Annotated in this window: 89 protein-coding genes and 1 tRNA gene (1 of these 90 running past the window's edge); 48 read left to right on the plus strand and 42 right to left on the minus strand. The window is 72.7% G+C overall.

Features of this window, described 5'->3' with window-relative positions:
- Nucleotides 1-70 precede the first annotated feature (70 nt).
- Nucleotides 71-1,876, plus strand: a complete 1,806-nt coding sequence (locus ACT3SP_RS10045) for a glycoside hydrolase family 2 protein (RefSeq protein WP_444587147.1) — start codon at nt 71-73, stop codon at nt 1,874-1,876.
- Between the two features lie 53 nt (nt 1,877-1,929).
- Here the strand turns inward: ACT3SP_RS10045 and ACT3SP_RS10050 are convergent, their stop codons facing one another.
- Nucleotides 1,930-2,529, minus strand: a complete 600-nt coding sequence (locus tag ACT3SP_RS10050; protein WP_444587148.1) for a TetR/AcrR family transcriptional regulator — start codon at nt 2,527-2,529, stop codon at nt 1,930-1,932.
- Between the two features lie 62 nt (nt 2,530-2,591).
- On the opposite strand from ACT3SP_RS10050, the gene ACT3SP_RS10055 reads away from it, so the two are divergent.
- On the plus strand, nt 2,592-3,503 hold the full coding sequence (locus tag ACT3SP_RS10055) for an oxidoreductase (protein ID WP_444587149.1): 912 nt from the start codon (nt 2,592-2,594) through the stop codon (nt 3,501-3,503).
- A gap of 45 nt (nt 3,504-3,548) precedes the next feature.
- Here ACT3SP_RS10055 and ACT3SP_RS10060 read toward each other — a convergent pair whose 3' ends face one another.
- The gene (locus ACT3SP_RS10060) at nt 3,549-4,676 is read right to left on the minus strand and encodes a patatin-like phospholipase family protein (RefSeq protein WP_444587150.1); all 1,128 of its coding nucleotides are present in this window, start codon (nt 4,674-4,676) and stop codon (nt 3,549-3,551) included.
- 54 nt (nt 4,677-4,730) lie between these two features.
- Between ACT3SP_RS10060 and ACT3SP_RS10065 the strand changes: the two genes are divergently transcribed.
- Complete coding sequence (locus tag ACT3SP_RS10065) at nt 4,731-5,426, plus strand: hypothetical protein (RefSeq protein ID WP_444587151.1); 696 nt, start codon at nt 4,731-4,733, stop codon at nt 5,424-5,426.
- 283 nt (nt 5,427-5,709) lie between these two features.
- Nucleotides 5,710-7,707, plus strand: a complete 1,998-nt coding sequence (locus tag ACT3SP_RS10070; protein WP_444587152.1) for a hypothetical protein — start codon at nt 5,710-5,712, stop codon at nt 7,705-7,707.
- Nucleotides 7,708-7,850: 143 nt separating this feature from the next.
- On the opposite strand, the gene ACT3SP_RS10075 is transcribed toward ACT3SP_RS10070, so the two are convergent.
- Both ACT3SP_RS10075 and ACT3SP_RS10080 read right to left on the minus strand, forming a co-directional pair.
- Complete coding sequence (locus tag ACT3SP_RS10075) at nt 7,851-8,993, minus strand: Gfo/Idh/MocA family protein (RefSeq protein WP_444587153.1); 1,143 nt, start codon at nt 8,991-8,993, stop codon at nt 7,851-7,853.
- Entirely contained in the window at nt 8,990-9,814 is an 825-nt protein-coding gene (locus ACT3SP_RS10080) for a sugar phosphate isomerase/epimerase family protein (protein WP_444587154.1), read from the minus strand. The genes ACT3SP_RS10075 and ACT3SP_RS10080 overlap by 4 nt, the downstream gene beginning before the upstream one ends.
- Nucleotides 9,815-9,951: 137 nt before the next feature.
- Here ACT3SP_RS10080 and ACT3SP_RS10085 point away from each other — a divergent pair, with 137 nt between their 5' ends.
- The 3 genes from ACT3SP_RS10085 to ACT3SP_RS10095 all read left to right on the plus strand — a co-directional run bounded on the left by ACT3SP_RS10085 (nt 9,952) and on the right by ACT3SP_RS10095 (nt 14,181).
- Nucleotides 9,952-10,671 carry a TetR/AcrR family transcriptional regulator gene (locus ACT3SP_RS10085; protein ID WP_444587155.1) on the plus strand — a complete coding sequence of 240 codons (720 nt, stop codon included), beginning with the start codon at nt 9,952-9,954 and terminating at the stop codon, nt 10,669-10,671.
- A 196-nt stretch (nt 10,672-10,867) separates the two neighbouring features.
- Nucleotides 10,868-11,878 carry a formylglycine-generating enzyme family protein gene (locus ACT3SP_RS10090; protein ID WP_444587156.1) on the plus strand — a complete coding sequence of 337 codons (1,011 nt, stop codon included), beginning with the start codon at nt 10,868-10,870 and terminating at the stop codon, nt 11,876-11,878.
- Nucleotides 11,879-12,966: 1,088 nt separating this feature from the next.
- Nucleotides 12,967-14,181 (plus strand): MFS transporter, encoded by a 1,215-nt coding sequence (locus tag ACT3SP_RS10095; RefSeq protein ID WP_444587345.1) that lies wholly within the window; start codon nt 12,967-12,969, stop codon nt 14,179-14,181.
- A gap of 56 nt (nt 14,182-14,237) precedes the next feature.
- Here ACT3SP_RS10095 and ACT3SP_RS10100 read toward each other — a convergent pair whose 3' ends face one another.
- From ACT3SP_RS10100 to ACT3SP_RS10120, 5 genes are all read right to left on the minus strand, one after another.
- Nucleotides 14,238-15,230: a PfkB family carbohydrate kinase gene (locus tag ACT3SP_RS10100; protein WP_444587157.1), complete on the minus strand. Its 993-nt coding sequence runs from the start codon at nt 15,228-15,230 to the stop codon at nt 14,238-14,240.
- Complete coding sequence (locus tag ACT3SP_RS10105; protein ID WP_444587158.1) at nt 15,227-16,690, minus strand: purine-cytosine permease family protein; 1,464 nt, start codon at nt 16,688-16,690, stop codon at nt 15,227-15,229. The genes ACT3SP_RS10100 and ACT3SP_RS10105 overlap by 4 nt, the downstream gene beginning before the upstream one ends.
- Before the next feature lie 49 nt (nt 16,691-16,739).
- A complete protein-coding gene (locus ACT3SP_RS10110; protein WP_444587159.1) occupies nt 16,740-17,756 on the minus strand; it encodes an ADP-ribosylglycohydrolase family protein in 1,017 nt (338 codons plus the stop codon).
- On the minus strand, nt 17,753-18,484 hold the full coding sequence (locus ACT3SP_RS10115) for a GntR family transcriptional regulator (protein ID WP_444587160.1): 732 nt from the start codon (nt 18,482-18,484) through the stop codon (nt 17,753-17,755). Before ACT3SP_RS10115 ends, ACT3SP_RS10110 begins: the two co-directional genes overlap by 4 nt.
- A gap of 146 nt (nt 18,485-18,630) precedes the next feature.
- Nucleotides 18,631-20,085 (minus strand): LPXTG cell wall anchor domain-containing protein, encoded by a 1,455-nt coding sequence (locus tag ACT3SP_RS10120; protein WP_444587161.1) that lies wholly within the window; start codon nt 20,083-20,085, stop codon nt 18,631-18,633.
- Nucleotides 20,086-20,218: 133 nt separating this feature from the next.
- On the opposite strand from ACT3SP_RS10120, the gene ACT3SP_RS10125 reads away from it, so the two are divergent.
- The 3 genes from ACT3SP_RS10125 to ACT3SP_RS10135 are packed head-to-tail and all read left to right on the plus strand — an operon-like array spanning nt 20,219 to nt 25,574.
- Nucleotides 20,219-21,298 (plus strand): AAA family ATPase, encoded by a 1,080-nt coding sequence (locus ACT3SP_RS10125; protein WP_444587162.1) that lies wholly within the window; start codon nt 20,219-20,221, stop codon nt 21,296-21,298.
- Nucleotides 21,295-22,653 (plus strand): DUF58 domain-containing protein, encoded by a 1,359-nt coding sequence (locus ACT3SP_RS10130; RefSeq protein WP_444587163.1) that lies wholly within the window; start codon nt 21,295-21,297, stop codon nt 22,651-22,653. Before ACT3SP_RS10125 ends, ACT3SP_RS10130 begins: the two co-directional genes overlap by 4 nt.
- Complete coding sequence (locus ACT3SP_RS10135) at nt 22,650-25,574, plus strand: transglutaminaseTgpA domain-containing protein (RefSeq protein ID WP_444587164.1); 2,925 nt, start codon at nt 22,650-22,652, stop codon at nt 25,572-25,574. Before ACT3SP_RS10130 ends, ACT3SP_RS10135 begins: the two co-directional genes overlap by 4 nt.
- Before the next feature lie 607 nt (nt 25,575-26,181).
- Here ACT3SP_RS10135 and ACT3SP_RS10140 read toward each other — a convergent pair.
- The 3 genes from ACT3SP_RS10140 to ACT3SP_RS10150 are packed head-to-tail and all read right to left on the minus strand — an operon-like array spanning nt 26,182 to nt 29,362.
- Nucleotides 26,182-27,096, minus strand: coding sequence for a carbohydrate ABC transporter permease (locus ACT3SP_RS10140; protein ID WP_444587165.1), 915 nt, complete (start codon nt 27,094-27,096; stop codon nt 26,182-26,184).
- Complete coding sequence (locus tag ACT3SP_RS10145; protein WP_444587166.1) at nt 27,093-27,917, minus strand: carbohydrate ABC transporter permease; 825 nt, start codon at nt 27,915-27,917, stop codon at nt 27,093-27,095. The genes ACT3SP_RS10140 and ACT3SP_RS10145 overlap by 4 nt, the downstream gene beginning before the upstream one ends.
- Nucleotides 27,851-29,362, minus strand: coding sequence for an ABC transporter substrate-binding protein (locus tag ACT3SP_RS10150; RefSeq protein WP_444587167.1), 1,512 nt, complete (start codon nt 29,360-29,362; stop codon nt 27,851-27,853). Before ACT3SP_RS10150 ends, ACT3SP_RS10145 begins: the two co-directional genes overlap by 67 nt.
- Before the next feature lie 206 nt (nt 29,363-29,568).
- On the opposite strand from ACT3SP_RS10150, the gene ACT3SP_RS10155 reads away from it, so the two are divergent.
- Nucleotides 29,569-30,573: a LacI family DNA-binding transcriptional regulator gene (locus ACT3SP_RS10155; protein ID WP_444587168.1), complete on the plus strand. Its 1,005-nt coding sequence runs from the start codon at nt 29,569-29,571 to the stop codon at nt 30,571-30,573.
- Nucleotides 30,574-30,659: 86 nt separating this feature from the next.
- Nucleotides 30,660-32,417, plus strand: coding sequence for an FAD-dependent oxidoreductase (locus ACT3SP_RS10160; RefSeq protein ID WP_444587169.1), 1,758 nt, complete (start codon nt 30,660-30,662; stop codon nt 32,415-32,417).
- A 4-nt stretch (nt 32,418-32,421) separates the two neighbouring features.
- Here ACT3SP_RS10160 and ACT3SP_RS10165 read toward each other — a convergent pair whose 3' ends face one another.
- Together ACT3SP_RS10165 and ACT3SP_RS10170 are read right to left on the minus strand one after the other, a co-directional pair.
- The gene (locus tag ACT3SP_RS10165; protein WP_444587170.1) at nt 32,422-32,631 is read right to left on the minus strand and encodes a hypothetical protein; all 210 of its coding nucleotides are present in this window, start codon (nt 32,629-32,631) and stop codon (nt 32,422-32,424) included.
- A 229-nt stretch (nt 32,632-32,860) separates the two neighbouring features.
- Entirely contained in the window at nt 32,861-34,336 is a 1,476-nt protein-coding gene (locus ACT3SP_RS10170) for an NAD(P)/FAD-dependent oxidoreductase (protein WP_444587171.1), read from the minus strand.
- Between the two features lie 544 nt (nt 34,337-34,880).
- Here ACT3SP_RS10170 and ACT3SP_RS10175 point away from each other — a divergent pair.
- From ACT3SP_RS10175 to ACT3SP_RS10195, 5 genes are all read left to right on the plus strand, one after another.
- Entirely contained in the window at nt 34,881-37,292 is a 2,412-nt protein-coding gene (locus tag ACT3SP_RS10175) for a 5'-nucleotidase C-terminal domain-containing protein (RefSeq protein WP_444587172.1), read from the plus strand.
- Nucleotides 37,293-37,446: 154 nt separating this feature from the next.
- Nucleotides 37,447-40,545 carry an ExeM/NucH family extracellular endonuclease gene (locus ACT3SP_RS10180; RefSeq protein ID WP_444587173.1) on the plus strand — a complete coding sequence of 1,033 codons (3,099 nt, stop codon included), beginning with the start codon at nt 37,447-37,449 and terminating at the stop codon, nt 40,543-40,545.
- Between the two features lie 20 nt (nt 40,546-40,565).
- Nucleotides 40,566-41,987, plus strand: a complete 1,422-nt coding sequence (locus ACT3SP_RS10185) for an APC family permease (RefSeq protein ID WP_444587174.1) — start codon at nt 40,566-40,568, stop codon at nt 41,985-41,987.
- A 31-nt stretch (nt 41,988-42,018) separates the two neighbouring features.
- Nucleotides 42,019-42,369 carry an ArsR/SmtB family transcription factor gene (locus ACT3SP_RS10190; RefSeq protein ID WP_444587175.1) on the plus strand — a complete coding sequence of 117 codons (351 nt, stop codon included), beginning with the start codon at nt 42,019-42,021 and terminating at the stop codon, nt 42,367-42,369.
- A 1-nt stretch (nt 42,370) separates the two neighbouring features.
- On the plus strand, nt 42,371-43,045 hold the full coding sequence (locus ACT3SP_RS10195; protein ID WP_444587176.1) for an SRPBCC domain-containing protein: 675 nt from the start codon (nt 42,371-42,373) through the stop codon (nt 43,043-43,045).
- Between the two features lie 6 nt (nt 43,046-43,051).
- Here the strand turns inward: ACT3SP_RS10195 and ACT3SP_RS10200 are convergent, their stop codons facing one another.
- The 3 genes from ACT3SP_RS10200 to ACT3SP_RS10210 form a co-directional block, all read right to left on the minus strand.
- Nucleotides 43,052-43,864 (minus strand): class I SAM-dependent methyltransferase, encoded by an 813-nt coding sequence (locus tag ACT3SP_RS10200; RefSeq protein ID WP_444587177.1) that lies wholly within the window; start codon nt 43,862-43,864, stop codon nt 43,052-43,054.
- A gap of 71 nt (nt 43,865-43,935) precedes the next feature.
- Entirely contained in the window at nt 43,936-44,682 is a 747-nt protein-coding gene (locus ACT3SP_RS10205) for a hypothetical protein (protein WP_444587178.1), read from the minus strand.
- 159 nt (nt 44,683-44,841) lie between these two features.
- Complete coding sequence (locus ACT3SP_RS10210; protein WP_444587179.1) at nt 44,842-46,401, minus strand: dihydrolipoyl dehydrogenase family protein; 1,560 nt, start codon at nt 46,399-46,401, stop codon at nt 44,842-44,844.
- A gap of 419 nt (nt 46,402-46,820) precedes the next feature.
- Here ACT3SP_RS10210 and ACT3SP_RS10215 point away from each other — a divergent pair, with 419 nt between their 5' ends.
- From ACT3SP_RS10215 to ACT3SP_RS10225, 3 genes are all read left to right on the plus strand, one after another.
- Nucleotides 46,821-48,572, plus strand: coding sequence for an HNH endonuclease signature motif containing protein (locus ACT3SP_RS10215; protein WP_444587180.1), 1,752 nt, complete (start codon nt 46,821-46,823; stop codon nt 48,570-48,572).
- 141 nt (nt 48,573-48,713) lie between these two features.
- Complete coding sequence (locus tag ACT3SP_RS10220; protein WP_444587181.1) at nt 48,714-49,877, plus strand: exonuclease SbcCD subunit D; 1,164 nt, start codon at nt 48,714-48,716, stop codon at nt 49,875-49,877.
- The gene (locus ACT3SP_RS10225) at nt 49,874-52,978 is read left to right on the plus strand and encodes an AAA family ATPase (protein ID WP_444587182.1); all 3,105 of its coding nucleotides are present in this window, start codon (nt 49,874-49,876) and stop codon (nt 52,976-52,978) included. Before ACT3SP_RS10220 ends, ACT3SP_RS10225 begins: the two co-directional genes overlap by 4 nt.
- Here the strand turns inward: ACT3SP_RS10225 and ACT3SP_RS10230 are convergent.
- The gene (locus ACT3SP_RS10230) at nt 52,968-53,591 is read right to left on the minus strand and encodes a TetR/AcrR family transcriptional regulator (protein WP_444587183.1); all 624 of its coding nucleotides are present in this window, start codon (nt 53,589-53,591) and stop codon (nt 52,968-52,970) included. The genes ACT3SP_RS10225 and ACT3SP_RS10230 overlap by 11 nt on opposite strands.
- 110 nt (nt 53,592-53,701) lie before the next feature.
- Between ACT3SP_RS10230 and ACT3SP_RS10235 the strand changes: the two genes are divergently transcribed.
- From ACT3SP_RS10235 to ACT3SP_RS10250, 4 genes are all read left to right on the plus strand, one after another.
- Nucleotides 53,702-54,781, plus strand: coding sequence for an SDR family NAD(P)-dependent oxidoreductase (locus ACT3SP_RS10235; RefSeq protein WP_444587184.1), 1,080 nt, complete (start codon nt 53,702-53,704; stop codon nt 54,779-54,781).
- A 129-nt stretch (nt 54,782-54,910) separates the two neighbouring features.
- Complete coding sequence (locus ACT3SP_RS10240; RefSeq protein WP_444587185.1) at nt 54,911-58,741, plus strand: phosphodiester glycosidase family protein; 3,831 nt, start codon at nt 54,911-54,913, stop codon at nt 58,739-58,741.
- Nucleotides 58,742-58,880: 139 nt separating this feature from the next.
- Nucleotides 58,881-59,861, plus strand: coding sequence for a beta-ketoacyl-ACP synthase III (locus tag ACT3SP_RS10245; protein WP_444587186.1), 981 nt, complete (start codon nt 58,881-58,883; stop codon nt 59,859-59,861).
- A gap of 41 nt (nt 59,862-59,902) precedes the next feature.
- Complete coding sequence (locus tag ACT3SP_RS10250) at nt 59,903-60,292, plus strand: tautomerase family protein (protein ID WP_444587187.1); 390 nt, start codon at nt 59,903-59,905, stop codon at nt 60,290-60,292.
- A 25-nt stretch (nt 60,293-60,317) separates the two neighbouring features.
- Here the strand turns inward: ACT3SP_RS10250 and ACT3SP_RS10255 are convergent, their stop codons facing one another.
- Genes ACT3SP_RS10255 through ACT3SP_RS10265 form a run of 3 tightly spaced genes read right to left on the minus strand, consistent with a single transcriptional unit; the run spans nt 60,318 to nt 61,414 of the window.
- On the minus strand, nt 60,318-60,506 hold the full coding sequence (locus tag ACT3SP_RS10255) for a hypothetical protein (RefSeq protein WP_444587188.1): 189 nt from the start codon (nt 60,504-60,506) through the stop codon (nt 60,318-60,320).
- Between the two features lie 42 nt (nt 60,507-60,548).
- Complete coding sequence (locus ACT3SP_RS10260; RefSeq protein WP_444587189.1) at nt 60,549-60,743, minus strand: hypothetical protein; 195 nt, start codon at nt 60,741-60,743, stop codon at nt 60,549-60,551.
- Nucleotides 60,743-61,414 carry a VanZ family protein gene (locus tag ACT3SP_RS10265; protein ID WP_444587190.1) on the minus strand — a complete coding sequence of 224 codons (672 nt, stop codon included), beginning with the start codon at nt 61,412-61,414 and terminating at the stop codon, nt 60,743-60,745. Before ACT3SP_RS10265 ends, ACT3SP_RS10260 begins: the two co-directional genes overlap by 1 nt.
- A gap of 248 nt (nt 61,415-61,662) precedes the next feature.
- Here ACT3SP_RS10265 and ACT3SP_RS10270 point away from each other — a divergent pair, with 248 nt between their 5' ends.
- The 4 genes from ACT3SP_RS10270 to ACT3SP_RS10285 are packed head-to-tail and all read left to right on the plus strand — an operon-like array spanning nt 61,663 to nt 67,222.
- Nucleotides 61,663-62,175 carry a DUF456 domain-containing protein gene (locus ACT3SP_RS10270; RefSeq protein WP_444587191.1) on the plus strand — a complete coding sequence of 171 codons (513 nt, stop codon included), beginning with the start codon at nt 61,663-61,665 and terminating at the stop codon, nt 62,173-62,175.
- Entirely contained in the window at nt 62,172-64,352 is a 2,181-nt protein-coding gene (locus tag ACT3SP_RS10275; RefSeq protein ID WP_444587192.1) for an ABC transporter ATP-binding protein, read from the plus strand. The genes ACT3SP_RS10270 and ACT3SP_RS10275 overlap by 4 nt, the downstream gene beginning before the upstream one ends.
- Nucleotides 64,349-66,247 (plus strand): ABC transporter ATP-binding protein, encoded by a 1,899-nt coding sequence (locus ACT3SP_RS10280; RefSeq protein ID WP_444587193.1) that lies wholly within the window; start codon nt 64,349-64,351, stop codon nt 66,245-66,247. Before ACT3SP_RS10275 ends, ACT3SP_RS10280 begins: the two co-directional genes overlap by 4 nt.
- 45 nt (nt 66,248-66,292) lie before the next feature.
- A complete protein-coding gene (locus tag ACT3SP_RS10285; protein ID WP_444587194.1) occupies nt 66,293-67,222 on the plus strand; it encodes a class I SAM-dependent methyltransferase in 930 nt (309 codons plus the stop codon).
- A 367-nt stretch (nt 67,223-67,589) separates the two neighbouring features.
- Here ACT3SP_RS10285 and ACT3SP_RS10290 read toward each other — a convergent pair whose 3' ends face one another.
- Together ACT3SP_RS10290 and ACT3SP_RS10295 are read right to left on the minus strand one after the other, a co-directional pair.
- Nucleotides 67,590-68,585 (minus strand): hypothetical protein, encoded by a 996-nt coding sequence (locus tag ACT3SP_RS10290; RefSeq protein WP_444587195.1) that lies wholly within the window; start codon nt 68,583-68,585, stop codon nt 67,590-67,592.
- Nucleotides 68,586-68,972: 387 nt separating this feature from the next.
- Entirely contained in the window at nt 68,973-69,656 is a 684-nt protein-coding gene (locus ACT3SP_RS10295) for a DUF6318 family protein (RefSeq protein ID WP_444587196.1), read from the minus strand.
- A 228-nt stretch (nt 69,657-69,884) separates the two neighbouring features.
- Between ACT3SP_RS10295 and ACT3SP_RS10300 the strand changes: the two genes are divergently transcribed.
- From ACT3SP_RS10300 to ACT3SP_RS10330, 7 genes are all read left to right on the plus strand, one after another.
- Entirely contained in the window at nt 69,885-71,621 is a 1,737-nt protein-coding gene (locus tag ACT3SP_RS10300; RefSeq protein WP_444587197.1) for an ABC transporter ATP-binding protein, read from the plus strand.
- Nucleotides 71,621-73,747: an ABC transporter ATP-binding protein gene (locus tag ACT3SP_RS10305; protein WP_444587198.1), complete on the plus strand. Its 2,127-nt coding sequence runs from the start codon at nt 71,621-71,623 to the stop codon at nt 73,745-73,747. The genes ACT3SP_RS10300 and ACT3SP_RS10305 overlap by 1 nt, the downstream gene beginning before the upstream one ends.
- Before the next feature lie 197 nt (nt 73,748-73,944).
- Complete coding sequence (locus ACT3SP_RS10310) at nt 73,945-74,349, plus strand: hypothetical protein (RefSeq protein WP_444587199.1); 405 nt, start codon at nt 73,945-73,947, stop codon at nt 74,347-74,349.
- Between the two features lie 120 nt (nt 74,350-74,469).
- Nucleotides 74,470-75,537: an iron chelate uptake ABC transporter family permease subunit gene (locus ACT3SP_RS10315; protein WP_444587200.1), complete on the plus strand. Its 1,068-nt coding sequence runs from the start codon at nt 74,470-74,472 to the stop codon at nt 75,535-75,537.
- Between the two features lie 54 nt (nt 75,538-75,591).
- Entirely contained in the window at nt 75,592-76,524 is a 933-nt protein-coding gene (locus ACT3SP_RS10320) for an ABC transporter substrate-binding protein (RefSeq protein WP_444587201.1), read from the plus strand.
- Complete coding sequence (locus ACT3SP_RS10325; RefSeq protein WP_444587202.1) at nt 76,521-77,495, plus strand: amino acid ABC transporter permease; 975 nt, start codon at nt 76,521-76,523, stop codon at nt 77,493-77,495. Before ACT3SP_RS10320 ends, ACT3SP_RS10325 begins: the two co-directional genes overlap by 4 nt.
- Entirely contained in the window at nt 77,495-78,349 is an 855-nt protein-coding gene (locus ACT3SP_RS10330; protein ID WP_444587203.1) for an amino acid ABC transporter ATP-binding protein, read from the plus strand. Before ACT3SP_RS10325 ends, ACT3SP_RS10330 begins: the two co-directional genes overlap by 1 nt.
- 6 nt (nt 78,350-78,355) lie before the next feature.
- Here ACT3SP_RS10330 and ACT3SP_RS10335 read toward each other — a convergent pair whose 3' ends face one another.
- From ACT3SP_RS10335 to ACT3SP_RS10345, 3 genes are all read right to left on the minus strand, one after another.
- Nucleotides 78,356-79,081 carry a hypothetical protein gene (locus tag ACT3SP_RS10335; protein WP_444587204.1) on the minus strand — a complete coding sequence of 242 codons (726 nt, stop codon included), beginning with the start codon at nt 79,079-79,081 and terminating at the stop codon, nt 78,356-78,358.
- Nucleotides 79,082-79,218: 137 nt separating this feature from the next.
- On the minus strand, nt 79,219-80,439 hold the full coding sequence (locus ACT3SP_RS10340) for a YibE/F family protein (protein WP_444587205.1): 1,221 nt from the start codon (nt 80,437-80,439) through the stop codon (nt 79,219-79,221).
- A gap of 152 nt (nt 80,440-80,591) precedes the next feature.
- Nucleotides 80,592-82,904, minus strand: coding sequence for an HAD-IB family hydrolase (locus tag ACT3SP_RS10345; protein ID WP_444587206.1), 2,313 nt, complete (start codon nt 82,902-82,904; stop codon nt 80,592-80,594).
- Nucleotides 82,905-83,049: 145 nt separating this feature from the next.
- On the opposite strand from ACT3SP_RS10345, the gene ACT3SP_RS10350 reads away from it, so the two are divergent.
- From ACT3SP_RS10350 to ACT3SP_RS10370, 5 genes are read left to right on the plus strand one after another with little or no spacing between them, the layout of a single operon-like run.
- Complete coding sequence (locus ACT3SP_RS10350) at nt 83,050-83,826, plus strand: SDR family NAD(P)-dependent oxidoreductase (protein WP_444587207.1); 777 nt, start codon at nt 83,050-83,052, stop codon at nt 83,824-83,826.
- A gap of 4 nt (nt 83,827-83,830) precedes the next feature.
- The gene (locus ACT3SP_RS10355; protein ID WP_444587208.1) at nt 83,831-84,814 is read left to right on the plus strand and encodes a lysophospholipid acyltransferase family protein; all 984 of its coding nucleotides are present in this window, start codon (nt 83,831-83,833) and stop codon (nt 84,812-84,814) included.
- Nucleotides 84,811-86,517, plus strand: a complete 1,707-nt coding sequence (locus ACT3SP_RS10360; protein WP_444587209.1) for an FAD-binding oxidoreductase — start codon at nt 84,811-84,813, stop codon at nt 86,515-86,517. The genes ACT3SP_RS10355 and ACT3SP_RS10360 overlap by 4 nt, the downstream gene beginning before the upstream one ends.
- A gap of 11 nt (nt 86,518-86,528) precedes the next feature.
- Nucleotides 86,529-87,119, plus strand: coding sequence for a histidine phosphatase family protein (locus ACT3SP_RS10365; RefSeq protein ID WP_444587210.1), 591 nt, complete (start codon nt 86,529-86,531; stop codon nt 87,117-87,119).
- Nucleotides 87,116-87,505: a hypothetical protein gene (locus ACT3SP_RS10370; protein WP_444587211.1), complete on the plus strand. Its 390-nt coding sequence runs from the start codon at nt 87,116-87,118 to the stop codon at nt 87,503-87,505. The genes ACT3SP_RS10365 and ACT3SP_RS10370 overlap by 4 nt, the downstream gene beginning before the upstream one ends.
- Nucleotides 87,506-87,558: 53 nt before the next feature.
- On the opposite strand, the gene ACT3SP_RS10375 is transcribed toward ACT3SP_RS10370, so the two are convergent.
- The gene (locus ACT3SP_RS10375) at nt 87,559-88,644 is read right to left on the minus strand and encodes an alpha/beta hydrolase (protein ID WP_444587212.1); all 1,086 of its coding nucleotides are present in this window, start codon (nt 88,642-88,644) and stop codon (nt 87,559-87,561) included.
- A 399-nt stretch (nt 88,645-89,043) separates the two neighbouring features.
- Between ACT3SP_RS10375 and ACT3SP_RS10380 the strand changes: the two genes are divergently transcribed.
- Both ACT3SP_RS10380 and ACT3SP_RS10385 read left to right on the plus strand, forming a co-directional pair.
- Nucleotides 89,044-89,808 (plus strand): ThuA domain-containing protein, encoded by a 765-nt coding sequence (locus ACT3SP_RS10380; protein ID WP_444587213.1) that lies wholly within the window; start codon nt 89,044-89,046, stop codon nt 89,806-89,808.
- Nucleotides 89,798-91,057, plus strand: a complete 1,260-nt coding sequence (locus tag ACT3SP_RS10385) for a Gfo/Idh/MocA family protein (RefSeq protein WP_444587214.1) — start codon at nt 89,798-89,800, stop codon at nt 91,055-91,057. Before ACT3SP_RS10380 ends, ACT3SP_RS10385 begins: the two co-directional genes overlap by 11 nt.
- A 111-nt stretch (nt 91,058-91,168) precedes the next feature.
- Here ACT3SP_RS10385 and ACT3SP_RS10390 read toward each other — a convergent pair.
- The 3 genes from ACT3SP_RS10390 to ACT3SP_RS10400 form a co-directional block, all read right to left on the minus strand.
- Nucleotides 91,169-91,241: transfer RNA gene (locus ACT3SP_RS10390), tRNA-Arg, on the minus strand.
- Between the two features lie 108 nt (nt 91,242-91,349).
- Nucleotides 91,350-92,330, minus strand: a complete 981-nt coding sequence (locus ACT3SP_RS10395) for an LppM family (lipo)protein (protein WP_444587215.1) — start codon at nt 92,328-92,330, stop codon at nt 91,350-91,352.
- Between the two features lie 148 nt (nt 92,331-92,478).
- On the minus strand, nt 92,479-93,018 hold the full coding sequence (locus ACT3SP_RS10400; protein ID WP_444587216.1) for a cell division protein CrgA: 540 nt from the start codon (nt 93,016-93,018) through the stop codon (nt 92,479-92,481).
- Nucleotides 93,019-93,133: 115 nt separating this feature from the next.
- Here ACT3SP_RS10400 and ACT3SP_RS10405 point away from each other — a divergent pair, with 115 nt between their 5' ends.
- From ACT3SP_RS10405 to ACT3SP_RS10415, 3 genes are read left to right on the plus strand one after another with little or no spacing between them, the layout of a single operon-like run.
- Nucleotides 93,134-93,910 carry a DUF881 domain-containing protein gene (locus ACT3SP_RS10405; RefSeq protein WP_444587217.1) on the plus strand — a complete coding sequence of 259 codons (777 nt, stop codon included), beginning with the start codon at nt 93,134-93,136 and terminating at the stop codon, nt 93,908-93,910.
- Entirely contained in the window at nt 93,907-94,662 is a 756-nt protein-coding gene (locus tag ACT3SP_RS10410; protein ID WP_444587218.1) for a class E sortase, read from the plus strand. The genes ACT3SP_RS10405 and ACT3SP_RS10410 overlap by 4 nt, the downstream gene beginning before the upstream one ends.
- Nucleotides 94,662-94,868 (plus strand): hypothetical protein, encoded by a 207-nt coding sequence (locus ACT3SP_RS10415; protein WP_444587219.1) that lies wholly within the window; start codon nt 94,662-94,664, stop codon nt 94,866-94,868. Before ACT3SP_RS10410 ends, ACT3SP_RS10415 begins: the two co-directional genes overlap by 1 nt.
- A gap of 84 nt (nt 94,869-94,952) precedes the next feature.
- On the opposite strand, the gene ACT3SP_RS10420 is transcribed toward ACT3SP_RS10415, so the two are convergent.
- The 9 genes from ACT3SP_RS10420 to ACT3SP_RS10460 form a co-directional block, all read right to left on the minus strand.
- Nucleotides 94,953-95,618 (minus strand): anthranilate synthase component II, encoded by a 666-nt coding sequence (locus ACT3SP_RS10420; protein WP_444587220.1) that lies wholly within the window; start codon nt 95,616-95,618, stop codon nt 94,953-94,955.
- A 10-nt stretch (nt 95,619-95,628) separates the two neighbouring features.
- On the minus strand, nt 95,629-97,839 hold the full coding sequence (pknB, locus tag ACT3SP_RS10425) for a Stk1 family PASTA domain-containing Ser/Thr kinase (protein ID WP_444587221.1): 2,211 nt from the start codon (nt 97,837-97,839) through the stop codon (nt 95,629-95,631).
- Nucleotides 97,836-99,509 carry a serine/threonine-protein kinase gene (locus ACT3SP_RS10430; RefSeq protein ID WP_444587222.1) on the minus strand — a complete coding sequence of 558 codons (1,674 nt, stop codon included), beginning with the start codon at nt 99,507-99,509 and terminating at the stop codon, nt 97,836-97,838. The genes pknB and ACT3SP_RS10430 overlap by 4 nt, the downstream gene beginning before the upstream one ends.
- Nucleotides 99,506-100,951: a peptidoglycan D,D-transpeptidase FtsI family protein gene (locus ACT3SP_RS10435; protein ID WP_444587223.1), complete on the minus strand. Its 1,446-nt coding sequence runs from the start codon at nt 100,949-100,951 to the stop codon at nt 99,506-99,508. Before ACT3SP_RS10435 ends, ACT3SP_RS10430 begins: the two co-directional genes overlap by 4 nt.
- Nucleotides 100,948-102,339, minus strand: a complete 1,392-nt coding sequence (locus ACT3SP_RS10440) for an FtsW/RodA/SpoVE family cell cycle protein (protein WP_444587224.1) — start codon at nt 102,337-102,339, stop codon at nt 100,948-100,950. Before ACT3SP_RS10440 ends, ACT3SP_RS10435 begins: the two co-directional genes overlap by 4 nt.
- The gene (locus ACT3SP_RS10445) at nt 102,339-103,772 is read right to left on the minus strand and encodes a PP2C family protein-serine/threonine phosphatase (RefSeq protein WP_444587225.1); all 1,434 of its coding nucleotides are present in this window, start codon (nt 103,770-103,772) and stop codon (nt 102,339-102,341) included. The genes ACT3SP_RS10440 and ACT3SP_RS10445 overlap by 1 nt, the downstream gene beginning before the upstream one ends.
- Nucleotides 103,769-104,284, minus strand: coding sequence for an FHA domain-containing protein FhaB/FipA (locus ACT3SP_RS10450; RefSeq protein WP_444587226.1), 516 nt, complete (start codon nt 104,282-104,284; stop codon nt 103,769-103,771). The genes ACT3SP_RS10445 and ACT3SP_RS10450 overlap by 4 nt, the downstream gene beginning before the upstream one ends.
- Nucleotides 104,285-104,291: 7 nt before the next feature.
- Nucleotides 104,292-105,005 (minus strand): FhaA domain-containing protein, encoded by a 714-nt coding sequence (locus ACT3SP_RS10455; RefSeq protein ID WP_444587227.1) that lies wholly within the window; start codon nt 105,003-105,005, stop codon nt 104,292-104,294.
- Between the two features lie 294 nt (nt 105,006-105,299).
- Nucleotides 105,300-106,046 carry a L,D-transpeptidase family protein gene (locus ACT3SP_RS10460; RefSeq protein WP_444587228.1) on the minus strand — a complete coding sequence of 249 codons (747 nt, stop codon included), beginning with the start codon at nt 106,044-106,046 and terminating at the stop codon, nt 105,300-105,302.
- A gap of 359 nt (nt 106,047-106,405) precedes the next feature.
- Here ACT3SP_RS10460 and ACT3SP_RS10465 point away from each other — a divergent pair, with 359 nt between their 5' ends.
- The 3 genes from ACT3SP_RS10465 to ACT3SP_RS10475 all read left to right on the plus strand — a co-directional run bounded on the left by ACT3SP_RS10465 (nt 106,406) and on the right by ACT3SP_RS10475 (nt 111,394).
- Entirely contained in the window at nt 106,406-107,302 is an 897-nt protein-coding gene (locus ACT3SP_RS10465; protein ID WP_444587229.1) for a serine hydrolase domain-containing protein, read from the plus strand.
- A complete protein-coding gene (locus tag ACT3SP_RS10470; protein ID WP_444587230.1) occupies nt 107,299-108,105 on the plus strand; it encodes a serine hydrolase domain-containing protein in 807 nt (268 codons plus the stop codon). The genes ACT3SP_RS10465 and ACT3SP_RS10470 overlap by 4 nt, the downstream gene beginning before the upstream one ends.
- Nucleotides 108,106-108,211: 106 nt before the next feature.
- Entirely contained in the window at nt 108,212-111,394 is a 3,183-nt protein-coding gene (locus ACT3SP_RS10475) for an alpha-mannosidase (protein WP_444587231.1), read from the plus strand.
- A gap of 37 nt (nt 111,395-111,431) precedes the next feature.
- Here ACT3SP_RS10475 and ACT3SP_RS10480 read toward each other — a convergent pair whose 3' ends face one another.
- The 3 genes from ACT3SP_RS10480 to ACT3SP_RS10490 all read right to left on the minus strand — a co-directional run.
- On the minus strand, nt 111,432-112,568 hold the full coding sequence (locus tag ACT3SP_RS10480; RefSeq protein WP_444587232.1) for an ROK family protein: 1,137 nt from the start codon (nt 112,566-112,568) through the stop codon (nt 111,432-111,434).
- Between the two features lie 97 nt (nt 112,569-112,665).
- On the minus strand, nt 112,666-113,613 hold the full coding sequence (locus ACT3SP_RS10485; RefSeq protein WP_444587233.1) for a carbohydrate ABC transporter permease: 948 nt from the start codon (nt 113,611-113,613) through the stop codon (nt 112,666-112,668).
- On the minus strand, nt 113,613-114,218 hold the 3' portion of the coding sequence (locus ACT3SP_RS10490) for an ABC transporter permease (protein ID WP_444587234.1). Its footprint extends 387 nt past the window's final position; the window shows 606 of its 993 coding nt (coding positions 388-993); its start codon lies off the right edge, out of view — the gene reads right to left on this strand; its stop codon occupies nt 113,613-113,615. Before ACT3SP_RS10490 ends, ACT3SP_RS10485 begins: the two co-directional genes overlap by 1 nt.

Genomic DNA, 114,218 nt, shown 5'->3' on the forward strand with positions numbered 1-114,218 from the left:
CAGGGTTCCCACGTGGAAACCCGCAGTGCGACCCCCGCACCGCACGACCGCACCTCAGGAGCTGTGATCGATGACCCTGCACGTCAGCCGGCATGACGGCGCCCACCCCCGCCCCACGCTCCGACGCGAGGGCTGGGAGAGCCTCGACGGCCCGTGGGGATTCGCCCATGACGACGCCGACCGAGGATTCGCCGAGCGCTGGTACGAGCCCGGCGCGGAGACCGCCTTCGACCGCACCATCACCGTGCCCTTCGTGCCCGAGTCCGAGGCCTCCGGCATCCACGAGACCGGCTACCACCCCGTGGTCTGGTACCGCCGCACGATCACGGCCGCCGCCGAGCCCGCTCGGCGCGTGCTGCTGCACCTCGGCGCCGTGGACCACGAGGCGCACGTGTGGGTGGACGGGCGCCTGGCCGGGCACCACGTGGGCGGGCAGACGGCCTTCACCTGCGATCTCACCGATCTGCTCGATCCCGGCAGCGAGCACGTCGTGGTGGTGCGCGCCGTCGACGACCCGCACGATCCGGAGCTGCCGCGCGGCAAGCAGGACTGGCGCGAGGAGCCCCACGGCATCTGGTACCACCGCTCGACCGGGATCTGGCGCAGCGTGTGGCTGGAGTCCGTGCCGGAGCAGCACCTCACCGCCTTCCACCACGAGTTCGACATGGCGCGGGCGCGTGTCGAGGTGTCCCTGCGCCTGGCCCGTCGGCCGCAGCCCGGCACCACCGTGCGCGTGGTGCTCAGCACGGACCAGGGTCACGGGCGCGAGCAGCTCGGTGCGGTCGAGATCGCCGCGCACGACGCCCGGGTCCAGGGCGTGGTGGACGTCCCGGCGGTGCGCAACACCCAGGACCGCGACCGGCTGCTGTGGCGGCCCGAGCATCCCGCCCTGGTCGACGCCCATCTCGAGGTGCGCGTGGACGGCGAGGTGGTCGACACCGTCGCCAGCTACCTCGGACTGCGCACCACCGGCATCGACCGCGGCCACTTCCTGCTCAACGGTGAGCCGTACTTCGTGCGCTCGGTGCTCGAGCAGGGCTACTGGCCCACCTCGCACCTCACCGCCCCCACCCTGGAGGCGTACCGGGAGGAGGTCGAGCTGATCAAGGAGCTCGGCTTCACCGCCGCCCGCCTGCACCAGAAGGTCGAGGACCCCCGCTTCCTGTTCTGGGCAGACCGGCTGGGCCTGCTGATCTGGGGCGAGACCGCCAATGCTTACGCCTACAGCCCCCGCGCCGCCGCGGCCCTGACGGCGGAGTGGACCGAGATCGTCGAGCAGTGCCGCCCCCATCCGAGCGTGGTCACCTGGGTGCCGATCAACGAGTCCTGGGGCGTGCGCGACCTCGCCGACTCCGCCCCGCAGAAGGACTTCACGATCGCCCTGACCGCCCTCACCCGGGCTCTGGACCCCAGCCGCCCCGTCATCTCCAACGACGGCTACGAGCTGACCGGCGGCGACGTCATCGCCCTGCACGACTACACCACCGACGCCGCGCAGCTCGCGAGCCACTACGCCGACGAGGAGGCGACCGCGCGCACCATCGCCGGCCGCGGACCGCAGCGCCGACGACCGATCGACGACGCCGCCCAGCACCTCCGCGAGGACGCCCCGGTGATGATCACCGAGTTCGGCGGCATCGCCTACGCGGCCGAGGGGACGTGGGGGTACGCGACCGTGTCCGATCCGGAGGAGTTCGCCGAGAAGGTGGGCGGCCTGTTCGCCGCGCTGAACGCCTCCCCGGTGCTGGCCGGGCACTGCTACACCCAGCTCACCGACACCCTGCAGGAGGCCAACGGCCTGGCCACCGCGGACCGCGTCCCGAAGCTCGACGCTGCCGTGATCCGGGCCCTGGTCACCGGCAGGGGCGAGGCCTGACCGCCGACAGGGGCGAGGCCTGACCACCGATCCTCCGGCGGACCCGCGCCTGCTCAGTCCGGGCGGTTGCCGCGCAGGAACTGCTCCACCGCGCGGTCGGTGAGCTCGTCCAGCATTCCTGCCTCGACCATGCCGCCGTTGATCAGGGTGGCGATGCCCTGCACCGTCGCCAGCAGCACGATGCCGGACTGGGGGGAGGTGGACGGCGCGATCGCGCCCTCGTCCTGGCCCTGCTCGATCAGCTGGGGCAGGTGCTCGAACGCCGAGCCGGCGGCCTCCCGCACCGGCTCGGCGCCCTCCCGGTGCTTGGTGGAGAACATGAGCTCCAGCAGGGCGGCGTCCTGGGTCGCGAAGCGCACGAAGGTGCCCACGGCGGCGCGCAGCCGCGAGGCGAAGTCGTCCTCCGCCGCCGCGATCGACTGGCGCAGCTGCTCACCCAGCCGCTCGAAGCCGCTGATCGCGAGCGCGTCGAGCAGGGCTTGGCGGTCGCGGAAATGGCGGCGCGGCGCCGCATGGCTCACCCCGACCTGACGGGCCAGCTCGCGCAGCGAGAGCTCGTCCTGGCCCTGCTCGCGCAGGGTCTCCTCGGCGGCGCTCAGCAGGGCGTCGCGGAGGCTGCCGTGGTGGTAGGGGCGTTCCTCGGTCTCGGTCACATCCGGGATCCTATCGATGTTTTCATTGACAACACGAGTAGCCGCTGTCTACATTGTGGTCCATGACAACATTCTCCGTGGACAGCATCCCCGATCTCACCGGACGCACTGCGATCGTCACCGGTGCCAACAGCGGCCTGGGCCGCGTCACCGCCCGCGTGCTCGCCGAGCGCGGAGCCCGCGTGCTCCTGGCCGTGCGCGATGAGCGCAAAGGGGCGGACGCCGCCGCCACCATGAGCGGCGAGGTCGAGGTGCGGCGCCTGGACCTCGCAGACCTCGACTCCGTGCGCCGTTTCGCGGAGGGCGTCGAGGGGAGCGTGGACCTGCTGATCAACAACGCCGGTCTGATGATCCCGCCGCTCGGGCGCACGGCCGACGGGTTCGAGCTCCAGTTCGGCACCAACCACCTCGGTCACTTCGCCCTCACCAATCTGCTGCTGCCGCAGCTCATCGGTCGCGTGGTCACCGTCTCCTCGATCGCCCACCGTCGCGGCGCGATCAACCTCCACGACCCCAACTGGGAGCACCGCCCCTACCGTGCGATGCGCGCCTACGGGCAGTCCAAGCTCGCCAACCTCCTGTTCACCGCCGAGCTGCAGAGGCGGCTCGAGGCCGCGGGCTCCGAGGTGCTGTCCCTGGCCGCGCACCCCGGCCTCGCCGCGACCTCCCTGCTGAGCGCCCGGCGCAGCAGCCGACTGGTCGAGATCCTCGAGAACGCCGCCATCGGTCTGGTCGGCCAGAGCGACGAGAGCGGTGCGCTGCCCTCCCTGATGGCCGCCACCGCGGACCTGCGCGGCGACACCTACGTCGGCCCCCAGGGACTCCTCGGCGCCCGGGGCGTCCCCGGACCGGTCGAGCGAGCGGCCCGTGCCCGGGACACCCAGATGGCCCGCAGCCTCTGGGACGTCTCCGAGGAGCTCACCGGCGTGAGCTTCCCGCTCCTGGCCGAGGAGCGGACCTCGCACGCGGTCTGAGCGCAGCCGGCCTCTCGCGGGGGCCGCGGGCCGTGCCGCTCCGGATCAGCCGTCGCTCGCGGCGCCGGCGCTCCCGCGCTGCTCCGACTCGGTGCGGAACCGCGTCGTGTACGCCGCGAAGTCCCACGGATCCTGATCGTCCTCGCCGTCCAGGAACTCCGTCGCGGCCTCGCGCCCCTTGCGGTACAGCAGCTCCCGATCCTCCTCGGAGAGGTCGAACTGGGTGGGGCGCACCGCCTCGGTGTCGATGAAGATCGTGCGGGCCACGGCGTGGGCGGCATCGATGTGCATCCGGTCGTAGAACCCGGTGACCGTGTCCACCACGGCCTTGCCGAAGGACAGCGGGCCGCGGATCGTGGTGCGCGTCCCGAAGTCCGTCTCCGGCGCGGCGGAGAGCTTGATGCCGAAGGTGGGCCAGCGGGGGACCTCCCCCGTCGGCCGATCGAACACCGAGACCGGGAAGTTCGACAGCATCCCGCCGTCCACCAGCACCGAGGTCGCCCCGTCGGCCCGCTTCCACCGCACCGGGCGGAAGAACAGCGGGATCGAGGCGGAGGCGCGCACCGCGTCCACCACCCGCAGCGCGTCCGGCGCCCGGCCGAGCTCCTCCGCATCCAGCGGCAGGTACCGCAGCTTCCCGGCCGAGAGGTCCGAGGCGGTGACCACCAGGCGGTGCGCCTTCGCCCCGTTCATCTCGAGCGACGGATCGGGATCGGTGTAGCGCAGATCGGCGAAGGTGCCGGTGCGATCCCCGGGGCCGTAGGTGCCCAGCTGCTCCTCGAGCCAGCGGGTGAGGTGGGTGCCGCGGTGCACCCCGTTGTGCAGCAGGATGCTCAGTCCCTTGCCCACCAGCGGGCGCGTCCACCACGGGCCGTCCTCGAAGAGCCGGTAGTCCGTCTCCCGCAGCACCTCCGCCATCGTCGAGGCGGGGATCCCGGCCGTGGCCAGCGCTCCGGCCATCGCCCCGGCCGAGGAGCCCGCGACGCGGTTGACCCGGTAGCCGCGCTCCTCGAGCACCTCCATCGCCCCGGCCAGCGCGATCCCCTTGACCCCGCCGCCCTCGAGCACCAGGTCCACTCGCTGCGTGCCGGCCTCCGCGGTGGGGCTGGTCCAGGCTTCCGCGGCGTGCTCGGCGGTCGGGGAGGGCGTGGCGGTCGGAGGAGAGTCGGACATGATCCCAGGCTAGGGGAGGGGGCCGACGGTGGTCGGCGCGCCGGCAGCCAGGAGGTGACCATCGAGGCACTGCCAGCCATGGCCGCCTCGTCCCTCGGCGAAGGATCAGTGCATCACGTCCGGGGACCTGGCCAGTCGTCCGGTAACGTCGTCGCAATGCCTGCTGACTGGGATGCTGAAGAGTCTGCCCTGCGGACGACCGCCGGCGCGCTCCGCGCGCGACTGTCCTTGATGGAAGAACTGGCCGGGATCGGTGATCCGGTGCTGACAGGGAGCAACGCGCTCAAGGTGATGGTCGCCCGCGACATCGACGTGACGGTGACGGTCGAACGCATGGACCATCGAGTCCTCGAGGGCATCACGGCCCTGGCCTCCCGTCTCGTGTCGCGTGACGACGTGCGGGACGTGCTGGTTCGTGATGACTCCGGACGATGGAACGACGACGCCGCCTATCCCGACGGCTACTACCTCTGTGTTCACGCGCTGGGGGATGACGGCGAGCTGTGGTCCATCGACATCTGGGTGATCGCAGAACCGGACCGCCAACCGGGCCTGGCACATCTCCGCACCCTCGCACCACGCATCACCCCCACGACGCAGGCCACGATCCTTCGACTCAAGCGCGCCAACCAGTGGACGCTGCGGGACGGCTCCCGGATGCCGAGCGTGCAGATCTACTGGGCAGTCCTCGACCACGGAGTCACGAGCCCCGACCAGTTCCGAGCTCTCATGCACGGACGCCTGCGATGATCCGCGGCTGCCCCCGACGGCTGGTTGCCGTGGACTGCTGATGCGCGGACCGCACCGGCCATCTCGGGTGGCGACGGTGGGCGAGGGAGCCGTGCTCCGGGGGCAGGGCGAGATCCCGTCCGTCGATCAGCACCGGGTGACGTCTCCGAACGTGCACATTCTCGGGCGTGATCGTGCGTCGACATCCTCTCGGTGCGTGCGCCCCTGACCCGCACGGGCTAGTCTGCCGGGCGTCCGTCGCGTCCGCAGGGCGACCGCGATCCGAGCCGGGAGGGTCCGCACCATGGCGAGTCCCGTGCGTCGTGCCGCGCCTCGCGGTCTGCGCCGAGCGGCGCGCGACCTGGTCTACAGCCCTCCCGTGCGCGGCCTCGCCCGAGCCATCCAGGATGCTCCCCGCGCCCGCCGGCTGCGCGATGCCCTCGAGTCCCGGGGCCGGGGCGCGCTGCTGCGCCGCCTCGCCTCCGAGCCACTCCCGGCCGGTCACTTCTACGCCCGGCTCACCGTCGTCGACTGGCAGGAGCACCGCGGGCAGGAGTTCCAGCTGCGCGAGCGCGGCGAGATCGTCTACGGCAACCGGATCGAGGCCCCGCCGACGGGCGCGCCGCTCGAGTACCGCAACATCCTCGTCACCTCGGACGATCCGGCGGACTTCGCCCTCGACATCCCGGCGGAGCACCGCCTCGACATCGGCCGCGGCGCCTTCTCCACCGACGAGCAGGACGGCTTCGACCGCCGCTACGGCGTCGAGCGCCTCGGCGACCTCTTCGCCTCGGTGCGCGGCAACACGGTGAGCCCGACGCGGCTGATCATCACCTTCCCCGGCTTCCCGCCGGCGAACTCGCGCATCTCCTACGCCGTCAGCTACCTCAAGGCCCTGCTCGACGAGGACCTCGCCGAGACGATGATGCTGTGCGTCCAGGACCGCTACGGCGTCGCCGGCACCTACCTCGTCCACGACAACGCCGGCCGGCCCGTGCTCGACCGACTCACCGCGGCGATCGACGATCTGCGGGCTCGCCACGGGATCGCGGAGGAGGACGTGCTGCTGTTCGGCGCCTCGAAGGGCGCCTCGATCGCGGTGATGGCCGCGCAGGGCCTGCCCCGCGCCCGCCAGGTGCTGGTCGCCCCGCAGATGGACGTGCCCTACTACTGCACCAAGTCCGTGCTGCGCGGCGGGCTCCTGCGCGACCGGGCGCTGCGGGAGATCGAGCAGCCCGGTGCGCTGCTGCGCCGGTACCTCGCGGAGGGGCGGCGCATCGACTACTTCTATGCCGACGCCGACGAGTCCAGCAACGTCTCGATCATCGAGTACGCCCGCGACGCCGAGGGGCTGACCAAGCACCGGATCGGCGGCGAGCACACCGACGTGGCGAGACGCTCGCTGCCCACCGTGCTGTCCCTGCTGCGCGGCTTCGCCGCCGGACCGGCCGACGGGACGGGCACGCCCCTGGTGTCCGACGGGACAGTCGCGACCGGCGGGGCAGGCGGGACAGGCGCCGCCGACGGGACAGGCGCCGGCGATGCACCGGGAGAGCCGCTGACGTGCACCGACCTCACCCTCACCCGTCGCGGGGACGCGATGATCGCCCGGGTCCAGTTCGCCGACGCGACCGTCCCCGAGCAGGTGAACGTCTACCTCGAGGGGTGGCTGGGCCGCACCCGGTTCCGGCAGCTGCTCTCCACCGGCACGGACCCCTCCGCACGGTGGACCGAGAGGGACCAGCGTCTCGATCCCGCCCTGCACCCGGTGCGCTTCACCCGGGTGCTCGCGTTCGACGGCACGGAGCGGCCGCGGGTGGCGGAGCTGCCGGCGGCCGCCGGCTCGTCGGCGGGGGAGGACGCCGACGGCGGCCCGGACGACGCTCGCCATCCCCGGACCCCGCCCGATCCGCTGACCTGCGACGCCGCCGAACCGCGCGAGTACGCGCTGCTCACCGCGAGCTGCGCCCCGTCGGTGCGCGTGCTCTACGTGTCCGAGACCGTCGACCGCGGGAGCGGGATCGCCGAGCTCCACCTGGCGGCGCGGCTCGGCGAGAGCGACGCCTCGACCGGGACCCCTGCGGGAGGCGCGGACGACGGCGCGCCGGCGAGGGTGCGATGGACGATGGCCCCGCTCACCGGCTGGCGCGACCTGCCCCAGCTGGTCCGGCGTCTCGCGATCGCCTCCGAGGTGGAGGAGCTGCGGATCGTCGTCTCCGATCCCGCGCTCCCCGCCGAGCAGCGTCATCAGCTCGAGACGCTGGACTGGCCCGCTGTGACGGTTCAGGACCGCGTCGGCTGAGACACCTCGCCTCTCGGATCGGCGTCCTCACCGCCCCGGCGGGAGCGCGCACGAGAACGGCCCGGCGGCCTCTGCGGGTCTCCGCAGTGATCGCCGGGCCGTCGGGGCCGGTGTCCGGGGACGGCCCCGGAGAGGTCAGGACCTCAGAGCGTGCTCGCCTGCGGATCGAAGTCCGCGGGCACCACCGGCACCTCGGAGACCGAGGAGTTCACGGTGACGAACTCGCCGCTGGCGGCCGACTCCTCGGCCGAGAGCATCACGTCCAGCACGTGGTAGCCCACCTCGCCGGTGGCCACGTGCGGCCGGTTCTCGGCGATGGCGCGGACCATGTCCAGCAGGCCCAGACCGCGGCCGGTGACCGGGCCCTCCTGCGGGATCTCGACCCACTCCTGCTCGGGCGGGGCCTCGCCGAAGGACGCGAAGGGGCGCACGTAGGCGATTCGGCCCTCGAAGGTGTTCGGATCGGGCACCACCAGCGAGCCCTCGGTGCCATGGATCTCGACGATGCCCTGGCGGGCCAGCGGCGAGTCGAAGCTGACCAGCGAGGTGCCGGTCTGGCCGCCCTCGAACTGGGTGAGCACGGAGATCGTCGAGGGCGGCTCCACCGGGAAGGTCTGCCCGGCGTTCGGGCCCACCAGGATCTCGCGCTCCTCGCGGGCCTTCAGACCCATCGCGGCGACCTTCTCGACGGTGCCGAACAGGCTCACCAGGGTGGTGAAGTAGTACGGGCCGATGTCCAGCAGCGGCCCGGCGCCCTTGGCGAACAGGAACGCGGGGTTGGGGTGGAAGACCTCCGGGCCCTGCCACTGCATGGACGTCTGCGCGAACAGGGGACGGCCGATGATGCCGTCCCGGATCGCGCGCTTGGCGGTCTGCACGCCGGCGCCGAGCACGGTGTCCGGAGCGCAGCCCACCCGCAGCCCGGCCTCGTCGGCCGCCGTCAGCAGCGCCGAGGTGGACTCGCGGTCCAGGCCCAGCGGCTTCTCGGTCCACACGTGCTTGCCCGCGGCGATCGCCGCGGAGGAGATCTCGGCGTGCACGGCGGGGATGGTCAGGTTCACGACCACCTTCACGTCGGGGTGGTCGAGCACGTCCTGCGCGGTGCCGGAGGCGGGGACGCCGTGCTTGGCCGCCTGGGCGGCGGCGCGCTCGGTGTCCAGATCGCCGAGGATCAGCACGTTGACGTCGGGGAAGGAGTTCAGGTTCTCCAGGTAGGTGTCGGAGATGACGCCGACGCCGATGAAGCCGACGCCCACGGGGCCGGAGAAGGGTGCCAGGGTGGTCATGCCGCGAGACCTCCGTCGATCAGGAAGCGGTAGCTGTTCTCGATGTCCTCGAAGACCTCGCCGGGGGCGTGGTCGTACTCGATGACGGCGTACTGGACGTTCGTCGCGGCCTGCAGGGCCTCGACGGTGGGGACGTCGCCGTCGCCCGCATGGCGCTGGTCCAGGCTGGTGGAGCTGAACTCCGGGGCGTCGGGGGCGAAGGGGTTGGAGGCCGGGGCCACGCCGTCCTTGACGTGGATGGCCACCAGGCGGTCGCCGATCTCGCGGACCAGGCTCACCACGTCCTGGCCGCCCACGAGCGCCCAGAACAGGTCCAGCTCGATCGCGACCGACGGGTCCACCAGCGACAGGAAGCGCTGGTAGGCGGTCTTGCCGTCGAAGTCCGCGAGGAACTCCTGGGCATGGTTGTGGTAGCCGACCTTGAGGCCGAACTCCTTCGCCTTCTCGGAGGCGGCGTTGAGGCGATCGGCGATGTCCTGCACGCCGTCCTCGGTGAGCCAGCGCTCGGTGGGCACCATCGGGTCGATGACGGTGGTCATCCCGATCTCGGCGGCGGCCTCGAACACGACCTCGTTGGCGGGGGTGGGGATGGAGCCGTCCGGGGTCCAGAGCTCGTCGGAGAGCAGCGGGGCGTGGCCGGTGGGGGAGGCGAGGCCGGAGGCGTCCAGCGCCGCACGGATCTCGGCGGGGCGGCGCACGAAGTCGAAGGCCTCGACGTTCTTCAGGCCGATCGTCGCGAGCTTGTCGAGGGAGCCGTTCATGTCGGCGGAGAACTCCGTGGCCAGCGAGTACAGCTGGACGGAGGCGAGAGGCAATGCCACGTCGGACCTGCTTTCGTACGTCGTCGTCTCTGGGCGGGCCGCACCGCGCGTGGGTGCGTCGCGTCAGCGTAGCACCAAACCCTCCAGATGGAGGTTTCTTCTGCGGGGCAGTTCCGGCGGTGGGTACATTGACGTCCATGAGCACCGAGGACGAGCCCGTCGACCAGGCCCGAGCGGTCGATCCCGCGCCCGTCCCGTCGGCCGATCCTGACGCCTCGCCGTCCCCCGGATCCGCCTCCGCACGGCCCGCTGACCTCGCGCCGTCCGCGGCGCGCCGCATCGGCCGCGCCGGCTCGTACTCCAAGGGCATCGCGCGACGCCGCGAGATCCTCGACCGGGCGATCGAGGTGTTCCGCGACCGCGGGGCCGACGGCACCTCCCTGCGCCGCATCGCACAGACCATCGGCGTCTCCCACGGCGCGCTGCTGCACTACTTCTCCTCCCGCGAGGAGCTGCTGGTGGCGGTCTACGAGCACGCCGAGCGGCGGCGCCACATCGGCCGGGCCGACGGCGAGCGGGAGCGCTCGGTCGACGTGATGGCGAATGCGGCGCTGGCGAACCTCGAGGTCCCCGGTCTGGTCCAGCTCTACTCGACCCTCGTGGCGACCTCCATCGAGGCGGAGTCGGGACCGGCCAAGAAGTACTTCACCGACCGCTTCGAGCGGGTGCGCGCCGATCTCGAACGGCGACTGCGCGAGGACCAGGCCAGCGGCATCGTGCGCGGGGACGTCGATCCCGCCCGCACCGCCGCGCTGATCGTCGCGGCCTCCGACGGCCTGCAGATCCAGTGGCTGCTGGAGCCGACGATCGCGCTGCAGGAGAGCCTCGAGACCTTCGCGGTGCTGCTCGCGCCCTGAGGAGCGGGCGCCGCGGCTGCTCGTTCCCGCCCGCCGTCCCGCTCCGGCCCCGTCCGGCCCCGCACGCCGCGCCCTGCCGTCATGCCGCCCCTGCTCTGCTCGGCCGCGACGGGTCGGCTCGCCGGCCGCATCGTGCTCGCCCGGCCGTCGACATAATGGGGGCCGTGTTCGGTGGAGACAGACGGGAGAGGCATCGATGAGCGACGGTTGCGGCTGCGGTTGCGGCACGCCCAGCAGGGAGCAGTTCCCCACCGGTGCGCCCGGAGAGGCACCGCGGCCCGAGGGGCGGGCCGCTCGCGGAGGCCACGCGATCGAGCAGTGCGCGATCCCCGCCGGGACGTTCACCATGGGCGACTCCTCCGGGGACCGCAATCGCGCCGACGGCGAGACGCCGCGCCACGAGGTCGCGCTCACCGCCTTCGAGATCGACGCGACCACGGTGACGAACCGGGACTTCGCCCGCTTCGTCGAGGAGACCGGGTACCGGACCGAGGCCGAGCGCTTCGGCTTCTCCGCCGTCTTCCACCTCGCGATCGACGCACCCGCCGAGGACGTCATGGGGCCCGCCTCCGGCGCTCCCTGGTGGTCCGGGGTCGAGGGCGCGCAGTGGCGGCATCCCGGCGGGCGGCGCTCGGACCTCGAGGGCCTCGAGGACCACCCCGTCGTCCACGTCAGCTGGAACGATGCCGAGGCCTACTGCGCGTGGGCAGGACGCGCCCTGCCCACCGAGGCACAGTGGGAGTACGCGGCCCGCGGCGGCCTCGACGGCGCGAAGTACCCCTGGGGCGACCAGGAGGTGGACGAGGACGGCTGGCGCGCGAACATCTTCCAGGGCGACTTCCCGCGCACCAACACCGTCGAGGACGGCTTCCTCACCACCGCCCCGGCGCGCAGCTTCGCGCCCAACGGGTACGGGCTCTGGCAGAGCGTCGGGAACGTCTGGGAATGGTGCGAGGACCGTTTCCACCCGACCACCTACCGACGCGGCACCACCGCCGAGCGGCGCACCGTGGTGACCGACCCCGTCGGCCCCGAGGACGGCCCGTCCCGGGTCATGCGCGGCGGCAGCTACCTCTGCCACCTCTCCTACTGCAACCGCTACCGCAACGCGGCGCGCTCGCAGAACACCCCGGACTCCTCGATGGGCAACGGCGGCTTCCGCACCGTCTCCCGCCCGGAGGGCGTCGCGGCCGAGATGGGGCGGTGAGCACGTCACACAGGGGGGCACCTCCTGGGGAGGGAGGTCAGGCCCGACGGGGCGCCGGGGCGCCGGGGCAGGCCGGATCGGCGGAGAGCTCGAGGTGTCGAAGTCCCTGCTCGCCACGGCTCGTCCGCTGCGCGTGATGAGGTCCAGGACGTCGAGGGACACGAAGGCGCGCTGCGCACGGCCGATCGAGATCAGGCCGAGGATCCCGTACTCGGAGAGCTGTGCCAGCGCATCGTGCGCCGCCGTCGTGGTGACCCCGTGCACGCGGACGACGGTGGACGTGGTGAGCACCGGGGTCCCCGGCAGCGTGTCGAGGATCGTCGGGAGGGCGGAGTCGCGCCGCGTGGCTCGCACCTTTCCCTCCCTGCGCCGGGCCTCGGAGACGGCCTGTGCCCACTCCTCGCGCAGGGCAGCGAGGCTGCGCTCGAGCTGAGCGGCCTGCTCGGCCGCGGTGCGCACCCCCTGCATCTCAGGGGGGCCGGGGATGAGCGAGGACTGCAGCGCCTCCAGGTCCGCGACCGAGAGGTGTTCCTTCTCGGACAGCGCGTCGGAGGCGTCTCGCACGATGGTCATGTTCCTGGCGACCTGCTGCGCGGTCTCGGAGAGCCCGCGAACGTCCTCGTCGAGAGCGAGCTCCGCCAGCGCGACGTTCTTCGGGCCGGGGCCGATCCCCTCGATGCAGGAGGACGCGATCGCCTCGGAACGCAGCAGGAATCGGGAGACGAGTCCCGGGTCCTGATGTGCACCTCGGTTCAGGGCGCGCACGGCCCCTCGGAGGCTGCGACACGGGCGTCGACCTCGGCGCCGCCGTCTCTCCTGTCGGTCGGCGCTGTCCCCGCCGTGCCCCGGCCCGTAAGCTGTGTCGCTCCGACAGTGCGCTGACCAGCCCGTCTGACCAGCTCGTCCGGCCAGTCCGTCCGGCCGGCCCTCCCACCGTTGCCCCGGCGCTCCTGTGACCCGGCGGCGACGGCCGTCGGCCGCACCCACCCCGCCGTCCCTCCCTCATCGTCCCAGCGCATGCTCCGCGCGCCCGTCCCCGAAGAAGGCTGAGAACCACGAACCTGCAGAGCCCCCGCCGCTTCGGGCCGCTGCGCGACAAGCACTCCCGGCCGTACCTGATCACCGCGGGCCTGTCGATGATGGGCGACAACATCGAGCACGTCATCACCTACTGGGTGCTGTGGCAGGTGTTCGCCTCGCCCTGGCTGGTGGGGTTCCAGGTGATCAGCCACTGGCTGCCGTTCCTGATGTTCTCGGTGCTGTTCGGCACCCTCGCGGAGAAGTACGACTGCCGGCGCATCATCCAGATCGCCCAGGGCCTGTTCGCCTTCGTGTCCCTGAGCTGGGGCCTGCTGTTCCTCACCGGCACCCTGGAGATGTGGAGCGCGTGCGTGCTGCTGGTGCTGCACGGCTGCGCGGGCGCCCTGTGGGGCCCGGCCGAGCAGCTCATGCTCCACGACTTCGCCGAGCCGCACGAGCTGCCCAGCGCCGTGCGCCTCAACGCGACCTTCAAGAGCCTCGGGGTGCTCGCCGGGCCGGTGGTCGGCTCGGTGCTGATGCTCCTGCTGGGGCCGACGTGGGGGATCTTCACGAACATCCTGTTCTACCTGCCGATGACGCTGCTGATGCTGCGCACCCCTTTCACCGGGCACTCCCGCAGCGGCATCGTGCACCGCGAGAAGGTCTCGATCCTGGACACCCCGAAGGTGCTGCGCACCGTCAGCAGCGACCGGGTGCTGCTGGGCATGATCGCCCTGGCCGGCCTGATCGCGGTCTGCGTGGGCGCCTCGCTGCAGGTGGCGATGCCGAACTTCGCCGACACGCTCGGCGCGGGGGACGAGGGCGGGATCGGCTACGGCGCCCTGCTGTTCGCCAACGGGGTCGGGGGAGTGGTGGGCGGCTTCCTGCTCGAGGCCACCGGGATCCTGCGGGTGGACGTGCGCGGCGCCGTGATCGCCGCGGTGATGTTCGGGCTCACCTCGCTGATCGTCGCCACCACGCACCATTACCCGGTCGCGCTCATCGCCCTGGTGATCGGCGGCGTCGCCAATCTCGCCGCCACCGCCATCGGCCAGGCGCTGGTGCAGATCCGCGCGCCCGAGGCGCAGCGCGGACGCGTGGTCGGGGTGTACTCGATGATCGGCAGCGGCATGCGCACCGGCAACGGCATCACCCTCGCCTGGCTGGGTGCGCTGCTCGGCGTCAGCGGTGCGGTGGCCGTGGGCGGGATCGCCCTGGTGATCGGAGCGCTGCTGATCGGCGCGCTGATCGCGCTGCAGACCCGCCGGGGGCGGATGGCCTGAGGGAACGACGCTCCGCACGCTCACGACGCGCTCTGCGCACGGACGACCGCGAGGGCTCAGACCCTCCCGGTCCGACCCTCGAGATCTGCCAGCGCGGCGTCGGTCTCCGTGGCGGTCGGTGCCGTGGCCGGCCCCTGGCGCATCACGGCGAGCGCGGCCGCTGCTCCCGCCCGCCGGACCGAGGGGAGCAGATCCTCGCCGGCGGCGAGCCGTGCACAGAGCACGCCGGTGTGGGCATCGCCCGCGCCGTTGGTGTCCACGGCGTCGACCTGCGGTGCAGGGATCGCGAGGACGTCCTCTCCGGGCACGGCGAGGAACGCCCCGCGCGCCCCGGCACGCAGGACGATTCTCCGCCCCGTCGTCCCGGCCAGCCGTTCCGCGAGGTCGGCCGGCGTGGCCGACGAGGGGAGTTCGAGAGTCGGCGTGAGGCGGGGGAGGAGCAGGCGGGCCTCGCGCTCGTTGGAGCTCCAGACGTCACTGCGGCCCAGCAGTGCTCGCACCGCGTCGAGGTCGACGTCGCCGATCACCGGCGAGGGGTCGACGACGACGGTGCAGCCGTCAGGGATCGTGGGCAGCCAGGTGAGCAGCGCTGTCCGGTTCGCCTCGTGCACCAGGGAGTATCCGGAGACGTAGACGATGTCCTCGGCCTGCACGTCGGCGGCGTGCAGCTGCTCAGCGGTCGTGTGGGACTCGGCGCCGCTCGTGGAGACGAAGGTGCGCTCGGTGGAGTCGTCCACCAGGGCGATGCTGAATCCCGTGTCACGATCTGGGTCCGCTCGATGGAGGAGCAGCACGCCCTCGGACCTCAGCGCGGAGCGGACGAGGTCTCCGAACGGCCCTGTGCCGTGGCTGCCCGCGTAGACGACCTGTGCTCCGTCGCGCGCCGCTGCCATCATGACGTTGACGCCGCCGCCCGCGAGGAGCTCGTGCTTCTCTGCGAAGACGTCCCCGCCCGGCTCGGGCACGGCGGGAATCCGCATCACGACGTCGACGACGCCCTGACCTGTATGGAGGACACGGCCCGGCAGCCCTCCGGCGGTGCCGGTCATCGGGAGCCTCCCGCGCTCCGCAGTCCGAGCAGTGCGTAGAGCACGCCGCCGATGGCGGCGGCCAGGACCCACGCCATGCCGTTCGCGCCGATCCACGTGTCGTGGAACGGACCGGTGTACCACGCGGTTCGGCCGGGGGAGATCTGCATGAACAGGGCGGCGATCGCGATCGCGGCCAGCCACGGCCCGATCGCCGCCCAGCGGAATCCGCTGCGGTAGTGGTAGGCGCCGGTGGAGGAGAGGTCCAGCAGCGCATCCGGATCGTAGTGCCGGCGGCGGGTCATGTCGACGAGGAAGATCCCGACCCAGGCGGAGATCGGTACGGCGAGCAGGGAGATGAAGGTGATGAACGGACCGTAGAAGCCGTCGGCCACCAGGAGGAAGAGCAGCGATGCCGTCGTGGTGATGACGACGTCGACGATCACTGCGTGGACCCGTCGGACGCGCAGTCCGAGAGTCAGCGTGGTCAGGCCCGCGGAGTAGACCGAGAGGTGGTTGGACAGCAGCAGCCCGATGAACGACACCATGAGGTAGGCGACGGCCACCCAGTGCGGGAGCGTGTCGCGGATGGCGTCCAGCGGGTTCGCCGACGTCGCGATCGAGGCGTCGGAGGCGCCGAGCAGCGAACCCATCGAGATCATGACCACCAGCGGAATCCCTGCGCCGGCCGCAGCCGAGGCGACGAGGGAGAGCGCCGAGACCCGCGGGGCCTGGTAACGGGCCATGTCGGCTCCGGAGTTCGCCCAGCCGATCCCGGTCCCTGCGGCGATCGTCCCGATGCCGGTGAGCACGGCGGCGGTGCTCCCGCCCGGCACCCGGGCGACCAGCGACCAGTCGACGTTCACCACGAGGAAGGCGAGGATCAGCAGGTTCACGGCACCGAAGATCCAGGTGGACCACTTCTGGACCACGAGGATCATCCCGTGGCCCATCCCGGAGACGGCCACCGTGAAGGCGACGAACAGCACGACACCGAGGACCGCGACCAGCGGGGCGGACTTCGCGTCCCCGCCGGTGCCGATGACCAGCGAGACGATCGTGACCACGGCGAGGGCGGCAGTGGACGTGTTGACCGTCTCCCAGCCCAGACGCGACAGCAGCGCGACGAGGGTGGGACCGGCGTTGCCCCGGGTGCCGAACACGGCACGGGAGAGGGTCAGGCTCGGCGCCCCGCCTCGCCGGCCGGCGATGGAGATCAGGCCGACGATCGCGAAGGAGCCGACGGCTCCGACGACCGCCACCACGATCGACTGCCACACGGAGAGCCCGAGGGCGATCAGGCTCACGCCGAGCGGCAGGCCCAGCACGGAGATGTTCGCGGCGAACCACACCCAGAACAGCTGCAGCGGGTTGCCGGCGCGCTCCTCGACGGGAACGGGCTCGATCCCGCGCTGTTCGAGCGCGGCGAGCGGGCGGGCGGGCGTGACGGCGGGGTGGGCCGTCGGGGCCTGGGTGGACATCGGTGTCACCTCTCAGTGGAAGTCTTCGGACGGTGTGCGGAGGGTCAGGTCAGCCCCGCAGGGCGACGAGCCCTCGCGCGAGGGGGGCGAGATCCAGGTGGTTGACCTCGAGGACCTGCTGGACTGCGGCGGCGGGGAAGGCGTCCGGTCCGTGGACGGCTCCGAGGACGGCGCCGGCCATCGCCGCGACGGTGTCGGTGTCGCCGCCGAGCGAGGCCGCTGTGCACAGCGCCTCGAACGGGTCTTCTCGACCGAGGTCGACGAGGAGGAGTGCGGCGACGACGGATTCCTGGGACTGCACCGAGGTGCCCACGACGTCGTAGAGGAAGCGGTCCCTCTCGGCGGGAGACATCGCGCGCAGCGGCTCCTGGAAGGCGGTGAAGCGTGCAGGGATCGACCCGCCTGCGATCCAGTTCCCCCGGTCCTCGCCCTGTGCGGCGGCGGCGACCGCGGCGGCGAGCGCCGCGTCGGTGCCCGTGCCGTCGACCGCGGAGGAGACCGCGGAGGCGATTGCTGCCGCTCCCGAGATGCCGAGACCTGTCCGGTGAGTCACCTGGCTCGCGGTGATGACGGCGTCGAGAAGGGCTTCGCCGGGTGAGTGAGCGATGCCCACGGGGGCGATGCGCATCGCCGCTCCGTTGGTGGTGCCGAAGCGTCCGGTCTCCTCCACGGGAACTCCGGCCTGCAGCTTCTCGAGCGCGCTCTTCGTGGAAGGTCCCAGGAGGTCGCGTGACCCTCGCCGGATCATGTCCTGCTCCCACGCGATGAGCGACTCGGCGAAGCGGTGAGGGTTCACCTGGCCGTCGCCCTCGATGACGAGCTCGGCGAGCAGGATGGCCTGCTCCGTGTCGTCGGTGATGGAGCCTGCCGGCATTCCCGGGGCGATGGGCTGGTCAGGCCCGGCGTCCACCAGCCCGGCGATGCGGCCGTGGCGCTCCTGGATGCGCGTGCGCGAGAGCGACTGCGTCGGCATCCCCAGAGCATCGCCGAGCGCCAGTCCGGTGAGTGCGCCGAGCGCCCTCTGGTCGCGGGTAGGGCGGGGGCTGCGCGGGTGGCGGACCATCATTCGTCTCCGAAGGTCAGGGAAAGGGTGAAGTGCGCGGGGTCGAGGAGGGAGACGACGTGCTCGACGAAGCGGCCGTCGCTCGTGAACGATGTCCGTGCCGTACGGAGGAACGCGATCCCCGGGTCACGGTGGAGAATCCGTGCCTCGCGCTCGTCGAGCGGGCGGACGTCGACCGACTGCGTGCCGCGCGCCGGGACCAGCCCTGCCTGCTGGAGCGTCGTGGAGAGCGATCCGTCGACGAGCCCGTCGGTCGGCAGCGACCGCAGATCGCCTTCGGAGGGGACCGTGGCGCACTCGAAGGAGATCGGGCCGCCCTGCTCGGCGGTGGGGCGCAGCCTGCGGACACGCCGCACGCAGAGGCCCTCCTCGAGGACCACCTTCTCGGGCAGCAGCGGGATCTCCTCCCGGCGGACACGCTCGATGCCCAGGAGTCTGGTGTCCACGTCGCCGCCGGCAGCGGCAAGAGCATGGGCCCAGCCGAACTGCTGATCCAGCTGGTGACCGTCGAAGATCACGAAGGAGCCGCGCCCGCCCTCCGTCGCGATGAGGCTGCGGTGCTGGAGCTCGCTGAGAGCTTGGCGGACCGTCCCCCGAGACACTCCGAACTCCTCGGCGAGCTTGAGCTCGCCCTCGAGCCTCTGGCCCGGTTCGTACTCGCCCTCCCAGATGCGACGGGAGAGGGTCTCGACGATCGTCCGGCGCTTGCCGAGACTTACTTGTGCAGACATGTATATACATGTACACCATCAGAGCGGCCGACGCCAATGCCGTCCGGACTGCTCGTGCGCCGACCCGGCGCGGGAAGACTGCTGGCCGTCGAACTCGTCGAGCTGCAGAACCGGAGGTGCGTCCTCTCCGTTCGAGCGGCGGCGGTTCAGCCCGAGCGTCGGCGGTGGTACCAGACCAGACCCGCGCCCCCGAGCAGGGACAGGGCGGCGAGTGCTGCGGGGCCGGTGACGTCCGTGCCCGTCTCGGCCAGCTCGTCCCCGTCGGCGACGGAGGCGCGGCCGTCCTCCGTGCCGTTGCTCCCGTCGTCGCCGGAGCCTCCGACGGCGTCGTCCGCGTTCGGGGCGTCGGCGCCTGCGGGGCTGCCGGCCTCCTCGGGCGAGATGCCCACCTGGCCCCCCGAGACGCCGTGGGCGAACAGCGAGGTCATGAGCACCGCGAGCTCCGCGGCCTCCTGCTCCTCGTCGGTGTGCTCGGGTGCGGTGGACGAGTCGTCGGTGTCGGGGCTGGGCGGGGGCGGGGAGTTGGTCTTCTGTTCGCCGGCGGAGGTGTCGTCGTCCGAAGAGCCGGAGCCGGAGCCGGAGCCGTTGCCGTTGCCGGAGGCGGAACCGGTGCCGTCCTGGTCCTGGTCCTGGCTCTGTCCCTGGTCCTGCTCGCCGGCGCTGTCGTCGGACCCGTCGTCATCATTGCTGTCGTCGGAACCGTTGCTGTCGTCGGAGCCGCCGTCACCGCCGGCATCGTCGTTCCCACCGGTGTCATCGTTGCCGCCGGTGTCGTCGTTCCCACCGGTGTCGTCGTTCCCGTCGCCGGAACCGTCGTCGCCGCCGGCATCGTCGTTCCCACCGGTGTCGTCGTTCCCGCCGGTGTCGTCGTTCCCGTCGCCGGAACCGTCGTCGCCGCCGGCATCGTCGTTCCCACCGGTGTCGTCGTTCCCGCCGGTGTCATCGTTCCCGCCGGTGTCGTCGTTCCCGTCGCCGGAACCGTCGTCGCCGCCGGCATCGTCGTTCCCACCGGTGTCATCGTTCCCATCGCCTGAACCGTCGTCGCCGCCGGGATCGTCATTACCGTCGTCGTTCCCGTCGCCGCCGGGATCGTCACTGGCGGGGGGATCCGTTTCCGGCGGATCCGTCTCCTTGGGCGGTTCCGTCTCCTCGGGCGGCGGCTCCGCGGTCGCCTCGAAGGTTCCGTCGGCCGTCTCCCTATCGACGGTCACGACCACCGTGTACGTGCCCGGCTCGGTCGTCAGCAGCTCGCCGGAGCTGGAGACGGTCCCGTTGCCGTCCGCCTTGACCTGGGCCGTCTTGTGGGAGTCCTGCGTCCCCTGCAGGAAGATCTCGACCGTGCCCGCGGCGCGCGGGGTGAAGCAGCTGCCGGTCACGGAGACGGCGTCCCCGGCCATCACGTCCGTGGCGGACGCCGTCGGCCGCGCGTCCTCCGCGCAGTCCCCTGCCGTCGGCCCGGTCTCCGTCTGTCCGGTCTCGGTCTGCTCGTCCTGCGGCGGCGCCGGCGCAGCCTGTGCCGCCGCCGGACCGCCCGCGCATGCCAGGGCGAGCAGCAGTCCTGCCCCCAGGCGCACTGGAGTTCGGCCGGGACGGACGGGCATCAGAACTCCTCCCACGACAAACTGGACCGGTCATACTGTATGAGGCATAGCCGTCCGCAGGTTCCAGGGCCGTTCATCCTGGGGCAAATTGTTCTTGAACGTCTGTCACGGTGGTGACATGAAGGAGCTCGTCATGACGCAGGACGACATCGCCGTCGGCTCCTCCCGTGATCCCTGGCACCCGGACAACCGCTCCCCGGCCCGCACCGACAGCGGCCCCGACCCCGCCCGTGAGCCCGACGGCACCCTCACCGAGTCGCAGGCGAAGGAGATCGCGGCCGAGGCCGAGTCCGTGGTCGAGGAGATCGCCACCGTCGTCGAGGGCAAGAACGAGGTGGCCCGCATCGCGGTGCTCGTGCTGCTGGCCGGCGGGCACCTGCTCATCGAGGACATCCCCGGCGTGGGCAAGACGATGCTCGCCAAGTCCCTGGCCGCCTCCCTCGGCGCCGAGCGCCACCGCATCCAGTTCACCCCCGACCTGCTGCCCGGCGACGTCACCGGCGCGAGCGTGTTCAACCAGGCCAGCAGCGAGTTCGAGTTCCGCCCCGGTGCGGTGTTCACCCAGATCCTGCTGGCCGACGAGATCAACCGCGCGTCCCCGAAGACCCAATCCGCCCTGCTCGAGGCGATGGAGGAGCGGCAGGTCAGCGTCGACGGCACCACCTACGCCCTCGCCGAGCCGTTCATGGTGGTCGCCACCGCCAACCCCGTCGAGATGGAGGGCACCTACCGGCTGCCCGAGGCGCAGCGCGACCGCTTCCTGGCCCAGACCACCATGGGCTACCCGGTCCCCGCCGCCGAGGCGCGCATGCTCGCCGCCCAGTCGGGCCCGGTGCGCGAGGGCGACCACGACGTCCTCGACGCCATCGCCCGGCGCACCACCCCCGAGCGGATCGCCGCCCACGTCCACGCGGTGCGCAGCATCTACGCCTCCCCGGTGATCCTCGACTACGTGGTGCGCCTGGCCGAGGCGACCCGCGCCCATCCGCAGGTCACCCTCGGCGCCTCGCCCCGCGCCGCCGTGCACCTGGTGCGCGCCGCCAAGGCGAACGCCGCGCTCGCCGGACGCACCTTCATCGGCCCCCAGGACGTCGCCGACGTGATCATGCCCGTGTGGCGCCACCGCATGCACCTGACCCCGCAGGCCCTCTCGCGCGGAGCGAGCGCCGGGGAGCTCGTCGATCAGGTGCTGCGCAGCACCCCGCAGTCGTGACCGGCCGCCCGGGCACGGTGCTGCGCCCCACCGGGCGCGGCATCGCCGTGCTCGTGGCGTGCCCGGTGCTGTGGATCCTGGGCGACCTGGCCCGCGTGGAGCCCGCGCGGCAGCTCGCCGTCGGACTGCTGCTCCTGCTCCTGATCGGCGCGATCGGCATCGCGGTCTGCAGCGTCGGCCTGCACCCCTACCGGCGCCTGCTGGACGACGCCGTGCCCGTGGGCGCCGTGGCGAGGGTGATGCTCGAGCTCCGCACCACCGCCTGGATCACCGTGCTGCCGCTGGGGCGCGGGATCGTGCGCGAGGACCTCCCCGAACCGCTCGGCGGCCAGGGCGACCTGCCGCTGGACCAGCGCATGCCGCACGTGGTGCGCGTCGGCCGACGGGGCGGCCACGACCTGGGCCCCTATGCCGTGATCGTCCGCGACGTGCTGGGGATCTTCCACCTGCGCCGCACCGTCGAGGACGGCCTGCGCATCACCGGGCTGCCCGTGGTCGCCGAGATGTCACCCGCCGCCGCGCGCGCGACCGGCATCACCCGCGAGGGCGCCATGAGCGCCGCCCCCGCCCCCGGCGTCGGCGAGATCGGACCCATCGCCCGCCCCTACGCCACCGGCGACGACATCCGCCGCATCCACTGGCGCGCCAGCGCCCGCACCGGCAAGCTCATGACCCGCGAGGACGAGCCCGCCGCCGGGCAGAGCGCCGTGATCGTGCTGGACACCAGCCAGCGGGAGAACCCCTCGGCCCAGGTCGAGGACGCCCTGGTCTCCCACGCCGCGACCGTGCTGGACTCCCTGGGCATGCATGGCTGGGAGGTGCGGGTGGTGGACGCCTCCGGGGACGAGATCACCCGCACCGGCCGCCGCCGCGGCATCCCCGGGCCCTCCCCGCTGGGCAGCGAGGCCGATGCCGTGGAGCAGCGCGCCTCCCTGCTCGCCCTCGCCGAGGTCGACTTCGACGACGACGCCTCCGGCGGCATCGGCCAGGACCACGCCGCCGGTCACACCTCCCTCGCGATCGCTCTCGGGATCGACGACGGCGACCCCTTCTCCGGCCTCGAGCTGGACCGCTTCGCCGGCCGCTCCACCCACCGCACCGCGATCGCGCTGCGGCCCGCGCTCGAGGAAGAGGACACCGGCACCCCCGCTCCGCCGCGCGCCCGCCGCATGGGACCGGCCGACGGCGAGGACTTCGGCCACGCCCACGAGCAGCACGTGCAGGAGCTCGAGGCCGTCCGCGAGCGCCACGCCCCCACCCGCTCCCGCCTCGGCGCCTGGACGCTGGTGCGGGGCACCACCGCGGACACCCTCACCGACCTGATGACCACGGCCGAGGAGGCGAGTCGCCCATGAGCCCGCTGATGGGCCGCCCCTCCCTCGAGGGCCGCGATCTCACCGTCCGCGCCCTGCTGCTTCTGGTCGCGATGCTGCTCGCCTCCGCCCCCGTCTCCCAGCTGCTGGCCGGCTCCTCCTGGCTGCTGCTGACCCTGACCACCGCCGCCCCCGTGATCCTCGGCGGCATCGTGCTGCGCACCGTGCTGCGCCACAAGATGCTGGTCCCGCTCGCCCAGGCCGGTCTGATCGTGGTGCTGGTGCTGGTGGTCGAGCTCTCCCAGGGCCTCACCAGCTGGCAGGACGGCCCGGTCGCCCTGGTGCGCGACCAGGGCCGGATCATCGCCGAGGGCGGCAACGAGCTGGCCTCCGGCCTGGCGCCGCTGACCCTCGGCGCCTACGGCACCGTCATCGTGGTCACGATGATCGCGCTGGTCGCGCTGCTGCTGGACCTGATGTTCCTGGACCTGGGCTGGCACACCCCCACCGGGCTGGTGCTGATGGCCTCGCTGCTGGTCCCGGCCCTGCAGCAGCCGGCCGGCGGGCCGTGGTGGAACGTCGCCGCGCCGATCCTCGCCGGCGCCCTGATCCTCGCCACCCGTACCGTGCACGCCGATCCCCGCTACCTGCGCGGCGACCGTCGGCCGCAGGCGGGGCCCCTGGCGGACCCGAGCCGCACCCTCACCGTGAGCGCGCTGTGCGTGGCGCTGATCGCCGTGGGCACCCCGCTGCTCGCCCCCGTGCTGCCGCAGCTGGCCCCGACCCGGATCGCCCTGAACATCGACGTGCTCAACCGCTGGCAGGACCCCGCCGCCTCCGCTCCCGGCCCGGTGATGATCGACGACGACGTCTCCGTGCGCCGCTCCCTGCTGCAGCAGGAGGACACCGAGGTGCTGCGCTACACCACCACCGCCGAGGACCCCTCCTACTTCCGCATGCGCACTCTGAACACCTTCGACGGCGAGACTTTCCGCGGGAACGCCGAGGGGGAGGAGCTGGCCCTGGGGCTGGCCGCCTTCAGCGACGCACGGGACGACGGCGTCCCGGCGCGGGGCAGCGCCGACGACTTCATCGAGACGGACGTCGAGATCAGGAGCCTGACCGGGGACCGCCTGCCGGTGCCGGACAACGTGCGCTCCATCGAGGGCACCAGCCGCGAGGTGGGTCGGGCGATCACCCTGCAGCCCTCCAACGGCGAGATCGCGCTGTCCCGGGTGCGCAGCGGACTGGTCGGCCAGAGCTACCAGATCCTCTCCGAGCCGAGCACCGCGGGCGCGGAGGAGCTGCGCGCGGTGGACCCGGCCGTGTTCGAGCAGCCCTTCGACGTCGGCTACACCTCCCGCGAGGAGGTGCCCGACATCGCCGCCGAGCTCGCCGCCGAGGTCGCCGAGGAGGCCGGGACCGACAACGCCTTCGACACCGCGGTCGCCTACCAGGACTACTTCCGCAGCACCTTCGCCTACTCCCTGACCGTCAACACGGGGCTGGGGGAGGACCCGCTGGAGTCCTTCCTGGAGGACCGCATCGGCTACTGCGAGCAGTTCGCCGCGACGTTCGCGCTGATGATGACCGCACAGGGATACCCCTCCCGGGTGGTCATCGGCTTCACCGCGGGCGAGGCCGACGGGGACCAGCGCACGGTCACCGCGAAGAACGCCCACGCCTGGCCCGAGGTGTGGTTCGGGCCCGAGCACGGCTGGGTGCGCTTCGAGCCGACGCCCGCGGCGGCCGCCAACGGCGTGGACCCGCCCGGCGTGACCGAGGACCGGGGACAGGACGAGGAGACCGCCCCCACCCCGGAGGAGCCGGAGGAGGCGGAGGAGACCACCGACGAGGAGGGCACCACCGAGGAGGGCACCACCGAGGATGACACCACCGAGGACTCCGAGGCCGCCGAGGACTCGGACGGCGGGGAGATCGGCCCCTCCGAGGAGACGGTGAACCGCATCGAAGGGGGCCTGGTCAGCCTGCTGGCGCTGGGCGCCCTGCTCGCCGCCGGTGCGGCGGCCGCGGTGATCCTGATCCGTCGCCGACGGGTGCTGGCCCGCGACGAGCGCTGGGCCGCGCTGCTCGTCGGTGGTGGTGGGGGTGGTGCTGGCGATGGTGGTGCTGGTGGTGGCGGTGCTGGTGGTGGTGGCCAGGGCTCGGTCGGGGGAGCCGGGACCGAGGGTGCGGAGGGCGGAGCGGGCTCGGCCGGAGCCGGCAGCGCCGGTGGCAGCGCCGAGGCCGGGGGAGGAGCGCCCGGTGGCAGCGCCGGGGCAGCGCTCGCGGCAGAGCGGATGCACCGTCGGGCCGGGGAGCTGGCCTGGTCCGAGCTGACCGCCGAGCTCTCCGTGCGCGAGTTCGCGATCCGCTGGATCGGGATCACCGGCGCCTGGGGCCGGCCGCCCACCCGGATCGCGCTGGATCCCGCCCTTCCCCCGCAGCGTGCCCTGGAGGACCTGCTCGACCAGATCGACGCCGGCGAGCCCGAGGTCACGCCCGATCATCGTGCCGCCGCCGCGCGCATCGCCGAGGCCTACACCGCCGCGCGCTACGCCGCCCCGCTCCCGGACCAGGCCCTCGCGAGTCCGGCCGTCGCCGACCCCGCTCCCGAGCACCCTGACCTCTCCGCGAGCCCCGAGCCCTCCGCGCCCTCCGCGCCGTCCGGGACTTCCGTGCCCTCCGCGCCGTCCGGGACTTCCGTGCCCTCCGCTCCTTCCGGGACTTCCGTGCCCTCTGAGCCCGTCGGCACCACGGAGCCTGTCCCGTCAGCGGGGCAGACTGGGGGGAATCTGGCGGTGAATACCCCAACTTCGCCCCGCTCAGCCGCGGACGGGTCCGCGGAGCGCGCACAGAGGGCGCCGCAACCTCTCCGCGTCGGTGGCGATGCCGAGCGCCCCATGCATCCGCTGCGCCGTGATTCCGACCGGATCATCGAGCTCATCCGCACCGCCCGCTGACCTGCCTGGCCCGTTGGACTGCCGGACCAGTGGACGTGCCGGACCAGTGGACTGCCGGCCCCGTGGTCGCGCCGGACCAGTGGATGTACCGGCCCCACTGATCCGCTCGTCCCGCTCGTCCCCCTCTGCGCCGGCTCGTCCCGCTCTGTCCGCTCGTGCCGCCAGGCCTCCGGCGCGGCGGCCCGTTCAGGAAGCTGTGCCGCTCCGTCACCGGCACCCACCCCCACCCCCGACCCCTGAGCGGGGCAAAGGTGGGGGATTGGGGGATCGATTCCCCCAACTCTGCCCCGCTCGGTGTGGGTGGGATTCCCGGTAGGCGGGGAGGGATCCCCTCTCGAGGCGAGGGGAGTCGTTCGGCGCGAGGAGCGGCATGCGGGGGCCGATGCTGCCCGACGGCTCGGTGAGCGGGGCAAAGGTGGGGGATTGGGGGATCGATTCCCCCAACTCTGCCCCGCTCGGCCTCGATGCAGGCACAGGCGCCCCGGCGCCGGCCCGGCCCCGGCCCCGGTCGCCCGGCCTCGGCCTCGGCCCCGCCGCCGGTCGCCCCGCCTCGCCCCCGCCCCCGGTCGCCCCGCCACCGGCGCCCGGGCCGTCTGCGCCGTCGGCGTCAGCCCTTCACCGCGCCCTCGGAGAGGCCGGAGACGAAGTGGCGCTGGTTGAACAGGAAGACCAGGAGCACGGGGACGGTGACGATGATCGTCGCGGCCATCAGCGGCGCGTACTGGACGTTGCCGGCCTGGCTGAAGCCGGTGAGCGCCAGCTGCACGGTCTGGCTCCTCGGCGACGAGGAGACCACCAGCGGCCACAGCAGGTCGTCCCACACCGCGGTGAAGGAGAAGATCGCGACCACGGCGACGATCGGCCGGGACAGCGGCAGGAAGACGGACCAGAAGATCCGCAGCTCCCCGGCCCCGTCGATCCGGGCCGCCTCGGCGAGCTCGGGGCTCATCCCCTTGTAGAACTGTCGCACCAGGAAGATGCTCATCGTCCCCACCAGGTACGGGATCGCGATCCCGCCCAGGGTGTCGGTCAGCCCGCTGCCGCCCCGACCCAGGATGTCGTTCCCTCCCGCGAGCGGGAAGCTCGAGACCATCAGGAACAGCGGGATCAGGGTGACCGCGACCGGGATCGCGGCGGTGGCGAGCACGATGTAGAACAGCACCGTGCTGCCGCGGAAGGGCAGATGCGCGAAGGCATAGCCGGCCGCCACCGTGATGAGGCAGTTCGTCAGCACCGACACCAGCGCCACCACGGTCGAGTTCAGGAAGGCGCGGCCGAGGTTCCCGACCGTCAGCGCCGTGACGAAGTTGTCGATCGTCGGAGCGTCGGGCCAGATCTTCACGTCGCGGAAGGCGTCCTCGGCGGGCGTGACAGCGAGGCTGACCATCCACAGGAAGGGGAACAGCACCAGCAGCGTGGCGATCAGCAGCAGCACCATGTTGAGGGCTCGGGCACGGCCCGCGCGGGTGAGGCGGGGCCGACGGGTCGGCTGCGTCGCGGTCGTGGGGGCGGCGGTGCTCATCGTTCCCTCCCGGCGCGCAGGGCGATCAGGGTCAGGCCTGCGATGAAGGCGAACAGCACGAAGGCCATGGCGGAGGCCGAGCCCATGCTGCTGTAGTCGAAGGCCTCGGTGTAGATCAGGTAGTTCACGGTGGTGGTGGAGTCCAGCGGCCCGCCGGAGGTCAGCACGAAGATCTCCGCGAAGCTCTGGGAGAGGTAGATGACGTCCATCGCGATCACGTAGACGAGCATCGGGCGCAGCCCCGGCAGGGTCACGTGGCGGAAGCGCTGCCAGCGGCCCGCGCCGTCGATGCCGGCCGCCTCGTAGAGCTCCTTCGGAATGGTCTGCAGCCCGGCCAGGAGCAGCACCATGTTGGAGCCGAGCGCCTTCCAGATGCGCATCGCGGTCACGCCGTTCAGCGCGGTCTCGGGATCGTTCAGCCATCGCTGCGGGCCCAGTCCGACCGTCCCGAGCATCTCGTTGAACAGGCCGTTCTGCGAGTACATCCACAGCCAGATCATGCTCACCGCGGTGAGCGAGACGATGTGCGGGATGTACAGGGCGGAGCGGAAGATGCCCACGCCCCGGAAGGGACGGTTCGCGAGCATGGCCAGCACCAGCGCGATCACCACGGTGGCCGGCAGGACCTGCAGGGTGTAGCGCAGCGTCACCCACAGCGCGTTGCGGAAGTCCGCGTCGGCGGCCAGGGACAGGTAGTTCTCCAGGCCGATGAAGGTCGGCGCGCCCCGCTGCAGGGGGCTGTACTGCGTGAAGCTCAGCACGAAGCCGTAGACCACCGGGGCCAGCTGGAACACGACGACGTAGAGAACCGCCGGCGCCACCAGGAGCATCCCGGCGCGGGCGCGCGCCGCGTGGACGGGACGGCGGCGTCGCGACCTCGCCCCGCCGCCGAGGGAGGCGTCGCCTCCGCCGCCCGCGGCCCCCTCGGCGGAGGAGGCGAGATCGGCCGCCGAGCTCCTCCGTGCTCCGCGAGGATCGCTCCGACCTCTACGGCCGCGCCGTCGAGGGCCACCTGCGGGGAGAGCTGGGCGTTCAGCGCCTGCTCGAGGTGCCCGGCCAGGGTGTCCCGGATCCGGGTCCACCCGGGAACGTTGGGGTTGGACCGGAAGTGCTCGCTGTTCTCGACGGTGGTCGCGATCGCCGGGCTCTCCTGGACGTAGTCGCTCTCGATCGCGGACTCCCGCGCCGGGACGTGGCCGACCTCCTCCGCGAAGCGGTTGTTGAGCTCGGCCCCGCCGATCAGCGTGATGAACTCCCAGGCGGCGTCCTTCTTCGCGCTGTCGGGATTGATCATCAGGCCCGTCGCGGCACCGCCGAAGGCGGCCGGCTCGGAGCCCTCGAAGGCGAGCACGTCCATGAAGCGCAGGTCCATGTCGGGTGCGGCGCTCATGATCTGCTGGAAGGTCGAGGAGTCCGCGAAGAGCATCGAGGTGTCCTCGGTGACCAGCGGCGACTGCGCCGGCGGGAGGCCGTCCCAGGTGCCGCCGAGCCCGCTGTCCACCGGGGCGTCGCCCTGGTAGAGGCTGACGTACCACGCGAGGGCCTCCACGCCCTCGGGGCCGTTGAACAGCACCTCGGTGCCGTCCTCGCTGAGCAGCTCCCCGCCGTTGGCCCAGAGCATCGTGGTGAAGGCCTGCTGCATGCCGGCGGGCTGGGTGTCGAAGACGATGCCGGCACGCGTGAGGCGCGAGCCGTCCCGGACCGCGAGCGCGTCGGCCGCCTCCTTGAGCTCCTCGAACGTCGTCGGCGGGGTGTCGGGGTCGAGGCCGGCCTCCTCGAAGTGCGCGGCGTTGTATCCCACCTGCCGTCCGGTGCTCGCGATCGGGAACAGGTAGGAGACGTCGTCGACCATGCCGCTGTCCAGGCCGGTCCGCAGGTCGGCGATGTCCTCCTCGTCCATCTGCTCCAGGTAGCCGTCCAGCGGCTCGACGCGGTCGAAGCCGACGAGGTCCGCGACGGCGGCCGGCCCGTGCCCGTAGAGGTCGGGGCCGGTGCCCGAGGAGAACCCCGCGTTGAGCCGCGTGGACATGTCGGGCCAGTCGATGTACGTGGCCGCGGCGCCGCGCCCGGTCGCCTCCGTGAACGCGGGGATCACCACGTCGTCGATGAAGGTCTGCTCCGCGGGGTTGGTCCCGGGGAACCAGAGCACGAGGTCTCCGCCGTCGTCCTCCTCGGGGCCCGATCCGCCGCAGGCGGTCAGGAGCAGGGGCGCTCCCGCGATCGCGGCCGATGCCTGGAGGACGGTGCGTCTGCGCAGGGGGATCACTGTGGTTCCTCTTTTCGTTGTCGTCGACGTCGACGAGGGGCTGCGGTGCCGCTGATCAGGAGGATGATACGTATAAGCTACGATCGGAAGCATAGACATCGAAGTTCACGGCGGTCAACAGTGGCGCGTCGTTGATCTGCAGCTTGAGTCGTTGCAGGACCGCCGCTAGAGTGGCGCTCAGTGCTTATACGAAACAGGAGGCGTGGATGCGAGTTCGTCAGCGCGACATCGCGCAGGCCGCCGGGGTGTCGCAGGCGACCGTCTCCCTCGTCGTGAGCGGGCGCGCCTCCGAGGGAGGCGTCTCCGCGGCCACCCAGGCGCGGATCCGGGCGGCGATGGAGGAGCTCGGCTACGTCCCGGACTCGGCGGCGCGCTCCCTGCGCGGCGGTCGCAGCGGTCTCGTCGGCGTCTTCACCTACGAGCCCGTGTTCCCGGCCCGCCCCGACGAGTACTTCCACGAGTTCCTCGTCGGCATCGAGGTCGGTGCCGCGAACCACGGCCAGGACCTCGTGCTGTTCTCCTCCGCGCAGCAGGCCGACGGGCGGCGGAGCATCTATGCGGGAGGGGCCAGCAGGCTGCAGCACGCCGACGGCTCCGTCATCCTCGGGATGTTCCGCGACGACGACGAGATGGCCCGGCTGGTGAGGGAGCAGTACCCCTTCGTCAGCATCGGCAGGTACGACCCGGTCCCCGAGGCCGCCTGGGTGGCCGTCGACTACGACCGTGCCGTCCACGCGATCGTCGATGACCTGCGCCGCGCCGGCCACCGCCGGATCGCGTACGTCGAAGGAGCCGACACGAGGCTGCCCGCGCTCGCCCGCAGAGCCGCCTTCGCCGCCGCGACCAGCGCGGACGAGTCCACCACCACCACGCTCTTCGACGTCCGGCCCGAGCTGATCGCGCGCTGGAGGGAGGACGGCGTCACCGCCGTCATCGCCGAGAACCCCGAGGTCGCCGAGACCCTCGAGCAGTCCGTGTCCCGACTCGGCCTGCGCATCCCGGACGACCTCTCCGCCGCCTGCCTCGAGGTCCCGCTGCGCAGCGGGCGCGCGGCGAGCTGGTCGCACCTGATCATCCCCAAGCGGGAGGTGGGGATCCGCAGCATCGCCGTGCTCAGCGGCATCCTCGACGGCAGCCTTCCGCGCGACCACCACGAGAGCATGCAGTGCGTGCCCCACCACCTCGGGACCATCTCGCCGCTCGAGAGATGACGGAACGTTCCGCCCGCTCCGCGCGCCGATCCGTGCGCGGAGGCGCCCTCCCCACCGACCCCTCACCCCAGAGACAGGACGCGACGATGACGATGCAGTCCCCCGCCCCGGCTCCCGACACCCTCACTCCCGACACCCTCACTCCCGACACCCTCACTCCCGACACCCTCACTCCCGACACCCTCACTCCCGACACCACCGTCCCTCCCGTCGAGCGCAGGGCGGATCTCGTCGTGATCGGCGGCGGGCTCGGCGGTGTCGCCGCCGCCCTCACCGCCGCCCGGCTCGGCCTGCGCGTGCTGCTCACCGAGAGCGATCCCTGGCTCGGGGGCCAGCTCACCGTGCAGGGCGTCCCGCCGGACGAGTCGCGGTGGGTCGAGTCCCACCCGAACTCGGCGAGCTACGCCGAGTTCCGGGAGCTGGTGCGCGAGCACTACCGACGGCACGCCCCCCTCACCCCCGCCGCAGCGGCGGATCCGCGGCTGAACCCCGGCGCCGGCGGCGTCTCCCGGCTGTGCCACGAGCCCCGCGTCGGCGCGCTGGTGCTGGAGGAGATGCTCTCCCCATACCTCTCCGACGGCCGTGTCCAGTGGCTGCGCGAGCACGAGCCGGTCGCGGTCGAACGGGACGGGGACCGGGTCGCGGCGGTGAGGGTCCGCGACCGGCGCACCGGTGTCGGGATGCGGCTCAGCGCACCGCTGATCGTCGATGCGACCGAGCTCGGCGACCTGCTCGAGCTCGGCGGGGTCGACCACGTCATCGGTGCCGAGTCGCACCAGGAGCACGGCGAGCTGCACGCCCCCGAGGTCGCCGACCCCCTCGACCAGCAGGCGATCACCTGGTGCTGCGCGCTGGAGTGGGCGCCCGGGCACGAGGAGCCCGTCCCGCGGCCCGCGCTCTACGAGCGCTTCGCGACCGTGGTCGCGGACTTCTGGCCGGGCCCCCAGCTCTCCTTCACCGACGTCCACCCGATCACCCTCGAGACCCGCCACCGCTCGCTGTTCGTCGGCGACCCCGCCGAGCAGGAGGAGACCGCCCCGACGAACGACCTGTGGCACTACCGCCGCGTCCGCTCCCGCGCCCTGCTGGACCCGTCCGCTCCAGGTGGGGAGATCACCCTGGTCAACTGGCCTCAGGTCGACTACTGGGACCGGCCGCTGCTGGGGGTCGGCGCGGAGGAGCGGGCGCTCGCCGAGCACGAGGCCCGCCAGCTCACCCTGTCGCTGGTCCACTGGCTGCAGACGGAGGCCCCGCGCCCCGACGGCGCGAACGGCGGCCGCGGCTATCCCGAGCTCCGCCTTCGTGGGGACGTGCTGGGAACGGCCGACGGGCTGGCCCGTCAGGCCTACATCCGCGAGTCCCGTCGGATCCGGGCGCGCTTCACGATCACCGAGGAGCACATCGGCCGCGAGATGCGCGGCGAGTTCGCCGGCTCCGCCGAGTTCCCGGACACCGTCGGCACCGGGCACTACCGGATCGACCTGCATCCCTCCACCGCGGCCCGGACCTACGTGGACATCGACTGCTTCCCCTTCCAGATCCCGCTGGGCGCCCTGATCCCGACCGACGTCGCGAACCTGCTCCCCGCGAACAAGAACATCGGCACCACCCACATCACCAACGGCGCCTACCGCCTCCACCCCGTCGAGTGGTCGATCGGGGAGGCCGTGGGCGCGCTCGCCGCGATCTGTCGCCGCGAGGGCGCGGACCCGGCCGCCGTGCACGACAGCGCCGAGCTCACCGGGCAGCTGCAGGGCCTGCTGCGCGAGGAGCTGGGGGTGCGGCTCGAGTGGCCCGAGGCGATCCGCAGGCGCCTGCCGGAGGCGGAGGGGTCGGCGGCCTGAGCACCTATCCGTCCAGCACGTACTCCGTCGCCTCGAGCGCGTCGAGGGCGAGCCGGGCGGCACCCAGGGGGACGACGTCGTCGCCCAGCACGGACAGCGCCACGGCCGGGACGTTGATGCACATGGCACCCAGCTGGGACCGCACCGCCTCGAGGAAGGGCTCCCCGCCCACCGTGAGCTCCCCGGCGATGACCACCAGCTCCGGATCGAGCACGGAGACCAGCACGGAGGCCGCGCGTGCGAGTGGTGACGGCGTCTCTCGCGTGAGCGGGGCAGAGGTGGGGGAATGGAGGCGCGATTCCCCCAACTCTGCCCCGCTCGGCGTCTGGTCCCGCTCGGTGGGGCAGGGGTGCCCCGCTCGGCGTCGGGACCCGCTCGGTCAGGCAGGGGTGTCCCGCTCGGCTCCGGTGGCCTCGGCCCCGTGCCCACGGGCCCCGGCGCGGTCAGCCCTTCGGCGGAGGTGCGTCGGTCCCCGGGCCGGCGGAGGGCCCGTCGGCCCTCATCGTCCCCTGGGCGGTCTCGGAGATGATCACGTCCGAGGGGTCGGCCGCGCCGGCGCCCCGACCGAACTTGCGGTGCGGGGCCTGCTCCTCGAAGATGCGCGCCGCGCGCAGCGAGTCCACCTCGCCGACCACCGGGTTCGGCTGGTGCGTGGCGCGGGTTCCGCCGTACAGCGACACCAGGTTCATCGCGACCGCGCGCTGGTTGCGGTGACCGATCATCTTGGTGATGTGCACGCCCAGCCAGGCGGCCCAGCCGATCGAGCCCGAGAGCCCGCCGAGCACCGGGATCTCGGCGATCGCGGCGTGGCGGCCGATGGTGGCCATGGTGCCCAGGTCGGTGTACGCGAACTTCTTGCGCGGCTTGCGGGCGACCTCGGCGGCGATGTTCCGGGCCGCGGCCTGGCCGGTCTGGATCGCGGGCTGCGCGAGCTGGGGCAGTGGGTCGTCCTGGGCGGCGATGTCACCGGCGGCGTAGACCCCGGGGAAGCCCTTGACCTGCAGGTAGTCGTCCACGGCGAGACGCCCGCGCTTGTCCTGGGGGAGCCCCCAGCTCGAGACCTGCTCGGCGATGGCGACGCCGGCGGCCCAGATGGTGATGTCGGACTCGACGACGGTGTCGTCGTCGAGGACCACGTGGTCGTAGCCGACCTCCTTCACGCCGCGGCCCAGGCGCAGCATCACGCCGCGGTCGCGCAGCTCCTCGGCCGCGTAGCCGCGGTACTTGGTGCTGAACTCCTTGAGCACCTCGTCGCCGCGCTGCAGCACCGTGACCTGCAGAGTCCCCGGATCCATCTCGGGATAGAGGATGTCGAGCTCCTGCATGCGGAAGTCCGCCAGCGCGCCGGCGATCTCGACGCCCGTCGGCCCGCCGCCCACGATCGCGACGTGCAGCTTGTCGTGGGTGAGCCCGCTCTCGCGGCTCGAGCGCTCCAGCTCGGAGAAGATCCGGTCGCGGATCGCGAGCGCCTGGGAGCGCGTGTACATCGGCATCGCGTGCTCCTCGGCGCCGGGGGTGCCGAAGTAGGTGGTCGTCGCACCGCTGGCCACGATCAGGTAGTCGTAGGTCAGCTCCTGGATGCCGCGCTGGCCCTCGTCCATGCGCACCACCTTGCGCTCGGGGTCCACGCCCTCGACCTCACCCTGGCGGTAGCGCATGTTCGGCACCTTCAGGGACAGGCCGCGCAGGAACATGGTGACGTCGCCCGGGTTCAGGCCGGCGGTCGCGACCTGGTACAGCAGCGGCTGGAAGGTCTTGTAGACGTTGCGGTCGATGAGGGTGATGCGCACCCGGGCGTCGCGCAGCGCCGTCACCGCGTGCGCGCCGGCGAATCCGCCGCCGAGGATGATCACGTGCGGCCAGCTCGCGCCGTCCTTCGCGGGAACGGTGGGGCGGCGGCTGAGGAACGGCATGACCATGGGGGAGGACTCCTTGGTGACGCGTCGACGGCCCGGTGGCGGCTCGTGGTCGGCCGGGTCGTGATCCGCGTCCGAGGTGGGGAGAGTGCGTCGGAGAGTACGGGCTGCGGTCGGTGCCGAGCGCGATCCGACGGGCCGGATCCGAGGTCGTCGGGGCCGGGGCCGCGCGGGCGCGGTCAGCAGTGGTCCGTCCGAAGTCCTGGGGAATGCTACCCACAACCGCGCAGCGGCGTCGGAGCGTTGCCGGGACTTCCTGACGTGCATCACATGGGCGGGCATGCTACCGGTGACCGCGGTCTCCCGCGAGCGCAGGGGGCGGCCGACGGGGGCGCCGCGGCGCCGACGCCGAAGGTCAAGCATCGGTCAAGCCCAGGTCATCCGGGGGTCGGTAACCTCCGCGGGGGCATCGCGGATGATGAATTTTCGATGACGGTGTGCGCCTGTTCTCCCGAAAACCGGGCGTGTCGCGCAGGATGTGCGGTGAGATGACATGGCGCACATCTGCGCCTCCCGTCCCCCGCGCCTCCCGTCCCCAGGAGCCTCCATGATCGACACCCCCGCCCGTCGGATCGCGCGCGGCGCATCCGTCGGCCTCGGCGCCGCAGCGCTCGCCCTCGCCACGGCCGTCGTGCCCCTCGGCGCCGCCGCCGCCGAGCCCGGCGACGAGGTCACCCTGATGACCTTCAACGACTTCCACGGCGCTCTCGACTCCGGGGACGCGTTCGCCTGCACCGTCGCGAACGTCCAGGCGCAGAACCCCAACAACGCGCTGCTCTCCGCCGGCGACAACGTGGGCGGCAGCGCCTTCGTCTCCGCCGTCGCGAACGACGAGCCGACGATCGACTTCCTCAACGCCCTGGGCGTGGACGCGGGCGCGATCGGCAACCACGAGTACGACCAGGGCCAGGACGACCTCCTCGAGCGCATCGAGCCGCGCACGGACTTCCCCGACCTGGCGGCGAACGTCTACCAGGCCGACGGCACGCGCCTCCACGACCCCTACGCGATCGTCGACGCCGGGGACGTGCGGGTCGCCGTGGTCGGCGCCGTCACCACCAAGACCGTCGGCAAGGTCAGCCCCGCGGCCATCGAGGGCCTCGAGTTCCGCGACCCGGTCGACTCGGTCAACGAGGCGATCGAGGAGCTCACCGCCTCCGAGGACCCCGAGGACGAGTACGACGTGCTCGTGGTCTCGTACCACGAGGGTGCGAGCGGGAACGGGGAACCGGGCAGCGCCCCGGCCAACTCCGACCCGATCTTCGACAAGATCGTCGAGCAGACCTCCGCGGAGGCCGACGCGATCTTCAACGGCGACTCCCACCAGACCTACGCCTACGACGCCCCGGTGCCCGGCGAGGACGGCGAGGTCCGCCCGATCGTCCAGACCGGCGCGAGCGGCGCGAACCTCGGCGCCGTCACGCTCCAGCGCGACGACGAGGGCGACTGGGACGTCATCGACGGCGGCACCGAGCTGATCCCGACCTCCGAGGCGGACTTCGAGGCCTGCGCGGGCGCCGAGAACTACGAGGCCGCGAAGACCGTCGCCGAGGAGGCCATCGCCGAGGCGGAGGTCCTCGGCGCCGTGCCCGTCGGCTCCGTCTCCGCGGACGTCACCACCTCCTGGGACGACACCGTGGCGCAGTACGGCGAGGACGGGACGCGCGAGTCGATCACCCCGGTCGGCGACCAGGCCAACACCAAGGGCGACGACCGCTCGCGGCACTCCGCCGCCGGCGACATGCTCGCCGACTCCATGAAGTGGTACCTCGAGGACTCCGGCCTCGACGGCGAGCACGAGGTCATCGGCTTCATGAACCCCGGCGGCATCCGCGCCGAGCTCTGGTACGAGGCCGCGGGCGCCGAGGGCGACGGCGTGGTCACCTACGCCGAGGCCAACTCCATGGTCCCCTTCGGCAACACGCTGAACTCCGGCGAGGTCACCGGTGACCAGCTGAAGCAGATGCTCGAGGAGCAGTGGCAGCGCAGCGCCGACGGCACGGAGTCCAGCGAGTTCCTCGCCTTCAGCGTCTCCGAGAACGTCGAGTACGTCTTCGACTCCACCCGTGAGCTGGACGACCGCATCGTCGAGATCCGCATCGACGGCGAGCTGATCGACCCCGACGCCACCTACACGATCGTCACCGCGAGCTTCCTCTTCGAGGGCGGCGACAACATGTGGGCCCTCTCCGAGGCGGAGAACGTGCAGGACAACGGGGTGCTGGACCGTGACGCCTTCGTCCAGTACCTCGAGGCGAACGAGGACCTCGCGCCCGGCTACGCCCAGCGCCAGCTCGAGCTGCAGATCCTCGACGGCGGCGAGTACGACTCCGAGGCCGGCGTGGACCGCGACCCGGTGCTGCGCATCGGCGGCGTCGAGTCCCTCAGCCTGGGCGCGCCCCAGATCGAGACCGTGGTCGTCGACGCCGGCGAGTACGGCACCTTCGAGGCGCCCTACGAGCACGTCGAGGACGCCGGGGCCCTGTTCGCCGACGTCACCCTCACCGACTGGCTGTGCGTCCCCGAGGGCACCGTCGTGCCGCTGACCGTCACCGCGATCCCCGAGACCGGCACCGAGATCGTCGTGGAGATCCCGTCCTTCACCTGGACCTCGGGCGGTCCTCCGGACGAGTGCTTCGACGACGGCGACGACACCACCCCGCCGCCGGACGACGAGGACGACGCCACCCCGCCTCCGGGCGACGAGGACGACGACGCCACCACCCCGCCCCCGGGTGACGGCGAGGACGACGCCACCACGCCGCCTCCCACCGGGGACGACGACTCCACCGATGACGGTTCCACCGGCGGCACCGTCACCCCGATCGTGGACGAGGGCGCGCGCAGCGACCTGCCCCGCACCGGCTCGGAGCTCGCTCCCTACGCCGCGGCGGCCGCCGTGCTCTCCCTGCTGGGTCTGGGCGCCCTGGGCCTGCGCCGGCACCTGAGCCGCGACTGAGCGATCCCATGGAGACGGGGAGGTCGGGCTGCGTCCCGGCCTCCCCGTCTCCGCATCCGCACCTCCCGCAGCCCGCAGACCGCCCAGCCCGCAGACCGCCCAGCCCGCAGACCGCACAGCTCGCCGACCGCCCCGCCCAAGGAGCATCCCCGCCATGAGCACCCCCACCCGTGAGGGCCTGCGCCGTCGACCGGCCCGGCTCGTCGTCGCGGCCGCCGCCCTCGCCCTCGGCCTGTCCGTGCTGCCCGGCCAGATCCTGCCCGCCCGGGCCGCCGCGGTCACGCCCGGCGATCTGCGGATCCAGGAGGTCTACGGAGGAGGCGGCAACAGCGGCGCCGCCTTCCGCCACGACTTCGTCGAGCTGGTCAACACCTCGGACACCGACCTCGACCTGACCGGCTGGACCCTCCAGTACGCCTCCGCGACCGGCTCCTTCAACGGCGGGGCGGGCACCCTGGCCCTCAGCGGCACCGTCGCCGCGGGGGAGACCTTCCTCATCCAGCTCGCCGCCGGCAACGGCAACGGGGAGCCGCTGCCCGAGGCGGACCTCGTCGGCGGCATCAACGTCTCCGGCACCCAGGGCGTGTTCGCCCTCTCCGACGCCGCGGGGACCCTGCAGTGCACCGGTGCGACCTGCGCCGAGGACCCGGCCGTGATCGACCTCGTCGGCTGGGGCGCCGCCGCGACCTTCTCCGGCGAGGCGCCCGCCCCGGCCACCACCAACGGCACCTCGATCGAGCGCACGGACGCGACCGGCGAGAACTCCGCCGACTTCGCCGCGGGCACCCCCACGCCGGGTGCGGCTCCGGGCGAGGACGATGACGACGACGGCGACGACGATGACGGCGACGATGACGGCGATGACGAGCAGCCGCCCGCGGAGGCCGTCGAGGCCTCGATCGCCGAGATCCAGGGCACCGGGCCCGCCAGCCCGCTCGTCGGCCGGCACGTCCTCACCGAGGGCGTGGTCACCGCGGTCTACGCCACCGGCGGACTGAACGGCTACGTCCTCCAGGCCGCCGGCACCGGCGGAGCGCTGGACTTCTCCACCCACACCGGCTCCACCGCCGTGTTCGTGCATTCCCCGACGACCGCCTCCGAGGTCGCGATCGGCGACTCCGTACGCGTGCGGGGCGAGGTCGGCGAGTACTTCGACTCCACGCAGATCTCCGTCGGCCCCGACGGCCTCGAGCAGCTCCCCGAGCCGCTCGACCCGGTCGAGCCCGCGACCCTCGAGGGCGGGTTCCCCACCGAGGAGGAGCACCGCGAGAGCCTCGAGCACATGCTGTACCTGCCGGGAGAGGGTGACTTCACCGTCACCGACACCTACGACACCGGCCGCTTCGGCGAGGTGACCCTCGCGATCGGCGACGAGCCGCTCGTGCAGGCCGGGGACATCATGCGCCCGGGCGAGGAGGCCACCGCCCACCACGAGAGCCTCGCGGAGCAGATGGTGCTGCTGGACGACGGCCGCACCACGAACTTCTCCACCACCCCCACCGAGCCGATGAGCTGGCTGACCACCGAGGAGCCGGTGCGGGTCGGGGCCGCGGCCACCTTCACCGAGCCCGTCGTGGTCGCCTACTCCTTCGACCAGTGGCGGCTGAACGTCACCACCCCGTGGACCTCCGCGGGCAGCGACGGCGTCGACTTCGAGAACACCCGCCGGGACGCGCCCGACGAGGTGGGCGGCGACCTGCGCCTGGCCACCTTCAACGTCCTGAACTACTTCACCACCCTCGGTGAGGACACCCCCGGCTGCGAGCCGTACACCGACATGGACGGCGAGGGCGCCACGGTGCGCGGCGGCTGCCTGCCCCGCGGCGCGTGGGGCGCCGACGACCTCGAGCGCCAGCAGTCCAAGATCGTCGAGGCGATCTCCGGCACCGGGGCCGACGTGGTGGGCCTGACCGAGATCGAGAACTCCGCCCGCCTGGGCGAGGAGGCCGACGAGGCGACCGCCACCCTGGTGGACGCGCTCGACGCGCACGACGGCGAGGGCACCTGGGCCTTCGTCCCCACCGGCGAGGCCTACGCCGAGCTCGGCCTGGACGGCGGGCAGGACGTCATCACCAACGCGATCCTCTACAAGCCCGCCGCGGTCTCCCCGCAGGGCGGCGCGCAGATCCTCGCCGGCGACGACGCCTTCGACAACGCCCGCGAGCCGATCGGGCAGGTGTTCGTGCCGGCGCAGGCCGAGGGCGGTGCGCAGGGAGAGGGCGAGCCGTTCTTCTTCACCATCAACCACTTCAAGTCCAAGGGCTCGGCCGACGCCGAGGACGCGGACCTGCCGGAGGACCCGGTCCAGGGCAACGGCCGCACCTCCCGCCTCCAGCAGGCCGAGGCGCTGCGGACCTGGGCGGAGCGGACGGCGGACGAGCTCGGCGTGGAGGACGTCTTCCACGGCGGCGACTTCAACGCCTACACCCAGGAGGAGCCGCTGCAGCTGTTCTACGAGCAGGGCTTCGTGAACCTCGGCGAGAGGCACGACCCCGAGGGCTGGTCCTACAGCTTCGGCGGGATGGTCGGCTCGCTCGACCACGTGATCGCCAACCCCTCGGGCGCCGAGCGCGTCACCGGCGCCACGGACTGGCAGATCAACGGCGCCGAGCCGGTGATGGCCCAGTACGGCCGCTACAACAACAACCTCACCGACCTCCACGAGAGCGGCCCCTTCGCCTCCTCGGACCATGACCCGATGGTCGTGGGCCTGGACGCGCGGTACGAGGAGGCGCCCGCCCTCCCGGACCTCCGCGACGTGCGCGCCTCGCACCCGTACTCCGCGGAGATCCTGTGGGCGGCCCAGCACGCGATCCTGCCCGCCGGGGAGGACGGCACCTTCCGGCCCGCCCGGACGACCTCCCGCGCGGACCTCGCGGCCGCGCTGCACGTGATGGCCGGCGCCCCCGCCGCGGACGCGCCGGGCACCTCGCCCTTCGCGGACGTCGCCGCCGACCACCCGCACTACGAGGCGATCCTCTGGGCCGACGGCGAGGGGATCCTGACCGCTGACGACGGGTCCTTCCGCCCGGGCACGGTCCTCACCCGCGGCGTGCTCGCCGAGGCGCTGCACGCCGCGGCCGGCTCCCCCGAGGTCGAGGCGCCGACGGGCGATGCGCAGGCCGACGCGATCGCCTGGCTGCAGGCCGAGGGGCTCGACGAGGGGATCGTCGACGGTGAGGACTTCCGGCCCACCACCCGCGTGGACCGCGCGGAGGCCGCGGCCTTCCTCCACCGGGTCGACCGCTCCTGAGCGGACAGCGGAGGCAGGCCGTGACCGGCGGCAGCGCCCCCGACGGGGGCGAGGGCACGCTCGCACGTCGGCTCGGTCTGCGCGACGCGGTCGTCCTCGGCCTCGCCTCGATGCTCGGCGCGGGGGCGTTCGTCTCCCTCGGCGCGGCGCAGGACCTCGCCGGGGCGCTCGCCCCGCTCGCGGTGCTGATCGCCGCGGGGGTGGCGCTGTGCAACGCCCTCTCGACCGCCCAGCTGGCCGCGCAGCACCCGGCCTCCGGCGGCACCTACCACTTCGGCCGGGAGCGGCTCGGACCCTGGTGGGGCTTCCTCGCCGGCTGGTGCTTCGTGCTGGGGAAGATCGCCTCGTGCGCGGCGATGGCTCTGGTCATCGCGGCGCACCTGGTGCCCGACTCCGCCCAGCGGATCGTGGCCGCGCTGGTGGTCGTGGTGCTCACCGCGGTGAACCTGGTGGGGATCACCCGCACCGCGGCGCTCGCCCGGGCACTGGTGGTCATCGCGATCGCGGCGCTGCTGCTCACCGCGGGCCGGCTCCTCGTCGGACTCGGCACGGGAGCAGGCGGATCCGGCGCGGGTGCGGGTGCGGCCGATGCCGCCGCGGGCGGGACCCTGGTCCCCGGTCCGCTCGCCGGTGCCGCGTCGGGGTTCTGGGACGGCGGGCCGGTCGCCCTGCTCGGGACGGGCGGCGGACCGGTCGCGCTCGCCCTCGCCGTGGCGCAGGCCGCGGCCCTGATGTTCTTCGCCTTCGCCGGATATGCGCGGGTGGCGACCCTCGGGGAGGAGGTCGTCGATCCTCGGCGCACCATCCCCCGCGCGATCGTCCTCGCCCTGGCCGTGGTGACGGGGCTGTACCTCGTGCTCTCGGCGGTGCTCGTGCTCGTCGGCCCCGCGCCGGGCCGCGGCGGATGGGGGCCGGCGCCCTTCCGCGCCGCGCTCGAGTCCGTGGGCGCCGGTGGACCCTGGCACGTCGTCCTCACCGTCGGAGCGGTGGCGGCCGCGAGCGGAGCCCTGCTGGCGCTGATCGCGGGAATCTCGCGCACCGTGCTCGCGATGGCGCGCGAGCGGGACCTCCCGGGAGTCCTCGCCCACGTCGCGCCCCGGTTCTCCGTGCCCCAGAGGGCGGAGCTCGCGGCGGGCCTCGCCGTGCTGCTCCTGGTGCTGCTGGCCTCGGACGTGCTGGTCGCGATCGCCGCGTCCTCCTTCGGCGTGCTGCTGTACTACGCGATCGCGAACCTCGCGGCGCTCACCCAGGACGGGCAGTGGCGGCTGACCCCGAGGGCCGTGCAGCTGGCGGGGCTGCTCGGCTGCGTGCTGCTGGTCGCCTCGCTGCCGGGCCGCACGATCGCGTCCGGAGCAGTGCTGGTGCTGACCGGGCTCGCCCACCGAGGCGTCGTCCTGGCCGCGCGCCGCTCCCCGTCCCGCTCCGGCTCGAATAAGTCTTGACTTATATAGCGTGGATGGGGAGGATGGCCGCATGCACGCGCTCGACGTCCTCGGCGACCCGGTGCGGCGACGGATCCTCGAGCTCCTCGCCGACGACGGGGAGCTGAGCGCGGGCGCGATCGGCGCGAGCGTGCAGCGGGAGTTCTCGATCAGCCAGCCCGCCGTCTCCCAGCACCTGCGGGTGCTGCGCGAGCACGACTTCGCCACCGTCCGGGCCGAGGGGCGGCGCCGTCTCTACGCGGTCGACGCCCGTGGCCCCCGAGAGGCCACGGACTGGCTGAGCCCCTTCGAGCGCTTCTGGCACCCGACGCCCGACGCTCCCGGCCCCGACCCCGCACCGGGCGCCCCGCCCGTCGCGACCCCCACCCCGAAGGAGACCTGACATGGTCGACGTCCCCGTCCAGCTGCAGTCCGTCACCCGCTCGTACCGTCTCGCGCAGGAGGCCGGCGCGCCCGCGCACGTCCAGTCCCTCGAGCAGACCTATCCCGCCGCGATCGACGACGTGTGGGACGCCGTCACCTCCGCCGAGCGGATCCCGCGCTGGTTCCTGCCGATCAGCGGCGACCTCCGCCCGGGCGGTCGCTACCAGTTCGAGGGACAGGCCGGCGGCGAGATCCTCTCCTGCGACCCGCCCGCCGACGGGACGGCCGAGTTCCGCGTCAGCTGGGAGGCGATGGGCAGCACCTCGTGGGTGAGCGTGCGCCTGGCCGCCGAGGGCGAGGACGCCACCCGGTTCGAGCTCGAGCACACAGCGCGCACGGCCGACGTCCCCGCCGAGATGTGGGAGACCTTCGGTCCCGGCGCCACCGGGGTGGGCTGGGACGGGGGCCTGCTGGGCCTCGCCCTGCACCTCGGCGCGGTCGAGGGCACCCTCTCCCCGTCCGAGGCCGAGGCCTGGGCGGGCACCGCGGAGGGACGGTCGTTCTACCGGGGCGCGGCCGACGGCTGGGCCGTGGCCCACGCCGCCGCCGGGGAGGACGCCGAGGCCACCCAGCTGCAGGCCGACGCCACCTACGGCTTCTACACCGGCACCGGCACGGTCGCCGAGCAGAGCTGATCGGGCTCAGACCGCCCGGGCGAGGACGACGTGCTCCCGCCCCGGGCGGTCCGGGGCGTCGCGGATCTCCTCGACCTCGAACCCGGCGCTGTGCAGGGTGGAGCGCAGCTCGGCCTCGTCGCGCCAGCGCAGGGTCGAGGTGGAGGTCAGCGTGGTGCCGTCCTCGAGACGGAACTCGTCGGAGAAGGTCACCAGCGGCAGCGCCACCTCGAACCCCGTCGGCCGCACCGCCACCCGGCCCACGCCCGGCACCTCGTGCACCACCTCGTCGGTCGCGGCCTGCCACTCCTCCCAGGCCCGCCGCTCCGGACGCCGGGACTCGAAGACCAGCGTTCCGCCGTCGCGCAGTGCGGCGCGGATCCCGTCGAGGGTCGCGCTCCAGGCGTCATCGGTGAGGAACACCTGCGCGACGTTCCCGGTCATCACCGCCGCGTCGGCCGCGAGCGGGGGGAGGTCCTCGGCGGTGCCGTGGATCCAGTCCACCGCCTCGCCGCCGGGCTTCGCCCGGGCCACCTCGAGGGAGGCGAGCGCGGGATCGACACCGGTCAGGGCCAGGCCCTCGGCCGCGAGCCGCGTCGCGAGGGAGCCGGTCCCGCAGCCCACGTCGATGACGGTGCGGGCGCCGAGCTCGGCGAGGATCTCCCGGTAGTGGTCGAGGTCGTCACGCTCGCCGTCGAAGGTGTCGTAGCAGGCGGCCAGCAGCGGATCGGCGAAGATCGCGTCGGGGCCGGGCTGCCGGACGGACGTCGTGGAGGTGTCGGACGTCGTGAGGGTGTCGGACGTGGGGGAGGTGTCAGAAGTCGTGGAGGCGTCGGACATGGGCCGACACTACGGGGCCGGGTCGACGAGCACGAGGAGTTTTCGGGCCGGCGAGCGAGGAGCGGACCGGCTCAGGTGAAGGCGGTCCACGTGGTGTCCGCGTCGATCAGCCAGTGGTTGCGCAGGGTGAGCGCCCGCTCGGTCGCCGCGAGGGCGCCGGCGACGAGCAGCGCGGTGTTCGCCCATCCCGGCAGCTGGATCGGGGAGGTGAAGGTGCCGACCCGCTCGGCCACCGGGTCCAGGCTCGTGACGAGCTCCGCGGCCTGCGGGAGCATCACCACCAGGCCCAGAAGGAGCACCACGATCGCGAGCAGCCCGATGGCCCTGCTCGCCCCCGGGTGCCGATCGCCGAAGCGCGCCCGCCGCCCTTCGAGCGAGCGTCGGTGCGGGCGCAGGGGCCGGGCCGTCCCGCCGCCGGTGGGCGTGTGATGCATCCTGGTCAGGCCGTAGGTGCTGGTCGCCACCTCGATCACCCCGTCCTCGACCTCGAAGGCCACCGGCGGGTTCGCGATGTGCACCTGCCGTCCGTCGCGGTGGAGGGCGACGGGGGCGTGCCGGGCGCCCTCGGCGATCTTCCCGCCCTCGAGCTCCGTGGCGAGGTAGCGGACGTCCACCGCGTACGGCGCGGGCCGGCCCGCGGACTCGTCGGGGTCCAGGAAGAACTGGGTGCGGGTGAACGTCTGCCACCAGCGCAGGTCCTCGAGCATGCGGCCGTCGCCGGGCTTGGCGCGGCGCAGTCGGCGCGAACGATGCAGTCGCGTGAACATGATCCTCCCGGGCAGGGCGGCGCGGTGCCGCGGAGCGTTCTCTTCCTCCATTCCACCCTCCCGGTCGCACCGCACGCCAGTGCGAACTGTCATCTCCTCCCAAGGGAGGATCGGAGCGGGAGCACAGGGAGGATCGGAGCGGGAGCATCTGCTGAGCGGCCCCGAGGGGAGGACGGCGGGAGGCGCGACCGGCCCGTCCGGTCGGCGTGCTCAGCCGGCCCGCAGCTCGTGCGGCAGGTCCTCGAGCAGGCGCAGCCACAGCTCGGAGGCGGCCGGGTAGCTCGGCACCGCGTGACGCAGCACGTGCACCGGCACGGAGCCGACGATCGCGATCGTCGCCGCGTGGAGCAGCTCGGAGGCCTCGGGGCCCACGAAGGTGGCGCCCACCAGGGTGCGGCTCCGGAGATCGACGACCAGCTGGGCGGTGCCGGTGACGTCGTCCCGGAGCAGCGCCGAGCCGGCTGCGCCCCCGAAGGGCACCTGCGCGGTGACCACCTCGTGCCCGGCCTGCCGGGCTTCGGCCTCGGTGAGCCCGACGGCGGCGACCTGCGGATCGGTGAACACGACCTGCGGGACCGGCACCTGCTCCGGCACCGGCTCGAGGGCCTCGCCGGTCGCCCCGGCGCGGATCGCCTGCCCGATCACCCGGGCGCGGTACTTGCCCCAGTGGGTCAGCGGCGCCTCGCCGCCGGCATCGCCCACCGCGTGCAGCCACGACGGCAGCGAGGATCCTGACCCGGCACCGGACCTGGTGACGTCCTCGGGCGCGAGGCCGAGAGCCTCGAGACCGACGTCGGCCAGTCGCGGCACGCGCCCGGTGGCGACCAGGACCTCGTCGGCGCTGATCTCCCGTCGGCCCTCGTGGTCCTGGACCTGCAGGCTCACCCGTCCGCCGTGGAGCCGGCCGAGGCCGGTCTCCTGCGCCTCCGCGCGCTCGCCCGAGGTGACCGAGGTGCCCAGCAGCACCTCGACGCCGAGCCGGTCCAGGGCCTCCTGCACGTGTCGGCCGGCGAAGGGCTCGTGGCCGGCGAGCAGCGACCGGCCGCGCACCAGCAGCGTGACGCGGGAGCCGAGCGCCGCCATCCAGGTCGCGGCCTCGACGGCCACCACGCCGCCGCCGACGATCAGCAGCTCGCCCGGGATCTCCCGCACCCCGGTGGCGTCGCGGGAGGTCCACGGAGCCAGGGACGCGAGCGCCTCCGGGAGGCGCGGCCGTGATCCGGTGGCCAGCACCACGGCGCGGCGGGCCCTGACCCGGACGGTGCCTGTGCCTGTGCCTGTGCCTGTGCCTGTGCCTGTGCCTGTGCCGGCTTCCGCGGCGTTGCCGGCGTCGACCAGAACCTCCTTCTCTCCGACGAGCCGGCCGTGACCGCGCACCACCTGCATCCCGGCGCTCTCGGCCCACTGCACCTGCCCGGCGTCGTCGTAGTGCGAGACCCAGGTGTCGCGCCGGGCGAGCAGCTCCTCGCGGTCGACCTCCGGGGTGGTGATCCCCGGCAGGTGCGCGGCGGCGTCGGCGACGGCGAGCGGTCGCAGCAGCGCCTTCGACGGCATGCAGGCGTAGTAGGAGCATTCGCCGCCCAGCAGCTCGCCCTCGATGAGCACGGCCGTGAGGTCGGTGCCCTCGATCGCGTACTGGGCGACATTCTCGCCCACGGGACCTCCGCCGAGGACGACGACGTCGGCGGTGATCTCGGTGTCCGGGGCGTCGGCGGGGGTGGTGAGTGCGGACGAGCTGGAGAAGGGTGCGGACGGAGCGTCGGTGGCCATGCCCGCACGCTACGCCGCCATCGCTCCCGCCGCGCCCCCGCGGGAGCGCAGATGTGCCGGGAGTGCGCTCCGGGCCCGTCCGGGTCCGCCCGTGTCCGTTCCGGTTTGCCCCGGGGCCGCCCGACGTCCCGCCCGACGTCCCGCCCCGATGTCCCGCCCCGATGTCCCGCCCCGACGCGGCGCCTCCTCGCCAGCACGATGTGGATAACCGTCCTCTGTGGAGGAAAGAATGTCGGCAGTAGGGGCGACAGGGTCGCCCACGAATCGTTCTCGACCGATCCTCGGAGTTTTCCACAATGGTTCCACGAGGCGGCGAATGTCGGCCATTCCCGATATGATCGAGGTGTCGAACGGGAGAAGGATCCCGACCGTCACGGCCGCCGCCGGCCGTGTGCGCGGTCGTCAGGAGGTGATCGGGTATGAGTGCCGTCGAGAGCCAGTCCTCGCTGTTCGACGAGCAGGGCGGTGCCGGGCCCGCGGACCGTGCTGCCGACTCCGCGTTCCTCGCCTCGCTGCCCTCGCACCTGCGGACGGTGCGCGCCCGGGAAGAGCTCACCCGCGACTCCCTTCCCCGCCGCGGCGCAAGCGTGGAGAATCCCCAGCTCAGCGAGGCGGCGCAGCGTGTGTGGGACGCCGAGAGGCAGTCCGCGCTCTGCCTCGCCGAGAAGTATCGAGCGTTGGCCGAGCTCCATGCGCACGAGGGCGAGTACGAGGAGTTCGCGGAGTTCGACGAGGTCGACACCACACGAGCCGTGCTCGCGCTGAGGGTCACCGCGAACGCGGCCGCAGGGCAGCTGCGCGATGCCCACCAGGCGGTGCACCTCTTCCCTCGCGCCTTCGCCGCGCTGGAGGCGGGAAAGATGCCCTCCGCCTGGTTCCAGTCGATGATCAAGTCCTCGAGGCGACTTTCCGACAGCTCGCGGAAGAAGGTGGACGTCGCCGTCGATTCCTGGTCGATGGATATCACGGCGGAACGCTTCTTCCGCCTCGTGAAGAAGCTCATCGCGCTGCTCGAGCAGCGCGAGCAGCATCCGGATCCGGTCTCCTCGCTCCCTCGCAGCGTCGACCTGCTGCCGGGCCACGAGCCCGGCACGGGGATCCTCCAGATCGTCGGCCCGATCCCGGACGTCCTCGCGCAGTGGAAGCGGCTCGACGAGTCCGCCCGCGCGGTCCAGTCCGCCCAGCGCGCCGCTCTGCGCGACGGGACGCCCGTCCCGCACGATCCCGACGGCCAGGTGCTGACGACGGGGAAGGCACTGCCCCTGAGCGTGCTGCGGTTCGTGCTGATGGCCACCGCGACACCGGACCTCGAGGGCGCGTCCGTTCCCGAGGCGAGGTTCCGCCTGAACATCACGGTGCCCGTGCTCACCCTCCTCGGTGCCTCGGACGCCCCCGGCGACCTCGACGGCATCACACCCCTGCCGCCGTCCATGGCCCGGTCCCTCGCCGGTGCCGCGGAGGTGTGGCACCGCGTCCTCACCGAGCCCGCCCACGGCGCCTTCCTCCCGCTCCCGGCCGAGCGATGCACCCCCACCGCGGCGATGCTCGAGCATCTCCGGCTCCGCAACGCGTCCTGCGCCGTGCCGGGATGCACCCGACCCACCTCCTGGGCCTCTGAGTGCGACCACATCGAGGAATGCCGTCGCGGCACCCCGGGGGAGGGAGGCCCCACCGAGGTCGAGAACCTCCACCTGCTGTGCTGGCAGCACCATCTCGACAAGACCAACGGACTGCTGGACCCCACGCGCCTCCCCACCGCTCCCACCGAGCCGGGCCGCACGCGCTGGGCCGTCGGACCTCACGGGGACAGCGTCACCGTGATCGACGATCTCGACACCGAGAGCATCCGGATGGCGGAGCTGCTCGGCACGGCCTGGACCGCGTTCCTCCGCGGCATCCCCGCAGGCAGCGCCGATGACGAGTACCTGGGCGAGGACATCACCGACACGCTCCCCGCCGCAGCGAGGGCTCCCGCTCCCGGCACCCCGGCCGACCGCCGTCCGCCCGCCCGGCCCCCGTCCGACCGTTCCCCGTCGGACCAGCTCCCGCCGGGTCGCCGACCGCGGTCGCTCCCTCCGCCCGACGAGGTCCCGTCCTCCGACGGCCCTGCCCCGGGGGCGCCCGGCATCCCGCCGGGCCCCTGGGGAGAGGACGGGCCCCCACCGTTCTGACGCCCCCGCCCCCGGGCCGCCCCCTCCGCGTCCCACGCCGGACCCGGCGCACCCCCGCGCGCCGGGGTCTCGGCATGCCCATGACGTGCAGGGTGTGCACGGCGGCGCGGAACGTCGGCTCCCGCTCGTAGGCTCGGGGACATGAAGATCCTGCACACCTCGGACTGGCACCTCGGCCGCACCCTGCACAAGGTGGACCTGCACGAGCACCAGGCCGCCTTCCTGGACTGGCTGGTGGAGCTGGTCCGTGACGAGCAGGTCGACGTGGTGGTCGTCCCGGGCGACGTGTACGACCGCGCTGTGCCGGCCGTGTCCAGCGTGAAGCTGCTGGACAGCGCCCTGGCTCGGCTCGCGGCGACGGGCGCGACCGTGGTGCTGACCTCCGGCAACCACGACTCCCCGGAGCGCCTCGGCTTCGGCCGCTCGCTGATGCGCTCCGGCATCCACCTGCTCACCGACGTGCCCGGGATCGAGCACCCGGTCTCGGTGACGGACGAGCACGGCGAGGTGCTGTTCTTCGGACTGCCCTATCTGGAGCCGGACCGGGCCCGCACCGAGCTGGTCGCAGCGGGGGAGGAGCCGTTGGCCCGCAGCCATGAGGCCGTCACCCGCGCGGCGCTGGACCGTGTGCGCGAGCGCGGCGCGGCGCATCCTCACGCCCGCACCGTCGTGCTCGCGCACACCTTCGTCTCCGGCGGCGAGGCCAGCGACTCCGAACGCGACCTCACCGTCGGCGGCGTCGACTCGGTGCCCGCGGCCGTGCTCGGCGGCATCGACTACCTCGCCCTCGGCCACCTCCACGGCTGCCAGGACCTCACCCGCGCCGTCGGCGCTCCTGCCTGGTACTCCGGCTCCCCGCTGGCCTTCTCCTTCTCCGAGCGCCACCACCGCAAGTCCGTGCTGATGGTCGAGCTCGGCGCTCCCGGCACCGCCGCGCAGGTGCGCCGGATCGAGGCCCCGGTGCCGCGCCGCCTCACCGAGCTGCGCGGCACCCTCGAGGAGATCCTCGCCCGACGCGACGAGCACGGCGGGGACTGGCTGAAGGCCGTGGTCACCGACCCGGCCCGCCCCGCCCACCTGCAGGAGCAGCTGCGCGAGGCGTACCCCCACCTGCTGCTGACCGAGTACGCGCCCGAGGGGCGCGAGGCCCGCGAGGGCACCCCGGTGGTGCGCCGCGAGCAGAACCCGCTCGAGGTGATGGACGAGTTCCTCGCCCACGTCACCGGCGCCGCCCCCACTCCCGCGGAGCACGACGTGCTGGACCGTGCCCACAGCGCCGTGCGCCGGCAGCAGGAGGCCTCGTGAAGCTCCACCACCTGCGCCTGACCGGGATCGGCCCCTTCGCCGGCACCGTCGAGATCGACCTCGCGGCCCTGGGCGCGAGCGGCATGTTCCTGCTCGAGGGCCCCACCGGATCCGGAAAGTCCACGATCCTCGACGCCCTCGTCTACGCCCTGTACGGGCAGGTGGCGGGCAGCGCCACCAGCGCGGACCGCATCCGGTCCCAGTTCGCCGCCCCCACCGAGCCGAGCGTGGTGGACCTCGTGTTCGAGACCGCCTCCGGCATCTTCCGCGTGCGGCGTCAGCCCGAGTTCCTCCGCCCGAAGAGGCGCGGCACCGGCACCACCAAGGAGCAGGCCAAGGCGCTGCTGTGGCGGATCGGCTCCCCGCAGCTGATGGCGGAGGTCATCGCCGACACCGCCGGCGGCGGTGCCGGCATCGAGGTGATCGCGAGCAGGATCGACGAGGTGGGCCGGGAGATCCAGCGCGCCGTCGGCCTCACCCGCGACCAGTTCACCCAGACCGTCCTGCTGCCCCAGAACGAGTTCGCGCGCTTCCTGCGCGCCGGCACCGGGGAGCGCCAGGCCGTGCTCCAGCGCGTCTTCGGCACCGAGATCTACGCCGCGGTCGAGAAGCAGCTCGAGGAGATGCGCAAGCAGGCCAAGCGCGAGGTCGACGCCGCCCAGCAGACCCTCGCCACAGCGCTCGCCCGCTTCACTGAGGCCACCGGTCTCGAGCAGGAGCAGATCGCCGAGCTCGACGAGCACGCTGGGGCGCTGCGCCTGGACCCGTTGGCGGTGGCCGCGGAGGAGCACCTCGCCGCGGTCACCGGCCGCGCCGCCGAGGCGCGCACGGCGGCCGACGCGGCCGCGGGACAGGAGCAGAGCGCCCGCGACCGTGCGGAGGCCGCCCGCACCGCCCGCACCCGTATCGATCGCCGTCGCGAGCTCGACGCCCTCGCCGCCCGGCTCGAGACCGAGCGGCCCGCCGCCGAACAGGCGCGCGGCGCGCTGCAGCGGGACGAGACCGCACGCCCCGTGGCCGAGCTGCTGCGTCGACGGGACACCGCCTCGGCCGCCGCCGCCGAGACGATCGAGGCGCTCACCGCCCTCGCCGCCACCACCCGCGCCGAGCACCCGCAGCTCGTCGAGCTGCTCGACGGGGCCACCGGACCTGGTGCCCAGGAGACCGCGGACGCGCTCACCGCCGCCGATGCGCTGACCGCCGCCGCCGACGAGGCGACCGGCGCGGCCGGGGCGCTCCGCGAGCTGGTCGACCTCGAGAAGGCCCTGCCCGAGCGGGAGACGGAGCTCGGCGCCCGTCGCGAGCAGCTCGTCGGCCGTCAGAAGCAGCTCGAGGCGGCGAGCACGCAGCTCGAGGAGCGGCCCGTGCAGCGCACCGCCCTGGTCGAGCAGCGGGACGCCGCCCGCGCCGTCGCCGTCGGACTGGGCGACGCGCGCGCCGCCCACCGCACCGCGCAGGAGGTGCGGACGGCGACCACCGCGGCAGCCGCCCAGGAACGAGCCGTCGCCGCCGCGCACTCCACCGCCGCGGACACCCTGCGCACCGCGCAGGAGAGCGCCCGGACCGAGGCCGAGCTGCGCCGTCGGCGCTTCGCCGGGATCGCCGCCGAGCTCGCCGCCGACCTCGCCGAGGAGACCCCGTGCCCCGTCTGCGGAGCCCTCGACCACCCCCACCCGGCCGACCCGGCCGACGACGCCGTCGGCCCCGAGCAGGTCGAGGCCGCCGAGGCGCAGCGGAAGCAGGCCGAGCAGGCCCAGGCCCGCGCCGAGCAGGCCCTCGCCCTCGGCCGCCAGAAGCTCGAGCAGCTGCGCGAGGAGGCCGGCGACCACACGCCCGACACCGCCCGAGCCGCCGTCGAGGAGGCGCGGCGCACCGTGGAGGCCGCGGTCGCCGCCGAGCAGGAGGTCGCGACGCTCGAGACGACGATCGCCGCGCACGACGAGGAGACCCGGCAGCTCGCCGCCGCGAAGGAGCGGACCGCCCTCGCCGTCGAGCGCGAACGCACCGCGATCGACGACGCCGCGCGCACCCTCGAGGCCGACCGCACCAAGGTCACGGACGCGCGTGGGGCGGACGACTCGATCGCGGCCCGCCGCCGTGCGCACAGCGCCCGCGCCCGCGCCGCCACCGCCCTGCGGGAGGCGCTGCGCGCCCGCACCGATGCCGAGCAGCGGGCCGCCGACGCCACGGCCGAGGCGGACAGGGCGCTCGCGAGCAGCGGACTCGCCACCGCCGAGGCGGCCCGCGCCGCGGTCCTGCCCTCCGAGGAGCGCGCCCGTCTGCAGAAGCAGCTCCAGACCCGCGCCGTCGAGGAGTCCCGCCTCGCCGACGGGATGGCCGAGGAGGGCATCGCGGAGGCCGCTGCGGGCGACGAGGCCCGCGAGCAGGCGGAGGCCGCGCTCGCCGCCGCCGCCGCGACCCTGACCAGCGCCCAGTCCGCCGCTCGCGAGGCCGCGGGCATCGCCGCCCGCACCGAGGGCGTCGCCGAGCGCAGCCGCACCGCTCGCGCCGCGCTCGAGGCGGCGTCGGCCCAAGTGCGCACCGTGAGCGAGAGCGCCGGGGTGACCGTGCGCGTCGCCGACCTCGCCACCGGCCGCTCGAGCGACGGGGAGCGCGTGCAGCTGTCCACCTACGTGCTCATGTGGCGCCTGGACGCGGTGATCGAGGCGGCCAACACCCGGCTCGCCCTGTTCTCCGGCTCCGACCTCGAGCTGCTGCGCGACACCGGCGCCCGCGGGGCCCGCAAGACGGGCCTGGACCTGCTGGTCCTGGACCGACGCACCGATCAGGCGCGGGTGCCCGAGACCCTCTCCGGCGGCGAGACCTTCTTCGTCTCCCTCGCCCTCGCGCTGGGACTGGCCGACATCGTCATGGGCGAGGCCGGGGGAGTGCAGATGGAGACCCTGTTCATCGACGAGGGCTTCGGCTCCCTGGACCCGGAGACGCTCGAGACCGTGGTCCGCGAGATCGGTCGACTGGCCGAGAGCGGCCGCGTGATCGGGATCGTCAGCCATGTCGGCGACATGAAGGCCCAGATCGCCGAGCAGATCCACGTGCGCCGCGGTCAGGACAGCCGCTCGACGCTCACCGTCACCGCCTGAGGCCCGTCACCGCCTGAGCACCGTCACCGGGCAGCACCGCGTCGAGCACCTGGTGCAGCCGCTCCGGAGCGAGGGAGACGCTGCCCAGGGTGGCGAGGGCGATGTACCCGGTGAGCAGATCCGCGATGACCTCGGCCGGAGCCGACGGCGTCGTCGCCCCCGCCGCTCGCGCCCTCTCCAGGCGTTCGACGACGACCGCCCCGGCCGGTCGGGTGAGCACCTCGTCGAACAGCTCCCGCCGGTCCGGACCTCCGGCGGAGGCGGTGGCCAGCGCCCGCGCGACGGAGCGCCGCGACGGGGCGGAGATCGCCTCGGCCGTGGCGAGCAGCCAGGACTCGAGATCGGCGCGGAGGTCCCCCGTGTCCGGCACCGGCTCGGGGCTGAGCGCGAAGGTGCCCTGCAGCACCGCCTGCGCCACGACCTCGGCCTTCGAGCCCCACACCCGGTACAGCAGCTGCTTGCCCACCCCGGCGCGCTCCGCGATCTGCTCGATGGTCACCTCGTCGTAGGGCTGCTCGCCCAGCAGCTCCCCGGCGGCCTCCAGCACGGCGCGGCGTCGCGCGGGGTCGACGGGTCGGCCGGCGCGCGACGGCGGGGGAGAGGAGGAGGGCATGCCCCGATCCTGCCACCCGCGCCGGCGCCCGGCGCACTCCCAGGGAATAATGAGACTGCGGTCCCATAATCACGGGACACCGATCCATCCCGTCGACGAGGACACCCGCCATGAGCACTCAGCCCACCACCCCCGACGCCCCGCTCACCGCCCAGGACACCATCGCCCGCTGGCTCGCCCATCCCGAGGGGGCGCCCCTCATCGCCCGCCTCCTCGAGGGGCTGGGGCAGGGCTCGGGGGACGGCGCAGGGGACGGCGCAGGTGACGGTGCAGGAGACGGCGCAGAGGCCGGCGCCGACCCCGCCGCCGTGCTCGACCGGATCCGTGATCTCCCGCTCGCCACGCTCGCCGAGATGAGCCGGGGCCGGCTGACCGACGCGATGGTCGAGGACATGGTCCGCGCCGTCAACGGCGGCGAGCTGCCCGAGGCGTCGGCCGCCCCCGTCGGCGGCGCCCGCTTCGCCGGACGCACCGTGATCGTCACCGGCGCCGCCTCCGGGATCGGCCGCGCCACCGCGCAGCGGATCCTCGCCGAGGGCGGCCGCGTCGTCGCCGTCGACCTCTCCGAGGAGGGCCTGGCGCGCCTCGCCGACGCGGCGCCCGAGGGTGCCGTCGTGCCCGTGACCGCGGACATCACCCTGCCCGAGGACGTCGAGCGCATCGTCGGCGCGGCCGGGGAGCGGATCGACGGGCTCGCCAACATCGCCGGGATCATGGACGGGATGGTGCCCCTGCACGAGGTCGACGACGCCCTCTGGGAGCGCGTCCTCGCCCTCAACGTCACCGGCAGCTTCGCGCTCACCCGTGCCGTCCTGCCGGCGATGCTCGAGGCCGGCGCCGGTGCGATCGTCCACGTCGCCTCCGAGGCGTCGCTGCGCGGCAGCGCCGCCGGCACCGCCTACACCGTGAGCAAGCACGCCGTGGTGGGCCTGACCCGCTCCGGTGCCGTGCTCTACGGTCCGCACGGCATCCGCACCAACGCCGTCGCCCCCGGCCCGACGGCCACCGGCATCGAGGGGAGCTTCCGCTCCGACTTCGGCCGGGAGCGACTGGCCCCGTTCCTCGCACAGATCCCGCCGGTCGCGACCGCGCAGACCCTCGCCTCCTCGATCGCCTGGCTGCTCTCCGAGGACGCCGCGAACGTCAACGGGCAGATCCTCGCCTCGGACGGCGGCTGGTCCGCGCAGTGAGCGCGGGGCGGGAGGGGTGATCGATGCGCGCCGGGCCCGCGCCACCGGCAGTTCACCCGGAACCCGCCCCTGTGTCATCCAGGTCACATAGCGTGGAGCCCGCCCGTTCCCCGCGACCTGGACTCCTCGATGCCTCACGCCGCCTCCCGCCCGCCCGCCGCGACCGGACTGCCCGGTCCTGACCGCCTGCGCCCGCCCGCGCGATGGCTCGCGCTGCTCGCGGCGCTCGCGCTGCTGGCCCCGTCGCTGCTCTCGCTGCAGGCCTGGCAGGCCGGCCCCGCCGCCGCCGAGGTCACCGACGAGCAGCTGTCCCACGGCGGGGTGCTGCGCCAGTCGCAGAACTACCGGGTCGCGCCGGGCCTGGACCTGACCACCTTCTCCCGCCTGGAGGAGGGTGGCTGGAACGAGGGCAGCGTGCTGACCGCCGATCTGCGCGAGTCCACCCTGTCCTTCGACGTCGCCGACGGCGGCACGGTCACCGGCCGTGCGCCCCTGCAGGACGTGATGCGCTCGGGGGAGCGGGGCGAGCAGGCGGTCGCCGCGGTCAACGGCACCTTCTTCGACATCAACCACTCCGACGCGCCGCTGAACACCTCGATCGGCAGCGAGGGTGTGCAGATGGGGTCCCCGGAGCCGATGCCCGCGCTCACCCTCGCCGAGGGTCGGGCCGTCGTGCAGGCGCTCTCCGCCGCCGGGGAGCTCACCACCCCCGACGGTGCCGTCCACGACCTCGCCGGGATCAACAACCCGGCCCTGCTCGAGGGCGGCATCGGCGTGTACACCCCGGCCTGGGGCGAGTACACCCTGGACCGGCCCGTCGGCGCCCCCGACGAGCCCGCCGAGCAGGTCGCCCTCGCGACCGTCGTCGACGGGATCGTCACCGAGGTCAGCGAGGTGCAGGAGAGCGCCGGCGACCCCGAGATCCCCGAGGACGGCCAGCTGCTGCTCGGCCGTGAGGACGGCGCCGAGCAGATCGCCGCCCTCGAGGTCGGCGACGAGGTCGACATCGAGATCGGCCCCGATCAGGAGGTCGACCTCGGCATCGCCGGCAGCCATCAGATCCTCACCGACGGCGAGGTGCCCGAGCTGCCCGACGAGTCGCTGGTCACCGAGATCCATCCGCGCACCGCGGTGGGCGTCAGCCGCGACGGCAGCGAGCTGTTCGTGCTGGTCCTGGACGGGCGCAGCGACGAGTCGGCCGGCATGACGCTGCCCGAGCTCGGCGAGATCCTGCGCGACATGGGCGCTCACAACGCCGTCAACCTCGACGGCGGCGGCTCCTCCGCCCTCGCCGCCCGCACCGCCGGCGCCGACTCCGAGGCGATCTGGAACAGCCCCTCCGACGGCGAGGTGCGCGAGGTGCCCAATGCCCTGGTCTTCTACTCCGACGCACCCTCCGAGGAGGTGGCCGATGTGCAGAGCGGACCCGTCCTGGACGGCGAGGACGCCGTGTTCCCGGGCCTGACCCGATCGTTCGCGGCCACCGGACTGGGGGCGAACCTTGACCCGGTGATGGCCGACGGCGATTTCGAGGCCGCGGGCTCCCTCGAGATCGACTCCTCCGACGCCGCCTCCGCGACCGTGCGCGGCACCTCCCCGGGCCGCGGCACCGTCACCTACACCGCCGGGCCCCACCAGGCGCGTGAGGAGCTGCGGGTGCTCGGCGCGCCGATCGGCCTGCAGGCCGACGAGCGCTCGCTGAACCTCTCCGACACCGAGGACGGCGAGCAGCTGACCCTCTCCGGCTACGACGCCGACGGGCAGCGGACCCGCCTCGAGACCGCCGACGTCGAGGTCGCGGTCGACGACGGCTTCGAGGTCGCCGACGACGGCGCCGGGACCTGGACGGTCACCGCCACCGGGGAGCAGGAGACGGGCACGCTGACGCTCTCCGCCGCCGGGCTGTCGACCACCGTGGCCCTCACCTACGGGACCGAGGAGCAGCAGGTCCTGGACTTCTCCGACCTCTCGGCCTTCAGCGACGCCGCGGACCGCGCCGAGGGCACCTTCGAGGCCGCCGACGGCCCCGAGGGCGAGGACGGCACCCCGGTGCCCGCGGTGGGCATGACCTACGACTTCACCACCTCGAGCGCCACCCGCGGGTACTACCTCGTGGCGGACGAACCGGTCACGGTCGACGGCCGCACCCAGGCCTTCACCCTGGACGTGCGCGGCGACGGGAGCGGCACCTGGCCGCGCCTCCAGGTCACCGACGGCAACGGCACCGTCACCAACCTCGACGGCGATCACCTGGACTTCGAGGGCTGGCAGAGCGTGCGCTTCACCGTGCCCGAGGGGCTCGCGCAGCCGCTCACGGTCGAGCGGATCCGGCTCATGGAGACGCGGCCCGAGGCGCAGTACGAGGGCGACATCGCGGTGGCGGACCTCGAGGCGGTCACCACCCCGCAGACCGACACCCCGGCCGAGAGCACCGTCCACGACCCGGCGCTGCTCACCCACGGCAGCGTCGCGGAGCGCCCGCAGCGGATCGCGGTGATGAGCGACGCCCAGTTCGTGGCCGCGGATCCGGAGAGCGAGGCGGTCGAGGGCGCCCGTCGCACCCTCCGCGAGATCCGGGAGGCCGCCCCGGATCTGCTGGTCATCAACGGCGACTTCGTCGACGAGGCCTCCCCGGAGGACTTCGCGCTCGCCCAGCAGATCCTCGACGAGGAGTGGGGCGAGGAGATCCCCTACGTCTACGTGCCCGGGAACCACGAGGCGATGGGCGGGGAGATCGAGAACTTCGAGGAGGCCTTCGGCGCGACGAGCACCCAGCGGTCCCTCGGCCGCACCGAGGTGATCACGCTGAACAGCGCCTCGGGCAGCCTCGCCGGGGACGGCCTCGACCAGCTCGAGCAGCTCGAGCGGCAGCTGGACGAGGTCGCGCGGTCCGAGACCCGCACCGGCGCCGTGATCTTCTTCCACCACCCGCCGGCCGACCCCCTGCCCAGCAAGCTCAGCCAGCTCACGGATCAGCGGGAGGCCCGCGCCCTCGAGCAGCAGCTGGCCGAGTTCCGCCGCAGCAGCGGCACGTCCGTCGCCGTGGTCAACGGCCATGTCGGGGCGTTCCACGGCTCGGCCGTCGAGGGGGTCACCTCCCTGATCAACGGCAACTCGGGGAAGTCCCCGGCGGGAACGCCCGCCACCGGCGGATTCACCGGCTGGACGATGCTCGGCGTGAGCCCCGGCGCCGGCGCGGTGGGCCAGGACCCGACCACGGCGGACCGCGTCGCCTGGCTCGCGGCGGAGACCCGGCCCTGGGTCGACGAGATCTCGGTGGCCGGCAGCGAGGAGCTGCCCGTCGGCGGGGTCGGGGAGGTCGCGGCGCAGATCGTCCAGGACGGCACCGAGGTGCCGGTCGGATGGCCGATGACCGCGCAGTGGGGCGGCGAGGGCGTGCAGGTCGACGCCGGCACCTCGGGGATCGACGCCGCGGGGGCCGACGGGCCGGGCGAGCTGGCCGATCCCGGCGCGGTGCTGCGGCTGAATCCCACGACCGGGGAGGTCACCGGGCTGCGACCGGGCACCGCGACCGTGCAGGTGACGGTCAACGGGCGCACGGCCGAGCACAGGGTGGCGGTGGCCGGTGACGGCCCCGGGCCCGAGCCGGAGGAGCCGGGAGAGCCCGGGGACTCGGACGGTGGCGATGGGTCTGACGGCGGCGATGGCTCGGACGGCGCTGACGGCTCAGAGGGCTCCGGTGGCTCGGGGGAGGGCGACGGCTCCGAAGGCTCGGGCGCCGGCGGTGGTTCCGGGGGTTCCGGCGGTGATGCGGGATCCGACGGTGGATCCGCTGAGCGGGGAGGAAGCGCCTCGGCGCAGGACCCCGGTGGTGAGCGGGCGGACCCTGGGTCCCTCGCCCGGACCGGCTGGGACGCCGGGCGTGCCGTCGCTCTTGCCCTGGCACTGATCGTGCTCGGCACCGGGATGCGGGTGGGGCTGCGAGGCATGCACCGCTGACGGGCCCGGACCCGTCCCGTCGGCCGCCCGGTGGCGAGAGCCTCCTCGGCTGGCACCGGACCGCGCCGCGGGTGATCATGGGGCGTCGGCCCTGCCGCGCAGCGGGACCGGGCCATCCCCTCGACCCCAAGGAGCGCGCATGACCGCCACCTCCCGACCTCTCGCCGCGACCCCGATCGCGGGCGGCTCCCGGATCATCGGGACCGGGCACCATCGGCCCGAGAGGGTCATGACCAACCACGACCTCGAGCAGCTGGTCGAGACCAGCGACGAGTGGATCCGCCAGCGCACCGGCATCGAGGAGCGGCACATCGCGGCCGACGGCGAGGACGTCGCCGATCTCGCCGCCCCGGCGGCCCGGGCGGCCCTGGCCGACGCGGGCCTGGACCCTGCGGAGATCACCCAGGTGATCGTCGCGACCTGCTCCAACCACGAGCGTTCCCCGAGCGTCGCGGGCCGCGTCGCGCAGATGCTGGGACTGTCCGACCCCGCCGCCTTCGACGTGGGCGCGGCCTGCTCCGGCTTCGAGCACGCGCTCGCCGTGGCGGACATGTCGCTGCGCACCGGAGCCTCGCGCGCGACCCTCGTGATCGGTGCGGAGAAGCTCTCGGCCGTCACCGACTACACCGACCGCACCACCTGCATCCTCACCGCCGACGGCGCCGGGGCGATGGTCATGGTCCCGAGCGAGGAGCCGACGATCTCGCCCGTGGTGTGGGGGAGCGTGACCGAGCTGGCCGACGCCGTCACCATCGGCGGCGAGGGCCCGGCCTTCGCGCAGCAGGGCCGCCAGGTGCTCGGCTGGGCGCTGCGCGAGGCCCCGACGATCTCCCGCCGCATCGTCGAGGCCGCGGGACTGACCATGGAGGACATCGACGTGTTCGTGCCCCACCAGGCGAACCTGCGCATGATCGAGCCTCTCGCCGCCGCGCTCGACCTGCGCGAGGACGCGATCGTCGCCGACGACATCATCACCTCCGGCAACACCTCCGCGGCGACCATCCCGCTGGCCATCTCCCGGATGCGCGAGGCCGGCCGGATCCCCTCGGGCGCGACCGCCCTGCTGATCGGCTTCGGCGGCGGCTTCTCCTGGGCCGGCCAGGTGGTCCGCCTGCCCTGAGGGCGTCCCGCGAGGAGACGAGCACTGCGTAGGGTGGAGCGATGGCGCAGATCATCGTGTACGGGCACCGGGAGTCGATCGAGCGCCGTCGGGCGTCGCTCTCCGACGCGATCCACGCGGCGATCATGTCGGCGCTGGACTACCCGCCGGAGAAGCGGTTCCAGCGCTTCATCGCCCTGGACCGCGAGGACTTCGTGCATCCCGAGGACCGCGGCCCCGACTACACGATCATCGAGATCTCGATGTTCGAGGGCCGGTCCGAGGCGGCCAAGCGCTCGCTGATCGACGAGCTCTTCACCCGCCTCGAGCAGGAGGCCGGGACCCCGCCGCACAGCGTCGAGGTGACCATCACGGAGACCCCTCGCGTGAACTGGGGGATCAGAGGGCGCAATGCGGCGGACCTGGCCCTGGACTACCGCGTCGACGTCTGATCGCGGCGGCGCGCACTCGCACCGCTCAGCGGGCCGGCTCGGCGATGTCGTCCGGCATGCCCTCGCTGCCCGACGTCCGCCCCCAGGAGCCGTCGGAGCCCTGGCGCACGGAGGCGTTGCCCTGATCGGTCGGGAGCACCCACAGCACGTCGGCCCCGGACTCCCGCACGACGCCCGGGAAGTACCGTTCCACGTGCGGGAGGTCGTCGCTCATGGGGGTCCCTCCTCGGTCGGGGATCACGGTCGTTCGACACCATCACTCGTAAGGCCATCCCGCCGGGTCGACCCGGTTGCCGCTCCCGTCCACGACGTCGGTCGTCTCGGAGTGGTCCCTCCGTGCCTCTCCGGTGCGCTGGCAGTTCTCGAGCGCCTCACGGGCGGCGGCGCCGTTGAGCTCGCGGGTGCGGTTCCCGAGCCCTTCCTCGGCAGGGTTGTTCTCCGCGGTGTCCATCACAGGAGACCGTCCGATCCCGACCCTGAGCGGGGGGACCGTGCGTCGTCGTCGACGGGCCTGTCCAGCGGTCGCTCGTGCACGAACAGCGGGACACCGAGCCGTGTCGCGAGCGGTGCGCACAGCACCCCGGCGAGAGCGCCCACCGTATTCGCGACCAGGTCCTCGATGTCCGCGATCCGCACCCCGCACGGGTAGATCCCGAACGCCCCGGTGTACTGCGTGATCTCGATCAGCGCCGAGAGCAGCATCGCCATGGCCACCGACGCGGTCGCATCCAGCCGGAACACCCCGCGCAGGATCATCCCCAGCGGCAGGAACAGGGCCATGTTCATCGCGACCTGCGCGAGCGGGAAGCTCGCGAGCACCTCCCACCACGCCGCCCCGCCGCGCTGCAGGGCCAGCAGCTCGGCGGCCGTGTGGAAGGGGTCCAGCCGCGCCACGCCGCCCGCTCGGGACCGGCAGGTCACCGCCACGTCGTAGGCCGGGGCGATCGTGAGCCCCGCGAGCGTCATCGTGTACACGCAGATCGCGGCCACCGCCACCAGCCGCGGCGGGCGCACCGCCCCGAAGCGGCGTCGCTGCAGCCACATCGCCGGCAGCAGGACCACGGCGAAGACGCCGAGCCCGCCCGCGATGCCCACCAGGACCAGCCGCATCAACTCGTTCACGCCGAGAACGCTACGACGGGTCGCTGGAGGATCCCTCCGTCGTCCGTCGTCCGTCGTCCGTCGTCCGCCGCGGAGCCGAGGTGCCGGGTCCGAGCCCGAAGGCCCGGCCCGTCCGTCGCCTCTCCCGATAGGATGGACGAGGCCCCGCACAGGGCCGACGTCGCCGCCCCGCCCCGCCTCCGTGAACGATCACGCCGACGGTGCAGGCCGCCCGAGACCACCCAGCCCAGCACCCCGGAGGACATCCCATGGTCGACAGCCTGACCGTCCAGATCATCGTGACGGTCCTCGTCGGTCTCGCCTACGTCGTGGGCCTCAGCGGCATCGTCGTGCCCGTGCTGCCCGGCACCATCACCCTCGTGATCGCGACCCTGGTCTGGGCGATCGTGGTGGGCGGATGGCCCGCCTGGGTCGCCTTCGGCCTGGTCCTCGTGTTCGGCGCGATCGGCATGACCACCAGCTACGTGCTCACCGGGCGGAAGCTCCACGCCGCCGAGGTGCCCATGTGGCCGGTCTACGTGGGCATCGCCTCCGGCATCGTCGGCATCTTCGTGATCCCCTTCCTGGGCCTGCCCCTCGGATTCCTCCTCGGCCTGTACGTCTCCGAGGCGCTGCGGCAGAAGGACTGGCGGAAGGGCTTCACCTCCGCCTGGATCGCGATCAAGGCCCTCGGGGTCGGCATCATGATCGAGTTCGCCCTCGCGATGCTCTCCACGATCACCTTCGCGATCGCCGTCGTCGTCCACTTCGTGGTCGCATGACCCGCACCCGCACCCGCACCCGCACCCCCGCCCCGCCCTACCCCTCGACCGCCGTCCCGTCCCTCGCCGCACCGCCCCTCCCGCAGCACCCGGCGGTGCTGATCCCGGGACTGAAGCGCCTGCTCAAGGGCTCCTGGGAGCAGCGCGCCTGGTTCTCCCTCGCCGTGCTCGGCGCGAGCGCCTTCGCCCTGCTGCAGATCGGCACCTCCGCCGTGATCGGCCGGGTCACCGAGGAGGTCATCGTGCCCTCCTTCCAGGCCGGCGAGGCCGCCCCCGCCCTGCTCCTCGGCGGCGGCGCGGCGATCCTCGGCATCGCCGTGGCCCGCGCGGTCACCGTGATGGCGCGGCGCATCTTCGCCGCCGCCGCCCAGTACGACCTGTTCCGCCTCTACCGCGAGCGGATCGCCGCGGTGTACGCGAAGGTGCCGCTGCTGTGGCACCGCCGCCAGGCCACCGGCACCCTGCTCAGCTCCGTCTACTCCGACGTCGAGGCGACCTTCTTCGCGATGGCGCCCTTCCCCTTCGCGCTGTCCACCCTGGTGATGCTCGCCTACGCCACCGTGGTGGTGGCCCGCATCGACCCCGTGATCCTGGTGGTCATGCTCGCGCTGATCGTCGTGCTCATCCTCCTCAACGTGCTGCTGCAGCGCTTCGCCACCCCCATCGCCATGCGCTCCCAGCAGCTGCGCGCGGAGGTCGCCGAGATCGCCCACGAGTCCTTCGACGGCGCCAACGTGGTCAAGTCGCTGGGCCGCGAGGACGTCGAGGAGAAGCGCTTCACCCGCGCCGCCGACGATCTGCGCGGGACCGGCATCCGCTTCGGCTACATCCGCGGCTGGTTCGACCCCGCGATCGACGCCCTGCCCAACCTCGGCATCCTCGCCGTCGCCGTGCTCGGCGCCTGGCGGATCGGGGAGGGGCACCTGACCACCGGCCAGCTGGTCGAGGTCGCCTACCTGTTCACGCTGATGTCCCTGCCCATCCGCTCCTTCGGCTGGGTGCTCGGGGACCTCTCCCGCACCGTCGTCGGCGGCGGCCGCGTCCAGCAGATCCTCGACGTCGCCGAGGAGCGCACCTACGGCCCCGACCCGCTGCCCAAGGGGCCCGGCGTGCTGTCCTTCGACGAGGTCACCTTCGTCTACCGCGACGATCCCGAGCAGGTGATCCTGGGCCGCAGCACGCGCGCCGACGACCTCCAGGTGCGCGAGGGGCATGCCCTGACCGCCGTGAGCCTGCGCGCCGATCCCACCGCGGGGACGCGCGTGCTCGCCGTCGTCGGCGCCACCGGCTCCGGCAAGTCCACCCTCGCGCTGCTGGCCGCCGGGCTCGTGGACCCCACCGCCGGCGACATCCGCCTCGACGGCGCCGAGCTGCGCACCCTCACGGCCGACGCGCTCACCGCGGACGTCGCCCTCGTGCTCCAGCAGGCCTTCGTGTTCGACGCGACCGTGCGCGAGAACGTCACCCTCGGCGAGGACATCGACGAGGCCACGGTGCGCTGGGCGCTGCGCGTCGCCCAGGCCGAGGCGTTCGTCGACGCCCTGCCCGAAGGGCTGGACACCGAGCTCGGGGAGCGCGGCGGCTCGCTCTCGGGCGGCCAGCGCCAGCGCATCGCCCTCGCCCGGGCTCTCGCCCGTCGGCCCCGGCTGCTGATCCTCGACGACGCCACCAGCGCCTGCGACCCCAGTGTCGAGCTCGCGATCCTCGACGGGATCCGGCGCGCGATGACCTCCTCGACGCTGCTGCTGATCGCCTACCGCAAGTCCACCATCTCCCTCGCCGACCAGGTCGTGTTCCTCGACCACGGCCGGGTGGGGGATGCCGGCACCCACGAGGAGCTGCGTTCGCGCTGCGAGGGCTACCGCGCCCTGGTGGACGCCTACGACGAGGCCGCGATCTCCCACAACCTGCTCGAGGCCACCAAGCCCCAGCCCAGCGACGGCCCCGACCCCGCCGTCGGCGTGACCGCCGAGCGGGAGCGCATGGTCGCCGACGCCGTCGAGAAGCACGGCGCGGGCCGCTACCGCCGCGAGGAGCTGACGGGAGACGAGGGCGAGTGCGAGGTGCCCACCAGCACCGGCGCCACCCCCGTCGTCGGCCGCGAGGAGCCTGCCGCGACCGACGCGACCGACGCGACCGACGCGACCGACGCGACCGACGAGGAGGTCGGCCGATGACCGCCGCACCCGCCGCCCGCACCGCCGCGACCGGCACCTCCTCCGCCCTCGGCAGCGAGACCGCCACCGACGAGGGCGCGGTCGCGACGATCCGCCGCGGCCTCGCCCTCACCCCCGAGCTGCTGCGCGGCCTGTGGATCACCCTGCTGCTCGCGGTGATCGCCACCGCCGGCAAGGTGGTGGTGCCGATCGCGGTGCAGTCGATCCTGGACCGCGGGATCATCGCGCCCGAGCGCCCGGACGTCGCCTTCGTCGCCGGGGCGGCCGGGCTCGCGGCCCTCGTGCTGCTGTGCACCGCGACCTGCAACGTGCTGATGAACCGGCGCCTGTTCCGCCTGGCCGAGACCTCGCTGGCGACCCTGCGCAAGCGCGCCTTCCGCCACATCCACGACCTCTCCCTGCTCACCCAGGGCACCGAGCAGCGCGGCGCGCTGGTCTCCCGCGTGACCAGCGACGTCGACACCGTCAGCCAGTTCATGAGCTTCGGCGGGATCATGCTGGTGGTGATGAGCTTCCAGCTCGTGCTCGCCACCGCGGTGATGGTCTTCTACTCCTGGCCGCTCGCGCTGGTGGTGTGGATCTGCTACCTCCCGATCCTGCTGATCATGGGCTCGCTGCAGAAGCGCATCCGCGCCCGGTACCAGGTGGTGCGCACGAACGTCGGCCGGATGCTCGGTGCCGTCTCCGAGTCGCTCGTCGGCTCTGCCACCGTGCGCGCCTACGGCACCGAGGAGCGCACCCGTCGCGGGCAGGTCGAGCGCATCGGCGAGGTGCGCGACGCCCAGTTCGCCGTGCTGCGGCCGCAGTCCGCCTCCTTCTTCCTCTCGGAGACGGCCGACGGGCTCGCCACCGCCGTGGTGGTCGTGGTCGGCGTGGTGCTGGGCACCGGGGCGCTCGGCGTCGACCTGCCGGGCGCGGACCTCACCGCAGGCGGCGTGGTCGCCTTCGTCTTCCTCGTCTCCCTGTTCAGCCAGCCCGTCCGCATGGGCATCGAGATGCTCTCCGAGGCGCAGAACGCCGTGGCCGGCTGGCGCCGCGTGCTCGGCGTGCTCGACACCCCGGCCGACGTCGCCGACCCCGCAGGCGCCATGGACCCCCACACCGGCCGACGGGGCGCGCCCGCGCCCGGGGCGACGGAGCTGCCCGAGGGGCTGCTGGACATCGAGATCTCCGCGCTGCGCTACGCCTATCCCACCGGGCCCGAGGTGCTGCACGGCATCGACGTCGACATCCCGGCCCGGTCCCGCATCGCGATCGTGGGCGAGACCGGCAGCGGCAAGACCACCTTCGCGAAGCTGCTCACCCGCATGATGGACCCCGCCTCGGGCGAGATCCGCATCGGCGGGGTGCCGCTGCGCCTGGTGCCCTACGCCTCGCTGCGCTCGCGCGTGATCATGGTGCCGCAGGAGGGCTTCCTCTTCGACACCACCGTCGCGGGGAACCTGCTGTACGGGAAGACGGACGCCACCGCGGAGGAGATGCGGCGGGCACTGGACGAGCTGGGGCTCGGGACCTGGGCGGACGAGCTGCCCGACGGGCTGGACACCCTCGTCGGCCAGCGCGGCGAGTCGCTCAGCGCCGGAGAGCGGCAGCTGGTCGCCCTGGCCCGCGCCTACCTGGCCGACCCGGACGTGATCGTGCTCGACGAGGCCACCAGCGCCGTCGACCCCGCCGCGGACGTGCGCCTGCAGCAGGCGATCGACGGCCTCGCCCGCGGCCGCACCACCATCACCATCGCCCACCGCCTCTCCACCGCCGAGCGCGCCGACCGCATCATGGTGCTCGACGAGGGTGACCTGGTCGAGCACGGCACCCACGCCGAGCTGGTCGGCATCGAGGACGGCATCTACGCGGGGCTGCACCGCTCCTGGGTCGCGCACCGCAGCGAGCGCTGAGGGGCGGCGGGGGCGCCCGCGGGGCCGACCTCTAGGATCGTCCTCGTGCCCGATCCGCTGAACCCGCCGGTCCCCCCGATCTCCGCCCGCGACGAGCCGCGCTTCGGCAGCGCCGAGCGGAAGCAGGCGCTCGCCGCCGCCTTCCGGGACCAGGGCGAGGACTACGACCGCCTGCGCCCCGGCTATCCGGCACCGGTGCTCGACGCGATCCTCGCGCAGGTCGGGGCGGGCGACGGCGCGGCGCGGCGTGCGATCGACCTCGGTGCCGGGACCGGGAAGCTCTCCTGGGCACTGGTGGAGCGGGGGATGACCGTCACCGCGGTGGACACCAGCCCCGCCATGCTCGAGATCGCACGGGGACGGGCGACGGACGGCCCTGCCCCGTCGGACGGCCCTGCCCCGTCGGACGGTGCTGCCCCGTCGGACGGCCCGGGCCGCACCGCCCACCTCAGCACCCACCTCGCCGCCGCCGAGAGCACCGGCCTGCCCGCGGACTCCGCCGAGCTGGTCACCGTCGCCCAGGCCTGGCACTGGTTCGACGCCGAGGCGGCGTCGGCCGAGGTGGCGCGGCTGCTCGCGCCCGAAGGGGTGCTCGCCCTGGTGTGGAACATGCTCGACGTGACGATCCCGTGGGTGCACCGCCTCTCGCGGATCATGCACGCGGGCGACATCCACCGCGAGCAGTTCCTGCCCACGGTCGGCCCCGAGCTCGAGCTGCTCGCGCGGAGCACTCATCAGTGGCAGGACCCGATGCCCACGCAGGACGTCATCGACCTGGCCCGCACCCGCAGCTACGTCCTCACCGCCCCCGAGGAGCGTCGGGCGAGGGTGCTCGCGAACCTGGACTGGTACCTCCACGAGCACCTCGGGCACGCGCCCGGCGAGGAGGTGGGCGTGCCGTACCGCACCGATCTGTTCCTGTACCGGCGGGCCGCGGCTGCGGCACGCCGGGGACCAGGATCCGGGGAGGGATGAGCGACTTCTCCGGAGCCGGCGTCGAGGAACCGCGCGAGATCCCGTCCTCCCCGGTGCGCTTCGTGGAACGGGTGGGCCCGACGCCGGACGGCGGGGTCGGTGTCGCCTGATGCGTCGGTGTGCCGGGTCGGCGTCGCCTGACGTGTCGGTGTGCCGGGTCGACGTCGCCTGACGTGTCGGAAAGCAGGTCTCATGGCGACGAGTCAGGCGTCGTGCTCGTCCATGCTCTGGCTCGCATGCTCCGGCTCGAGTGCTCCGGCTCGCGTGCTCGCGAGAGGGCTTCGGTCCCGGTCGACCACCTGCCGACAGGAGCGGCCGTACGAGCGGAGAGCGGCCCGGTCGGACGACGCACGGCGCCGTGGCGGGGTCAGCGTCGGTCCGCACGCTGCGGTCCGGGCCATCCTGCCCGCTGGAGCGCCGTGCTCACCTCCCGGATCGCGCCGGCGCAGCCGGACCGCAGGTCCGCGGCATGGAGACGCACCTCGGTCCAGCCGGCCCGCGCCGCGCGCCGCGCTCGGCGGATGTCGCGCGCGACCTGCTCGTCGGCGTTGTGCGGCGCTCCGTCGTACTCCGCGCACACCCGGTACTGCTCCCAGTGGAAGTCCGGGGTGTGCAGCGGGCTCCCGTCGTCGGCGCGCAGCCGCTCGTTGAGGCGCGGCGCCGGCAGGCCGGCGTCCTGGAACGCGAGCCGGAGCAGAGTCTCCGTCGGCGAGTCCGCCCCGACGCGGACGTCGCGCGCCGCCCGCTCGAGAGCCCCGGTGTGCCGCCCCGTGCACTGGGCTCGCAGCTCCTCGAGCGTGCACCAGGGCGCCGTCCGTCCGTGATCGAACTCGGGACGGGGCGTGCGCACCAGGCTGTCGCCGATGCTCACCGACCGGTCGTGGGAGAGGTCCGCGGCCAGATCGCGCCAGGTCCGGGGGCGCGAGGAGAGGCGCAGCGCCCCCATGACGCTCTGATCCCAGCCGCCGCCGGGACGGGGCGCGGCGAATCGGCGCACCTCCACGTCCTGCGCGGCGAGCGAGAGGTGCCGCCATCGGACCACGTCGTCGGAGCCGTTGCGGCCGGTGGGCAGGGCGATGTGGACCGGTCTGCTCTGCGCCTCGAGTTCCCGGGGGAGCGGCATCCCGTGGAGCCTGGCCGCCGAGGGGCCGACCACCACCGCCCGAGGATCGCTGCGGCAGACGGCCAGGGCGATGTCCCTCTCGAGGACGTCGTGGCCGCGCACCGCGAACAGTCCACGGCGCAGGCGGACCAGGTCGGACCGGCGCAGACGCTCAGGGTGCACGCCCGCTGCGAGCGCCTCGGAGCGGGTGAACACCGGCCAGGGGACGAGCGAGGCGACGGGAGCGGCGGTGCGTGACATGGGAACAGGCTCGCGCGGAGGCCCCGACGAGGCCTCGCGTCATCCACAGTGCGCTGGTCATGGGCACGCCGGGCAGCGCGCGATGCCCGCGGGCGGCACCCGCGGCGCGCAGGAGTGCGCAGGCGGTGGACCGCTCCTGGGACGTCGACTCCTGCGCACCGCTCTGGCACGTCGCCTGACGTGTCGCTATGCGGCGTCCATTCCGACGCGTCAGAAGACGTCGACCAGCGATACCGACGTGTCAGGCGACCTCGGCACGGAAGGAGAGGCTGGGGTCGGGTGTGCTGGGGTCGGGGGTGCTGGGGTCGGGGGTCCTTGTGTCGGGTGTGCTGGGTGCTGGGTGCTGGGTGCTGGGTGCTGGGTGCTGGGTGCTGTGCGGGGGCGCGCTCAGCCGCCGACGCCGTCCGCACCGTCGGTGCCGCCCGAGTCGCTCGCCCCGCCGCCGTCGCTCGCGGCGCCCTCGGGGGGAGCGATGCTCATGTCGGTCACCCGCCAGCGGTCGCCGTCCCACGCCATGGTCGCGATCAGCTGCCCGGACACGGCGTCCAGAGCATTGGCCTGCAGGTTCGGGTCGTCCACGAGGATCGACTCCTCCTGCGTGAAGTCGGCGACCACGGTGCCGGTGGCCGGCGGCTCGCCGGTGCCCTCGAAGGTCGTGGAGTGCACGGCGAAGGCGCCGTCCACCAGGTAGCCGTCCTGTTCGGCGAGCTGCTCGGCGTTCTGCAGGAAGCGCACGCAGACCTCGCACTTGGGGTCCACGGAGTCCTCCCACACGGAGACGTCGCCGCTGCTCATCATGTAGTCGTAGGACTCGAGCAGGTAGGTGAGCGTGGTCTCGGCGCCCTCGGAGCTCTGCTCGGTCAGGCCCGCCGGCTCCTCGGGCCGCGGCAGCTCGGGGCGAGGAGGCTGCTCGTCGGGGTCGACCGTCGTCCGGTCGTCCTGGCCCTCGACCGCCTGCTCCTCAGACTCGGCGCCCGGGTTCAGCACCTGGCCGATCCCCATGACACCCAGGGGGACCACCAGCAGGAGCGCGAGCGCGATGATGATGAGGCGTTGGACCGGTCGTTTCACGCGCTCCACGGTAGAGGATGAGTCTCCGCACGACCCGGGAGAGGTGGCGACGCCCACCTCACGCCCACCTCACGCCCGATCCGCGCCCACCTCACGCCCCCTCGAGCCCGGACTCCGCCCTGCGCTGATCCACCGTTAGTCGGATGCCGGACGTCGGCCCGAGCGCCTATGCTTCCCAGGCCGCCCGGCCGCCGTCCCGGCCCGGAGCGGATTCTCGGAAGGAATCTCGTGACCCTGCTGCGCCTGGTGCTGAGGGGCTTGATGCCGTACTGGATCTGGGTGCTCCTCGTGGTGCTCTTCCAGACCGTCGGCGTGCTGGCCGCGCTCTACCTGCCCACCCTCAACGCCGACATCATCGACGACGGCGTGGCCAAGGCGGACGTCCCCGTCATCTGGCAGCTGGGCCGGCTGATGCTGGTCATCTCGCTGGGCAACATCATCGCGCTGGTCGCGGCGAACTTCTTCGCCGCGCGCTCGGCGATGCGCGTCGGCAGGGACCTGCGCTCGAGGGTGTTCGGCCGCGTGAACTCCTTCTCCCCGCGCGAGCTCGCCGAGTTCGGCACCCCCTCGCTGATCACCCGCTCCACCAACGACGTCCAGCAGGTGCAGATGCTGGTCTTCTTCGCCCTGAACATGCTGGTGCAGGCCCCGGTGACCGGCATCGGCGGCGTGATCCTGGCGCTGCGGGTGGAGCCGGGGATGGCCTGGCTGATCGCCGTGATGGTGCCGGTCATGCTGATCGCCGTCGGCATCCTGATCGCCCGGGCCGCTCCGCTGTTCAAGCAGATGCAGGGGAAGATCGACGACATCAACGGCGTGCTGCGCGAGCAGATCACCGGGATCCGCGTGCTGCGAGCCTTCGTGCGCGAGGACCGCGAGCGCGAGCGCTACGGCGCGGTCAACCACGAGCTCACCGAGCTCAACCGCCGGATCGGCCTGCTGATGATCCTCATCAACCCGATCATCATGTTCATCCTGAACATCTCCAGCGTGATGGTGCTGCTGGTGGCGGCGCCGCGCATCGACGCCGGGCAGATGGAGGTCGGCTCGATCACCGCCTTCATCGCCTACCTGATGCAGATCCTCATCGCCGTCATGATGGCGACCTTCATGACCATGATGATCCCCCGTGCGATGGTCTCCGCCGAGCGCATCACGGAGGTGCTCGAGACCGAGACCAGCGTGGTGCAGAGCCTGGACGGAGTGCGCGAGCTCGAAGGGCCGCTCGAGCTGACCTTCGAGGACGTCTCCTTCACCTACCCCGGCGCCGAGCGTCCGGTGCTCGAGGACATCTCCTTCTCCGCCCGCGCGGGCCAGACCGTCGCGATCATCGGCGGCACCGGCGCCGGCAAGACCACCCTGATCAACCTCGTGCCGCGCCTGATGGACGCGACCGAGGGACGGGTGCTGCTCAACGGTCACGACGTGCGCGATCTCGATGCCCGCGTCCTCTGGGACCGGGTGGGCCTGGTCCCGCAGCGGCCCTATCTCTTCTCCGGGACGATCGCCTCCAACCTCCGCTTCGGCAGCCCGACGGCCGACGAGCAGGATCTCTGGCACGCGCTCACCGTCGCCCAGGGACGGGACTTCGTCGCCGCGATGCCGACCGAGCTGGAGTCCCCGATCGCGCAGGGCGGCACCAACGTCTCGGGCGGTCAGCGCCAGCGCCTGTGCATCGCCCGGGCTCTCGCCGCGAAGCCGTCGCTGTACCTGTTCGACGACTCCTTCAGCGCGCTGGACCTCACCACCGACGCGAGGCTGCGCTCCGCGCTCGTCCCGGAGACCCGTGACGCGCTGGTGCTGATCGTCGCCCAGCGCGTCACGACCATCACGTCGGCCGATCTGATCCTCGTGCTGGACAACGGCCGCATCGTCGACCAGGGCACGCACACCGAGCTGCTCGAGAGCTCGGAGACCTATCAGGAGATCGTCCGGTCGCAGGGCGTCGAGGAGGAGGTGGCCTGATGAGCACCCCCGACGAGAACCTCCCCGACGGGACTGCGCCCGACGGCACCCCGACGGCCGACGACACCCCGACCGCGAAGCTCGCCGGCGACGAGGCGGCGACCGCCGCCGAGATCGCCGCGGAGAAGGATGCCGCTCGCGGGCTGCGGCCCGGTCAGAGCGCGAAGAGCTTCTGGCCCTCGACCAAGCGCCTGGTGCGCGAGATGGGCCCCGAGCGCTTCTACCTCCTGGCCGCGATCGTGGTGGGCACGATCTCGGTGGCGTTCAGCGTGGTGGGGCCTCGCATCCTGGGACGCGCCACGGACATCATCTTCACGGGGCTGCTCTCGAAGAACCTCCCCGCCGGCGCCGACCCCGCGGACGTCATCGCCGAGCTGCGCGCGGACGGGCAGGAGCAGTTCGCGGACATGCTCTCGGGGATGACCCTCACCCCGGGCGTGGGCATCGACTTCACCGCGCTGCACCAGACGCTCGCGCTCGCCGTGGGCCTCTTCGCCGTCTCCGCGCTGCTCATGTGGCTGCAGGGCGTGGCCCTGAACCGGATCGTCTACCGCATGGTCTCGCGGCTGCGCCGGGACGTGGAGGAGAAGCTGCACCGGCTGCCGCTGGCGTACTTCGACCGGATGAAGCGCGGGGAGATCCTCTCGCGCGTCACCAATGACATCGACAACCTCCAGAACACCCTGATGAACACGGTCACCGGACTGGTGAACTCGATCCTCATGGTGCTGGGCGTGCTGGTCATGATGCTCACGATCTCGTGGCAGCTCTCGCTCATCGCGCTCGCGGTGATCCCGGTGGCGCTGGTGGTCACCGGGCTGGTCGGCAAGCAGGCCCAGAAGCTGTTCGCCCAGCAGTGGGACGCCACCGGTGTGCTGAACTCCGAGGTCGAGGAGGCCTACACCGGGCACGTGCTGGTGACCGTGTTCGGGCGTCGCGAGCAGGTGGCCGAGCGCTTCGAGGAGCGCAACGAGACGCTGTTCCGCGCCACCTTCGGTGCCCAGTTCGTCTCCTCGCTGATCATGCCGCTGATGATGTTCGTGGGGAACCTCAGCTACGTCGCGATCGCGATCGTGGGCGGGCTGCGGATCGTCTCCGGCCAGCTCACGCTCGGCGACGTGCAGGCCTTCATCCAGTACTCGCGCCAGTTCACCCAGCCGCTGAGCCAGGTCGCGTCGATGGCCACCATGCTGCAGTCCGGCGTGGCCAGCGCCGAGCGGGTCTTCGAGCTGCTGGACGCCGAGGAGCAGGAGGCGGAGACCACGGTGCTCACCGCCGCGGAGGGGCTGCGAGAGGGGCGCGTCGAGTTCGAGCACGTGCGCTTCTCCTACGTTCCCGAGCGGGAGCTGATCCGCGACCTCTCGCTGGTCGCGGATCCGGGGCACACGGTCGCGATCGTGGGGCCGACGGGGGCGGGCAAGACCACCCTGGTCAACCTCGTGATGCGCTTCTACGAGGTCGACGGCGGCCGGATCACGATCGACGGGATCGACATCCGCGACCTCACCCGCGCGCAGCTGCGGGAGCGCACCGGGATGGTCCTGCAGGACACCTGGCTGTTCAAGGGGTCGCTGCGGGAGAACATCCGCTACGGGCGGCTGGACGCGAGCGACGAGGAGGTGATCGAGGCCGCGCGCGCCACCCACGTCGACGACTTCGCCCGCCAGCTGCCCGAGGGCTACGACACCGTCGTGGACGACGACGAGACCACGCTGTCCGCCGGTGAGAAGCAGCTGGTCACGATCGCCCGCGCGTTCCTGGCCCGCCCCAGCCTGCTGATCCTGGACGAGGCCACCTCGAGCGTGGACACCCGCACCGAGGTGCTGGTGCAGAACGCCATGAACCGTCTGCGCGAGGGACGCACCAGCTTCGTCATCGCCCACCGCCTCTCCACCATCCGCGATGCGGACCTGATCCTGGTGATGGAGGCCGGGGACATCGTCGAGCAGGGCGACCACGAGCAGCTGCTCGAGCTCGGCGGGGCCTATGCGCGGCTGTACCGCTCCCAGTTCGAGGGGGCCGCGGTGGACGTCGACGCCGAGGAGGAGAGCCGGGCCGAGGAGGAGGGTCGGGCCGAGGAGGACGCCCCCACCACCACCGGATCGATCCCGCTGGGCGGGGTGTGATCGGCGGGGCGCGAGGCCGACGACGGGAGGGGCGCGGGGGCCGACGGCGCGTCTCCGTGCGGGGCCGACGGCGATGCTGGGACCCCGCGCGGATGTGAAGAACCGGTCGCGGACTCGACGGAACCGCGGAGGCTGGTCACAATGGGAGCAGCGGCCGCATTCTCGCGGTCGCTTTTCCATGTCGGAGGAGGTTCGCCATGAACGCCGACACCGTTTATGACACGCTCGACCAGGCCCTGGCCGAGAACCAGATCCCTTCGGAGAACCACGCGCTCCTGCGTGCGATCACCGAGCATCTGCCCATCGCCCGCTACTCCCGTCGCAGCGACGGCATCCGCGCCGAGCGCACCGATCAGGGCCCGCCTCTGACGATCTACTACGGCTACACCTACGGCTTCGCCTCCGAGGAGGAGGCGGCCGCCGCCGCGCCCGGGGCCACCCGCTGGCCCAGCAGCGACTCGCGCCGCTGGGGGATCACCCATCCCGTCAACCATGGCGGCACCAAGGGCGGCCGCGCGTCGTCCACCCGCAGCCGCACGGAACGTCCCCTGGCGCTGTGCCCGGAGTGCTTCCTGGCCAAGCCCTGCTACTGCGACGGCTGAGCGCTCCGGTCCCGCGGGCGCGAGCTGTCGGGATGCGGGCCGTCCGAGCCGTCCGGGGAGCCTCATGACCGGTCGGAGGGCCTGGGCCCGACGGATCGGCTCGGGCTACGCTTCCCCGGTATGGACCGCCCCGCTCCCTCGTCGCCCGCCGGCGCACCGCCGTCCCTCGTGGTCCCCGGCGTCGGCGCGATCGGGAGGACCCTGATCGCAGCGGTGCTCGCGACGCTCGTGGCGGTGCTCGCCGTGGTGCTCAGCCTGATGCTGGGCGCTGCGACGATCGCACCGGGGGAGATGATCGCCGCGCTGAGCGGACGCGGGGACCCGCGGACCGTGCTCGTGGTGCAGGAGCTTCGCGTTCCCCGCACCGTGCTGGCCCTGGTCGCCGGGGCCGCCGTGGCCGGCGCAGGCTCGGTCCTGCAGGCTCTGGGACGCAGCCCCGTGCTGGATCCCGGCGCCTCCGGGCCCGTCGTGCTCGCCGCTCTGCCGTGCCTGCTGCTCTCGCTCGTCGGGGGTGCCTCCGGACTGCGCGGGACACCGCTGCTGCTGGTGCTGGCCGTGCTCGGCGCGGCCCTCGGGGTGACAGCGCTGCTGCTGATCGCCCGGCGCCTGCGCTCGCCCGCGGGTCGCGCGGCGCTGGCCGGCGGCGGCCTCGCACTGTTCGGCGCGGGGTACCTCGCGTGGCTGGCCGCGCGGCGGCTGGACCCGGGGATCGCGGACCTCGGTCGGCACTGGGGCGGTCTGGGTGGCCTCGACGGCACCACCGCGCCCTCGCTGTGGTGGATCCTTCCCCTGCTGAGCGTGGGCGTGGTGCTGCTGCTCGTCGCCTCCGTGCTGCTCGCGATGCTCGGCGACGGCCTGCCCGCCGTGATGATCGGGGTCGCCGGGATCTCCGTGGTGGTCGGCACCGCGACGGTCGGGATCGGCTCCTTCGCGTTCGTGGGTCTGCTCGCGGGCGCACTGGCCGCCGCGGCGGTGGGGCCGGGGAACCTGGGCCGAATGCTCTGCGCGCTGCCGCTCGGTGCGGCGGTGCTGCTGCTGTCCGACCTGGTCGGACGCCTGATCGCCGTCCCCGTCGAGCATCCGGCGGGCCTGGTGCTGCTCGTGGTCGGCCTTCCGGTGCTGGGGGTGCTCGCGCTCCTCACGGTGCTGCGCGGGCCCGCATTCCCGTGCGAGGGACGGGCGACATGAGGCGCAGACCTCACCGATTTGTCGTCATGCATAGGAGTGCATAAGATTCCGCCCGTGACTGCTTCCCGCCCCCGCCGGCGCACTCTCCTGCGCGCGCTGCCGCTCGCCCTGGGCGGCGCGTCGCTCGTCCCGGCGTTCGCAGCCTGCACCCGCGCCTCCGAGCGCCTGGACGCCGAGTCGAACGCCGTGCCCGAGGTGGACCTCAGCGACATCGACGAGGTGCCCGAGATCTCCGCGCTCGTGCCGGAGGAGATCCGCGAGCGCGGCGAGCTGGTCAACGGTGCCGCCCTGAACTACGCCCCCGGCGAGTTCGTCGGCTCCGACGGCCGCGCGATCGGCTACGACATGGACATCCTCGCCGGCATCGGCGCCGTCCTCGGGCTCGGCACCCGCACCGAGGCCGCGGTGTTCGCGCAGATCATCCCCGCCGTCGGCTCCAGCTACGACGTCGGCATCTCGAGCTTCACCGTCAACGAGGAGCGGCTCGAGGCCGTCCACATGGTCTCCTACTTCGAGGCCGGCATCTCCTACGCGGTCAAGGCCGGGAACCCCTACGGCATCCACCCCGACGACCTCTGCGGCAAGCGCGTCGCCCTCCAGGTGGGCACCTACCAGGAGGAGCTGTCCATCGAGCGCTCCCAGGAGTGCCGGGACGCGGGGGAGTCCGCCTACGACATGCTCGCCTACGCCTCGAACTCCGACGCGGCGACCAACGTCGCCGGTGGCAAGGGCGACATCCTCATGGCAGACTCCCCGGTCACCGCCTACGCCATCGCCCGCTCCCGCGGGACCCTCGAGGAGGTCGGCGAGATCGAGGAGTCCGCGCTCAACGGCATCGTCGTCGCCAAGGACCAGCCCGAGCTGGCCGAGGCCCTCCGCGAGGCCGTGCAGCACCTCATCGACTCCGGCCACATGGAGCGCATCCTCGCTGCATGGGGCAACGAAGCAGGCATGATCCCGACCGCGGAAGTGAACCCCCAGCCGTGAGCACCACCCAGCACCCCACCGCCGCCCCCGCCTCGGCGCAGGGCTACACCCCGATCCGCGCCAAGGCCGCTCCGCGCCCCGGCACCTGGGTCTCCGCCGTGATCGTGGCCCTGGCCGTCCTGGCCCTGATCCGGTTCCTGGTCACCAACGAGGTGCTCGAGTGGGGCACGGTCGCCACCTACCTCCTGGACGTGAAGGTCGTCCAGGGCGTGGGCTGGACGCTGCTGCTGACCCTGCTGTCGATGGTGCTGGGCACCGTCGTGGCGCTCACCGCCGCGATCATGCGCCGCAGCGACAACCCCGTGCTGCGAGGTGTGAGCTGGGCGTACATCTTCGTGTTCCGCGGCATCCCGGTCTACACCCAGCTGGTGTTCTGGGGCCTGTTCACCGTGATCGTGCCCAAGATCGCGGTGGGCGTACCCTTCGGCCCCGAGCTGCTGAGCTTCTCCACCCGCGACCTGCTCACCGCGTTCTGGGCGGCCGTGATCGGTCTGGGCCTGAACGAGGGGGCCTATCTCGCCGAGATCATCCGCTCGGGCCTGAACTCCGTGGACAAGGGCCAGACGGAGGCTTCGAAGGCGCTCGGCATGAGCAACGGCAAGATCCTGCGCCGCATCATCGTCCCGCAGGCCATGCGGGTGATCGTGCCGCCGCTCGGGAACGAGACCATCGGCATGCTCAAGACCACCTCGCTGGTGCTCGCGGTGCCGTTCACCCTCGATCTCACGTTCGCCACCAACGGCATCGCGAACAAGCTGTTCACCCCGATCCCGCTGCTCATCGTCGCGGCCCTGTGGTACCTCGCGATCACGAGCGTCCTGATGGTGGGTCAGCACTTCCTCGAGAAGTACTTCGGTCGCGGCTTCGACGTCCGCACCCCCGCGGCGGGCGGCGGCAGGCGCTCCCGCATCGCGGCCGTGAACAGCTCCGGCACCACCCCGCAGACCAGGCTCCCGGAGGTGGAGCAGTGATGACCCAGACCCCCCAGGATCCCCAGCACCCGCAGGGCGCCCAGCACGCGCAGCACGCGCAGGCCGACGGGCCCGACACCGCTCCCGCGACCGTCATCCGCGTCGAGGGCGTGCACAAGTCCTTCGGGGACCTGCACGTGCTCAAGAACTGCGACCTCACGGTGCGCTCCGGCGAGGTGGCCGTGCTGGTAGGCCCGTCGGGATCGGGCAAGTCGACCCTGCTGCGCTGCATCAACCAGCTCGAGGAGCCGAGCGCCGGGCGGGTCCTGATCGACGACGTGGTGCAGGGCTACCAGCCCGATCCGCTGCCCGACGGGCGCTGGCAGAAGCTCTCCTCCGCCGAGATCGCCGCCCAGCGCTCCCGCATCGGCATGGTCTTCCAGCGCTTCCACCTCTTCCCCCACCTCACCGCGCTCGGCAACGTGATGGAGGCACCGGTGCAGGTGCGCGGGCTCCCCAAGGCCGCGGCCGAGAAGAAGGCCCGCACCCTGCTGGAGCGCGTGGGGCTGGCCGATCGCGCGGACCACTATCCCTCCGAGCTCTCCGGCGGGCAGCAGCAGCGGGTCGCGATCGCCCGGGCGCTCGCGATGGACCCGGAGCTGATGCTCTTCGACGAGCCGACCAGCGCCCTGGACCCGGAGCTGGTCTCCGAGGTCCTCGCGGTGCTCAAGGACCTGGCGGCCGACGGGATGACCATGGTCGTGGTGACCCACGAGATGGGCTTCGCCCGTGAGGTCGCCGACCAGGTCGTGTTCATGGACGAGGGCCGGATCCTCGAGCAGGGCACCCCCGACCAGGTCATCGACCACCCCGAGTCCGACCGCCTGAAGGGCTTCCTCGACTCGGTGCTGTGAGCCGGCTCAGGCCGCCGGGATCTCGAACTCCGCGCGGAACTCGGGGATGGTCTCGTCCTCGCCGAGCACCTTCGCCTCGGGCCGCACGTACGCCCCCTCGAGGGTGTCGCCCGTGGTCTCGACGTAGATCGGGACGTAGCCGGTGGCCTCGCCCTCGCGACGCGGGGCGCCGTCGAAGTAGTCGTAGCCGGCCGCCTCCACCTCGTCGGAGGCGGCGGAGGCGTAGTTGACCTCCGTGCCGTCGTCGTCCAGCAGGAAGTCCTGCTGGCTGATGACGCCGCCGAACTGCTCGCCCGGGGTCACCTGCACCTCGAGATAGATCATCTCGCCGTCGGGGTTGTCGCTGGCCTTGTAGTACTCCGTGGCGTTGTCCCGCACGGCGGAGACGATGGTGATCACGTCACCGGTCTCCTCGTCGGTGAACTCGGTGCCGATCTCCACGACCGTGCCCTCGGCGGCGGCGTCGCCCCCGGCGTCCTCGTCCTCCTCGGCATCGGCGTCGTCCTCGGCGGCGTCGTCGGCGTCCTCTGCGCCGTCCGCCCCCGCGTCCTCGTCGGAGCCCTCCGCGTCGTCGGCCTCCTCCTCCGCGGCGTCGGCCTCCTGCTCCTCGATCCCCGCGGCGCCCTCGTCCGTGCCGCCGGTGCCGTCCTCGTCGGTACCGCCGCAGGCGGTCAGCGCCAGCATGGTCGCGGCGGCCAGAGCGGCGCCGCGGGTGATGATCGTGCGGGACATGGTGTCCTCCTCATGTAGTCGATGTCCACACCATATGTGCAGGCAGGAGCGCTGACGATGGGGAGGACTCCCCGTGCAGGACGGCATGGGGAGGACTCCCCATGGTCGTACGCGCGGTCGTGCGCGCGGCGGCATCCTCAGAAGCGCGCCAGACGCTCCTGCAGCTGCTGCCGTCGCGACCTGCGCTCGGTGGGCCGGGAGGCCAGCAGCGCCGCGATCGCCGTGGTCAGGGGGATCGCGAGCACCAGACCGATCGAGGCGATGAGGGTCCGGAAGATCTCCGCCGCGATCTCCCCGGAGGTGAGGGTGTCCATCAGCGAGCGGTTGATGGTGCTGGCGTACATCAGCAGGGGCAGGGCGGAGCCGATGTAGGCGTAGGCCAGGGTGTAGACGGTCGAGGCGATGTGGTCGCGGCCGATGCGCATGGTCGCGGTGAACACCTCGAGCCGGGAGGCCTCCGGCATCGCGGCGCGCAGCTCCCAGGCGGAGGACGCCTGGGTGATGGTGACGTCGTTGAGGGCGCCCAGGCCCGAGATGATCACGCCCGCCAGGAACACCGCGGGCAGCGAGAGATGGGGATGGGTCGAGTAGAGGATCTGTGCGGCCTCCCCGTCGGCCCCGGTCATCCCGGTGGGCCGTCCGGCGGCCATCGCGATCACCACGGTGACCGCGACGCCGCCGAAGGTGCCGAGCACCGCCGTGGTGGTGCGCACGGAGATGCCGTGGGCGAAGTAGACGCACGGGAAGATCATGGCCGAGGCCGCGACCAGGGCCACCAGGATCGCGTTCTCCCCGGCGAAGATCGCCGGCAGCATGAACCACAGCACGATCGCCACGCCGGCGGCGAGGCCCGCCATCGCCCGCAGACCGCTCCCGCGGGCCACCAGGGCCACCAGCAGCAGGTAGGCGACCAGCAGCAGGCCCAGGGGCAGCGAGCGGTCGTGGTCGAAGTAGTACATGACCTGCCCGGGGCCGGCCTGCTCGCCGCTCGACTCCTCGCCGCTCGACTCCTCGCCGCCGGCCTCGGCCACGCTGAGCACGCGGATCCGGTCGCCCACGTGGAGGCCGTCGGCCGCGACCTCGGGCGGCACCTCCACCGAGACCGTCACGTCCTTGATCGGTGCCGCGCGGCCCACGGCCTCGACCACGACCATGCCTTCGAGGCCGGCGGCGTCGGCCGGGTCCTCGGAGCCCTCGATCTCCGCGAGATCCGCCGGATCGGCGGCCGCCGTCACGGTGACCGGCACGATCTCGACGCCCGGGGCGAGGAACTCGCTGCTCTCGGTCTCCGTGCCCGGCCCGGGCCAGAGCAGGAGCACGCCGATCGCGGTCGCGAGCAGCAGCAGGACGGTCAGCACCGTCAGGACGGTGCGGGCGCGCTGTGCGACGGGGGCGGCCCGCCCCGCACCGTGCCGGTGGACATGCCCGTGCCCGTGCCCATGCCCGTGACCGTGCCCGGCGGCAGGCGGCGCGGGGCGGTCCCCGTCGCGCCGGGCGCGCCTGCCGTGGCTCACCACTCCAGGATCTGCCAGCGCTTCTTCTTCGCCACGGCGTACAGGCCCAGGTCCGGGGCGACGGCGGTCGGGGTGCCCACCAGGGACAGCCAGGCCGCATCGGCGTGGGAGTCGCCGTAGCCGTAGGAGGTGGACAGGTCGGCGCCGTGGAGGTCCGCGTACTTGCGCAGCCAGTTCGCGCGGGCCTCGTCGACCAGCGGGGGAGTGGCGAGGTAGCCGGTCATCACGCCGGAGGAGTCCTCGTCCATGTGGGTGGCGATGACCTCGTCGAACAGGTCGGCCAGCGGCTCGACCAGCACGTCCAGAGCCCCGGAGACCAGCACGGTGCGGTGCCCGGCGGCGCGATGGCGCTCGATGGTCTCCAGCGCCTCGGGGCGGATCGACGCGCGGATGCGCCGCCCGGCCTCTCCCTGCATGAGGGCGCGCAGCTCCTCGCTGCGGTAGCCCTTGTAGCGACGGTTGACCAGGCGGATCAGCTCCGAGCGGTCGCGCTGGTCGGCGCGCAGGTAGCCGGGCACGGCCGCGAGCAGGCCGCCGATCTCCGCGGGCCAGGTGCGGCGCGGCCTGGTGGCACGCACCACCGCGAAGTACTGCTGGACGATGTTCGTGGCCAGCACGGTGCCGTCGAGGTCGAACACGGCCAGGGAGTCCGCGGACTGCTTGAGCTCGCGGGCCGGGCGCGAGGCGCGCCGCTTCTGGGCCGACTTCGCCCGGGAGTAGGCCTTGGTCAGGTCGGTGACGGCCGGCAGGTGCTGCTGCTGGAAGTAGTCGCGCCACACGATCCCGGCGATGTCGAAGTCGTGCGTGGCGAGGAACTCCTCCGGGAGCTCCTCGCGCAGAGCCCGGGTGTTCGCGTCGTCGAAGACCATCTCGGTCTTGGTGTAGTGCCGGTACAGCTCGATGTACTTGCGCAGCATGGTGAGCCCGGACGTGGCCTTGTGCAGGCCGGAGGTCCACTCGCGGGTGCGCTTGGTGGCCGGCAGGTAGCCGACCGCGGCGGCGCCGATCTTCGCCGAGAGCTCCTTGGCGCGGAACCGCTGCTCGACCATCTCGACCGCCGGGAAGGACCATTCGGGGACCTGGATCGGGCGGCCCCTGTCGTCCTCGAGCGGGTGCTCCACGAAGTACTCGCGCACGGCGGTGACCATCTCGTGGAAGGGCAGCGGGTTCGAGGCGCCGGAGACCACCTGGTAGTAGGCGTCGTCCCCGCGGCGGGAGACGTCCTGGGTGGCCAGCGCCACGATCACGTTGACCACGTGGTCCACGGGGATCACGTCGAGGATCGAGTCGGCCAGGCCCGGGAACTCGGGCAGCACGCCGCGGCCGTAGGCCATGATCAGCGGGTCGGCGACCTTGTAGCCGTCGATCCAGCCCGGGTAGGGCTTGGTCATCGCGGACTCGATGATCGAGGGGCGCACGAAGGAGACGCGGTGGCCGCCCCCGGCCCACAGCTCCTCGGCGACCTGCTCGGCCATCGCCTTGGTGAAGGTGTAGATGTCGGTCCAGCCGACGGACTGGGCGCGGGTGCGGCCGAAGTCGACCAGGCGCTCGTCGACCCACTCGCGGCGCGCGTCCTCCGAGGCGGAGGCGACGGTCTTGGGGCCCATGCGGCCCACCTTGAGCTTCGCGGCGCGGATCTGGGAGCGCAGGGTCTCCGGCCGACGGGACTCCGCCTCGACGCGGGCACGGGCCGCGAGCGCGGCCTCGTACTCGGCGCGCCAGTCGACGTCGGCCCCGAGCGAGCCCTCCTGGCGCAGGCCCTTGGAGATGCCGCCGACGTAGGCGGTGGAGACGTGGATGACGTGCGGGTCCTGGCCGGAGGCCAGCAGCGCCTCGTAGAGGTTCTGCGCGCCGCCGACGTTGGTGCGGAACGCCTCGTCGATCGGCGGGTCGAAGGACACCGAGGAGGCCGAATGGATGACCACGTCGACGGGGTCGGTGATCTCGGGCATGTCGGTGAGGTCACCCTCGAGCACGCCGACGCGCGCATCGAAGATCTCCTTCAGCCGCGCCCTGCCGTCGACGGCGCTCCCGCCCTCGGCGTCGGACCCCTGCTCGTCCTTCTCGATCAGCTCGGCCCAGGAGGCGAACACGGGCTTGCGCAGCAGCTGCTCGAGCCGCTTGCGACCGGACACCGAGCCCTTGGGGCGCACCACGGCGGTGACGTGCACGTCCTCGGTGGTCTCCAGCAGGGAGCGCAGCACCGCCTGGCCCAGGAAGCCGGTCACGCCGGTGAGCAGGATCCGACGGCCTCCGCCGGTCGTGCCGCCGGCGGTGGGCGGAGCGGCGGGGGTGGGGCTGTGCGACATGGGATCCTCTGTGGACGGGTACGGCGGGGTGCGGGGAACGGGTCCCGATCGATGCGCGCGACACGCGCGCGGAGGCGTCTGGCAGGCCTCCCACCAGGGAGCTTCTCCGCGCTGGTCAGGGCGGCGCTAGTGTATCGTAGCCGCCATGCATAGGGCCCTGATCACCGGCGGCACCGCAGGCATCGGGGCCGCCTTCGCCAGAGCGTTCGCGGGGCGGGGGACCTCTCTCGTGCTGGTCGCGCGGGATCCCGATCGCCTCGAGGACTCCGCCGCGCAGCTCCGCCGCGAGTTCGGCGTCGACGTCGAGACGATAGCCGCCGATCTCTCGGACCGCGCCGCGCAGCAGCGCGTCGCCGACCGTCTCGAGTCCTCCGCGGCGCCGGTGGACGTGCTCGTCAACAACGCCGGGTTCTCCGTGAAGGCGAGCCTGCTGGACGAGGACCTCGACCAGCACGACCTCGGCTTCGAGGTGATGATCCGCGCGGTCCTCAAGCTCGGCGGGGCGGCCGGCCGCTCGATGCGCGAGCGCGGGCAGGGCTGGATCATCAACGTCGGCTCCGTCTCCGCGCTGGTCACCCAGAACAACTACTCCGCCATCAAGGCCTGGGTGGGCAACTACTCCGAGTCCCTGGGCGTCCAGCTTGCGGGCACCGGCGTGCAGGTCACCGCGCTGATGCCGGGCTGGGTGCGCACCGAGTTCCACTCCCGCGCCGGGATCAAGGGCTCCTCGATCCCCGGGGTGCTGTGGCTCGAGGCCGACCGCCTGGTCGAGGACTGCCTGCGCGACGTCGCCCGCGGGAAGCCCGTGTCGATACCCTCGACGCGCTGGAGGCTGATCTCGGCCGTGCTGCGCGCCACCCCGCGCGGCCTGGTCGCGCGGCTGAGCGCACTGCTGAGCCATCGTCGCAATCGGGAGAAGTGATCAGGTGACGACCCAGGATACGCCGCAGGAGCCGGAGGGCGCCGACGCCGCCCCCGCCGACGGGGAGCCGGCGCACGCCGAGCCGACGCCCGCGGAGCCGACGTCCGCGGAGCCGACGCGCTCGGCGAGCACGCGGATGCAGGATGCGGGTGCGCGGATGCAGGACGCCGGCACCCGGATGCAGGATGCGGGCGCTCGCGCGGCCGACGACCTCCGCGACCGCTCGAAGCGGCTGCTGGGCTCGCTGTCGGCGCGCTCGCGCGGCGAGGGCTGGGAGAAGCCGACCGGGGAGCTGGCCAAGTACCGCTCGCGCTGGCGCTCGGCGCTGCGCTACGTGCTGCAGCGCGGATTCTTCGGCGCGGTGGTGCGCACCAACCTCACCACCACCCGTGCGGTCCATCGCCGGGTGCGCACCATCCGCGGGCCGTTCGTGCTGGTCTCGAACCACTCCAGCCACATCGACGCCCCCATGCTGGCCCGCGGCCTGCCCTGGGCACAGGCCCGGTTCCTTTCCACCGGCGTCGCCGTGGACTACTTCTTCAACGTCTGGTACAAGCGGCTGTTCGTGCGGCTGATCTTCAACGCTTTCCCGATCGACCGCGGCGGCTCCCGCAAGCATTCGGGCACCTCCCGCAAGCTGCTGCGCGCCGGGGTGCCGATCCTGGTGTTCCCCGAGGGCGGTCGGCAGAAGACCGGGGAGCTCGCCGATTTCAAGCCCGGTGCCGCGGCGCTCGCGATCGGCGTCGGCGTGCCCGTGGTCCCGGCCGCGATCGTCGGCGCGCACGAGGCGATGCCGAAGGGTCGCAGCTGGCCCGTGCCCGGCCGTCCGCCGGTCCGCGTCGTCTTCGGCGAGCCGATGATCTCCCTCGAGGGCGAGTCCGCGGTCGACTTCTCGGCACGGATCCGTGCCGCGGTGAAGAACCTGTACGACGAGCATCACGACGAGGTCCTGGGCGGCGCCGCCCCGGGCGAGGAGGAGTCCGCATGAGCGATCGGCTGAGCGCGTCCGAGGTCAAGCGCCACAAGTGGTGGGGATGGGGCCTGGACGACGTCACCTTCCGCTACGACAACAAGCCGGCCTTCGCGCCGTTCGCGCGGAACAAGGTGGGCGTCGATCTCGACTCGAAGCAGCCGGTCGAGCCGCAGCTGTCGGACCACGAGGTCCCTGCGGGGCGCCTGCCCGCCCAGGTGCGCGCGCTGCTGGTCGACGTGGTCGGCGAGGAGAACCTGCGCGAGGACGACGAGTACCGCGTGGTGCACTCCTTCGGCCGCTCCCTGCCGGACCTGTTCCGGGTCCGCAACGGGCGCTTCGAGCGCCTGGTCGACGCGGTCGTCTACCCGGACTCCGAGGAGGACGTCGCCGCGATCCTGCGGATCGTGCTGGAGAAGGACCTGGTGCTGATCCCCTACGGCGGCGGCTCCTGCATCTCCGGCTCCGTCACCCCCGACGTCGACGAGCAGCGGCCGATCCTCACCATGAACCTCGGGCGCATGCGCGAGGTCCTCGAGATCGACGACACCGCGGGCCTGGCCCGCGTGGAGGCCGGCGCCTACGGCCCCGACCTCGAGGAGCAGCTGAACGCCCTGGGCTGGACCGTCGGCCATTTCCCGGACTCCTTCACCTACTCGACCGTCGGCGGCTGGGCGGCGACCCGCTCCTCGGGCATGCAGTCCGACAAGTACGGCGACATCGAGGACATCGTCCGGGGTCTGCGCATGGTCCACCCCGACGGCGTCGCGGTGACCAAGCCGATCCCGGGCCGCGACTCGGGCCCCAGCGTGCACGAGATGATCCTGGGCAGCGAGGGCCGCCTCGGCGTGATCACGGAGGTGACCGTGCAGGTGCATCGCGTCGCCCCGGTGCGCCAGGTCATCGCGTACATGTACCCGGACTGGGAGCACGGCATCCGCGGCATGCACGCGATCGCCCGTTCCACCGACGTCACGCCCACCTTCACCCGCCTCTCCGACGGCCCCGAGACCGAGTTCAGCCTCTCCATGGTCAAGGAGCCCAGCTCCACCAAGGGCAGGGTGGCCGCGAAGGTGCAGGACGGGCTCTTCGCCTACCTGCGCTCCAAGGGCTGGGACACCACGAACGAGATGTCGATCTCGTACGTCTGCTTCGAGGGCTCGAAGGAGTCCGTCGAGCAGCAGAAGTCGATGGTCAAGAAGCTCGTGAAGAGCGCCGGGGGCATCACCCTGGGGGCGGGCCCCGGCGCGATCTACGACCAGAAGAAGTTCGACACCCCCTACCTGCGCGACTTCCTGCTGAACTACCAGGTCTTCGGCGACGTGTGCGACACCGGGGCGACCTGGTCGAGCATCAACGAGGTCCACGCGAGGGTGTACGACGCCTTCTACGCCGTCCAGGAGGAGCAGGGCCTGCCCGGCTTCATGTTCTGCCACATGTCGCACAGCTACCACGCCGGCGCCTGCCTCTACTTCACCTTCGCCTTCCCGTACTCCTCGGACGAGCAGGCGCTCGAGCAGTACCACGCCGCGAAGAACGCGGTGCAGCAGACCTTCGTGGACCTCGGATCGACCGTCTCGCACCACCACGCGGTGGGCACCGAGCACCAGCCGTGGATCACCGAGGACATCGGCGAGGTCGGCGTCCGGATGGTCCGCGGCCTGCTGGCGGACAACGACCCGGGCCGCAACCTCAACCCGGGCAAGATCACCACCCCCTGAGAGGACCTCTCGTGCATGACGTCCGGGTGCTCCGCCACGGAGAGTCGACCGCGAACGTGGAGGGGCTGATCGTCTCGGCGCCCGGTCCGCGCGCGCTCACCGAGGTGGGGCTCACCGCGCGCGGCCGGGAGCAGGCCCGCGAGAGCGCGCGCCGTGCCGTCGCCCAGGGCCTCGGCCCCGGGAGCATCGTGATCTCGAGCGACTTCGCGCGCGCGCTCGAGACTGCCGAGGAGTTCGCCGACGAGCTCGGCGCCGCCGCCCCGCGCCGGGATCCGCGGCTGCGCGAGCGCTTCTTCGGGCGGCACGACGAGGGGCCCGCGAGCGCCTACGAGCAGGTGTGGGCGATCGATCGCGGACGCGGCACCCTCACCGGCGGCGTCGAGCCGGTCGTCGACGTCGCCGCCCGGGTGCTCGAGGTGCTGCGCGAGGCCGACGAGTTCGCCCGCACGGCACCGGTGGTGCTGGTCGCGCACGGGGACGTGCTGCAGATCGCGCTCGCGATCGGCGCGGGGGCCGACCCCCATGACCATCGCGACGTGCCCCATCTGGGCAACGCCGAGCTGCGCCCGCTCGGGGCCGGACGCGGGGCGCAGGGGACATGACGGAGCGCCGCCCCGGCGGGGCGGTCCTCACCATGCGCGGGGACCTGCCCGTCGCCAGGAACCTGCTCGAGGAGTTCTTCGCCGCCCGCGGCTGGCGCGGACGCGTGCACGGACCGGACCGCGTGGACTACGAGATCGGCAGCCGACGGCGCACCGTGCTGCTGGGCGGCCTCGCCGGCCGAGGGTTCCATCTCACGGCGCCGATCGAGCTGCGCGAGATCGGCGGTGTCGTCGAGATCCGCTATCGCTGGGGCGAGTCCGCCGGGCGCGCCCTGGGCGGGATCGCCGGGCGCTCCCGGGCCGCGCGGGTGCATGCGGAGACCGCCGCCGCCCTCGAGCAGCGGCTCGAGACCGACGGCCGCCTGCTGCGAGCCCGTCGCCTCTGACGCGCCCCTCCCGGGCCGGACCCCGCCGCGCGGCAGGGCGGTCTCTCACGGACTCAGGCCTTCAGGGCCCCCATGATCCCGGGCAGGTCCTCTGCGAAGTTCTCGTTCCACAGTTCCCAGTCGTGGGTGGCTCCCCGGATCACGCGGAAGTCGTTCTCGATCCCGGCCTCGCCGAGGGCGAGGGAGAAGCGCTCGAGGTTCGGGTGGACGGTCCGCTCGACGATGTCGGCGAAGGCCTCGCCGAACTTCGAGACCAGGAGGTCCCAGATGTCCGGGTTGTTCTCGAGGCCGACGAGGAAGTCGTCCCACGGGCCGTCGCCCGTGCGCAGGAAGACGCGCTTGCCCTGATAGGCGTCGATGTTGTCGAGGGGGCTGTAGCCCGTGGCGATCTCCGGGTAGAGGTCGTCGCCCCAGGTCGCGCCGGGGCGGTTGGTCGTGCCCCAGTACTTCTCGACGTCGAAGCCGGGGCAGGCCCAGATCGCGGCGGCCACCAGGGCGCCGTCCGGCGTGGCGGGATTGCAGTCCGCCGGACCGGAGTAGGAGCTCACGGAGCGGAAGTGGCCCCAGTAGCGCTGTCCGAGGGCGAGGGCGCCCCAGCCGCCCATCGACAGCCCGGCGATGGCCATCCGGTCCGGGTCCGTGCGGAAGTTCTCGTGCACGAACGGCAGCGCCTGGTCCATGATGAACGACTCCCAGGCGGCCTCGCGGCCCGGCCAGGGGAAGTTCGCATTGGAGTAGAAGGATCCGGCGCCGCCGTCGGGCATCACCACGATCACGTCCTTGTCGCGGGTCTGCTCGAGCACGGCGCCCTGCTCGGTCCAGTCCTGGTAGAAGCCGCTGCGGCCGTGCAGCATCAGCAGCACCGGGTAGTGCCGGCCCGGGTCGGCCTCGTAGCTCTCCGGCAGCGTGACGCGCACGGACGGATCGAAGGTGCGCACCATTCCGCCGGTGTCGACCCGGAAGTCGACCGAGCGGATGTCGGGGCGGTCCCAGTGGTGGGTGATGCGCAGCCCGCCGGCGTCGCGGTAGCCGTCCTGCGCATTCGCGGTGCCCGCGCCGACCGCGACCAGCGGGGCGACGGCGACGGCACCGAGGAGCAGGGAGCGGCGGGACGGGGAGAGCGAGGGACGAGACGACATGGATCCTCCACGGGACGAGACGGGTGAGATGCCGTTCACTACCCTGCAGAAGATATGAGACACCTGCAATATTTCCAGTTCGTCGCGGAGTGTCGGTGCGGCGCCGGGAGCAGGACCTTCGTCGAGGCCTGGTACGGAAGGACCACCGGAGAGCCTCTGCGCGGGGCCTCCGGCCCGGGAGCACCACGGCCCCGCAGAGGACAGGCAGGGAGGACAGGCTCCCTCGCCGTTGAAGGAGCCTGGCAACGACCATAACGCCTCCCCGTGAGAACTGGGTCACATCCCGGTCACGGTTCGCGCCGCGAAATGGGCATCGGCGCGAGGCCCTCGCGCCCCTACGATGGACCGACGCGCTGACGGGGCCGCCCCGCAGCCCAGAGACCGCTTCGAAGGAGCACCATGGCACTGCGCATCGCCGTCTTCGGCGAGAACCGGCACGAGAAGGTCGACCCGAAGGTCCAGGAGATCTATCCGGAGGGGATGCACACCGTCATCGCCGATGGACTGCGCGAGACGCTCGCGGCCGACGGGGTCGAGGCAGAGGTGCGCATCGCCCTGCTCGACGACATCGAGGAGTCCCTCTCCGAGGAGGCCCTCGCCGAGACCGACGTGCTCACCTGGTGGGGCCACATGGCCCACGAGGACGTCCCCGACGAGGTCGTCGCCCGGGTGGTGCGCCGCGTCCACGAGGGCATGGGCCTGATCCCGCTGCACTCCGCGCACTACTCCAAGCCGTTCAAGGCCCTCATGGGCACCACCTGCTCGCTGCTGTGGCGCAACGAGGGCGAGGAGGAGCGGGTGTGGACCGTCAACGGCTCCCACCCGATCGCCCGCGGCGTTCCCCACCCGATCGTCATCCCCGCCCAGGAGATGTACGGCGAGATGTTCGACATCCCCGCTCCGGACGAGCTGGTGTTCGTCTCCTCCTTCGCCGGGGGAGAGGTGTTCCGCTCCGGGGCCGCCTTCCGGCGCGGCAAGGGCAAGGTCTTCTACTTCAGCCCCGGCGACCAGGAGTACCCGGTCTACCGCCAGAGCGAGATCCAGCGCGTGCTGGCCAACGCCGTGGTCTGGGCCCGGCCCGAGGAGCGCGAGGCCGCCCCGGTGAAGATCGCCAACGCCCCGCGCGACTGGTTCCGTGGAGACGAGGTCACCCGTGTCATCTGATCCCCGCAGCGCTGCCGGCGCCCTCCACGACACCAGCACCTTCCACGCCACGGACACCCTCACCGACACCTCGGCCGCGCCCACTCCGGCGCCGGGCCGGACGAGCTTCCCCGCACTGCCCGCGGACCGTCCCGCCCGGGTGGTCGTCGTCGGCGCCGGCGGGATGGGTTCGTGGTGGGCGCGCGAGATCGCCGAGAGCTCCGTCGCCGAGCTGGCGGGAGTCGCCGACCTCGTCGAGGGCGCCCCGCAGCGCGTCATCGAGCGGTCCGGCGCGCCGGACCCGTCGGCCGTCGGCGTCGGCACCGACGGCGTCGACCTCGCCCTCGAGGTCGGCGCGGACCTGATCGTGAATCCCACGGTCCCCGTCGCCCACCACCCGGTGACCGTGAAGGCGCTGCACGCGGGGATCCCGGTGCTCGGCGAGAAGCCGGTCACCGAGACCCTCCCCGAGGCGCTGAGCCTGGTGGCGCACACGGAGCTGACCGGGGTGCCGTTCATGGTGTCCCAGTCGCGGCGGTTCTTCCGCCAGGTGCGCCAGCTGCGCAGCTTCGTCGCCGCCCACGGGCCGACGGTGATGACCAGCGCGTTCTTCTCGCTGTTCGTGGAGCACGACGGGTACCGCCGCACGCAGCTGCACCCGCTGCTGCGGGACATGGGCATCCACGCCTTCGACGCCGCCCGGTACATCACCGGCGCCGATCCGGTGGCGGTCACCGCGCGCGGCGCCCGTCCCGACTGGAGCGTCTACTCGCACGACGCGAGCGTGAGCGCGACCTTCGAGATGTCCGACGACTCCCTGTTCGCCTATCACGGCACGTGGAACGCCCGCGGCCTGCCCACCTGGTGGAACGGCGAGTGGCGGATCGCCGCCCAGCACGGCTCGGCCACCTGGGACGGCACCGGCGCCCCGGTGCTCGGCACCGAGGACGAGGAGGCCACCGCCCGACTGCAGGAGGAGGTCGCCGCCGAGGACGCTCCCGAGCCGGACCAGATCGCCGCGTCCCTCGTCGAGTTCGTCGGCGCCCTGCGCGAGGGCCGCACCCCGATGTGCGAGGTGCACGAGAACCTGCTCAGCTTCGCGATGGTCGAGGCGGCCGTCGCCTCGGTGGACCGCGGGGAGCGGGTCGAGATCGACGAGCTGCTCGAGCAGGCCCGACTCGAGGCCATCGCCGCCGAGGCGGATCCCGCGGCGCGCGAGCTCATGCAGTCCTGGACCTCGGTCCGGGAGGCCCTCGCCGCCGGTCGCTGAGAACGGGGGCGCGCACCGGGTGGTGCGCGCCCCTGCCCGTCCGGCGCCGACCGGGCGTGCGAGAAGGCCCCCACCGCGGATGTCTCCGCTGGTGAGGGCCTTCTTCTCGGGTGCGCCCGGAGGGATTCGAACCCCCAACCTTCTGATCCGTAGTCAGATGCTCTATCCGTTAAGCTACGGGCGCCTGCCGGCTGAACCGACCTGAACAACTCTAGCGGGCCGGTCCGATCGGCGCCAATCCGGGAGCCATGACCCTGCTCACACGGCTCCCGGACAGGTCATCGACCGATTCTCACCAGCCCGGGTTCTGGGGAGGCTGCTGCCCCTGGCCGCCCTGGCCCCACTGCGGATCGCCCCCGTCCTGCGGGGCCGGCGGCCGGGACCACGGCTGCTCGCCCTGGGGCGCCTGCCCCCACTGCTGCCCCCACTGCTGCTCGCCCTGCTGGCCGCCCTGGGGCTGGTCCCACGGCTGGCCGCCCTGCTGCGGAGCGGGCGGCGGCGAGGTCTGGCCCCACTGCTGGCCCTGCGGAGCCGCCGGGGGGACGCTGCCCGCCGCCGCACCGCTCGCCGCGCCGTAGCCGCCGGGAACGCCCCCGGGCCCGGCGCCGCCGCCCTTGTTCCGGCGCGCACGGATCACGAAGAACGCGATCGCGGCGAGGAGCAGCAGGAAGAAGAACCCGAGCACGAGCACGACCACGAGGACGATGACCCAGGGGAAGCCTCCGGCCTCGGCACGGATGTCGATGCCCGCCCTGAGGTCCTCGAACTCCGAGAAGGTGACCGAGTTGCCGTCGATCCGGCCGCCGGAGGCCTCGATGACCCTGCCGGGGAAGGTGAAGGTCATCCGGAAGTCGACCTCGAGCATCGACATGTTCGCGGGGTCGAGGCCATCGGCCGCGGCCTCGTCCCCGGTCATGACCAGGTGGTACTCGCCGTCGCCCTCGGTGAGGTCCAAGCCCGTTCCGAAGTTCTCCTTCGCCAGCACGCCCGTGACCTTGCAGCCGAACCGGCCGTCGGCCTCGTAGGGCTCGACCTCCGGTGCCATCTCTCCGGCCAGGTTCCCCGAGTCCTGCATCTGGGCGCACATCTCGTCCGCTGTGCTGTACAAGCCCTCGAGCAGCGTTTCGTCGATCGCGAGATCGTAGGCCACCTCGATGGTCTCGGCATCCTTGATCTCGAGGTCCGCGTGGAACTTCCCGCATCCGGCGAGCACCATCAGGAAGGGGAGGAGGAGGGCGGCGACGAGTCGGCGCCGTGTCGAGATGCTGGTCATGGGACCCCCGTCGGGTGGTTCGCTGGATCGGAGGACGTCGCCGTCAGCAGCGCACGTCGGAGTCAGACTACCCGGGCAGGGAGGACGGCGCGGTGGGGAGAAGTCCCCATCGCGGCAGCCCTCGACGGACTGCGTCCGCAGCGGCGGACTACTTCCAGAACATCAGCATGCCGCCGCCGACCATCAGCACGCCGAACCCGGCGGCGAGGTTCCAGTCGCCGATCGGCAGGGGCAGCTGCCCCGCGGAGATGTAGTACGTGACCAGGTACGCCAGGCCCAGGACCAGGAAGACGACCGCCGTGGGGGCCAGCCAGCTCGGGTTCTGCGTGGACGCGGCGACGCGGCGGCCGGTGGTGCGGGAGCTCTCCGCAGCGGCGGCCCTCTTCACCGAGGTGGACCGTGTGGAGTCCTTCGCCTTCTCGGTGACCTCGCCGCCCTGGGGCTTCACGGGGTCCGTGCCCGCGGCGCGCTTCCCGCCGGCCTTCTTCGCCCCGGCCTTCTTCGCGGGGCCGTCCTTCGCGGACTCCGTCTTCTCCGTCTTCACTGTCTTCTCTGCCGTCCCCGAGGTCTCCGCGCCGTCGGCGCCGTCGGTTGAGCCGGGCGCGGTCCCCTCCGCGGCGTCCGTCGCGGCCTCGGCCTTCGCGTTCGACGCCGCCCGCGCGGACGACTTCTTCCTGCTCCTGGCCATGAAGTGGTGCTCCCTCGAAGCGGCGACTCGCGCGGGCGTGGCGCGCGGGCCCGCGGGTGCGAGCCTTGGCCTAGGGTAATGGTCGTCGACCGAGGGTGCGAAGTGAGGAGCGGTCATGGACGCGAATGGCATCGACCACAGCGTCGACCACAGCGTCGACCGCAGCGTCGACCGCCGCGCCGACGGCACTCCGCGGCGACGGGGGCGCATCGGGGTGGCCCTGGTGATGGTGCTGTGCGGCCTGCTGTTCGCGACCACCGCCCGCCTCTCCGGCGGAGGCTCGATCCGGGACGAGAGCAGCGACGTCGTCGGCGTGCTCGAGGAGCGCGGGCGCCAGATCGAGAGCCTCACGCAGGACAGCGCCGACAAGCGCGCCGAGGTCGATGCACTGCGCGGGCAGGGCGCCGGCGCCCGGACGGCCGAGCGCACCGAGCAGCTGGCCGACGCCGTCGGCCTCAGCGAGGTGAGCGGACCGGCGCTGCGGATCACCCTCACCGACGCCCCCGGCAGCGCCCTCGGCGCGGTGCCCGGGGCCGAGCCCAACGACCTCGTGGTCCACCAGCAGGATCTCGAGTCGTACATCAACGCCCTCTGGGCAGGCGGAGCGGAGGCCATGATGCTGCAGGACCAGAGGGTCATCAACGGCAGCGCCTTCCGCTGCGCCGGCAACACCCTGCTGCTCGAGGGGCGCGTCTACTCCCCACCGTTCGTGATCACCGTGATCGGTCCCGTCGAGGAGATGGCCGCCGCCCTCGACGACGCGCCGGGGGTCGCGGTGTACCGGGAATGGGTGGACCACGTGGGACTGGGGGAGAAGGTGGAGGACCTGGAGGAGACCACGCTGCCCGGCTTCGTCGGCGTCCTGACGGTCGACGCGGCGGTGACGCGATGAGCCCCACCCACCGCCGTCGGCGCGGCGCCGCCCTGGTCGGCGTGCTCGGCGAGCTGCTGCTCACCCTCGGCGCGCTGCTGGCGCTGTTCCTCGTCTGGCAGCTGTGGTGGACCGACGTGATGGCGGACCGCGAGCAGGCCGGGATCATCGACGGCCTCGAGCAGGAATGGGGCGAGGTCGACGAGCGCATCGCGCCGCGCCAGGACGGGCCGCCGCCGGTCCCCGAGATCCCGGGCGAGAACATGGTCTGGGGGAAGATGCACGTGCCCGACTTCGACCGCCCCACGTTCCCGCTGGCCGAGGGAGTGAGCCTCGAGGAGGTGCTCAACGTCAAGGGCGCGGGGCACTACCCGGAGACGGCGCTGCCCGGACAGGTCGGGAACTTCTCGGTGGCCGGCCACCGCAACACCTACGGCCGCGTCTTCGAGGACATCGCGCGGCTGGAGCCCGGCGACCCCGTCGTGGTGGAGACGGCCGATGCCTTCTACGTGTACGAGGTGACCGAGTCGCTCATCGTGCAGCCGCAGGACGTCGAGGTGATCGCCCCGACGCCCGGGCAGCCGGGAGTGGAGCCGACGGAGCAGATGATGACGTTGACCGCCTGCCATCCGATGTACTCCGCGCGCGAGCGGTACATCGTCCATGCCGAGTTCGCGTACTGGACCGACCGCGACGACGGGATCCCCGAGGCCCTCGCCACCGGAGCGGGCCCCTCGGACAGCGACGCCTCGCGCGAGGGGGAGGAGCGCTGATGTACGGCTGGATGTTCCGCCACCTGCCCGGGCCCCTGTGGGCGCGGATCCTGATCGCGCTGGTGCTGCTCGGTGCGGTGATCGCGGTGCTGTTCACCTGGGTGTTCCCCGCGATCGCACCCTTCATGCCCTTCAACGACGGACTGGTCGGCGCGCCGTCGCCGGAGGGCGCCCTTCCGCACGGCGGCGCCGCGAGCACGACCTGAGCCCCGGCGCCGTCGCGCGCCCCTGCCTCCGTCCCGGTGCCCGGGAGGCCCTGGAGCGGATCGGCCCGGGGGCGTGGAGTCGCCTCAGCCGGCGGTCATGAGGGGCTTCAGCCCCGCGGAGCGCTCCGCGGCATCGCGCCCGTCGCACAGCTCGAGGAAGCTCGCCAGCATCAGGTGCCCGTTCTCGGTGAGCACCGACTCGGGATGGAACTGGACCCCGTGCAGGGGCAGCTCGCGATGGGCCAGCCCCATCACCATGCCGTCGGCGGTGCGGGCGGTGACCTCGAGCTCCGCCGGGATCGTCTCCGGCACCACGGTGAGCGAGTGGTAGCGGGTCGCGGTCATCGGCGAGGGCGCTCCGGCGAAGACGCTCGCGCCCTCGTGGGTGAGCTCGCTGGTGCGCCCGTGCATGAGCTGCGGGGCGTGGTCCACGGTGGCGCCGAAGTGCTGGCCGAGCGCCTGATGGCCGAGGCACACCCCGAGCATCGGCACGCGCTGCTCGGCGCAGGCGCCGATCACCTCGAGCGAGCGCCCGGCGGTGGTGGGGTTGCCGGGGCCGGGGGAGACGAGCACGCCGTCGATGCCGGCGAGGTCCACCGCGCCGTCGCCGTCCTGGGGCACCTCGTCGTTGCGCACCACGGTCGTCTCGGCGCCCATCTGCTGCAGGTAGCCCACGATCGTGTAGACGAAGCTGTCGTAGTTGTCCACGACCAGGATCCGCGCTCCGTCGGTCGCCGTCCGCTCAGCCATCGCCGTCCGCTCAACCATTGCCGTTCCCCTGTCCGCCGCCGATCCCGCCACGACCGCTCGCGCTGCCGCCCTGGGCGTCCTCGTCCTCGTCGTCGGGGTCGTCGCTGGGATCGTCCGTCGGCTCGTCGGTCGGCGTCTCGCTGGGATCGTCCGTCGGGTCCTCGGTGGGGGTCTCCGTCGGGGTCTCGGTCGGCGTCTCGGTGGGCGTCGGGGTCGGCTCCTCCTCCGGGCCCTTCGAGACCACGATGAGGATGTCCGATCCGCGCGGGACCTCCTCGTTCGCGGCGGGCTCGGTGCGGATCACGCGCCCCTCCTCGACGGAGTCGGAGAACTCCTCCGTCGTGGTGTGGCCGAAGCCGGCGGCGGCGAGGGTCTCCTGGGCGTCGGCGAGCGGCTGCCCGGTGACGTTCGGGACCGCGACCGGGCCCGGGGGTGCGGCCACGATGAGGTTGATCGTCGAGCCGATCGCGGCGGAGCGGTCCTTCGGCGGGGTCTGCTCGAGCACCGTCTCGGGGGCCTCGTCGGCGTCCTGGCGGGTGGTGCTGTCGACCTCGAAGCCGATGTCCTCGAGGATCTTCGTGGCCTCGTCGAGGTCCGTCCCGGTGACGTCGGGGACCGGGTAGTTGCCGGTCGCGTCCCAGATCTCGACCTCGGTGCCCTTGGTCGCCGAGGTCCCCGCGGAGGGGGTGGACCGGGTGACGATGCCCTGCTCGGTCTGCTTCTGGTCCTCGCTGTCGACGTAGGTGGGGGCCAGGCCCGCGTCCTCGAGGATCTGCTCGGCGTCCTCGCGGGTCTCGCCCGTGACGTCGGGGACCTCCACCGCGCCGGGGCCCGTGGAGACGCTGACGGCGACGGTCGAGCTCACCGGCACCTCCTCGCCCTCGCCGGGCTCGGTCCCGATGACGGTCCCGGCGTCGACGTCCTCGTTCTCGACCTGCGTGAACTCGGGCTCCAGGCCGACGTCGCGCAGGATCGTGCCCGCGTCCTCCTCGGTCTCTCCGGCGACCGCCGGGACCGGCACCGTGTCCGGCTCCCCGGCGCCGGGCCGGAGGAACGCGAAGGCGGCGCCGAGCAGGGCGAGCACCGCGAGGATCACCAGGATGATCAGCCACCAGGGCCGCTTGCGCCGCTCCTCCTCCTCGACCTCGTCGGCCGAGCGCAGGGCGAGCGGCCCGGTGGCGGGGCTCGGGGCGGAGCCCGCGCTCCAGTTCTGGGCGGCGAGCCCGGCACCGGCGGCACCGGCTCCCGCGCCCGCGGCGCCGAGGGCGGGCAGCGCCTCGGTGGCGTCGTCGACGGGGCTCAGCACCGTCGTGGCCTCGGGATCATCCCCTGCGGGCACGGCGCCGCCGACCAGCGACGGGGCGCGACCTGCCACCACGGCGGCGATGTCGCGGGAGAAGGCGACCGCGCTCGGGTAGCGCTGCTCGCGGTCCTTGGTCAGTCCGGTGAGGATCACCGCGTCCAGCGCGGGGGTGATCGCCGGGTTGTAGGCCGACGGGGGCTGCGGCTCCTCGCGCACGTGCTGGTACGCGATCGAGACCGGGGTGTCGCCGGTGAACGGCGGCCGCCCGGTGAGCATCTCGTACATGACGCAGGCCGCGGAGTAGATGTCCGAGCGGGCATCGACCAGCTGGCCGCGCGCCTGCTCGGGGGAGAGGTACTGCGCGGTGCCCATCACGGCCTGGGTCGCGGTCATGGCGCTGGTGGCGTCCGCGATCGCGCGCGCGATGCCGAAGTCCATCACCTTCACCGCGCCGGCCTCGTTGATCATGATGTTGCCGGGCTTGATGTCGCGGTGGACGATCCCCGCGCGGTGCGAGTACTCCAGCGCGCTCAGCAGAGCCGCCATGATCTCGCCGGCCTGCTGGGCGTCCATCGGGTTCTCGGGGACCACGTACTCGCGCAGGGTCTTGCCCTGGACGTACTCCATCACGATGTACGGGATCGTGACCTCGGCCCCGGTGATGGTGGTCTGCTGCTCCTCGCCGGTGTCGTAGACGGCGACGATCGAGGGATGGTTCAGCGACGCCGCGCTGTGCGCCTCGCGCCGGAACCGCTCCTGGAAGTTCGCGTCACGGGCCAGGTCGGAGCGCAGCACCTTGACGGCGACCGTGCGGTGCAGGCGGGTGTCCTCCGCGAGGAACACCTCCGCCATGCCTCCGGTGCCGAGGACGTCGCCCAGGCGGTACCGCCCGCCGAGCATCACGTTCACTTCGCTCACTCCACACCCGTCCTCGTGCCATGGCCGACCGCGACCGATTCGTCCATCGTAAGTGCTGAGAGCCCGTCGCCCGCCGGGAGGTGAGCGATCTCCGGTCCGCCGAGCGGTCCCGCGGCACCGATCGGCAGCAGCCCCATCCCGCCGGCCACCGCGGCGGCGATCACCACGACCAGGAGGAGCAGCAGCACCAGCCCGGGCAGGGACATCCCGCCGACCTTGCGGCCGGTGGTCGAGGTGCCGCGCACGGTGCGGGAGGAGGTGGCGGTGTCCACGTCGGCGAACCGTCCCGCGCCGTGCGCGGGCGCCTCACCGGTCGCGAGCGGGAACTGCGACGCGGGCCGGCTCTCGCCCTCGACCGGGTCCGCGGGACGCGGGGGCGAGGTCGGCGAGGCCGCCGACTGCGCGGAGGGCGCAGAGCTCGCCGAAGCAGCCGAGCTCGCCGAAGCTGCCGAGCCCGCCGACGCGGCGGAGCCCGCCGGACGGGCCGACCCCGTGGGACGCGCGGCCGACGACGGACCCCGCGAGCGCCGGGGAGCGGAGCCGGCGGAGGCCGCCGAGAGGGCCGACGGGCCCGAGGCGCCCGAGCGGTGACGGATCCCCCGCCCGCGACCGGACAGCGGCAGCGGCATCGCGGCGGTGCGGGTCCCCGTCGGGGAGGCGCTGTTGCGTCGGCCCGAGCCCCTGCCCGACCCCCTGCCCGAGCCCTTGCCCGAGGCGGAGTCCTGCCCCGGGGCGGAGCTCGCGCTGTCGGCGCCCCGGCGACCCTGCACCCTGTTCTCCCCGGTCCAGTCGTGGTCCTCGACCTTCGTCACAGGGATCGCGCCGGTGGTGAAGCGCGGCTCGACGCCGCGCTGGATCGCCTCGAGGATCCGTGAGACCGCCGCCGCCGAGCGGGGTCGGTTCGCCGGGGCCTTCGCGAGCATCATCGCGACCAGGCGCCGCAGATCCGCGGTGAGCATCTCGGGCAGCTCCGGCGGCTGCTGCTTGACCTGCGCCATCGCGATCTCGACCTGGCTGGAGCCGGTGAAGGGGCGCTTGCCCACGAGCATCTCGTAGCCCACGATCCCCAGCGCGTAGATGTCCGAGAGGGAGGTGGCCTGCTTGCCCATCGCCTGCTCGGGGGAGAGGTACTGGGCGGTGCCCATCACGAGCCCCGTCTTGGTCAGCCGCGCCTGGTCCTTGCTGCGCGCGATCCCGAAGTCGGTGATCTTCATGGACCAGTCGTTCTTCTCGTCGACCAGCACGTTCTCGGGCTTCACGTCCCGGTGGACCACGCCCTTGGAGTGGGCGGCGTCCAGGGCGCGGGCGAGCTCGATCAGCAGGGAGACCACCCGCTTCTCCGGCAGCCCGCCAGGGTTCTCCTCGATGATGTCCGAGAGCGGGCGGCCCGGGCACAGCTCCATCACGATGTAGGCGCGGCCGTCGAGCTCGCCGTAGTCGTACAGGGCGGCGATGCCGTCGTGCGAGAGCGCGGCGGTGTGGCGGGCCTCCGCGCGGAAGCGCTTGAGGAAGCCCTCGTCCCCGGCGTACTCCTCGCGCAGCACCTTGATCGCGACCTCGCGGTCGAGCTCCTGGTCCCGCCCCTTCCAGACCTGTCCCATGCCGCCGGTGGCGATCAGGGACGTCAGCTCGTAGCGTCCTTCGAGCACGAGTCCCGGCTGGGTCCTCATCCCTGGATCACCGCCTCCATCACGTCCTTGGCGATCGGCGCCGCGGTCTGCGAGCCGTATCCGCCCTCCTCGACCACGACCGCGAGCGCGATCCTCCGGTCGTCCTGCTGGGCGTAGCCCACGTACCAGGAGTGGGCCGCCCGGTCCGAGCCCCACTCCGCGGTGCCCGTCTTGCCGCCCACCTCGACGCCGTCGATGGCGGCGGCGGTGCCGGTGCCGTCATCGACCACGCCCACCATCATCTGGCGCATCTGGGCGGCGTTCGCCGCGCTGAGCGGCTGACCGAGCTCCTTCGGGGAGAGCTCGGAGACGGTGGAGAGGTCGTTCGTGCGCACCGCCTGGACCAGCTGCGGCTCCATGACCACGCCGTCGTTCGCGAAGGCGCCGGCGACCATCGCCATCTGCAGGGGCGTCACGCGGGTCTCGTACTGCCCGATCGAGGTGGTCGCGAGCTGGGAGTCCTCGAGGTCCTCGCCGATGCGCGAGGGCGTCACCGACAGCGGGATCTCCAGGCGCTGCCCGAAGCCGAAGTCCTCCGCGGTCTCCCGCAGGGCGTCCTCGCCGAGCCCCACCCCGAGCTGCGCGAAGGAGGTGTTGCAGGACTGCCGCAGCGCCTCGGCGAGGGTGGAGACGTCCTCGGGGCCGCACGGCTCCGTGCCGCCGCCGGCGTGGTTGTTCATGACCGCCGAGGAGTGCGGCAGCTGCCAGGAGCCCGGCCCGGGGATCTCCGAGTCCGCGGTGTACTGCCCGGACTCGAGGGCCGCGGAGGCGACCACCAGCTTGAACACCGATCCGGGCGGGTACAGGTCCCCGCCGATCGCCCGGTTGGTCAGCGGCCGCTCGGGGTCCTCGTTCAGCGCGGACCAGGCCGAGCTCACCGCGGAGGTGTCGTGGGAGGCCAGCTGGTCGGGGTCGTAGCTGGGGGCGGAGACCATCGCGAGCACGGCGCCGGTGTCCGGGTCCAGCGCCACGACGGAACCGCGGCGGCCGTCCAGCGCGTCCCACGCGGCCTCCTGGGCGGCGGAGTCGAGGGTCAGCTCGACCGTGGCGCCCTGGCCCTGACGGCCCGAGAGGATGTCCGAGATCCGGTGGTAGAACAGCGCGTCCGCCTCGCCGGAGAGCGTGTCGTTCAGCGAGCGCTCGATGCCGGTGAAGCCGTACACCACCGAGTAGTAGCCGGTCACCGGGGCGTACATCGCGCCGGGGTCGTAGCTGCGCAGGTAGCCGTAGGTGTCGCCGGAGGTCTGCGAGGAGGCGATCGGGTGGCCGTCCACCACGATCGGTCCGCGGTGGCGCCCGTACGCGTTGTAGAGGGTGCGGTCGTTCTGCCCGTGGGCGTTCAGCTGTCCCTGGGCGATCACCTGGAAGTAGGTGGTCGAGGTGAACAGCAGCACGAAGAGCACGCCGATCACGAGCCAGACGTGGCGCAGGGGCTTGTTCATGCCGTCACCTCCTGGGCGGGACGCGGCGCGGTGGGTCCGCCCATGCCCGCGACCTGGCGGGCGGCGGGCCGACGGGCGGCGTCGGACAGCCGCACCAGGACCCCGGCGATGATCCAGTTGCACACCAGGGAGCTGCCGCCGGCGGCGAGGAAGGGGAGGGTCAGTCCCGTCAGCGGGATCACGCGGGTGACGCCGCCGACGACGACGAACACCTGCAGCGCCATGACGAAGCCGAGCCCGCCGGCCAGCAGGGTGCCGAAGCCGTCGGAGATCCCGACGGCGGCGCGGATCGCCCGCTGCACCAGCAGCAGGTAGAGCAGCAGCAGGGCGAAGGCGCCGACCATGCCGAGCTCCTCCGCGAAGGAGGCGAAGATGAAGTCGGACTCCGCGTGCGGGACCACGTCCGGGCGGCCCTCGCCGAGTCCGGCGCCGGTGATGCCGCCGTTGGCGAGGCCGAACAGGCCCTGGCTGATCTGCTCGCAGCTGCCGTAGTTGGCGCTCGAGAGCGGATCCAGCCAGCAGGTGATGCGCGTGCGCACGTGCCCCATCTGGGTGGCGGCGAACACGGCCGGCGGCAGGAACATCACCGCCCCGATCACCAGCCAGCTCAGCCGGTCGGTGGCGACGTAGAGCATGACCACGAACAGGCCGAAGAACATCAGCGAGGTGCCCAGGTCCGTCTGGAACACGAGCACCGCCATGGCGAAGCCCCAGGCCACCAGGATCGGTCCGAAGTCGGACCAGCGGGGCAGGTGGATGCCGAGCACCTTCGGGCCCGCGAGGGCGAGCGTGTCGCGGCGGGAGACGAGGTAGCCGGCGAAGAAGATCGCGAAGGCGATCTTGGCCAGCTCCGCGGGCTGGAAGCTGAATCCGGCGATGGTGATCCAGATCTTCGAGCCGTTGCGGGCCGAGCCGATCACGGGCGCCAGCGGGAGCAGCAGCAGCACCGCGCCGACGACCGCGCTGATCCAGGTGTAGCGGCGCAGGCGGCGATGGTCGCGCAGCAGCACGATCAGCGCCACGCACAGGCCGACGCCCAGGATCGCCCACAGCATCTGCCGGTCCGCGCTCGCCGAGCTGCGGATCCCGTAGATCGCGTTGGCCGCGTGGACGCTCTCGATCATCGCGATGCCCAGCAGGTTCAGCAGCACCACGAGCGGCAGGATCACGGGGTCCGCATACGGGGCGCGCCACATCACCGCGATCTGCAGGACGAGGACGAGCACCGCGGCGCCCACCCCGTACTGCAGCAGGTTCTCGGGCAGCTCGTCGTACCGGCCGAGCTCCACGAGCGCATAGGCGCCCACGCCGATGATCACCGCGAAGACCAGCAGCAGCACCTGGGTCAGGCGCCGCGGCCGGGCGGTGTAGGAGACGATCGTGGCCACTACGTCTCCTCGCCCTCGTCGGGCGGCGGGATCGTGCGGTCGGTGCGCGAGGGCACCGGATCCGCGCCCTGGGCGGGATCGTCCCCGGCGTCGTCCGCGTCGTCCGCGTCGCCGGCGCCCCCGGCATCCGAGGCCCCACCGTCGTCCGACGCACCGCCGGCGTCGGAGGCACCCCCGGCGTCGGAGGGCGCGGGCGTGAGGGCCGGCGGGTCCTGGGTCGAGAGCGCGACCTGCTCCAGCCGCGCGATGATCTGCTCGGCGGAGGCGCGGTCCGAGGCGGAGATGGTGCTCTCGACCTGCTGTCTCGTCACCTCGGGCAGGTCCTCGAGCGCGATGTCGGTGACCTCGACGGGCTCGGACATGGAGATCGGTCCGAGGTCCTGGGACAGGCCCTGGTAGAGGACCACGTTGGTGCCGTCGGAGCCGACGTAGTACTGGCGCTGGGACCACGCGTAGCCGCCCCACAGCACTCCGCCCAGCACCGCGATCAGCAGCATCAGCGCGACCAGCGCCGGCCAGGGGCTGCGGCGCGGCGGCTCGTCCTCGGAGAAGTCCTCGTCCTCGTAGGGGACGTCGGGCTCCTCGCGGGTGAGGGCCGCGGCCTTCGCGGCGGGGCCGGAGGCGGCGGTCGGCGCATGCCGGTTGCGGGCCGCCGAGCCCACGATCTGCGGGGCGGTGGAGGGGGCCTCCTCGCCGCGGGTGAGCTCGTCGAGATCGACGACGTCGGCGATGATGCAGGTGATGTTGTCGGGACCGCCGCCCTTGAGGGCGAGCTGGATGAGCGCCTCGGCGCAGGCGCCCGGGTCCTCGATCTCCTTCAGGGTCGCATCGATGGTGTCGAGCGAGACCAGGCCGGACAGCCCGTCGGAGCAGAGCATCCAGCGATCGCCGGGATGGGCGGGGCGCAGCGAGAGGTCCAGCTCGGGATCGGCGTCGACGTCGCCCAGCACACGCATCAGCACCGAGCGCTGGGGGTGGCGCTCGGCCTCCTCCTCGGTGAGCCGGCCCTCGTCGAGCAGGCGCTGCACGAAGGTGTGGTCCTTGGTGACCTGGGTGGTCTCGTCCTCGCGCAGCAGGTAGGCGCGGGAGTCGCCGATGTGGGCGAGGGCGAACTTGCCCTCGGCGCGCAGCAGGGCGGTGATGGTGGTGCCGAGGCCCCGCAGCTGCGGTTCGTCCCGGGCGCGGCGCAGGATCTCCTGGTTCGCCTCGAGCACCGACTCCTCGAGGGTGGCGACGATGTCGGAGGCGGGCGTCTCGGAGTCGAGCTGGGCCAGGCGGCCGATGGCGACCGAGGAGGCGACGTCGCCTCCCGCGTGCCCGCCCATGCCGTCGGCCACGACCAGCAGGTGGCTGCCGGCGTAGCCGGAGTCCTGGTTGTTGGACCGCACGAGGCCGACATCGGAGCGGGCGGCGTACCGCAGTGCGATGCTCATCGAGGACCTCGTCTCAGTTCGATCTCGGTGCGGCCGATCCGCACCTGGGCACCCGGCCGGAAGGGCACGGAGCCCTCGATCCGTCGGCCCGAGACGAGGGTGCCGTTGGTGGAGCCCAGGTCCTCCACCATCCACTCGTCCTCGCGCTGGAACACCCGGGCGTGCCGGTTGGACGCGTAGTCGTCGTCGAGCACGAGGGTGCACTCGGGGGCGCGCCCGATGAGGATCGGGGTGGAGCCGAGCGTCAGCGAGGTCCCGCGCAGCGGACCCGCGGTGACGACCATCGCGGCTTGGGTGACCTCGGGATCGGTGCGCAGGGCGGCCGGATCGGCCCCGCCCTCGCCGCCGCCGCTCGAGGCGGGCCGCTGCTCACGGCGCGGATCACGATTGGACCGGGTGACCACCGTGGTGCCGAAGAGGTCGTTGCGCAGCACCAGCACGACCACGACCACGAACACCCACAGCGCGAGGACGAAGCCCAGACGCAGGGCGACCAGGGTCAGTTCGCTCATCGGGCGCTCACCAGCTCGCCGGGCCGGCGGCCGGAAGCAGCACGGTCAGACGGGTGCGACCGATCTTGATCAGGGAGCGGTCCTGCAGGGCGACGGGGGTGCGGATGCGCTCGCCGTCGATGAAGGTGCCGTTGGTGGAGCCGAGATCGGTGGCGACCAGGGTGGAGTCGGTCTCGGTGCGCAGCTCGAGGTGGTGGCGGGAGACGCCCGTGTCCTCGAGGATGATGTCCGCGTCGCCGCCGCGGCCGATCACGGTGACGGGGCCGGTGAGCAGGTACTGCTGGCCGTCGATCTCGATGATCGGGCTGCCGCCGGGCTCCGCCTGGGCGGCGCCGGTGGCCGGCGCGACGCTGCCGCGCTCGGTGCGGGACTCGGTCTCGAAGCGACCGGCTCGCACCTCGTCATCGCGCTCGAGGGAGACGGAGACCCCGCCGACGTACATGTACCGCTGCTTCTCGGCGTGCTCCATGAGCACGCGCTGCAGCTCGTCGAGCAGGGTGTCCTGCCAGGATTCGAAGCGGTCGTGGTCCTGCGAGTGCAGGTAGATCGTGTAGACGTTCGGAGCCAGGGTCCGGGTGCGATCGAGCACCTGGATCTGGTCGTCGCACTCGCGCTTGAGCCCCTGGGCGAGGTCGAGCGGCTTCAGCTGCCCGCGTCCGGGCGAGAAGACGCTCGTCACGCCGCGATCGAGGCCGCGCTCGATACGATCCAAGATCCCCACGATGGTCCTTCGCTCTCGCTGTGGCTGACGGGTGCGGGAGCGGCCTCGTGCCACGAGGCTGCTCGCCCACCGATCGTATCGCGGGAGCAGGTCCTTGCCGGGTCAGCCGGGCGGGGAGGCGGCGAGAGATTCGTGCAGGGGTCGTGAAGAGCGCGACGGCGGCGGGTCCGTGGACCCGCCGCCGTTCGGCGATCGCGGGCGCGCCCCACCCGGGAAGTGCGTGCTGCCGCGCCCCCACGCGACAGTCCGACGGAGCGGGGCGGCCCCTGCGATCGCCGTTCCCCCGGCCGGGGCTCAGTAGATGAGCACCCGGCGGCCCTTGGTGAACCAGCCCTTGCCCGCCCACAGCGCGTCGGCGGCGCCGACGGAGATCCGGCAGCAGCCGTGCGAGGCGGGGTAGGTCGGGATCGAGTTGGATCCGTGGATGGCCCAGCCGCGGTCGTAGTAGCCGGGGCGGTACAGGTCGCCCAGCGGTCCGCTCTGCCAGCCGCCGGAGTAGAGGCTGTACATCGAGAAGTCGCCCTTGGGTGTGGTCGCCGTCTTCCAGCGGCCGTCCGAGTAGTAGCGCTCCCCGCTGCCGGTCGAGGTGTTCAGGATGTGCGCGAGCTTGCCGTTGTTGGTCAGGATCATCAGCTGCGTGCCGAGGCTGACCTCGAAGCCGACACCGCTGGTGATCTTCCGCGAGGGCTGGGTGCCCGTGTCGAGCGCCCCATAGGTGGCGGGGCCCACCACGCCGTCCGTGCCCAGGCCGGCGGCCTTCTGGAGGGCGAACACGGCCTGCTCGGTCAGGTGCCCGAAGCTGCCGTCGGGCGTGCCGCACCAGTACTTCAGCGCGGCGAGCTTCTTCTGCAGCGAGGTGACCGCTGTGCCCTTGTCCCCCTTGCGGAGCTTCGGCGGTGCGGCCGAGGCGCTGCCGACGCCGAGGGCCAGGCCGGTGCCGAGCGTGCCGGCGCCCAGCAGGAGCGTGCGGCGCGACGGCGCGGCGACGGGCAGGCGGGTGCGCTCGGGGCGCTCGGGTCTCTCGGTGAGATGCACGGTCATCGGTCTTCCCCCTCGTGTGTGCCGGCGGCTCGGTCGAGCCGATGCTCCGGGACGCCCTCCGGGTGGGACGTCGCGACCATCATGCAGACCCCAAGGGATGGCAAACAAGCGGAAAAATGCGCAGGTCCTGAGGTTCCTTGTGAGTATGTTGTGACGGTCCAGGTCGTGGTCGCAATTCGGACATGTCACGAAACGGTCACGAGCGTACCCTCTTCCGGACACCTGTGGAAGAGGCGCGATGCGCAGGCGGACGAGGCGCGCGGCGCGGGTGGCCGGGGCGCAGCGCGCTCCGGGAGCGAGGGCGGGAGGCCGCGGCGGACCACCATGCGGCGACCGGCCCGTATGCGATATTTGGGCCTGTGGAGACCCAGCCCGAGACCCAGCCCGAGACCCCGTCCGAGACCCAGCCCGAGATCCCCGTCGACCTCGACTTCGCCCACGCCCTGGGCGTCTCCGACGCCGACGGGGTCCTGCACGTCCAGGGCGACGACGCGCAGGTCCGGGACCTGGCGAGCGTCTCCAAGCCCCTCGCGGCCCTCGGCACCCTGATCGCGGTCGAGCGCGGCCTCGTCGACCTCGACGAGCCGGCCGGGCCCGAGGGCGCGACCGTGCGCCACCTGCTCGCCCACACCTCGGGCTGCTCCTTCGACGGCGACGAGACCGTCGGCGCCGTCGGGGCCCGCCGCATCTACTCCAACACCGGCTTCGAGCTGCTCGCCGCCCACGTCGAGGAGGCCACCGGCTACGACTTCGAGGACTGGATGGAGCAGACCGTCGTCCAGGGGCTCGAGCTCACCGACCTCGAGGTGACCGGCTCGCCCGCCGCGGGCTACCGCGGCTCGATCCGCGACCTGCTGGCCGTGGGCCGGGAGCTGCTGGCCCCCACCCTGCTCTCCGAGGAGCTGTGGCGCGAGGCGACGTCCGTGCAGTTCCCGGGACTGGCCGGGATCCTGCCCGGCTACGGACGTCAGAAGCCCAACGACTGGGGGCTGGGCCTCGAGATCCGCGGCGCCAAGGATCCGCACTGGACCGGCGCGCACTCCTCGCCCGCGACCTTCGGCCACTTCGGCCAGTCCGGCTCGTTCCTCTGGGTGGACCCCGAGCGCGCGCTGACCGCCGCCTTCCTCGGCGACGAGCCCTTCGGTCCCGAGCACGTGCGCGTGTGGCCCGGCGTGACCGACGCGATCCTCGAGCGCTTCGCGGGGGCGGGCACAGAGGGTGCGGAGGCGAGGACCGACGGCGGCGGCGCGCGATGAGCGCACTGGAGGTCCTGGACGACTTCGGCTTCGAGGCCGCCGCGATCGTGCTGGGCCCCGAGGGGGAGCGCGCTCGCCGCGGCGACGTGGACCGGGTGCGTCCCTGGCGATCGGTCACCAAGACCCTCACCGGCTGCGGCGCCGTCCTGGCCGCGCAGGAGGGCCGCGTCGACCTCGACGACGAGGCGGGCCCTCCCGGCGCGACCCTGCGCCACCTGCTCGCGCACGCCTCGGGATACTTCTACGAGTCGGAGCGCACGCTGCAGGCCCCGGGCCTGCGGCGCCACTACTCCAACTACGCGATCGACGAAGCCGCCCGGCACGTCGCGCGCGCCACCGGGCTCGACGCCGGCGACTGGATCCGGGAACGGCTCGCCGGGCCGCTGGGCATGGACCGCCTCGAGTGGAGCGGCTCGCCGTCGGTCGGCGCCTCCGGACCGATCGCCGACCTCGCGCTGCTCGCCGCCGAGCTGCTGCGCCCCACCCTGTTCGAGCCGGCCTGGCACGCCGAGCTCACGCGTGTGCAGTTCCCCGAGCTGGTGGGCATCATGCCCGGCTTCGGGAAGCAGGACCCGAATCCCTTCGCGCTCGGCCTCGAGGTGCGCGGCACCAAGTCCCCGCACTGGACCGGGCACGGCAACAGCGAGGCCACCGTCGGGCACTTCGGCATGCTCGGCACCGCCTTCTGGGTGGATCCCGCGGCGGACCTCGCCCTCGTGGTGGGCACCTCCCACGAGTTCTGCGACGCGCACCGCGAGGTCATGCCCCGCCTGGCCGACGCCGTGCTCGCCGAGCACGGCTGACCCGCCGCCCCCGGAGCGACCGCCCGCCCCGAGGCCGGCTGAAGCGATAGCGTGCTCGATGCATACCGGGCCCGCCGCCCGCCGCCCGCGCCAGAGGAGCCGCTTCATGTTCGACGACAGGGAGCTCACCGAGTCCCGGATCCGCCGATTCGCCCAGGACCACCTCGCCCCGAGGATCTACCAGCAGACGGCCCCGGTCCGGATCGCCGCCCACCGCGTCGACGGCGAGCCGATCCCGCCCCGAGAGGCCATCGCGCAGGAGTACACGCCGCTCGAGGTCGGCGCACCGCTGGGCCGGGCGTGGTCGACCACCTGGCTGCACATCACCGGCACCGTGCCCGGGGACTGGGCCGCGGACGAGACCTCGGCCCCGGAGCTCGTCGTCGACCTCGCCTTCACCGGCCAGCCCGGCTTCCAGGCGGAGGCGCTCGTGGTCACGCCCGACGGTGTGCCCGTCAAGGCCATCAACCCCTTCAACCGCCATCTCCCGGTGCCTCCGGGGCAGGAGCTGGACCTCTACCTCGAGTGCGCCGCGAACCCCATGGTCGCCGGGGACTGGACCTTCGAGCCCACCGCGCTCGGCGACCTCGCCACCGTGCCCGAGGAGGAGCTCTACACGATCAGGGAGCTGCACCTCGCCCGCCGCGACGTGCGGATCTGGGAGCTCGCCGAGGACTTCCGCGCCCTGGTGGGGCTCATGGAGCAGCTCCCCGCGACCGGTCAGCGCCGGCACGAGATCCTGCGTGCGCTGGAGGCCGCCTGCGACACCGCGGACCCCGATGACATGCCCGGCACCGCCGCGGCGGCCCGCGAGGTGCTCGCCCCGGTCCTCGCCGCGAAGGCCGGCGCCTCCGCCCTCACCGTGCTCGCCACCGGGCACGCCCACATCGATTCGGCCTGGCTGTGGCCGGTGCGCGAGACCGTGCGGAAGGTCGCGCGCACCTTCTCCAACGCCTGCACCCTCATCGAGACCGACCCGGACTTCACGTTCTCCGCCTCGTCGGCCCAGCAGTACCGGTGGCTGAAGGACCGCTATCCCGAGCTGTTCGCCCGGATCCGCGAGCGCGTCGCCGAGGGGCGCTTCGTGCCCGTGGGCGGGATGTGGGTCGAGTCGGACACCAACATGCCCGGCTCCGAGGCGATGGCGCGCCAGTTCGTCGCCGGCAAGCGGTTCTTCCTGGAGAACTTCGGCGTCGAGACCCGGGAGACCTGGCTGCCGGACTCCTTCGGCTACTCCGCCGCGCTGCCGCAGATCGCGGCTCTCGCCGGCCAGGAGTTCTTCCTGACCCAGAAGGTCTCCTGGAACCAGGTCAACACCTTCCCCCACCACACCTTCCGCTGGGAGGGGATCGACGGGACCAGCGTGTTCACCCACTTCCCGCCGGCGGACACGTACAACGGCATGCTCAGCGGCGCCGAGCTCGCCCACTTCGAGCGGAACTTCAAGGAGAAGGGCCGCTCCTCGATCGGGATCGACCTGTTCGGCTGGGGCGACGGGGGAGGGGGCCCCACCCGCGAGATGATGGCCGCCGGACGGCGGGCCGCCGATCTCGAGGGCTCCCCGAAGGTCGAGTTCGGCACCGCCGCGGACTTCTTCGAGCGCGCGCGGGAGGAATACCCCGACGCCCCGGTGTGGAACGGCGAGCTGTACCTCGAGCTGCACCGCGGCACCTACTCCGCCCAGCTCGGCACCAAGCAGGGCAACCGCCGCAGCGAGCACCTGCTGCACGAGGCGGAGCTGCTCGCCTCCCTCGCGGCGCTGCGGGCCGGCCATCCCTACCCGCACGACGAGCTCGAGGCGCTCTGGGAGGACGCGCTGCTGAACCAGTTCCACGACATCCTCCCAGGCTCCTCGATCGCCTGGGTGCACCGCGAGGCCGAGCAGCAGCACGCCGCGCTCGCCGTGCGCGCCGAGGCGATCATCGAGGACGCCCTCGCCGCCCTCGCCGCGCACGGCACGCCTGCCGACGAGGAGGCTCCTGCCGACGGCGACGCTCCTGCGGACGGCGAGGCTCCTGCCGACGGGGGCGGCCGGCTGCTGCTCAACACGGCCCCGGTGCCCCGGCGCGGCGTCGCGCCGTACGGCGTCGGCGAGCCCGAGGAGAGCCCCGAGGCGGTGGTCGTGGTGCGCTCCGGGGACAGCACCGCCGTCGAGAACGCGGCGCTGCGTGCGGAGCTGGACGGCTCCGGCTCGCTGGTCTCCCTGGTGGACCGCCGGACCGGGCGCGAGGCCATCGCCCCGGGGGCGCGCGGCGCCCTGCTGCAGCTGCACCGCGACACCCCCAACGCGTGGGACGCCTGGGACATCGACGAGTTCTACCGCCGCGTGGTCCGGGACCTCGACGCCCCGACCGGCATGGAGGTCAGCGAGGAGGACGGCGGCGCCCGCATCGCCTTCACCTATTCGACGGCGCTCGGCGCGGAGGAGGAGACCTCCGGGGTCACCGGCGCCGGCTCCACCATCGTGAAGACCTTCGTGCTGCGGCCGGGCGACGAGTCGCTCGAGATCGTGCACGACATCGACTGGCGCGAGCGCAAGAAGGCCCTCAAGCTCGCCTTCCCGCTCGACGTGCGTGCCGCGCACCTCAGCAGCGAGGTCCAGTTCGGGCACGTGGACCGCCCGATCCCCGTGAACACCAGCTGGGACTTCGCCCGTTTCGAGACCTGCGCCCACCGCTGGGTGCACGCGGCCGAGGGCGAGCACGGGGTGGCGATCGCGAACGACTCCACCTACGGCCACGACGTGCTGCGCACCATGCGCGAGGAGGACGGCGGCACCACCACCACGACCCGCCTCACCCTGGTGCGCTCCCCGGAGTACCCCGATCCGGCCGCCGACCACGGGCAGTACACCCTCCGTGTCGCGGTGCGCCCCGGCGCGGGCATCGCCGAGGCGATCGAGGAGGGCTACCGGCTGAACCTGCCCGAGCGGAAGGTCCCGGCCGCCGCGGCCGCGGCCCTCGCGACGCCGCTGGTCACGCTGTCACCGGCCGGTGGGGCCGGCGGCGGGGCCACGAGCGTGATCGTCGAGACGGTGAAGCTCGCCGAGGACCGCTCCGGGGACCTGGTGCTGCGACTGTACGAGTCCCGCGGCGCCCGCGCCGTCGCGGCCCTCGCCCTCGACCCCGCGCTGGCCGGGGGCGAGGTCCGCGCGGTCGACCTGCTCGAGCGGCCCTTCGGCGAGGAGGCCCCCGCGTTCCGCTCGGCCCTGCGGCGGAACGAGGACGGCACGGTCGAGCTCGCGTTCCGCCCCTTCGAGATCAAGACCATGCGGGTGACCCGGGGCTGAGAGCGGGCCCCGGGCAGCCGGACGCGCCGGAGCCTGCTCAGCCCGGGAGCGCGTACTCCCGGGACCGCAGCATCCACAGGGCGGCGAGGGAGTCCGAGTGCATGTCCTCCGAGAGATCGGCGATCCGGAGGTCGAGGGACCGGGTGGCCAGCGGAAGGGCCCGCCGGCGGATGACGCGCTCGGCCGCGGTTGCCAGCCCGGGGCCGAGCCGTGTCAGCTCACCGCCGAGCACGACGAGGTTCGGATCGAGCAGGTTGCAGACGGTGACCAGCCCTGCTCCGAGGTCCTCGCCGATCTCCCGCACCAGGGCGCGACAGCGCGGGTCGTCCCCGGTGGCCAGATCTCCGATCTCGGCGACATCGGTCACCTCCCGCCCCAGGACCTCGCTCCCCCGCTCGAGCACGGCGTGCATCCCGACGAATCCCTGCAGGCAGCCGCGGTTCCCGCAGCCGCAGAGCTCACCGCGGTGGTCCAGGCTCATGTGCCCGATCTCCCCGGCCCCGCCGTGTCCTCCCCCGTAGCTCATCCCGTCCTTGACGAGGCCCATCCCGATGCCCCACGTCAGCTCGACGTACACGAGGCTGCGCGGTCGCGGCGACGGCAGCGAGAGGTACTCGGCCAGGGCGGAGAGGCGGGCGGTGTTGTCGACGTGGACCCGGGCGTTCGGGGCCCAGTCCGCCACGGTCCGCTTCACGTTGCTCCCGAACCAGATCGTCGAGGCCTCCGCGGAGGGGACCTCGCCGGTGTCGTCGTCGATCTGGGCGTTCACGGCGACATAGAACCCTCGAACGGCGTCCACGGGCAGCGAGTGCTCGCGCAGGAGGCCACGGAACGCCGCCCGGCCCTGCTCGAGCCGCTCCTCACCGCCGGCGTCGGCCGAGAGAGGCTCGGTCCGGGTCGCGAGCAGACGCCCGTCGGCCGCCCCCAGGGTGATCTCGAACCGGTCGATCCTGAACACTGCGGTCGCCAGCAGCGTGCGCAGGGGATTCAGCCCGAGCTTGCGCTTCAGCCGCCCCGGGGGAGAGGCCGCCGGGGCGGGTGGCGAGGGCAGGCGGTCGGTGTTCCCGTCGTCGTCCAGGACCACCAGGACACCGTCGTCCAGCAGTTCGTTGACCGTCTTGGTGACGGTGGTGCGAGAGACGTCGAGCCAGCGCGCCAGCTCGGCGCGGTGCATCGGCCCCTCCTTGGAGACCACGTCGAGCAGCCTGTCACGCACTGACGCCGCGGCGGTCCCGCTCCCGGTCGGCGAGGCGGAGGGCACCGCGACATCCCTACGACTTGATGGCACCGGTCAGCACTCCCTTGGTGAAGTAGCGCTGCAGGAACGGGTACACGACGAGGATCGGGAGGGTCGCCAGCACGATGACCGCCATCTGGACGGCTTGCGCAGGGGGCGGCGGACGATCCGGGTTCTGCAGCGCGTTGATGTCGGAATTCTGGACCACGAACTGGTTCAGCACCACCTGGATCGGCCACTTCGACGTGTCGTTGAGGTAGATCATCGCGTTGAAGAAGACGTTCCAGTAGCCCACCGCGTAGAAGAGGGCGATCACGGCGATCACGGCCTTCGACAGCGGGACGACGATCTGGAAGAAGATCCGGAAGTGCCCCGCGCCGTCGATGCGGGCCGCCTCGAACAGCTCCCCGGGGAGGTTCATGAAGAAGTTGCGCATCACGATGAGGTTGAACGCGCCGATCAGCCCCGGAAGGATGATCGACCAGTGCGAGTCCAGCAGACCGAGCGTCTTCATGAGGATGTACATCGGGATGATCCCGGCCCCGAAAAGCATCGTGAGCAGCACGAGGATCAGCACGATGCGTGCGCCGGGCACCTCGCGCGTCCGCATCAGCCCGTAGGACAGCATCGCCGTGAGCAGGACCGACAGGAAGGTGCCCACTGCGGTGATGAACACGGAGTTCAGGATGGCCCGGGTGACGACCCCTCCGGAGAGGACCGATCTGTAGGCCTCGAGCGAGAAGCTCGTCGGGAAGAGCTGCCCGGACTGGATGCTCTCGGCCGTGCCGAAGCTCATGGCGATGACGTAGATCAGCGGATACAGCATCACCACGCAGATGGCGCCGATGAGCAGGCCCTTGGCGGCCTGCATGATCGGCCCCGGCCGCTCCGCCCAGACGGGCTGGCTGCTCGGGCGCCGCGGCCGACGTCCGGTCGCGCCGGGGCGCGACCCCGTGGATGTCCGTGTCTCCGTGGTGCTCATCAGATGACTCCCTCTCCGCCCATGCGCTTGGCCAGCCAGTTGGCTCCCAGGACGAGCGCCGTGGCGATCACTCCCTTGAGCAGCCCGGCAGCTGTCGACACTCCCCAGTCCCCTCCCGCGATCCCGCGGAAGTACACGAAGGTGTCGAGGACCTGGGCCGCCGCGGCACCGACGGCAGGCTGCTGGAGCAGCAGCTGCTCGAATCCGACCGTCAGCGTGTTCCCGACCGTGAGGATCAGCAGGATCGAGATGACCGGCATCATCCCGGGCAGCGTGATGTGCCAGATCCGCCGCCAGGACCCGGCTCCGTCGGCCGCCGCGGCCTCGTAGAGCTCCGTCGGGATGGCAGAGATCGCCGCGAAGAAGATGATGGTCCCCCACCCGATGTCCTTCCAGATCACCTGCGAGGTCACCAGAATCTTGAACAGCTCGGGGTTCGACATGAGGTTGATGGCGCCCAGCCCGATCTGCTCGGAGATCTGTGACACGAGTCCCGCGCCGCCGAGGATCTTCTGCCAGATCGAGATGACCACCACCCAGGAGATGAAGTGGGGGAGGTAGACGATGGTCTGGATCGTGCGCTTGAGGCGGTCCGAGACCAGCGA

The organism is Brachybacterium sp. AOP43-C2-M15, from assembly GCF_052446295.1.
Taxonomy (GTDB): Bacteria; Actinomycetota; Actinomycetes; order Actinomycetales; family Dermabacteraceae; genus Brachybacterium.

What these genes read in the sequence shown, in the direction of transcription:
- ACT3SP_RS10125 (WP_444587162.1), top strand. Translation starts at nt 20,219, where the DNA reads ATGACGCAGGACGACATCGCCGTCGGCTCCTCCCGTGATCCCTGGCAC.
- ACT3SP_RS10045 (WP_444587147.1), top strand. Translation starts at nt 71, where the DNA reads ATGACCCTGCACGTCAGCCGGCATGACGGCGCCCACCCCCGCCCCACG.
- ACT3SP_RS10215 (WP_444587180.1), top strand. Translation starts at nt 46,821, where the DNA reads ATGAGTGCCGTCGAGAGCCAGTCCTCGCTGTTCGACGAGCAGGGCGGT.
- ACT3SP_RS10255 (WP_444587188.1), bottom strand. Translation starts at nt 60,506, where the DNA reads ATGAGCGACGACCTCCCGCACGTGGAACGGTACTTCCCGGGCGTCGTG.
- ACT3SP_RS10205 (WP_444587178.1), bottom strand. Translation starts at nt 44,682, where the DNA reads ATGGAGGAAGAGAACGCTCCGCGGCACCGCGCCGCCCTGCCCGGGAGG.
- ACT3SP_RS10410 (WP_444587218.1), top strand. Translation starts at nt 93,907, where the DNA reads ATGAGCCCCACCCACCGCCGTCGGCGCGGCGCCGCCCTGGTCGGCGTG.
- ACT3SP_RS10350 (WP_444587207.1), top strand. Translation starts at nt 83,050, where the DNA reads ATGCATAGGGCCCTGATCACCGGCGGCACCGCAGGCATCGGGGCCGCC.
- ACT3SP_RS10415 (WP_444587219.1), top strand. Translation starts at nt 94,662, where the DNA reads ATGTACGGCTGGATGTTCCGCCACCTGCCCGGGCCCCTGTGGGCGCGG.
- ACT3SP_RS10210 (WP_444587179.1), bottom strand. Translation starts at nt 46,401, where the DNA reads ATGGCCACCGACGCTCCGTCCGCACCCTTCTCCAGCTCGTCCGCACTC.
- ACT3SP_RS10420 (WP_444587220.1), bottom strand. Translation starts at nt 95,618, where the DNA reads ATGGCTGAGCGGACGGCGACCGACGGAGCGCGGATCCTGGTCGTGGAC.
- ACT3SP_RS10305 (WP_444587198.1), top strand. Translation starts at nt 71,621, where the DNA reads ATGAGCACCCCCGACGAGAACCTCCCCGACGGGACTGCGCCCGACGGC.
- ACT3SP_RS10360 (WP_444587209.1), top strand. Translation starts at nt 84,811, where the DNA reads ATGAGCGATCGGCTGAGCGCGTCCGAGGTCAAGCGCCACAAGTGGTGG.
- ACT3SP_RS10470 (WP_444587230.1), top strand. Translation starts at nt 107,299, where the DNA reads ATGAGCGCACTGGAGGTCCTGGACGACTTCGGCTTCGAGGCCGCCGCG.
- ACT3SP_RS10480 (WP_444587232.1), bottom strand. Translation starts at nt 112,568, where the DNA reads ATGCACCGCGCCGAGCTGGCGCGCTGGCTCGACGTCTCTCGCACCACC.
- ACT3SP_RS10430 (WP_444587222.1), bottom strand. Translation starts at nt 99,509, where the DNA reads ATGAGGACCCAGCCGGGACTCGTGCTCGAAGGACGCTACGAGCTGACG.
- ACT3SP_RS10200 (WP_444587177.1), bottom strand. Translation starts at nt 43,864, where the DNA reads ATGTCCGACGCCTCCACGACTTCTGACACCTCCCCCACGTCCGACACC.
- ACT3SP_RS10280 (WP_444587193.1), top strand. Translation starts at nt 64,349, where the DNA reads ATGACCGCCGCACCCGCCGCCCGCACCGCCGCGACCGGCACCTCCTCC.
- ACT3SP_RS10120 (WP_444587161.1), bottom strand. Translation starts at nt 20,085, where the DNA reads ATGCCCGTCCGTCCCGGCCGAACTCCAGTGCGCCTGGGGGCAGGACTG.
- ACT3SP_RS10330 (WP_444587203.1), top strand. Translation starts at nt 77,495, where the DNA reads ATGACCCAGACCCCCCAGGATCCCCAGCACCCGCAGGGCGCCCAGCAC.
- ACT3SP_RS10485 (WP_444587233.1), bottom strand. Translation starts at nt 113,613, where the DNA reads ATGAGCACCACGGAGACACGGACATCCACGGGGTCGCGCCCCGGCGCG.
- ACT3SP_RS10075 (WP_444587153.1), bottom strand. Translation starts at nt 8,993, where the DNA reads ATGACCACCCTGGCACCCTTCTCCGGCCCCGTGGGCGTCGGCTTCATC.
- ACT3SP_RS10290 (WP_444587195.1), bottom strand. Translation starts at nt 68,585, where the DNA reads ATGTCACGCACCGCCGCTCCCGTCGCCTCGCTCGTCCCCTGGCCGGTG.
- ACT3SP_RS10180 (WP_444587173.1), top strand. Translation starts at nt 37,447, where the DNA reads ATGAGCACCCCCACCCGTGAGGGCCTGCGCCGTCGACCGGCCCGGCTC.
- ACT3SP_RS10235 (WP_444587184.1), top strand. Translation starts at nt 53,702, where the DNA reads ATGAGCACTCAGCCCACCACCCCCGACGCCCCGCTCACCGCCCAGGAC.
- ACT3SP_RS10335 (WP_444587204.1), bottom strand. Translation starts at nt 79,081, where the DNA reads ATGTCCCGCACGATCATCACCCGCGGCGCCGCTCTGGCCGCCGCGACC.
- ACT3SP_RS10435 (WP_444587223.1), bottom strand. Translation starts at nt 100,951, where the DNA reads ATGAACAAGCCCCTGCGCCACGTCTGGCTCGTGATCGGCGTGCTCTTC.
- ACT3SP_RS10475 (WP_444587231.1), top strand. Translation starts at nt 108,212, where the DNA reads ATGTTCGACGACAGGGAGCTCACCGAGTCCCGGATCCGCCGATTCGCC.
- ACT3SP_RS10380 (WP_444587213.1), top strand. Translation starts at nt 89,044, where the DNA reads ATGGCACTGCGCATCGCCGTCTTCGGCGAGAACCGGCACGAGAAGGTC.
- ACT3SP_RS10195 (WP_444587176.1), top strand. Translation starts at nt 42,371, where the DNA reads ATGGTCGACGTCCCCGTCCAGCTGCAGTCCGTCACCCGCTCGTACCGT.
- ACT3SP_RS10055 (WP_444587149.1), top strand. Translation starts at nt 2,592, where the DNA reads ATGACAACATTCTCCGTGGACAGCATCCCCGATCTCACCGGACGCACT.
- ACT3SP_RS10260 (WP_444587189.1), bottom strand. Translation starts at nt 60,743, where the DNA reads ATGGACACCGCGGAGAACAACCCTGCCGAGGAAGGGCTCGGGAACCGC.
- ACT3SP_RS10270 (WP_444587191.1), top strand. Translation starts at nt 61,663, where the DNA reads ATGGTCGACAGCCTGACCGTCCAGATCATCGTGACGGTCCTCGTCGGT.
- ACT3SP_RS10105 (WP_444587158.1), bottom strand. Translation starts at nt 16,690, where the DNA reads ATGTCCACCCAGGCCCCGACGGCCCACCCCGCCGTCACGCCCGCCCGC.
- ACT3SP_RS10140 (WP_444587165.1), bottom strand. Translation starts at nt 27,096, where the DNA reads ATGAGCACCGCCGCCCCCACGACCGCGACGCAGCCGACCCGTCGGCCC.
- ACT3SP_RS10400 (WP_444587216.1), bottom strand. Translation starts at nt 93,018, where the DNA reads ATGGCCAGGAGCAGGAAGAAGTCGTCCGCGCGGGCGGCGTCGAACGCG.
- ACT3SP_RS10220 (WP_444587181.1), top strand. Translation starts at nt 48,714, where the DNA reads ATGAAGATCCTGCACACCTCGGACTGGCACCTCGGCCGCACCCTGCAC.
- ACT3SP_RS10090 (WP_444587156.1), top strand. Translation starts at nt 10,868, where the DNA reads ATGAGCGACGGTTGCGGCTGCGGTTGCGGCACGCCCAGCAGGGAGCAG.
- ACT3SP_RS10245 (WP_444587186.1), top strand. Translation starts at nt 58,881, where the DNA reads ATGACCGCCACCTCCCGACCTCTCGCCGCGACCCCGATCGCGGGCGGC.
- ACT3SP_RS10175 (WP_444587172.1), top strand. Translation starts at nt 34,881, where the DNA reads ATGATCGACACCCCCGCCCGTCGGATCGCGCGCGGCGCATCCGTCGGC.
- ACT3SP_RS10085 (WP_444587155.1), top strand. Translation starts at nt 9,952, where the DNA reads ATGAGCACCGAGGACGAGCCCGTCGACCAGGCCCGAGCGGTCGATCCC.
- ACT3SP_RS10450 (WP_444587226.1), bottom strand. Translation starts at nt 104,284, where the DNA reads ATGAGCGAACTGACCCTGGTCGCCCTGCGTCTGGGCTTCGTCCTCGCG.
- ACT3SP_RS10115 (WP_444587160.1), bottom strand. Translation starts at nt 18,484, where the DNA reads ATGTCTGCACAAGTAAGTCTCGGCAAGCGCCGGACGATCGTCGAGACC.
- ACT3SP_RS10375 (WP_444587212.1), bottom strand. Translation starts at nt 88,644, where the DNA reads ATGTCGTCTCGTCCCTCGCTCTCCCCGTCCCGCCGCTCCCTGCTCCTC.
- ACT3SP_RS10110 (WP_444587159.1), bottom strand. Translation starts at nt 17,756, where the DNA reads ATGATGGTCCGCCACCCGCGCAGCCCCCGCCCTACCCGCGACCAGAGG.
- ACT3SP_RS10275 (WP_444587192.1), top strand. Translation starts at nt 62,172, where the DNA reads ATGACCCGCACCCGCACCCGCACCCGCACCCCCGCCCCGCCCTACCCC.
- ACT3SP_RS10230 (WP_444587183.1), bottom strand. Translation starts at nt 53,591, where the DNA reads ATGCCCTCCTCCTCTCCCCCGCCGTCGCGCGCCGGCCGACCCGTCGAC.
- ACT3SP_RS10135 (WP_444587164.1), top strand. Translation starts at nt 22,650, where the DNA reads ATGAGCCCGCTGATGGGCCGCCCCTCCCTCGAGGGCCGCGATCTCACC.
- ACT3SP_RS10170 (WP_444587171.1), bottom strand. Translation starts at nt 34,336, where the DNA reads ATGGTCATGCCGTTCCTCAGCCGCCGCCCCACCGTTCCCGCGAAGGAC.
- ACT3SP_RS10310 (WP_444587199.1), top strand. Translation starts at nt 73,945, where the DNA reads ATGAACGCCGACACCGTTTATGACACGCTCGACCAGGCCCTGGCCGAG.
- ACT3SP_RS10445 (WP_444587225.1), bottom strand. Translation starts at nt 103,772, where the DNA reads ATGAGCATCGCACTGCGGTACGCCGCCCGCTCCGATGTCGGCCTCGTG.
- ACT3SP_RS10060 (WP_444587150.1), bottom strand. Translation starts at nt 4,676, where the DNA reads ATGTCCGACTCTCCTCCGACCGCCACGCCCTCCCCGACCGCCGAGCAC.
- ACT3SP_RS10460 (WP_444587228.1), bottom strand. Translation starts at nt 106,046, where the DNA reads ATGACCGTGCATCTCACCGAGAGACCCGAGCGCCCCGAGCGCACCCGC.
- ACT3SP_RS10240 (WP_444587185.1), top strand. Translation starts at nt 54,911, where the DNA reads ATGCCTCACGCCGCCTCCCGCCCGCCCGCCGCGACCGGACTGCCCGGT.
- ACT3SP_RS10315 (WP_444587200.1), top strand. Translation starts at nt 74,470, where the DNA reads ATGGACCGCCCCGCTCCCTCGTCGCCCGCCGGCGCACCGCCGTCCCTC.
- ACT3SP_RS10395 (WP_444587215.1), bottom strand. Translation starts at nt 92,330, where the DNA reads ATGACCAGCATCTCGACACGGCGCCGACTCGTCGCCGCCCTCCTCCTC.
- ACT3SP_RS10370 (WP_444587211.1), top strand. Translation starts at nt 87,116, where the DNA reads ATGACGGAGCGCCGCCCCGGCGGGGCGGTCCTCACCATGCGCGGGGAC.
- ACT3SP_RS10100 (WP_444587157.1), bottom strand. Translation starts at nt 15,230, where the DNA reads ATGACCGGCACCGCCGGAGGGCTGCCGGGCCGTGTCCTCCATACAGGT.
- ACT3SP_RS10070 (WP_444587152.1), top strand. Translation starts at nt 5,710, where the DNA reads ATGGCGAGTCCCGTGCGTCGTGCCGCGCCTCGCGGTCTGCGCCGAGCG.
- ACT3SP_RS10405 (WP_444587217.1), top strand. Translation starts at nt 93,134, where the DNA reads ATGGACGCGAATGGCATCGACCACAGCGTCGACCACAGCGTCGACCGC.
- ACT3SP_RS10160 (WP_444587169.1), top strand. Translation starts at nt 30,660, where the DNA reads ATGACGATGCAGTCCCCCGCCCCGGCTCCCGACACCCTCACTCCCGAC.
- ACT3SP_RS10190 (WP_444587175.1), top strand. Translation starts at nt 42,019, where the DNA reads ATGCACGCGCTCGACGTCCTCGGCGACCCGGTGCGGCGACGGATCCTC.
- ACT3SP_RS10155 (WP_444587168.1), top strand. Translation starts at nt 29,569, where the DNA reads ATGCGAGTTCGTCAGCGCGACATCGCGCAGGCCGCCGGGGTGTCGCAG.
- ACT3SP_RS10250 (WP_444587187.1), top strand. Translation starts at nt 59,903, where the DNA reads ATGGCGCAGATCATCGTGTACGGGCACCGGGAGTCGATCGAGCGCCGT.
- ACT3SP_RS10345 (WP_444587206.1), bottom strand. Translation starts at nt 82,904, where the DNA reads ATGTCGCACAGCCCCACCCCCGCCGCTCCGCCCACCGCCGGCGGCACG.